114 protein-coding genes (2 of these 114 cut by a window edge) are annotated in these 111,736 nt (G+C 64.8%); 55 read left to right on the forward strand and 59 right to left on the reverse strand.

The window, feature by feature from the left end; genetic code table 11:
- From rpe to E8L99_RS20695, 6 genes are all read left to right on the forward strand, one after another.
- Positions 1-641, forward strand: partial view of a ribulose-phosphate 3-epimerase gene (gene rpe, locus E8L99_RS20675; protein ID WP_137101322.1) — the 3' portion only. 40 nt of this gene lie to the left of the window's left edge; 641 of the gene's 681 nt are visible here — the last part of the coding sequence; the start codon falls outside the window, past its left edge; its stop codon occupies positions 639-641.
- Between the two features lie 192 nt (positions 642-833).
- Positions 834-2,915: a putative bifunctional diguanylate cyclase/phosphodiesterase gene (locus tag E8L99_RS20680; protein WP_168201764.1), complete on the forward strand. Its 2,082-nt coding sequence runs from the start codon at positions 834-836 to the stop codon at positions 2,913-2,915.
- 51 nt (positions 2,916-2,966) lie between these two features.
- A complete protein-coding gene (locus tag E8L99_RS23865; RefSeq protein ID WP_168201765.1) occupies positions 2,967-3,593 on the forward strand; it encodes a hypothetical protein in 627 nt (208 codons plus the stop codon).
- Between the two features lie 59 nt (positions 3,594-3,652).
- Positions 3,653-4,357 carry a DUF2259 domain-containing protein gene (locus tag E8L99_RS23870; protein ID WP_168201766.1) on the forward strand — a complete coding sequence of 235 codons (705 nt, stop codon included), beginning with the start codon at positions 3,653-3,655 and terminating at the stop codon, positions 4,355-4,357.
- 74 nt (positions 4,358-4,431) lie between these two features.
- Positions 4,432-5,739 carry an adenylosuccinate lyase gene (gene purB / locus E8L99_RS20690; RefSeq protein WP_137101325.1) on the forward strand — a complete coding sequence of 436 codons (1,308 nt, stop codon included), beginning with the start codon at positions 4,432-4,434 and terminating at the stop codon, positions 5,737-5,739.
- 59 nt (positions 5,740-5,798) lie between these two features.
- Positions 5,799-6,353, forward strand: coding sequence for an RBBP9/YdeN family alpha/beta hydrolase (locus tag E8L99_RS20695; RefSeq protein ID WP_137101326.1), 555 nt, complete (start codon positions 5,799-5,801; stop codon positions 6,351-6,353).
- Positions 6,354-6,355: 2 nt separating this feature from the next.
- Here the strand turns inward: E8L99_RS20695 and E8L99_RS20700 are convergent, their stop codons facing one another.
- Positions 6,356-6,559, reverse strand: coding sequence for a hypothetical protein (locus tag E8L99_RS20700; protein ID WP_137101327.1), 204 nt, complete (start codon positions 6,557-6,559; stop codon positions 6,356-6,358).
- 101 nt (positions 6,560-6,660) lie between these two features.
- Entirely contained in the window at positions 6,661-7,440 is a 780-nt protein-coding gene (locus E8L99_RS20705; RefSeq protein ID WP_137101328.1) for an HpcH/HpaI aldolase family protein, read from the reverse strand.
- Between the two features lie 176 nt (positions 7,441-7,616).
- Between E8L99_RS20705 and murI the strand changes: the two genes are divergently transcribed.
- Both murI and rpsD read left to right on the forward strand, forming a co-directional pair.
- The gene (gene murI, locus E8L99_RS20710) at positions 7,617-8,504 is read left to right on the forward strand and encodes a glutamate racemase (RefSeq protein WP_210421783.1); all 888 of its coding nucleotides are present in this window, start codon (positions 7,617-7,619) and stop codon (positions 8,502-8,504) included.
- A gap of 176 nt (positions 8,505-8,680) precedes the next feature.
- A complete protein-coding gene (rpsD, locus tag E8L99_RS20715; protein WP_137101329.1) occupies positions 8,681-9,298 on the forward strand; it encodes a 30S ribosomal protein S4 in 618 nt (205 codons plus the stop codon).
- A 104-nt stretch (positions 9,299-9,402) separates the two neighbouring features.
- Here rpsD and E8L99_RS20720 read toward each other — a convergent pair whose 3' ends face one another.
- The 10 genes from E8L99_RS20720 to E8L99_RS20765 form a co-directional block, all read right to left on the reverse strand.
- Positions 9,403-10,017 (reverse strand): glutathione S-transferase family protein, encoded by a 615-nt coding sequence (locus E8L99_RS20720; protein ID WP_137101330.1) that lies wholly within the window; start codon positions 10,015-10,017, stop codon positions 9,403-9,405.
- 103 nt (positions 10,018-10,120) lie between these two features.
- Positions 10,121-11,305 (reverse strand): hypothetical protein, encoded by a 1,185-nt coding sequence (locus E8L99_RS20725; protein WP_137101331.1) that lies wholly within the window; start codon positions 11,303-11,305, stop codon positions 10,121-10,123.
- 232 nt (positions 11,306-11,537) lie between these two features.
- On the reverse strand, positions 11,538-11,879 hold the full coding sequence (grxD, locus tag E8L99_RS20730; RefSeq protein WP_137101332.1) for a Grx4 family monothiol glutaredoxin: 342 nt from the start codon (positions 11,877-11,879) through the stop codon (positions 11,538-11,540).
- Positions 11,880-11,923: 44 nt separating this feature from the next.
- Positions 11,924-12,157, reverse strand: coding sequence for a BolA family protein (locus E8L99_RS20735; RefSeq protein WP_137101333.1), 234 nt, complete (start codon positions 12,155-12,157; stop codon positions 11,924-11,926).
- An 18-nt stretch (positions 12,158-12,175) separates the two neighbouring features.
- The gene (gene purL / locus E8L99_RS20740) at positions 12,176-14,386 is read right to left on the reverse strand and encodes a phosphoribosylformylglycinamidine synthase subunit PurL (RefSeq protein WP_137101334.1); all 2,211 of its coding nucleotides are present in this window, start codon (positions 14,384-14,386) and stop codon (positions 12,176-12,178) included.
- A 32-nt stretch (positions 14,387-14,418) separates the two neighbouring features.
- Positions 14,419-14,808, reverse strand: coding sequence for an MAPEG family protein (locus tag E8L99_RS20745; protein WP_137101335.1), 390 nt, complete (start codon positions 14,806-14,808; stop codon positions 14,419-14,421).
- Positions 14,809-14,821: 13 nt separating this feature from the next.
- On the reverse strand, positions 14,822-15,520 hold the full coding sequence (gene purQ / locus E8L99_RS20750; RefSeq protein WP_137101336.1) for a phosphoribosylformylglycinamidine synthase subunit PurQ: 699 nt from the start codon (positions 15,518-15,520) through the stop codon (positions 14,822-14,824).
- Positions 15,521-15,546: 26 nt separating this feature from the next.
- Entirely contained in the window at positions 15,547-15,786 is a 240-nt protein-coding gene (gene purS, locus E8L99_RS20755) for a phosphoribosylformylglycinamidine synthase subunit PurS (RefSeq protein WP_137101337.1), read from the reverse strand.
- 151 nt (positions 15,787-15,937) lie between these two features.
- On the reverse strand, positions 15,938-16,465 hold the full coding sequence (locus E8L99_RS20760; protein WP_137101338.1) for a hypothetical protein: 528 nt from the start codon (positions 16,463-16,465) through the stop codon (positions 15,938-15,940).
- A gap of 82 nt (positions 16,466-16,547) precedes the next feature.
- On the reverse strand, positions 16,548-17,513 hold the full coding sequence (locus E8L99_RS20765) for a sodium-dependent bicarbonate transport family permease (RefSeq protein WP_137101339.1): 966 nt from the start codon (positions 17,511-17,513) through the stop codon (positions 16,548-16,550).
- 128 nt (positions 17,514-17,641) lie between these two features.
- Here E8L99_RS20765 and E8L99_RS20770 point away from each other — a divergent pair, with 128 nt between their 5' ends.
- On the forward strand, positions 17,642-18,550 hold the full coding sequence (locus tag E8L99_RS20770) for a LysR substrate-binding domain-containing protein (protein WP_137101340.1): 909 nt from the start codon (positions 17,642-17,644) through the stop codon (positions 18,548-18,550).
- Here E8L99_RS20770 and E8L99_RS20775 read toward each other — a convergent pair.
- Both E8L99_RS20775 and purC read right to left on the reverse strand, forming a co-directional pair.
- A complete protein-coding gene (locus E8L99_RS20775) occupies positions 18,547-19,185 on the reverse strand; it encodes a hypothetical protein (protein ID WP_137101341.1) in 639 nt (212 codons plus the stop codon). The genes E8L99_RS20770 and E8L99_RS20775 overlap by 4 nt on opposite strands.
- A gap of 91 nt (positions 19,186-19,276) precedes the next feature.
- On the reverse strand, positions 19,277-20,065 hold the full coding sequence (purC, locus tag E8L99_RS20780) for a phosphoribosylaminoimidazolesuccinocarboxamide synthase (protein WP_137101342.1): 789 nt from the start codon (positions 20,063-20,065) through the stop codon (positions 19,277-19,279).
- A gap of 282 nt (positions 20,066-20,347) precedes the next feature.
- Between purC and E8L99_RS20785 the strand changes: the two genes are divergently transcribed.
- Positions 20,348-20,668 carry a DUF1476 domain-containing protein gene (locus tag E8L99_RS20785; protein WP_137101343.1) on the forward strand — a complete coding sequence of 107 codons (321 nt, stop codon included), beginning with the start codon at positions 20,348-20,350 and terminating at the stop codon, positions 20,666-20,668.
- Positions 20,669-20,816: 148 nt separating this feature from the next.
- Complete coding sequence (locus tag E8L99_RS20790; RefSeq protein ID WP_137101344.1) at positions 20,817-21,716, forward strand: DMT family transporter; 900 nt, start codon at positions 20,817-20,819, stop codon at positions 21,714-21,716.
- 4 nt (positions 21,717-21,720) lie between these two features.
- On the opposite strand, the gene E8L99_RS20795 is transcribed toward E8L99_RS20790, so the two are convergent.
- Both E8L99_RS20795 and E8L99_RS20800 read right to left on the reverse strand, forming a co-directional pair.
- A complete protein-coding gene (locus tag E8L99_RS20795) occupies positions 21,721-23,031 on the reverse strand; it encodes a pilus assembly protein TadG-related protein (protein ID WP_252511176.1) in 1,311 nt (436 codons plus the stop codon).
- A gap of 133 nt (positions 23,032-23,164) precedes the next feature.
- On the reverse strand, positions 23,165-24,361 hold the full coding sequence (locus tag E8L99_RS20800; protein ID WP_137101345.1) for a TrmH family RNA methyltransferase: 1,197 nt from the start codon (positions 24,359-24,361) through the stop codon (positions 23,165-23,167).
- Positions 24,362-24,563: 202 nt separating this feature from the next.
- Here E8L99_RS20800 and E8L99_RS20805 point away from each other — a divergent pair, with 202 nt between their 5' ends.
- The gene (locus E8L99_RS20805) at positions 24,564-25,784 is read left to right on the forward strand and encodes an NADP-dependent isocitrate dehydrogenase (protein WP_137101346.1); all 1,221 of its coding nucleotides are present in this window, start codon (positions 24,564-24,566) and stop codon (positions 25,782-25,784) included.
- Positions 25,785-25,939: 155 nt separating this feature from the next.
- On the opposite strand, the gene E8L99_RS20810 is transcribed toward E8L99_RS20805, so the two are convergent.
- Complete coding sequence (locus E8L99_RS20810; protein ID WP_137101347.1) at positions 25,940-26,338, reverse strand: hypothetical protein; 399 nt, start codon at positions 26,336-26,338, stop codon at positions 25,940-25,942.
- Between the two features lie 90 nt (positions 26,339-26,428).
- On the opposite strand from E8L99_RS20810, the gene E8L99_RS20815 reads away from it, so the two are divergent.
- Both E8L99_RS20815 and E8L99_RS20820 read left to right on the forward strand, forming a co-directional pair.
- Complete coding sequence (locus E8L99_RS20815) at positions 26,429-26,872, forward strand: GNAT family N-acetyltransferase (RefSeq protein ID WP_137101348.1); 444 nt, start codon at positions 26,429-26,431, stop codon at positions 26,870-26,872.
- A 21-nt stretch (positions 26,873-26,893) separates the two neighbouring features.
- Positions 26,894-27,337, forward strand: coding sequence for a GNAT family N-acetyltransferase (locus E8L99_RS20820; protein WP_137101349.1), 444 nt, complete (start codon positions 26,894-26,896; stop codon positions 27,335-27,337).
- A 12-nt stretch (positions 27,338-27,349) separates the two neighbouring features.
- Here E8L99_RS20820 and E8L99_RS20825 read toward each other — a convergent pair whose 3' ends face one another.
- From E8L99_RS20825 to recA, 3 genes are all read right to left on the reverse strand, one after another.
- On the reverse strand, positions 27,350-28,558 hold the full coding sequence (locus tag E8L99_RS20825; RefSeq protein WP_137101350.1) for a cyclic nucleotide-gated ion channel: 1,209 nt from the start codon (positions 28,556-28,558) through the stop codon (positions 27,350-27,352).
- Between the two features lie 47 nt (positions 28,559-28,605).
- On the reverse strand, positions 28,606-31,263 hold the full coding sequence (alaS, locus tag E8L99_RS20830) for an alanine--tRNA ligase (RefSeq protein ID WP_137101351.1): 2,658 nt from the start codon (positions 31,261-31,263) through the stop codon (positions 28,606-28,608).
- A 215-nt stretch (positions 31,264-31,478) separates the two neighbouring features.
- Entirely contained in the window at positions 31,479-32,558 is a 1,080-nt protein-coding gene (recA, locus tag E8L99_RS20835) for a recombinase RecA (RefSeq protein WP_137101352.1), read from the reverse strand.
- 378 nt (positions 32,559-32,936) lie between these two features.
- Here recA and E8L99_RS20840 point away from each other — a divergent pair, with 378 nt between their 5' ends.
- The 3 genes from E8L99_RS20840 to E8L99_RS20850 all read left to right on the forward strand — a co-directional run bounded on the left by E8L99_RS20840 (position 32,937) and on the right by E8L99_RS20850 (position 35,652).
- A complete protein-coding gene (locus tag E8L99_RS20840; protein ID WP_137101353.1) occupies positions 32,937-34,031 on the forward strand; it encodes an HWE histidine kinase domain-containing protein in 1,095 nt (364 codons plus the stop codon).
- Between the two features lie 201 nt (positions 34,032-34,232).
- On the forward strand, positions 34,233-35,288 hold the full coding sequence (locus tag E8L99_RS20845) for an HWE histidine kinase domain-containing protein (protein WP_137101354.1): 1,056 nt from the start codon (positions 34,233-34,235) through the stop codon (positions 35,286-35,288).
- Positions 35,281-35,652 carry a response regulator gene (locus tag E8L99_RS20850; protein WP_137101355.1) on the forward strand — a complete coding sequence of 124 codons (372 nt, stop codon included), beginning with the start codon at positions 35,281-35,283 and terminating at the stop codon, positions 35,650-35,652. The genes E8L99_RS20845 and E8L99_RS20850 overlap by 8 nt, the downstream gene beginning before the upstream one ends.
- 78 nt (positions 35,653-35,730) lie before the next feature.
- Here the strand turns inward: E8L99_RS20850 and E8L99_RS20855 are convergent, their stop codons facing one another.
- The 4 genes from E8L99_RS20855 to E8L99_RS20870 form a co-directional block, all read right to left on the reverse strand.
- On the reverse strand, positions 35,731-36,759 hold the full coding sequence (locus E8L99_RS20855) for an SbmA/BacA-like family transporter (RefSeq protein WP_137101356.1): 1,029 nt from the start codon (positions 36,757-36,759) through the stop codon (positions 35,731-35,733).
- Between the two features lie 39 nt (positions 36,760-36,798).
- Positions 36,799-37,527, reverse strand: a complete 729-nt coding sequence (locus E8L99_RS20860; protein ID WP_168201767.1) for an ABC transporter family protein — start codon at positions 37,525-37,527, stop codon at positions 36,799-36,801.
- A gap of 151 nt (positions 37,528-37,678) precedes the next feature.
- Positions 37,679-38,779 carry a CRISPR-associated endonuclease Cas1 gene (gene cas1 / locus E8L99_RS20865; RefSeq protein ID WP_256371370.1) on the reverse strand — a complete coding sequence of 367 codons (1,101 nt, stop codon included), beginning with the start codon at positions 38,777-38,779 and terminating at the stop codon, positions 37,679-37,681.
- Between the two features lie 75 nt (positions 38,780-38,854).
- Complete coding sequence (locus E8L99_RS20870; protein WP_137101359.1) at positions 38,855-39,751, reverse strand: hypothetical protein; 897 nt, start codon at positions 39,749-39,751, stop codon at positions 38,855-38,857.
- An 82-nt stretch (positions 39,752-39,833) separates the two neighbouring features.
- On the opposite strand from E8L99_RS20870, the gene E8L99_RS20875 reads away from it, so the two are divergent.
- A complete protein-coding gene (locus E8L99_RS20875) occupies positions 39,834-40,409 on the forward strand; it encodes a hypothetical protein (RefSeq protein WP_137101360.1) in 576 nt (191 codons plus the stop codon).
- Here E8L99_RS20875 and E8L99_RS20880 read toward each other — a convergent pair.
- Positions 40,402-40,755 carry a hypothetical protein gene (locus tag E8L99_RS20880; protein WP_137101361.1) on the reverse strand — a complete coding sequence of 118 codons (354 nt, stop codon included), beginning with the start codon at positions 40,753-40,755 and terminating at the stop codon, positions 40,402-40,404. The two genes, E8L99_RS20875 and E8L99_RS20880, sit on opposite strands and share 8 nt — an antisense overlap.
- Before the next feature lie 50 nt (positions 40,756-40,805).
- Here E8L99_RS20880 and E8L99_RS20885 point away from each other — a divergent pair, with 50 nt between their 5' ends.
- On the forward strand, positions 40,806-44,003 hold the full coding sequence (locus E8L99_RS20885) for a helix-turn-helix transcriptional regulator (RefSeq protein WP_137101362.1): 3,198 nt from the start codon (positions 40,806-40,808) through the stop codon (positions 44,001-44,003).
- Between the two features lie 706 nt (positions 44,004-44,709).
- Here E8L99_RS20885 and E8L99_RS20890 read toward each other — a convergent pair.
- From E8L99_RS20890 to E8L99_RS20905, 4 genes are all read right to left on the reverse strand, one after another.
- Positions 44,710-46,146, reverse strand: a complete 1,437-nt coding sequence (locus tag E8L99_RS20890; protein WP_137101363.1) for a hypothetical protein — start codon at positions 46,144-46,146, stop codon at positions 44,710-44,712.
- Between the two features lie 629 nt (positions 46,147-46,775).
- Positions 46,776-47,849 (reverse strand): ligand-gated ion channel, encoded by a 1,074-nt coding sequence (locus tag E8L99_RS20895; protein WP_137101364.1) that lies wholly within the window; start codon positions 47,847-47,849, stop codon positions 46,776-46,778.
- Positions 47,849-48,940, reverse strand: a complete 1,092-nt coding sequence (locus E8L99_RS20900; RefSeq protein WP_137101365.1) for a cache domain-containing protein — start codon at positions 48,938-48,940, stop codon at positions 47,849-47,851. The genes E8L99_RS20895 and E8L99_RS20900 overlap by 1 nt, the downstream gene beginning before the upstream one ends.
- Before the next feature lie 148 nt (positions 48,941-49,088).
- Complete coding sequence (locus E8L99_RS20905) at positions 49,089-50,018, reverse strand: LysR substrate-binding domain-containing protein (protein WP_137101366.1); 930 nt, start codon at positions 50,016-50,018, stop codon at positions 49,089-49,091.
- Between the two features lie 337 nt (positions 50,019-50,355).
- Here E8L99_RS20905 and E8L99_RS20910 point away from each other — a divergent pair, with 337 nt between their 5' ends.
- Both E8L99_RS20910 and E8L99_RS20915 read left to right on the forward strand, forming a co-directional pair.
- On the forward strand, positions 50,356-53,067 hold the full coding sequence (locus tag E8L99_RS20910; protein WP_168201769.1) for an autotransporter outer membrane beta-barrel domain-containing protein: 2,712 nt from the start codon (positions 50,356-50,358) through the stop codon (positions 53,065-53,067).
- 97 nt (positions 53,068-53,164) lie between these two features.
- The gene (locus E8L99_RS20915; protein ID WP_137101368.1) at positions 53,165-53,647 is read left to right on the forward strand and encodes a nuclear transport factor 2 family protein; all 483 of its coding nucleotides are present in this window, start codon (positions 53,165-53,167) and stop codon (positions 53,645-53,647) included.
- A 30-nt stretch (positions 53,648-53,677) separates the two neighbouring features.
- On the opposite strand, the gene E8L99_RS20920 is transcribed toward E8L99_RS20915, so the two are convergent.
- From E8L99_RS20920 to E8L99_RS20945, 6 genes are all read right to left on the reverse strand, one after another.
- Complete coding sequence (locus tag E8L99_RS20920; protein ID WP_168201770.1) at positions 53,678-54,835, reverse strand: radical SAM protein; 1,158 nt, start codon at positions 54,833-54,835, stop codon at positions 53,678-53,680.
- 221 nt (positions 54,836-55,056) lie between these two features.
- The gene (locus E8L99_RS20925; protein WP_137101370.1) at positions 55,057-55,443 is read right to left on the reverse strand and encodes a hypothetical protein; all 387 of its coding nucleotides are present in this window, start codon (positions 55,441-55,443) and stop codon (positions 55,057-55,059) included.
- Positions 55,444-55,772: 329 nt separating this feature from the next.
- Complete coding sequence (locus tag E8L99_RS20930) at positions 55,773-56,120, reverse strand: DUF1236 domain-containing protein (protein WP_168201771.1); 348 nt, start codon at positions 56,118-56,120, stop codon at positions 55,773-55,775.
- A gap of 273 nt (positions 56,121-56,393) precedes the next feature.
- Complete coding sequence (gene add, locus E8L99_RS20935; RefSeq protein ID WP_168201772.1) at positions 56,394-57,491, reverse strand: adenosine deaminase; 1,098 nt, start codon at positions 57,489-57,491, stop codon at positions 56,394-56,396.
- Positions 57,488-59,053 carry an ABC transporter substrate-binding protein gene (locus E8L99_RS20940; protein WP_137101373.1) on the reverse strand — a complete coding sequence of 522 codons (1,566 nt, stop codon included), beginning with the start codon at positions 59,051-59,053 and terminating at the stop codon, positions 57,488-57,490. Before E8L99_RS20940 ends, add begins: the two co-directional genes overlap by 4 nt.
- Positions 59,054-59,191: 138 nt before the next feature.
- The gene (locus E8L99_RS20945; protein ID WP_137101374.1) at positions 59,192-59,653 is read right to left on the reverse strand and encodes a MarR family winged helix-turn-helix transcriptional regulator; all 462 of its coding nucleotides are present in this window, start codon (positions 59,651-59,653) and stop codon (positions 59,192-59,194) included.
- An 83-nt stretch (positions 59,654-59,736) separates the two neighbouring features.
- On the opposite strand from E8L99_RS20945, the gene E8L99_RS20950 reads away from it, so the two are divergent.
- From E8L99_RS20950 to E8L99_RS20970, 5 genes are all read left to right on the forward strand, one after another.
- A complete protein-coding gene (locus tag E8L99_RS20950) occupies positions 59,737-60,087 on the forward strand; it encodes a DUF1428 domain-containing protein (protein WP_137101375.1) in 351 nt (116 codons plus the stop codon).
- An 88-nt stretch (positions 60,088-60,175) separates the two neighbouring features.
- Positions 60,176-60,547 carry an iron chaperone gene (locus E8L99_RS24155; RefSeq protein ID WP_391527501.1) on the forward strand — a complete coding sequence of 124 codons (372 nt, stop codon included), beginning with the start codon at positions 60,176-60,178 and terminating at the stop codon, positions 60,545-60,547.
- A gap of 129 nt (positions 60,548-60,676) precedes the next feature.
- Positions 60,677-61,066 carry a hypothetical protein gene (locus E8L99_RS20960; RefSeq protein ID WP_137101377.1) on the forward strand — a complete coding sequence of 130 codons (390 nt, stop codon included), beginning with the start codon at positions 60,677-60,679 and terminating at the stop codon, positions 61,064-61,066.
- A 114-nt stretch (positions 61,067-61,180) separates the two neighbouring features.
- Complete coding sequence (locus E8L99_RS20965; protein ID WP_137101378.1) at positions 61,181-63,322, forward strand: TonB-dependent siderophore receptor; 2,142 nt, start codon at positions 61,181-61,183, stop codon at positions 63,320-63,322.
- Positions 63,323-63,409: 87 nt separating this feature from the next.
- Positions 63,410-64,282 (forward strand): DJ-1/PfpI family protein, encoded by an 873-nt coding sequence (locus E8L99_RS20970; protein WP_137101379.1) that lies wholly within the window; start codon positions 63,410-63,412, stop codon positions 64,280-64,282.
- A 9-nt stretch (positions 64,283-64,291) separates the two neighbouring features.
- Here E8L99_RS20970 and E8L99_RS20975 read toward each other — a convergent pair whose 3' ends face one another.
- Entirely contained in the window at positions 64,292-65,218 is a 927-nt protein-coding gene (locus tag E8L99_RS20975; protein WP_168201773.1) for a sterol desaturase family protein, read from the reverse strand.
- A gap of 150 nt (positions 65,219-65,368) precedes the next feature.
- Here E8L99_RS20975 and E8L99_RS20980 point away from each other — a divergent pair, with 150 nt between their 5' ends.
- The 5 genes from E8L99_RS20980 to E8L99_RS21000 all read left to right on the forward strand — a co-directional run bounded on the left by E8L99_RS20980 (position 65,369) and on the right by E8L99_RS21000 (position 69,461).
- Complete coding sequence (locus E8L99_RS20980) at positions 65,369-66,196, forward strand: creatininase family protein (protein ID WP_137101381.1); 828 nt, start codon at positions 65,369-65,371, stop codon at positions 66,194-66,196.
- A gap of 274 nt (positions 66,197-66,470) precedes the next feature.
- Positions 66,471-66,713 (forward strand): hypothetical protein, encoded by a 243-nt coding sequence (locus tag E8L99_RS20985; RefSeq protein ID WP_137101382.1) that lies wholly within the window; start codon positions 66,471-66,473, stop codon positions 66,711-66,713.
- Positions 66,714-66,812: 99 nt separating this feature from the next.
- Positions 66,813-68,441 carry a fumarate hydratase gene (locus E8L99_RS20990; protein WP_137101383.1) on the forward strand — a complete coding sequence of 543 codons (1,629 nt, stop codon included), beginning with the start codon at positions 66,813-66,815 and terminating at the stop codon, positions 68,439-68,441.
- 127 nt (positions 68,442-68,568) lie between these two features.
- On the forward strand, positions 68,569-69,132 hold the full coding sequence (locus E8L99_RS20995) for a hypothetical protein (protein ID WP_137101384.1): 564 nt from the start codon (positions 68,569-68,571) through the stop codon (positions 69,130-69,132).
- 8 nt (positions 69,133-69,140) lie between these two features.
- Entirely contained in the window at positions 69,141-69,461 is a 321-nt protein-coding gene (locus E8L99_RS21000) for a hypothetical protein (RefSeq protein ID WP_137101385.1), read from the forward strand.
- Between the two features lie 72 nt (positions 69,462-69,533).
- Here E8L99_RS21000 and E8L99_RS21005 read toward each other — a convergent pair whose 3' ends face one another.
- The 9 genes from E8L99_RS21005 to flgB form a co-directional block, all read right to left on the reverse strand.
- Positions 69,534-69,905 carry a Crp/Fnr family transcriptional regulator gene (locus E8L99_RS21005; protein WP_137101386.1) on the reverse strand — a complete coding sequence of 124 codons (372 nt, stop codon included), beginning with the start codon at positions 69,903-69,905 and terminating at the stop codon, positions 69,534-69,536.
- A gap of 138 nt (positions 69,906-70,043) precedes the next feature.
- Positions 70,044-72,665 (reverse strand): cell cycle histidine kinase CckA, encoded by a 2,622-nt coding sequence (gene cckA / locus E8L99_RS21010; RefSeq protein WP_168201774.1) that lies wholly within the window; start codon positions 72,663-72,665, stop codon positions 70,044-70,046.
- A gap of 212 nt (positions 72,666-72,877) precedes the next feature.
- Positions 72,878-73,411, reverse strand: coding sequence for a hypothetical protein (locus tag E8L99_RS21015; protein WP_137101387.1), 534 nt, complete (start codon positions 73,409-73,411; stop codon positions 72,878-72,880).
- 18 nt (positions 73,412-73,429) lie between these two features.
- Positions 73,430-74,500 carry a flagellar biosynthesis protein FlhB gene (gene flhB / locus E8L99_RS21020; RefSeq protein WP_137101388.1) on the reverse strand — a complete coding sequence of 357 codons (1,071 nt, stop codon included), beginning with the start codon at positions 74,498-74,500 and terminating at the stop codon, positions 73,430-73,432.
- 3 nt (positions 74,501-74,503) lie between these two features.
- Positions 74,504-75,271 carry a flagellar biosynthetic protein FliR gene (fliR, locus tag E8L99_RS21025; RefSeq protein ID WP_137101389.1) on the reverse strand — a complete coding sequence of 256 codons (768 nt, stop codon included), beginning with the start codon at positions 75,269-75,271 and terminating at the stop codon, positions 74,504-74,506.
- Between the two features lie 46 nt (positions 75,272-75,317).
- The gene (gene fliQ / locus E8L99_RS21030; RefSeq protein WP_137101390.1) at positions 75,318-75,584 is read right to left on the reverse strand and encodes a flagellar biosynthesis protein FliQ; all 267 of its coding nucleotides are present in this window, start codon (positions 75,582-75,584) and stop codon (positions 75,318-75,320) included.
- The gene (gene fliE / locus E8L99_RS21035; RefSeq protein ID WP_137101391.1) at positions 75,584-75,892 is read right to left on the reverse strand and encodes a flagellar hook-basal body complex protein FliE; all 309 of its coding nucleotides are present in this window, start codon (positions 75,890-75,892) and stop codon (positions 75,584-75,586) included. Before fliE ends, fliQ begins: the two co-directional genes overlap by 1 nt.
- A gap of 5 nt (positions 75,893-75,897) precedes the next feature.
- Complete coding sequence (gene flgC / locus E8L99_RS21040) at positions 75,898-76,308, reverse strand: flagellar basal body rod protein FlgC (protein ID WP_137102228.1); 411 nt, start codon at positions 76,306-76,308, stop codon at positions 75,898-75,900.
- Positions 76,309-76,326: 18 nt separating this feature from the next.
- The gene (gene flgB / locus E8L99_RS21045; protein WP_137101392.1) at positions 76,327-76,737 is read right to left on the reverse strand and encodes a flagellar basal body rod protein FlgB; all 411 of its coding nucleotides are present in this window, start codon (positions 76,735-76,737) and stop codon (positions 76,327-76,329) included.
- A 237-nt stretch (positions 76,738-76,974) separates the two neighbouring features.
- Here flgB and E8L99_RS21050 point away from each other — a divergent pair, with 237 nt between their 5' ends.
- On the forward strand, positions 76,975-78,162 hold the full coding sequence (locus E8L99_RS21050; RefSeq protein ID WP_137101393.1) for a flagellar biosynthetic protein FliO: 1,188 nt from the start codon (positions 76,975-76,977) through the stop codon (positions 78,160-78,162).
- An 80-nt stretch (positions 78,163-78,242) separates the two neighbouring features.
- Positions 78,243-78,998: a flagellar type III secretion system pore protein FliP gene (gene fliP / locus E8L99_RS21055; RefSeq protein WP_137101394.1), complete on the forward strand. Its 756-nt coding sequence runs from the start codon at positions 78,243-78,245 to the stop codon at positions 78,996-78,998.
- Positions 78,999-79,007: 9 nt separating this feature from the next.
- Here fliP and E8L99_RS21060 read toward each other — a convergent pair whose 3' ends face one another.
- The 5 genes from E8L99_RS21060 to fliL form a co-directional block, all read right to left on the reverse strand.
- Positions 79,008-82,607, reverse strand: a complete 3,600-nt coding sequence (locus E8L99_RS21060; protein ID WP_137101395.1) for a tetratricopeptide repeat protein — start codon at positions 82,605-82,607, stop codon at positions 79,008-79,010.
- 176 nt (positions 82,608-82,783) lie between these two features.
- Positions 82,784-83,560, reverse strand: coding sequence for a MotE family protein (locus E8L99_RS21065; RefSeq protein WP_137101396.1), 777 nt, complete (start codon positions 83,558-83,560; stop codon positions 82,784-82,786).
- A gap of 10 nt (positions 83,561-83,570) precedes the next feature.
- Positions 83,571-84,068, reverse strand: coding sequence for a DUF6468 domain-containing protein (locus E8L99_RS21070; RefSeq protein ID WP_137101397.1), 498 nt, complete (start codon positions 84,066-84,068; stop codon positions 83,571-83,573).
- Positions 84,068-85,228, reverse strand: coding sequence for a flagellar motor switch protein FliM (gene fliM, locus E8L99_RS21075; RefSeq protein WP_137101398.1), 1,161 nt, complete (start codon positions 85,226-85,228; stop codon positions 84,068-84,070). Before fliM ends, E8L99_RS21070 begins: the two co-directional genes overlap by 1 nt.
- An 11-nt stretch (positions 85,229-85,239) precedes the next feature.
- Complete coding sequence (gene fliL / locus E8L99_RS21080; protein ID WP_137101399.1) at positions 85,240-85,743, reverse strand: flagellar basal body-associated protein FliL; 504 nt, start codon at positions 85,741-85,743, stop codon at positions 85,240-85,242.
- Between the two features lie 323 nt (positions 85,744-86,066).
- Between fliL and flgF the strand changes: the two genes are divergently transcribed.
- From flgF to flgH, 4 genes are read left to right on the forward strand one after another with little or no spacing between them, the layout of a single operon-like run.
- Positions 86,067-86,816 (forward strand): flagellar basal-body rod protein FlgF, encoded by a 750-nt coding sequence (gene flgF / locus E8L99_RS21085; protein ID WP_137101400.1) that lies wholly within the window; start codon positions 86,067-86,069, stop codon positions 86,814-86,816.
- A 12-nt stretch (positions 86,817-86,828) separates the two neighbouring features.
- Positions 86,829-87,617 (forward strand): flagellar basal-body rod protein FlgG, encoded by a 789-nt coding sequence (flgG, locus tag E8L99_RS21090; RefSeq protein WP_137101401.1) that lies wholly within the window; start codon positions 86,829-86,831, stop codon positions 87,615-87,617.
- Positions 87,618-87,625: 8 nt separating this feature from the next.
- A complete protein-coding gene (gene flgA, locus E8L99_RS21095; protein WP_168201775.1) occupies positions 87,626-88,654 on the forward strand; it encodes a flagellar basal body P-ring formation chaperone FlgA in 1,029 nt (342 codons plus the stop codon).
- A gap of 23 nt (positions 88,655-88,677) precedes the next feature.
- Positions 88,678-89,415, forward strand: a complete 738-nt coding sequence (flgH, locus tag E8L99_RS21100) for a flagellar basal body L-ring protein FlgH (RefSeq protein WP_391527457.1) — start codon at positions 88,678-88,680, stop codon at positions 89,413-89,415.
- A gap of 182 nt (positions 89,416-89,597) precedes the next feature.
- Here flgH and dksA read toward each other — a convergent pair whose 3' ends face one another.
- Positions 89,598-90,014 (reverse strand): RNA polymerase-binding protein DksA, encoded by a 417-nt coding sequence (gene dksA / locus E8L99_RS21105; RefSeq protein WP_137101403.1) that lies wholly within the window; start codon positions 90,012-90,014, stop codon positions 89,598-89,600.
- A 175-nt stretch (positions 90,015-90,189) separates the two neighbouring features.
- The gene (locus E8L99_RS21110; RefSeq protein ID WP_168201776.1) at positions 90,190-90,639 is read right to left on the reverse strand and encodes a flagellar assembly protein FliX; all 450 of its coding nucleotides are present in this window, start codon (positions 90,637-90,639) and stop codon (positions 90,190-90,192) included.
- 238 nt (positions 90,640-90,877) lie between these two features.
- Between E8L99_RS21110 and E8L99_RS21115 the strand changes: the two genes are divergently transcribed.
- The 10 genes from E8L99_RS21115 to flaF all read left to right on the forward strand — a co-directional run bounded on the left by E8L99_RS21115 (position 90,878) and on the right by flaF (position 99,855).
- Positions 90,878-91,978, forward strand: coding sequence for a flagellar basal body P-ring protein FlgI (locus tag E8L99_RS21115; protein ID WP_137101405.1), 1,101 nt, complete (start codon positions 90,878-90,880; stop codon positions 91,976-91,978).
- A complete protein-coding gene (locus tag E8L99_RS21120) occupies positions 91,978-92,316 on the forward strand; it encodes a rod-binding protein (RefSeq protein WP_137101406.1) in 339 nt (112 codons plus the stop codon). Before E8L99_RS21115 ends, E8L99_RS21120 begins: the two co-directional genes overlap by 1 nt.
- A gap of 2 nt (positions 92,317-92,318) precedes the next feature.
- On the forward strand, positions 92,319-92,792 hold the full coding sequence (locus E8L99_RS21125; RefSeq protein WP_137101407.1) for a hypothetical protein: 474 nt from the start codon (positions 92,319-92,321) through the stop codon (positions 92,790-92,792).
- Positions 92,793-93,012: 220 nt separating this feature from the next.
- Positions 93,013-93,459, forward strand: coding sequence for a hypothetical protein (locus E8L99_RS21130; RefSeq protein WP_137101408.1), 447 nt, complete (start codon positions 93,013-93,015; stop codon positions 93,457-93,459).
- A 258-nt stretch (positions 93,460-93,717) separates the two neighbouring features.
- A complete protein-coding gene (locus E8L99_RS21135) occupies positions 93,718-94,902 on the forward strand; it encodes a flagellin N-terminal helical domain-containing protein (protein WP_137101409.1) in 1,185 nt (394 codons plus the stop codon).
- A gap of 247 nt (positions 94,903-95,149) precedes the next feature.
- Positions 95,150-96,334, forward strand: coding sequence for a flagellin N-terminal helical domain-containing protein (locus E8L99_RS21140; RefSeq protein ID WP_137101410.1), 1,185 nt, complete (start codon positions 95,150-95,152; stop codon positions 96,332-96,334).
- A gap of 195 nt (positions 96,335-96,529) precedes the next feature.
- Positions 96,530-97,561, forward strand: a complete 1,032-nt coding sequence (locus tag E8L99_RS21145) for a DUF2865 domain-containing protein (RefSeq protein WP_137101411.1) — start codon at positions 96,530-96,532, stop codon at positions 97,559-97,561.
- Positions 97,562-97,757: 196 nt separating this feature from the next.
- On the forward strand, positions 97,758-98,978 hold the full coding sequence (locus E8L99_RS21150) for a flagellin N-terminal helical domain-containing protein (RefSeq protein ID WP_137101412.1): 1,221 nt from the start codon (positions 97,758-97,760) through the stop codon (positions 98,976-98,978).
- Between the two features lie 129 nt (positions 98,979-99,107).
- Positions 99,108-99,521 (forward strand): flagellar biosynthesis repressor FlbT, encoded by a 414-nt coding sequence (flbT, locus tag E8L99_RS21155; protein ID WP_137101413.1) that lies wholly within the window; start codon positions 99,108-99,110, stop codon positions 99,519-99,521.
- A complete protein-coding gene (gene flaF / locus E8L99_RS21160; protein ID WP_137101414.1) occupies positions 99,484-99,855 on the forward strand; it encodes a flagellar biosynthesis regulator FlaF in 372 nt (123 codons plus the stop codon). The genes flbT and flaF overlap by 38 nt, the downstream gene beginning before the upstream one ends.
- Positions 99,856-99,947: 92 nt before the next feature.
- Here the strand turns inward: flaF and E8L99_RS21165 are convergent, their stop codons facing one another.
- Genes E8L99_RS21165 through E8L99_RS21175 form a run of 3 tightly spaced genes read right to left on the reverse strand, consistent with a single transcriptional unit; the run spans position 99,948 to position 104,827 of the window.
- Complete coding sequence (locus E8L99_RS21165; protein WP_137101415.1) at positions 99,948-101,522, reverse strand: hypothetical protein; 1,575 nt, start codon at positions 101,520-101,522, stop codon at positions 99,948-99,950.
- A gap of 12 nt (positions 101,523-101,534) precedes the next feature.
- Entirely contained in the window at positions 101,535-103,430 is a 1,896-nt protein-coding gene (flgK, locus tag E8L99_RS21170; RefSeq protein WP_137101416.1) for a flagellar hook-associated protein FlgK, read from the reverse strand.
- Between the two features lie 53 nt (positions 103,431-103,483).
- On the reverse strand, positions 103,484-104,827 hold the full coding sequence (locus E8L99_RS21175; protein WP_137101417.1) for a flagellar hook protein FlgE: 1,344 nt from the start codon (positions 104,825-104,827) through the stop codon (positions 103,484-103,486).
- Between the two features lie 273 nt (positions 104,828-105,100).
- On the opposite strand from E8L99_RS21175, the gene E8L99_RS21180 reads away from it, so the two are divergent.
- Positions 105,101-105,949, forward strand: a complete 849-nt coding sequence (locus tag E8L99_RS21180; protein ID WP_137101418.1) for an AAA family ATPase — start codon at positions 105,101-105,103, stop codon at positions 105,947-105,949.
- Complete coding sequence (locus E8L99_RS21185; RefSeq protein ID WP_137101419.1) at positions 105,949-106,491, forward strand: hypothetical protein; 543 nt, start codon at positions 105,949-105,951, stop codon at positions 106,489-106,491. Before E8L99_RS21180 ends, E8L99_RS21185 begins: the two co-directional genes overlap by 1 nt.
- A 230-nt stretch (positions 106,492-106,721) precedes the next feature.
- Here E8L99_RS21185 and E8L99_RS21190 read toward each other — a convergent pair whose 3' ends face one another.
- Complete coding sequence (locus E8L99_RS21190; RefSeq protein ID WP_137101420.1) at positions 106,722-106,937, reverse strand: hypothetical protein; 216 nt, start codon at positions 106,935-106,937, stop codon at positions 106,722-106,724.
- Positions 106,938-106,958: 21 nt separating this feature from the next.
- Between E8L99_RS21190 and E8L99_RS21195 the strand changes: the two genes are divergently transcribed.
- On the forward strand, positions 106,959-107,141 hold the full coding sequence (locus E8L99_RS21195; protein ID WP_137101421.1) for a hypothetical protein: 183 nt from the start codon (positions 106,959-106,961) through the stop codon (positions 107,139-107,141).
- 5 nt (positions 107,142-107,146) lie between these two features.
- Here the strand turns inward: E8L99_RS21195 and E8L99_RS21200 are convergent, their stop codons facing one another.
- Positions 107,147-107,746 (reverse strand): hypothetical protein, encoded by a 600-nt coding sequence (locus E8L99_RS21200; RefSeq protein ID WP_137101422.1) that lies wholly within the window; start codon positions 107,744-107,746, stop codon positions 107,147-107,149.
- Positions 107,747-107,817: 71 nt separating this feature from the next.
- Here E8L99_RS21200 and E8L99_RS21205 point away from each other — a divergent pair, with 71 nt between their 5' ends.
- Positions 107,818-108,378 (forward strand): DUF2975 domain-containing protein, encoded by a 561-nt coding sequence (locus E8L99_RS21205; RefSeq protein ID WP_137101423.1) that lies wholly within the window; start codon positions 107,818-107,820, stop codon positions 108,376-108,378.
- Positions 108,378-108,620 carry a helix-turn-helix domain-containing protein gene (locus E8L99_RS21210; protein ID WP_137101424.1) on the forward strand — a complete coding sequence of 81 codons (243 nt, stop codon included), beginning with the start codon at positions 108,378-108,380 and terminating at the stop codon, positions 108,618-108,620. The genes E8L99_RS21205 and E8L99_RS21210 overlap by 1 nt, the downstream gene beginning before the upstream one ends.
- On the opposite strand, the gene E8L99_RS21215 is transcribed toward E8L99_RS21210, so the two are convergent.
- Complete coding sequence (locus E8L99_RS21215; RefSeq protein ID WP_137101425.1) at positions 108,617-109,150, reverse strand: hypothetical protein; 534 nt, start codon at positions 109,148-109,150, stop codon at positions 108,617-108,619. The genes E8L99_RS21210 and E8L99_RS21215 overlap by 4 nt on opposite strands.
- Before the next feature lie 113 nt (positions 109,151-109,263).
- Here E8L99_RS21215 and E8L99_RS23875 point away from each other — a divergent pair, with 113 nt between their 5' ends.
- Positions 109,264-109,419 (forward strand): hypothetical protein, encoded by a 156-nt coding sequence (locus E8L99_RS23875; protein WP_168201777.1) that lies wholly within the window; start codon positions 109,264-109,266, stop codon positions 109,417-109,419.
- 52 nt (positions 109,420-109,471) lie between these two features.
- Complete coding sequence (locus tag E8L99_RS21220) at positions 109,472-110,647, forward strand: vWA domain-containing protein (protein ID WP_137101426.1); 1,176 nt, start codon at positions 109,472-109,474, stop codon at positions 110,645-110,647.
- Here the strand turns inward: E8L99_RS21220 and E8L99_RS21225 are convergent.
- A complete protein-coding gene (locus E8L99_RS21225; RefSeq protein ID WP_252511178.1) occupies positions 110,644-111,090 on the reverse strand; it encodes a DUF6789 family protein in 447 nt (148 codons plus the stop codon). The two genes, E8L99_RS21220 and E8L99_RS21225, sit on opposite strands and share 4 nt — an antisense overlap.
- A gap of 171 nt (positions 111,091-111,261) precedes the next feature.
- Between E8L99_RS21225 and E8L99_RS21230 the strand changes: the two genes are divergently transcribed.
- Positions 111,262-111,736: the 5' portion of a hypothetical protein gene (locus E8L99_RS21230; protein WP_137101427.1), read on the forward strand. Its footprint extends 152 nt past the window's final position; 475 of the gene's 627 nt are visible here — the first part of the coding sequence; the start codon lies at positions 111,262-111,264; its stop codon lies beyond the right edge, outside the window.

Raw genomic sequence — 111,736 nt, forward strand, 5'->3', positions numbered from 1 at the left:
ACTTCTCGAAGCTCGGCGAGGAAGTGCGCGCGGTCGACGCGGCCGGCGCCGACTGGATCCACCTCGACGTGATGGATGGTCATTTCGTGCCCAACATCACCTTCGGGCCCGACGTGGTGAAGGCGCTGCGCCCGCACACAAGCAAGGTGTTCGACGTCCACCTGATGATCCAGCCGGCCGACCCCTATCTGGAGGCCTTCGCCAAGGCCGGCTCCGACATCATCACCGTCCATGCCGAGGCAGGCCCCCATCTGCATCGCTCGCTGCAGGCGATCCGGGCGCTTGGCAAGAAGGCCGGGGTCTCGCTCAATCCCTCGACACCGGAATCGGTGCTGGAATATGTCCTCGACCTCACAGACCTGATCCTGGTCATGACGGTCAACCCGGGCTTCGGCGGCCAGGCCTTCATCACCTCGCAGGTGGAGAAGGTCGCGCGCATCAAGCAGATGATCCAGGGCCGCGACATCCTGATCGAAATCGATGGCGGTGTGACGCCCGAGACCGCGCCGAAGGTCGCCGCAGCCGGCGCCGACGTGCTGGTGGCAGGCTCGGCCGTGTTCAAGGGTGGACCCGCCCATTATGCCCGTCAGATCGCGGCGATCCGTGAGGCGGCGGAGGCTACGCGCGGCCTGATGGTCTGACCGCCCGGAAAGGCCCCGCAGGCCCGGATTCGGGCGCCTTTCACACGGCAAGTCGGTGTTAACATAAGTCGGCTATCGTGACCGCTCGCTGAACGGCAGGGCTCTCACGGCAGGATGACGATGGACGTGCCGGACGCGCTCCCGCGGAGGCCCAGTGCCAGGAGCGGCCGGTTTTCCTGGCGGCCCTCGACGGTGTGGCATCTCGTCGGCCCGATGATCGGCGTGATCGTGTGCGGCGTCGCGGCCGTCTGGCTGTACCTGCCGGATGCGATGCAGGCGGCAGCCCTGGACGCCGCCTTTCGCAGCAACATCGAAGTTGCCGAACAGATCAAGATCACGCGCGGCTATTACACGCAGAACGTCGTCGCGAAGGCGACCGCATCCGGCGCCCTCACCCCGAGCGCCCACCATGTCGGCGATCCCGGCGCGATCCCCCTGCCCGCAACCTTTGTTCAGGACATTTCCGCGCTCCTTGCCCGCAAGGACACCACGCTCTCGCTGGTCAGCCCCTATCCGTGGCCACATCGCGCGGACCGCGAGATGGACCCGTTCCAGCGGCAGGCCTGGGATGCCTTCCAGGCCGACCCGCAGGCTGTCATCTCCCGGACCGAACTCCGCGGCGGCCGCCGCGTCCTGAGGGTCGCTGTGCCGGACCGGATGACGACGGAGGCCTGCGTCGCCTGTCACAACAGCGATCTCCACTCCCCCCGCGTCGGATGGCAGCTCGGCGACGTGCGGGCGGTGATGGAAGTCACCCGCGTCATCGAGCCCTATCTTGCAGCCGCCGAAGGACGCTCGCGGACCATCCTGTTCGCCATCGCCGGCATTGCCGTGGTGGTCATCATCGTGATGATGGCGATTGCCACCGTTGTGGCGCGCTCGGTGCGCGGCAAGCAGGAAGTCGACCAGCACGTCCTGTTCCTGGCCCATCACGACGCGATGACCGGGGCGCTCAACCGGAGTCGGTTCGTCTCCCTGTTGCGGGAGCGCACCGTCCAGTCGCCCAAGGCGCCCCGCACGCCCGACATCGCCCTGCTTTATGTCGACGTTGACCGGTTCAAGGAGGTCAATGACCGCTTTGGCCACGCGACCGGCGACATGCTGATCGAGGCCGTCGTCGCCCGCCTGCGCACCTTGCTGCGCCATGACGACCTGATCGGGCGCGTGGGTGGCGACGAATTTGTCATCGCGCGTCTCCGCGAGGTTGATGAACCCCGCGCCCTGCAACTGGGCGGCGCGATCGTCGCTGAACTGGAACGCCCCTTCCTGCTCGCGAACCACACCGTCAACGTATCTGCCAGCGTCGGTGTCAGGGTCGGCACGGGCCCGATCGAGGATCTTCTGCGCGCGGCCGATATCGCACTCTACCGGGCCAAGAGTTCGGGCCGCAATCAGGCCGTGCTGTTCAGCAAGGACATGCAGGACGAATTGGCGATCCGCCGCGACCTTGAGACAACGATCCGCGACAGCAGCCTCTACAACCGGTTCGACCTCTATTTCCAGCCGATCCACGATGGCGCCGACCGCCGCCTTCACGGCTTCGAGGCGCTGCTCCGCCTGCCGCTGCCCGGCGGCGGTTTCGTCCCGCCCAGCGAATGCATCCGCATCGCCGAGGAAATCGGCACGATTGGCGCCATCGGTGCCTGGGTCCTGAACCAGGCCTGCTTGGCTGCCGCGCGCTGGCCGGATCACCTGTCCGTCTCGGTCAATCTGTCGGCTCTGCAATTCGCGCCCAGCCCGGCCGGCGACGGCTTGATCGTCGACATCGTGCGCAGCGCGCTTGCCACCAGCGGCCTCAGCCCCCATCGGCTGGCACTCGAAATCACCGAGACGGTCCTCATGGAGAAGACCGACGACGTCATCGGCCAGCTCCATGGCCTGAAGGCGCTCGGCGTGACGCTCGTGCTGGACGATTTCGGCACCGGCTATTCCAGCCTCAGCTATCTCTGGAAACTGCCCTTCGAGCGGGTGAAGATCGACCGCTCGTTCGTCGCCGCGCTGAATGAACAGAGCCAGTCCGCGGCCCAGATCATCGCGACCATTCTGGCCTTGAGCCACTCGCTGGGCATGCGCGTGACAGGCGAAGGCGTGGAGAACGAGGAGCAGGCGCGCTTCCTGGCCAACCTCCACTGCGACCAGCTGCAGGGTTTCCTGTTCGGCCGCGCCATGCCGCAGACCGAACTGGCGGGCTACATGCTCGAATGGTTCATTGCCGAACATCTGGCCGATCACCTCAGCCTGTCGGCCGAAAGCCCGGTCGCGGCGATCGCCTGACCGGCGCGTCGATTCAGTCCTCGTCAACCGAAGGCGCACTATCATCGCGCCATGGCGCAAGGGGCAGCGATTCTCGGTCGGGACGGCGAGGCGAACGGCGGTGCCGGACGCGCGCCACGCAAGCGTGCGCCCAAGGGGGCCGGCGCCAAGGCGCAGGCGGCCAGGGCACAGCCGAAGCGCACGGGCCACAGGGACCTGCCGCGAGACCAGAAGCCCTGGACGACCGCCATCACCATGAGCTTCTGGATCGCGCTCGTCGGTGCGCTCGCGGCCAGCACAACCACACTGATGGCCGGCCATGCCCCGTCCTGGCGCAGCCTTGCCGTCGTCTTGCTCCAGTCGGTGCCGCTCTGGCCCGGTTTCGCGCTGTTCTGGCGGACCTTGGACGCCTGCCGTCACCACTCTTCGACGCTGCCGCTGACCTTCTGGCTGGGCATCGCCTTCATCGGCTCGTTCGCCGTCATGCTGGCCTTCCCGGGCCTGGTCTTCGCCATCCATGCCCGCTCGGCCGCCTATGCCGAGGATTTCGACGGCGAGATGCAGCTCGTCCACCACATCTACGGCACGGCCTATGCGCTGGCGCTCTATGTCTCGACAGCTTTCCGTCTCTGGTGGCCCTGGGGCGCGGCCTTGCCCGCCCTGATGACCGTCCTCTTCTGGCGCTCCTCCCGGCGCTGAGACGCCACGCTTCCGCCATTCCCTTGGGTAAGTCTGGCTTCTCTCACGGGAAGCTCGCTATGCGCCTGGCCCTTGTCCTGATCGCCCTCATCCTGTCGCCGGCCGCCATGGCGGCTGATACGGCCAGCACAGCGATCCTCGGTTTCAGTGCCGACGGCCGCCGCTTCGCCTTCGAGGAATATGGTCGGCAGGACGGCTCGGGCTATCCCTATGCCTCGATCTACCTGATCGATACCGAGAAGAACGCCTTCGCGGCGCCGCCGGTTCATGTGCGGATCGAGAACGAGGCGGCGACGATCGGCCAGGCACGGCGGCAGGCCGCGACGCGAGCGCGAGCCATGCTCGCCCCCATCGCCGAGCCGGGTGAAACCTTCGCCAGCCAGCCCATTGCCGAAATGACGGAGCAGCCGAACCATCTGCGGTTCAGGCTGGGGACCTATCTGCCGTACAACGGCGAACCGGTCACAGTGGCGCTGGAGGAGATCAAGATCGCCGAGGGGCCCTATTATCCGATCATGGGGTTCCGGCTGACGCTGCAAGGCAAGGGCGAGCCGGAGGTCCTGCACGAGGACCGGACCCTGCCCGAGCGCCGCAACACGGCGCTGGGCTACCGGCTCGGCGAGGCGATAGGCTATCGCCCCGCGCGCGGCCCCGGCCGTCCCGGCGTCGATATCCTGGTGATCATGGTCATGGTCATGCGCCAGGGCTTCGAGGGCACCGATGTCCGCTATATGGCGGTGACCGCGCCGCTGCCGGCGTCGTGAGATCAGCTCCGATTGTTCTTCGGTCCCTTCCCTGCTAGACGGCAGCCTTACCCCTTCGGCCGAGGCTTTCCGCGATGATCCCGCGCTATTCCCGTTCCCAGATGACCGCCATCTGGGACCCGCAGACCAAGTTCCGGATCTGGTTCGAGATCGAGGCCCATGCCTGTGACGCACTGGCCGAGCTTGGCGTGATCCCGAAGGAATCCGCGGCCAATATCTGGGCCAAGGCGAAGGACGTGACCTTCGACGTGGAGCGCATCGACGCCATCGAGCGCGAGGTGAAGCACGACGTCATCGCCTTCCTGACCCATCTCGGCGAATTCATCGGCCCGGACTCGCGCTTCGTGCACCAGGGCATGACCTCGTCGGACGTGCTCGACACCTGTTTCAACGTGCAGCTGGTGCGCGCTGCCGACCTGTTGATCGAGGACACGAAGGCGCTGTTGAAGGCGCTGAAGCGCCGCGCCTTCGAACACAAGATGACGCCGACCATCGGCCGCTCGCACGGCATCCATGCCGAGCCGACGACCTTCGGTCTGAAGCTCGCCCAGGCCTATGCCGAATTCGACCGCTGCCTCGCCCGTCTGGAAGCAGCCCGCGAGGAGGTGCGCACCTGCGCGATTTCCGGTGCCGTCGGCACCTTCGCGCAGATCGACCCGCGGGTTGAGGAACATGTCGCGAAAGCCATGGGCCTGAAGGTCGAGCCAGTCTCGACCCAGGTCATTCCGCGCGACCGTCACGCCATGTATTTCACCACCCTTGGCGTCGTCGCCTCCTCGATCGAGCGTCTGGCGACCGAGATCCGCCATCTCCAGCGCTCGGAAGTGCTGGAAGCGGAAGAATTCTTCTCCGAGGGCCAGAAGGGCTCCTCGGCCATGCCGCACAAGCGCAATCCCGTCCTGACCGAGAACCTGACCGGCCTTGCCCGTCTCGTGCGCGGCATGGCGCTGCCCGCCATGGAGAACGTGGCGCTCTGGCACGAGCGCGACATCTCGCATTCCTCTGTCGAGCGCATGATCGGCCCGGATGCGACCGTGACCCTCGACTTCGCGCTCGCCCGCCTCACCGGCGTGATCGACAAGCTTCTGGTCTATCCTGAGAACATGCAGAAGAATCTCGACCGGCTCGGCGGCCTGGTCCATTCGCAGCGCGTCCTGCTGGCGCTGACCCAGAAGGGTGTCTCCCGCGAGGACGCCTATCGCCTCGTCCAGCGCAATGCCATGCCGGTCTGGCGCGGCCAGGGCGACTTCCTGACCTTGCTCAAGGCCGATCCCGAGGTCTCCAAGGCCATGACGCCGGCCGAGCTGGAAGAGAAGTTCGACCTCGGCTTCCACCTGAAGCATGTCGACACCATCTTCCGGCGGGTGTTCGGGGCGAACTGATCCTCCCGCCGCCGACGCCCGTTCCTGCCGCCAGTCGCGGTCCAGCCAGAAGTGTTGCGATGCGCACCGCCGACGCCGACATCCTCATCGTTCCCGGCTACACCAATTCCGGCGACGACCATTGGCAGTCCCGCTGGGAGGCCAAGCTGCCGACCGCGCACCGCGTAGCGCTCGGCGACTTTCACAAGCCCGAGCGCGACCGCTGGGTCGACAATCTCGCGACCGCCGTCGCCTCCTGCTCGCGCCCGGTGATCCTCGTCGCCCATTCGCTCGGGGTGGTGACAGTGGCTCACGCGGCGCCGCTCTTTCCGAAGGGCGTGGTGCGCGGGGGCTTTCTGGTCGGCCTGCCCGACATCGAGCAGCGCGAGCCGGTGCCGAACCTCGACCCGGCCTTCCTGCCGATCCCGCGCGCGCCGCTGCCCTTCCCCTCCGTCCTGGTGGCAAGCCGCAACGACCCGCACAGCGCCTACGAGCGCGCCGAGGATTTCAGCTATGCCTGGGGCTCGGCGCTGTCGGATGCCGGCGAAGCGGGGCACATGAACTCCGACTCCGGCCATGGGCCATGGCCGGAGGGACTGATGCGGTTCGCCGGCTTCCTCAGGACGATCGGCTGAGGTCAGCGCGCGACCGTCTGCGCGCGGATGGCGCGGGCGACGAACCAGGCGACCGGGATTGCCAGTGCCACCCCGATACCGGCGGCGGCGGGAATGGTCGTCATGCCAAGGTCGTAGAGCGACGGCGTCGCCATGACGACGACCATGAGGGCACCCGCAAGCACCGTCGCGGCGAGCATGAACATCAGAATGAAGAGATTGAGCATGGAATCCATCCACCAGGGGCGGGGGTAGGATTCGTATCATCTTATTTTCGCAGATGCGCATTGAGACCGGTCAATGACCGGCCTCCGCATGCGGGCAGATATCAGCCGCGCGCGACCTGCAGCGCGTTCTGGGCGCCACCGCGCACCATCAGCGTGTCGTTGACCAGCGTGATGAAGCCCCAGCCCTCCGCCGCGAGTTCCTTCGCGCGGGCCGGGCTCGGTGCATAGCAACCGGTGAGCTTGCCGGCCTTGTCAGCCGCCGCCTTGATCTTGGCGAAGGCCTCCTTGACCACCTGGTTGTTCGGGTCGAGTTTCTCGCCCTTGAGCAGGGTGATCGACAGGTCGGAGGGACCGGCGAACACGCCGTCAATGCCCGGAACCGCCAGGATGTCGTCGACCGCGGCCAGCGCCGCCGTGGTCTCGATCATGGCCAGCGTCACCGTCATGGTGTTCGCCTTCTGCAGGTACTCCTGCTGATCCATGCCGGTCAGCTGCACGAAGCGGTTGCCGCCCCAGGAGCGGTCCCCGAGCGGAGGATATTTCACGGCCGAGGCAAACTTCCTGGCATCTGCGACCGAATTGATCATCGGTGCGATGATGATCTCGGCGCCGACATCGAGCAGACGGGCACCATCGCCGAAAGCATCGAGCGCGATGCGCACACCGGCCGGCTTACCGGCATGGTTGACCGCCGAGATGCCGCGCATGGCCGACAACAGGTCGATGGAAGAGTGCTGCATGTCGAAGGTGACGGCATCGAAGCCCTCGCGCGCCACCAGATCGGCGAGCAGCGGCTCGGGCATGCTCATCCAGGCCGTGAACAGGCTTTCGCCAGCGCGCAGACGGGCGGCGAGTTCATAGGGCTTCGGTGTCGTGCGCATGCGGTATCCTCCCGGGGTTTTTTCCAAACTGGCCGGGATCGGGGCGATCCGTCAACGTTCCGGTCCGCGCGTGGCCGGGCTGTGAAATGCATGGCTTGCCACGGCCGCAGCAATTCCCAACGCTCTCTTAACGCTTTGCCGCCAAAATCCCGCCTTCAGTTGCGTCAAGGTTCACCATGCGTATCACCTTCGGTTCGCAGTCCTTCGACCCCCTGGCGGGCATGAGCCACCCTGTTGCCCTCCCGTCCGACCTGCCGAGCCGCGCGCCCGTCGTAATTGTGTTCGATTCCGGCCTCGGCGGCCTGACCGTCCAGCGCGAGCTTGCCAGGGCCCGCCCCGACGCCCGCTTCGTCTATTGCGCCGATGATGCCGCCTTTCCCTATGGCGCGCTCTCGGAGGCGCATCTGGTCGCCCGCGTCGGCGCCGTGATGGAGCGCCTGATCGCCGCCCACCGTCCTGATTGCGTGGTGATCGCCTGCAACACCGCGTCCACGCTGGTCCTGCCGCACCTGCGCGCCCGCTTCGCCCTGCCCTTCGTCGGCACCGTGCCGGCGATCAAGCCGGCCTGCGAGCAATCCGCGAGCCGGATGGTCAGCGTGCTGGCAACGCCTGGAACAGTTGCCCGCGACTATACGAAAGCGCTGATCGCGGAATTCGGTCGCGGCTGCTCTGTGACGCTGGTGGGCGCGACCCGGCTCGCCGGCCTCGCCGAGGCGGTGATGCGCGGCGAAGCCCCGGACGATCAGGCGATCGCGGCCGAGATCGCCCCCTGCTTCGTCGAGGAGGACGGCGCCCGCACCGATACGGTGGTGCTGGCCTGCACCCATTATCCGTTGCTGACCGAGGCCTACCGGCGTCTCGCGCCCTGGCCGGTGACCTTTCTCGATCCGGCTCCGGCCATTGCCCGCCGGCTGACGCAGATCCTCGGACCTGCCCGCGGGTTTGACATTCCAGCCCCGGGCGTGGCCTTGCTGACCGGCGGCGCGGCCCATTCCGCCCTGGCACCGGTCTTTTCCGGCTTCGGCTTCGGCGAAACCCTGATCGAACCGCTGCCGCTTCATTGACATCGTGAGGGCGGGTCTGTAAGGACGCCGCTTCCCAGTTGGTCGCTCACCCGAGTGACCGGCCGGGTTTTTACGCACCCGCGATCGGATCTTGCGTCCGGTCTGTCGTCTCCCCATCCGGGGATGAAGAGGAGGGCGCGTTTCCTGTCGAAAGACAAAAACAAAGGGAACACGCGATGTCGAAGCGTCATGCTGCGAAATACAAGATCGACCGCCGGATGGGCCAGAATATCTGGGGTCGTCCGAAGAGCCCGGTCAACAAGCGCGAATACGGCCCCGGCCAGCACGGCCAGCGCCGCAAGAGCAAGGTCTCGGACTTCGGCACCCAGCTGAAGGCCAAGCAGAAGCTCAAGGGCTATTACGGCAACATTTCCGAGAAGCAGTTCCGCGCCACCTATACCGAGGCCGTCCGCGTCAAGGGCGATACCGGTGAGAACCTGATCGGCCTGCTCGAGCGCCGCCTGGACGCGGTGGTCTACCGCGCCAAGTTCGTGCCGACCGTGTTCGCCGCGCGCCAGTTCGTCAACCACGGCCACATCAAGATCAATGGCCGCCGCGTCAACATCCCCTCCTACAAGGTCAAGATCGGCGACGTGATCGAGATCAAGGAGGCCTCGCGCCAGATGGCTCTCGTGATCGAGGCCTCCCAGTCGGGCGAGCGCGACACGCCGGACTATCTCGAGGTCGACCACGGCAAGATGACCGTCAAGATGTCGCGTATCCCGACGCTGACGGAAGTCCCCTACCCCGTGCAGATGGAACCCTCGCTGGTCGTCGAGTTCTATTCGCGCTGATCTCTCGGGCTTCTGCCCGGACAGACGACAAGGCCGCCCTCGGGCGGCCTTTTTTGTTGGTGCGGTGGGTTAAAGCTTGCTCTGCCGATCGTCTCTCCGACGCCTCACGGCGTCTCGCGATCGATCGGCCAGTGCTTGAACACGTCCGTCGCCTCACAGCGCGCGCTGTGGGCGGCAAGCGCCGGGAAGGCATCCGGCGCCACCACGTCGGGGATGGTGAAGCGGATGAAGCCCCAGGCGACCGCAGCACCGATGGCGCCATGGGTCCACGGCTCCGGTGCCTTGCCGAACGTGTCAGCCGCCATGACATCGAGCGCCGCCAGTGCCTCGTGCAATTGCTCTCCCACCCGCTCGAGCCAGGGCTGATAGCGGATCGCCTCCGGCCGCTTGCGCTCGTACTCGATGGCGATCGCCTTTTCGCAGGTGACGATGGCGAGCGCCGTTGCGCGAAGGTCGGTCACCCGCGCCCTGGCGTCCTTCGGCCTCAGGCTGCGGCCCGCGACATCCTCGATATGTTCGATGATCAGCTGCGATTCCATCAGCACCGTGCCGTCGTCGGCCACCAGGCTCGGCGCCTTGATCAGCGGATTGATGGCCCGGAACCGGTCCATATGCCGGAACACCGAGACCGACTGGTGCTCGAACGGCACACCGAGGATCGTGCCGGCGATTGCCGCGCGGCGGACATAGGGACTGTCGAGCATTCCGACGAGCAGCATGGGGGCCTCCAGGCGGGTTTCGCCAGAGGGTGCTCGAAACGGGCCCGCTCGACAAATGGAAGTGTCTGATGGGCCGTTCAGGAGAATTGATGAATGGGTGCGCTCACCAGGAGCGGCGCGGGCCATCGTCGATGTGCAGGAGGCCGTTGCGGTAGCGCTTCACGCCACCGAGGTCATGACGCTGCCGCAGATAGGCGAGAACGGCTGCGCCATCGCCGGAGACGCGGAAATCGGCAGCGCGGCAATCCTTGTGGTAGGAGCCGCGGAACTCGTCGGTCCGCACGAACCTTCCATTGCCGCGATGCGTGGAGCGCACGAGGATCGGGCCGAACCGCAGCGCGACATCGTTCAGTGCCCGCCGTACGGGCGCCGGCAGGCAGGCGAGCGGCACGCCCGGATCGGGCATGACGCGCTCGCCGGCAATGCCGAGATTGCGTTCGACGGCGGCGGCGCCCGGGACGTAGCGCGGCCAGTCAGCCGTGCCGCCCTGGGGCGGCAGCGAGGCGAGGACGGGACCGGTCGCGCGCGTCGGCGAGGTCACGACCTGGGGCGCCATGCCGGCAGGCGCGCCAGCGGGGCCGGCGGGAATGACCATCGTGGTCGCCGTGCCGGCGGACGACAGCACCACCGGCGTGGATGAGGCGGAGGCAAGCGTCGGACCTGTGCCGGGCACGGGCGACGGCGCGACGGATCCACGAAGCTCGCCAGGGCGGGCCGGCGGCACAGGCGCGGCAAAGGCGATGGTGCGCTCGGGCAAGGCGGGCGGCTGCGGCGCCGGCTGGGAGGTTGCCGCGGCAATCGCCTCGGCGCCGCTCTGGCGGTTGGACCGCACATAGGCGCCGGGAATGATCACCTGATCGCGGCGATCGTCGTCGGGATAATCATCGGCGCGGCTGGTCTCGACCGGGGCGGCAGGCGGCTCGACCACCGGCTGTGCCATGCCCGCAGGCTGAGGGGCGACGACACCGGCTGCAACTGGAGGTGGCGCGGAGGCCTGGGTGATGACGGGCCGGGGCGCATCGATCGGACGCGGCAGCGGAAGCGGCGCGTGAAGCACCGGCATCGCCGCGGCTGCGGAAGGCACTGTCCCGCCGACGGCGGGCTGAGGTGCGGCCAGACGTGGCGCGGGAGCGATGAAGGTGGGCGACAGAAGATCGAGCGGCGCATTGGCGGCGCCACCGCTCGCCTGAAATCCAGGACGCTGCTGAGCCACAAGCGGCCCAACGGTCGCAAGCAGCAGGCCGACGGTCGTCGCAAGCGACCGGGTATGTCGAAAGTGCACGGCCATGCGGCTGGCGGGATCCCTTGCTTGCGATCGCTCATGCGATCATGGGCTTGGTCAAATCTGACCTGTCGGCAACACCACGGGCCTATTCCCGGGGTGCCACCACGGACAGGGGAACCGCTGCATGCGAACCCCGCTAAGCCGCCTCTCTCGCAACCGAGTGTGGCGAAATCCGGGCGAATGTGACGGCCGTTCGTCGGACCGTCACGTCAGCACAGGATCGGTGCCGGCCGATTCAGCTGGCGGTTTCGCGCACCGCCACGCCGTTGGTCTTCATCAGCTCAACGAGTTCGCCGGACTGGAACATCTCGCGGGTGATGTCGCAGCCGCCGATGAACTCGCCCTTGACGTAAAGCTGGGGAATGGTCGGCCAGTTGGAATAGTCCTTGATGCCCTGGCGGATCTCGTCGTTGTCGAGCACGTTCACGCCTTTGAACGGCACGCCGAGATAGTCGAGAATCTGGACGACCTGGCCGGAAAAGCCGCACATCGGGAACTGCGGCGTTCCCTTCATGAACAGCACGACATCGCCGGACTTCACTTCGGCGTCGATCTTGGCATGGGCTGGAGTGGTCATAGCTGTCTCTCGCTTGGGCGGGGTCAAGGCCCGCCTCCTCCTGATCAGGTAGGCGCGCTGGTGGTCAGCGCAAGGGCATGCAGCACACCGCCCATATTGCCCTTGAGGGCAGCATAGACGAGCTGATGTTGTTGCACACGCGACTTGCCGCGGAAAGCCTCGGAGACAACCGTCGCCGCATAGTGGTCGCCGTCGCCCGCGAGATCCTTGATCTCGACGCGGGCGTCCGGAAGCGCTTCCTTGATCATCCGCTCGATTTCGGCGGCCGCCATCGCCATTGTCTGTCTCCTAAGTCGTCAGGCCGCGCGCGCCATATAGGCCGGCAGCCACGACTCGAATGCCGTGCTCAAGTCCTTGATCATCATGGGTTCGTCGCCCGGCAGGGTCAACGCATTCCCGCCGGTCTCGCCGATCCGGGCGAGGAACAGGCCGGCGCCGGCCGCGCGGGTGGCAAGCTCCTCGACATGGGCCGGCGGCACCACCAGCACATAGCGCGCCTGATCCTCGCCGAACCACAGCGCGTGGGCCGGGACCTCATTGGGAACGGCATCGACGGTGATCCCGAGGCCGGCCGCGATCGCCATTTCGGCGAGCGAGACGGCGAGGCCACCGTCGGACACGTCGTGGCAGGCGTTGAGCAGACCATCGCCGATCAGGCCGCGCACAAACTCGCCGTGGCGCTTTTCGAGGGCCAGGTCGACTGGCGGCGGAGCGCCCTCCTCCCGGCCGCAGATATCGCGCAGATAGACCGACTGGCCGAGCCAACCATCCGTCTTGCCCAGCACGAAGACCACATCGCCGGCGATCTTCGCCGCGATGCCGACGCTCTTGGTGAAATCGGCAATGACGCCGACGCCACCAATGGTCGGGGTCGGCAGGATCGCCCGGCCATGGGTCTCGTTGTAAAGAGAGACATTGCCGGACACGACGGGATAGTCGAGGGCGAGGCAGGCCTCGCCAATACCCCGGATGCAGCCGACAAGCTGCCCCATGGTCTCGGGCTTCTCGGGATTGCCGAAGTTCAGATTGTCGGTGATGGCGAGCGGCGTCGCGCCAACCGCGGACAGGTTGCGGTAGGTCTCGGCCACCGCCTGCTTACCGCCCTCGAACGGATCGGCCTCGCAATAACGCGGCGTCACGTCGGAGGTCATGGCGAGGCCCTTCGGCCCGTTCTCGACGCGCACGACGGCGGCATCACCGCCGGGGCGCTGGACCGTGTTGCCGAGAATGATCGAGTCATATTGCTCGTAAACCCAGCGCTTGGAGCAGAGCTCCGGCATCGCCATCAGCTTCATCAGAGCCTTCGACGTCGACATGGGCGCCGTCACGCTGGCCGCCTCGATCACCGGCTTCTTCGGCGTCGGCACATGCGGGCGATCGTAGAGCGGCGCCTCATCGCCGAGCTCCTTGATCGGCAGGTCAGCCTTCACCTCGCCATTGAGCTTCACCACGAAGCGCAGCGTGTCGGTGGTGTGGCCGATGACAGCGAAATCGAGGCCCCACTTGCGGAAGATGGCCTTGGCCTCCTCTTCCTTCTCGGGCTTCAGCACCATGAGCATGCGCTCCTGGCTTTCCGACAGCATCATCTCATAGGCGGTCATGCCGGGCTCGCGGCACGGCACGTTTTCCAGGTGCAGCTCGATGCCGAGATCGCCCTTGGCGCCCATCTCGACCGCCGAGCAGGTCAGGCCGGCAGCCCCCATGTCCTGGATCGCATTGACGCAATCCCCGGCCATGATCTCGAGGCAGGCTTCCAGCAGCAGCTTTTCCGCAAAGGGATCGCCGACCTGCACGGTCGGGCGCTTTTCCTCCGCACCTTCGCCGAATTCGGCAGACGCCATGGTCGCGCCATGGATGCCATCACGACCGGTCTTGGATCCGAGATAGACGATCGGCATGCCGATGCCGGTCGCCTTGGCGTAGAAGATGCCGTCTGTGCGTGCGAGACCGACCGCCATGGCATTGACCAGGCAATTGCCGTCATAGCGCGTGTGGAAGCCGACCTGCCCGCCGACGGTAGGCACGCCGAAGGAATTGCCATAGCCGCCGATGCCGGCCACCACGCCCGCCACCAGATGGCGGGTCTTGGGGTGCTCGGGGTCACCGAAGCGGAGCGCGTTCAAGGCCGCGATCGGCCTGGCCCCCATGGTGAAGACGTCGCGGAGGATGCCGCCGACACCCGTTCCCGCGCCCTGATAGGGCTCGATATAGGAGGGATGGTTGTGGCTCTCCATCTTGAAGACCGCGGCAAGCCCGTCGCCGATATCGATCACGCCGGCATTCTCGCCCGGCCCCTGGATCACCCAGGGCGCCTTGGTCGGCAGGCCCTTCAGGTGGAGGCGGCTCGACTTGTACGAACAATGCTCGTTCCACATGGCCGAGAAGATGCCGAGCTCGGTGAAGGTCGGCTCGCGGCCGATCAGCTCGAGGATGCGCTGATACTCGTCCGGCTTCAGCCCATGGCTCGCCACCAGGTCCGGGGTGATCTTCGGCTCGTTCGCGGTCATTCCGGGATTCCCAATTGGCGCGAGACCGCGCCTCAGATCATTTTCAGGACGATGGCGATCAGGCTGCCGACGGTAAGCACCGCAACCGCGGCAAACTGGACCATGAAGCCGGTTCCGCGCTTGGACGGATCCTTGGCATAGGACAGCATGTAGAGGACGCGGCCGACGATCCAGACGAGGCCGAGGGCCACTGCATAGCGGTCGCCGACATAGAGTGCGAAGAGCCAGAGGGGCGCGAGGAACAGCGGCAGCCATTCCAGCGTGTTCATCTGGACGCGGTAGAGCCGCTCGAACATCTCGTTGCCGGTGACCGCCGGCGCCTTGACGCCGTAGCGCCCACGTGCGGCGCCCACCTGCAACCCCATGACGAAATAGACGAGCAGCGCGGCGATCGTGACGAGGGCCGTCAGGTTATAGGTCATGGACAACGGATCCTCAGGCTGTCTGCAGGGAGTCGGTCAGGCTCTCGAACAGCGCCCGTCCGTCGGTCGAACCGATCGCCGGATCAACGTGGTTTTCCGGGTGTGGCATCATGCCGAGCACACGGCGATTGTCGGAGACGATGCCGGCAATGGCGTTCATCGCGCCGTTGATATTGGTCTTGGGCGCAACCACGCCCGATGCGTCGCAATAGCGGAACACGACCTGCCCTTCGCCCTCGATCCGCTTCAGCGTCTCGTCGTCGGCGATATAATTGCCCTCGCCATGGGCCACCGGCACCTCGATCACCGCGCCGGCATTGTAGCGGCGCGTATAGGGCGTGTCGGACCGCTCGACCTTGAGGTGAACGTTGCGGGCGATGAACTTGAGCTGGGAATTGCGCATCAGCACGCCCGGCAGGAGGCCCGCCTCACACAGGATCTGGAAGCCGTTGCAGACGCCGAGCACCAGGCCGCCCTTCGCCGCATGGGCGCGCACCGCATCCATGATGGCGGCGCGGGCGGCGATCGCGCCACAACGCAGATAGTCGCCATAGGAGAAGCCGCCCGGCAGGACGACGAGGTCGGTGCCGGCGGGCAGCGCCGTATCGGCATGCCAGACCAGGGCCGGCTTCACGCCGGATGTCAGTTCCAGCGCATAGGCAATGTCACGCTCGCGATTGGAACCGGGGAAGACGACGACGGCGGCTTTCATGGGGCGGGCATCCTCTCAAGCAGCGGTCAGGCGATCTCGATGCGATAGTTCTCGACCACCGTATTGGCGAGCAGCTTCTCGCACGCGGTCTTGATGGCAGCCTCAGCGGCCGCCTTGTCGGAACCGGTGAGCTCGAGGTCGAACACCTTGCCCTGGCGGACGCTGGCCACGCCGTCGATGCCGAGGCTCTTCAGCGCGCCTTCGATGGCCTTGCCCTGGGGATCGAGAACGCCGGTCTTCAGCGTGACGGTGACGCGGGCTTTCATCGGCGGCGCTCCTGAGGCGGCAGGGTCTGGATGCGCTCCGTCTAGACTGTGGCGGCGCAGCAATCAATGCGAAGCACGCGCACAAGGGTGCAAAAGCCTCCTCCGGGGCAGCAAATGTGGAACGGCTGTACCTCCGGCCGCCTGCTGCCGCTCACGGCATCTGCGCCACCAGCATCACGACCGGCAGGAACTGGTCCATATTGGCGCGCGCATCCCGCTCGCGATCAGCCGAACTGACGACACTGAAGCTGCGGCGACCATCCGAGAAGAGCGTCGCGATGTAATATTGCTCGCTGCCATTGGTGCGGCGGATCAGCTTCACGGTGGTGAAGATCGTGGTGTCGCGCACCGTCCGCTGGCCGATCTCGACCACTTCGACGGCCCGCAGATTGCCATTGCTCTGTTCCACCATCCGCTGGTTGGTCAAGGCATTGGAGCGCTCGAACGACTCGAACGACATCATCGGCCCGTCGCGCTGCTGGCGGTAACTGACGACGGAATTGGTGGCGCAGGTGGCCGCCTGGCAGCGATAGAACACCGTACCCGTCTCGGCGACATTGCGCTGCCAGCCCTCCGGCGTCACCGCGATGCCCTGTGCCAGAGCCGGCAGGCTGGCGAAGGCGACAACGAGAAGGGCCAGGATCTGCAGGGTGAATTTCGGCGGGGCGATTCGGCGCATGGCGGCCTCGGATGATCCAGTTGGCATGACCCGAAGCTCTAAGACCGCAGCGTTTCCGTCCGATGCCGCCCAACCCAAGCGCTCAGCCATAAAGCGCCCGCGCCAGCGCGCCATAGAGTGGGATGCCGGCGATCAGGTTGAACGGGAACGTGACCGCCAGCGATGCCGTGAGATAGAGGCTCGGATTGGCCTCGGGTAGCGCCATGCGGACGGCCGCCGGCGCAACGATATAGGACGCGCTGGCAGCAAGCGTTGCCAGCACGATCGCGCCACCGACCGACATGCCGGCAAGGCTGGCCGCGATCAATCCGAGGCATCCATTGACCACCGGCGCGACCAAGGCGAAGACGACGAGCACGGCGCCACTGCGCCTGAGGTCGGTCACACGCTCCATCGTCTGGATGCCGAGCTCGATCATGAACAGGCAGAGCAGGCCGCGGAACAGATCGACGAACAGCGGCTTCACGGGTTGCAGCCCGGACGTGCCGACCATCGCGCCGATCGCCATGCCGCCGACCAGCAGCACGATGCTCTTGCCCGAGACGGTCTCGCGGATCACCCGGCTGAGCGGCTGGCCCGACTGTCCGGCCAACCTGGCACAGGCGAGAGCGACCACGATGGCCGGCACTTCCATGATCGCCAGCAGAGCCGTGACATAGCCCTCATAGGTCAGCCCGGCCGCATCGAGATAGGCCAGGACTGCGATGAAGGTGACCGCCGAGACCGAACCGTAATGCGCGGCAAGTGCCGCCGCATCGGCCACCATGAAGCCGGCCAGTCGGCGCAGGACCACGTAGCAGAGGAGCGGGATGAGGCCACCGAGCGCCAGCGCCGCCAGTGCGGGGCGCCACATATCCGCAAAGGGCGTGCGGGCGAGGTCCGCCCCTCCCTTCAGGCCGATGGCCAGCATCAGATAGATCGACAGAAGCCGGAACACCGGATCGGGGATCCGCAGGTCACTGCGCAAGGCGGCGGCAAGAGCGCCCAGGACAAAGCAGAGGGTGATGGGCGAGACGAGGTTCGCGAGAACCAGATCGAGATGAACCATGGGGCCTCCAGCCGATGCGGTGGCCCGGGAATAGCGCCTGCTTTCGATTGAACAAACTACGCAAAACCAATCTATTGAATTGACTATCTCAATGCTATGATGGCTGGTCTTCCTGGGAGAGCATCGCCGTGCCATCTCCACTTCCGCCCTTCGACTTCGACCTCCTGCGCTCCTTCGTGGCCATCGTCGACAATGGCGGCTTCACCCGTGCGGCAGAGCGTATCGGCCGGACCCAATCGACCATCAGCCTGCAGATCCGCAAGCTGGAGCAGGGGCTGGGACGGCCGGTGTTCACGCGCCAGGGCATGGGACGCAGCAGCCAGATCGGTCTCACCCGCGACGGCGAGGTCCTGCTTGGCCATGCCCGCCAGATCCTCAGGCTTGGCGATGAGGCGCGGTCCCGCATCATGGAGCCCGAGGTGGAAGGCATCGTGCGGCTGGGAACGCCGGAGGATTTTGCCACCTGGCACCTGCCGGACATCCTCGCCCGCTTCGCCCGCAGCCATCCCCGCGTGCTGCTGGAGGTGAATTGCGACTTCACGGTCAACCTGCTCGATGGCTTCGGCAAGGGGCTCTACGACCTCGTCCTGTTCAAGCGCGAGCCCCAGCGGACAGACGGACTGGCAGGCACCGGGGTCTGGCGCGAGGAACTAGTCTGGGTGGCCGATCAGCGGCTGGAACTGCCCGCGTCAGGCGAGGCCCTGCCGCTGGTGCTGGCGCCGGCTCCCGACATCTATCGGCGGCGCGCGCTCGCAGCCCTCGAGGCCGCAGGCCGGACATGGCGGGTTGTCTTCGCAAGCCCGAGCATGGCCGGCCTTCAGGCGGCCGTGCGCGCGGGCCTCGGCATCACCGTCATGCCGCGCGAAATGGTACCGGCCAATCTGGTCGTGCTGGGGGCTGCCGACGATGGGTTGCCGGTTCTGCCCGATGCCGAAATCGTGCTCTATGAGGCGCCGGGCAAGGCCGCGCCGGCGGTGGCCCGTCTCGCCGGCCATATTGTCCAGGCGCTGGGCAGTCAGGCCGGACGCCGCGTCTAGAGATTGGCTTCCGCCGCAGCCTTGGCCGCCATTTCGACAGATGCCGGTCGCTCGCCGATCACCATGACGATCTTCAGCTTGCCGCGCACTGTCCGCGCCAGAACCGCCGCATGGGCTGCCCGCGCCTGCCCTTCGGCACGTCGGATCGTCAGGACGAAGCCGGACGCCTGCCGGTGCCGCAGCACCCGGCTCGACGCAGTGACGCGCAGCGGCATGCGCCGTGCGGCGATCGCCGCCGGAACACCGCGGTTGGATGTTGCGACAAGCGCGCGGCGGCGACGATTGCCGGCCTCGATCGACCGGACAAGAATCGAGGGATTGGCGAGGGTGCGCGACAGCGCGCGGGCCTCGGCGCCACGCACCTCGACCACGGCAACCGCGATCTTCGACGGACAGGCTGCGCCCTCGCACATGCCGACGGCTATCGGCGTCACTGCATCGCGGGTGATCCAGGCGCCGACCGGAACGAACAGCCAGGGGCTGTCGCCCTGGTCGGGCCCTGGCGCGCGGATTTGCACGCCCTCGACGGCAACGGGCACATAGGCGCAGGAGCCGAGCAGGACCAGCGCCACGAGCGCCACGGCACAGCGACCAAGTGCCGTCCGCCATCCGCTCGCCGGTACCGCCTCGCTCATACGCCTGAACCGCCTGCCGCCCAAGGAAAACGGGGACCCATGGGCCCCCGTTGGCATATCTGATGCTCGTGCCGAACGGGCAAGGCCGGCTTTACTGGACGAGCACCGGGCCGGTCGCCCGCTCGTTCTCGCCCATCACGCCGAGCCGGCGCGCAACCTCGGTATAGGCCTCGATCAGGCCGCCCATGTCCTTGCGGAACCGGTCGCGATCCATCTTGTCGTTGGACTTGATGTCCCACAGCCTGCACGAATCAGGGGAGATCTCGTCGGCGACGACGATCCGCATGATGTCGTTTTCCCACAGGCGGCCGCATTCCAGCTTGAAGTCGATCAGCCGGATGCCGGCGCCGAGGAACAGGCCCGACAGGAAGTCGTTGACGCGGATCGCCAGCGCGATGATGTCGTCGATTTCCTGGGGCGTCGCCCAGCCAAAGGCCGTGATATGCTCTTCCGACACCAGCGGATCGTTCAGCGCCTCGTTCTTGTAATAGAACTCGATGATCGAGCGCGGCAGCTGCGTGCCTTCCTCGATGCCAAGCCGCGTCGACAAGGCGCCGGCGGCCACATTGCGCACCACCACCTCGAGCGGAATGATCTCCACCTCGCGGATGAGCTGCTCGCGCATGTTCAGCCGGCGGATGAAGTGGGTGGGGACGCCGATATCGTTCAGCTTCAGGAAGATGTACTCGGAAATGCGGTTGTTGAGCACGCCCTTGCCATCGATCACCTCATGCTTCTTCGCATTGAAGGCGGTCGCATCGTCCTTGAAGTGCTGAATCAGCGTACCCGGCTCCGGGCCCTCGTACAGGACCTTGGCCTTGCCTTCGTAGATGCGGCGGCGGCGGCTCATGGGGGTATACCGTGGCTTGAGGAAGTCCATCTTCACCTGGTTCCGGATTGCCGGTCGGAGGCGTGCGGGGGCGCTCGGCACGAAACGGATGAGGGAATCGCGCGCGGGCACCTGAACCCGCTCCTCTCTCCTATCCGATCGTTCGCGAATGCACAACGAACAGGCCCCTGCGGTTTGGGCCTGCGACCGTCTATGCTCTCGCCAAAGTGGGGTGGCACTGCCTATATGCAATCCGACCGGGGCCTTCCCGTCCATCAATCCCCCGTGTATCGCACGGCACTGTTTCGACGTCAGACAAGGGACGACACCGCCATGAGCACCTTCGACAAGCGCGAGGAAGGCTTCGAGAAGAAATTTGCCCACGACGAGGAGCTGCGGTTCAAGGCAACCGCGCGCCGCAACAAGCTGCTCGGCCTGTGGGTTGCCGAGAAGCTCGGCAAGACCGGCGCAGACGCCGACGCCTATGCCAAGGAAGTGGTGATGTCCGACTTCGAGGAAGCCGGCGACGACGACGTGTTCCGGAAGGTGAAGGCCGACCTCGACGCCGGCAATGCCGGCCAGTCCGAGCATCAGATCCGCCGCACCATGGACGAACTGATGGCGCAGGCCATCCAGCAGATCCAGACCAGCTGAACGGTCTCTCGGCCGCCGGGCTCCGGCGGCCGCACCTGCTTCCCGACGGACGGCGCGCCTCTGCCCTGCCGAGGCGCCGCTTGCCCTTGCCGCCGCAACGGGGCAAGGAACCTGCCCGCGCCGCCAGGCGCCGACGCGATCCGTCTCGATGGCCGACCCCCAAGCCACTGCCACTTCGTCCCGCAACACGCTGATCGGCCTGGCCTGCGGCGCCGGCGCGGCGCTGATCTGGGGCGTGCAGGCGGTCGTGTCGCGTCAATCGGTGGCCGACGGCCTCGGCCCCGTCGACATCACCGTCCTGCGCTTCCTCACAGCGGCCGCCTGTCTCCTGCCCTTCGGGCTCGCCCGGCTGAAGCCCTTTCCGGTCGGACGCCTCGGCTGGGGGAAATCGCTCATCCTCACTCTCTTCGCCGGCGCGCCCTTCGCGACCGTGCTCGTCGGTGGCTCCACTTACGCGCCAGCGATCCACACGATGATCGCCTCAAGTCTCATCCCGGTGGTGACGGCTCTCCTCGTCTATGGCGCCTATGGCGAGACAAGCCCGCGGGCGCGCATCGTCGGTCTTGTCCTGATCGTCGCCGGCATCGGCCTCGTGGCGGGACAAGGCCTGTTCACAGGGGTTAGCGACGGAGCCTGGCGTGGCGACCTGCTCTTCGTGCTGGCCGCCACCATGTGGTCGATCTTCGGCATTCTGGCGAAACGCTGGAAAGCCGACGCACTGGACCTGACCATCACGCTGTCGGTCCTGTCGCTGGCGGTGCTGCCGCTTCTTGCTGTCGCCGTCCCGCTGAAGATGGCAACGGTTGGCGTGGGCGCCATTGCCCTGCAGGCGGTCTACCAGGGCCTGCTGGTCGGCGTTGCTTCGGTGTTCCTCTACACCACAGCCAATCAGAGGCTGGGGGCCGCGCGCGCCTCGCTCTTCATGCCGCTGGTCCCGGCGATCACCGCCGCGGCCAGCGCCCTGCTGATCGGCGAATGGCCCTCCACCACCGAACTGATCGGCATGGTGGTGGTCATGACCGGCATGACGGTAGCCATGCGCGCCTGATCGCTCACTGGGTCAGGCGGGCAGTCGCGACGGCCTTCTGAAAGAGGGCGTTCATCGCATCGGCGATGCCCTGGGTCGGGCTCACCTCGAAATAGAGCCCCGGCGACGCACAAGCCTCCATGCGCGTCGCAATCTCGCTCTGGAATGGCTTGATCCAGGTATTGTACCAGGCGTTGGTCGTCAGCGGCAGGTAGGTCGTGTAGAGCACCGCGATGCGGATGCCGCGCGCCTTGATCGCCGTGCAGGTCGCCGTATTGATCGGCTCCTGGCAGCGTCCACCGGTCGTCGGCTTGGTGCAGGTGGTCGGATAATAGGCGTCCGCCACACCGTCCGACACGAAGAACATCACCTTCTGCGGCGTCGCGGCCGTCGAGCCGTCGCCAGGCGTTGCGATCGACAGATTGACCGCCGACAGGGCGCCGTTGAAATCGGTGCACTGGTCGTTGTTGTAGCCCTGATTGGGGATGGTCATGAGGTCGATATTGGCGGCCGCCGACTTCGCCTGCGACAGGTTGGCCGTCAGCGCGTTGATCAGCGTGTAGCCGGGCACCGTGCAGGACGAGCCGAAAGTGTAGAGCTGGGTCCGGAACTGGTCATTGACACGCTCCGTCGCCGCCGCAGTGTCCATCAGCGACTGGGTTGCCTGGCGCACGACATCGATCCGCAGGGTCACGCCGAGCTTCTTCGCCAGCTTGTAATAGTTGCCGGACGGGTCGGAGAGATCGTGGCAGGCAAAGCCGCATTTGTCGGAGGTGTTGGCCACCATGGTCGAAACGTCGGTCGGCGTCGCGCCGATCCCCATCGACGGTGTGTTGTCGAGCAGGATGTGGAAATCGATATAGGTCGGCAGGTTGGAATTGGCCTTCACTGACCCGCTGATGGCAATCGAATTGACACCGACAAGCGCCATCAGCGAGGTCTGAACCTGGGCGGAATAAGTGACCGTCGAGGTGCGCCCGAGGCCGTCGTCGGTCACTGTGATGGCTGAGGACGTCAGGGTCGCGCGGTCGAGCGTGCCGATATTGGTCTGGAAGGACGCGATCGCCGCGGCCTTGGCGGCAGCGGCGGTGGGCATCACATTCGACGTCTTGACGCCGTTGAGCGCAGCGAGGTCGGCCGCGGCATCGAGGCGGGCCTTGACCTTGCTGGCATAGGTATAGTCGACGGCCGCGCCGACACCGATCGCCAAGGGTACGAAGGAAAAGGCAAAGAACACCGCCACTCCGGCCTGCGAATTCGCGGAGAAGCGCTGCACGGAGGCCGCGAAGCGGCGCAGAACAGGTTGCAATCGAGACAGCATCGAAGAACGGAACACGGCACAACACCCTTCGGAACCGACTTCCGAACAATGCCCGCCTGTCGTTTAACATTGTCGTAACCCGACGCCAGAAATCACGTCATATCCGGTGAATTCGAACTAACTTTACCGGATAGCGCCTTGCCTGGATTCAGATTTCGGCCTCGATCGCCTGTTGCAGCAGGTCGAGCGGCCCCGCACAGTCGCGCTCGACCTCATCAGCCTTCATGACGACGACCCGATAGCCGCGTTCGGTCAGCCATGCGCGCTTCACCGCGCGGGCGCCCTCGGCCGCCGCATCCTCGCCGGGCGGATCGAAATCGACCACCAGTCTCAGGTCGAACGACACGATGTCGGCGACATGGGGCCCGATCGGGATCGCCCGCTTGAAGCCGCGCCCGGCAAAGCGCCGGTCCTTCATCATCTGGTCCCAGAGGATTCGCTCCGCCTCGATCGGGTTGCGCCGGAGCAGCCGGGCAAGGCCGCGCACCGGAGCCTGCCCGCCCGACTTGTCGGCGGCGGCCTTGGCGAGCAGTGTGCGCAACGTCCCTGCCCGCTCCACATCCAGCGTGCCACTGCGCGCCGAACCCTTCGCTCCCTCGGCAATGGCGAAGATCGCGCCATGCAGGGTCGCGAGATCCTGCCGGCTTGGGCTCATCCGCATGATGATGTTGCGCAGGTTGGTGACCATGCTGTCGCGCTTCTCGAGCGGCCGGTAGAATTCGACGCGGTCGAGTTCGCGTTCGACCATCTCGAAGAAGGCGCGGGTCTGCGCCATGCTGGCGGGCTCGGAGCGCTCGACCATCTCGAACGGCAGATTGCCCTCATGCGTCTGCGAGAACCATTCATAGCCCAGCACCAGCACGGCTTGGGCCAGGTTCAGCGACGAGAAGTCCGGATTGACCGGATAGGTCAGGATCGAATGGGCGAGCGCAACCTCGCCGGCCAGCAGGCCATTGCGTTCGCGCCCGAAGACCACCCCGACCTGTTCGCCGGCGGCAATCCGCGGCCGCATGGCCGTGACCGCCGCTTTTGGCCCGACAACCGGCTTGACCTGGTCGTGGGCGCGCGCAGTGGCGGCGAAGACGAGGTTCAGATCGTCGATGGCGGCCTCGAACGTCGGAAACAGCTCGGCCTCATCGAGGATGCGGTTAGCACCCGATGCCGAGGGATAGGCCCGTCCATTCGGCCAGCCGTCGCGCGGCGCGACCAGCCGCAACCGCGACAGCGCGAAATTCGCCATGGCGCGCGCTGCCGTGCCGATATTCTCGGCCATCTGCGGCTCGACCAGAATGATGACGGGCGCGCCCTTTTCCTGGGCGAGGCGGGTGATGTCGATGCCGGGCATGGTCGTCCTTCGAAGGCGGGCGGCGTCGCTATAGACCGCCTTGGCGCCGATGTCGCGCGCGCCTCATTCTTTGTGGGCACTTATCGCTGCGCTTCGCGTCTGCTAAGAGGCCCGCGCCAGTCGCGGGCGCACCGGATGTCGAGCGCAGTCCGGATGCACCGAGGCTGAGTCCCCTCTGCCAATGCGCTCTACAGGCCGAACCATGTCGAAGATCAAGGTCGCGGGCACCGTCGTCGAACTCGACGGCGATGAGATGACCCGCATCATCTGGGATCTCATCAAGAAGAAGCTCATCCACCCCTATCTGGATGTGAATCTCGAATATTACGACCTCTCGGTCGAACACCGCGACGCCACCAACGACCAGGTGACGATCGATTCGGCCAATGCCATCAAGAAGCATGGCGTCGGCGTGAAATGCGCCACCATCACCCCGGACGAAGGCCGCGTGAAGGAATTCGGCCTGAAGGAAATGTGGAAGTCGCCGAACGGCACGATCCGCAACATCCTCGGCGGCGTGATCTTCCGCGAGCCGATCATCTGCAAGAACGTGCCGCGCCTCGTCCCCGGCTGGACCCAGCCGATCGTGGTTGGCCGTCATGCCTTCGGTGACCAGTACCGCGCGACCGACTTCAAGTTCCCGACCGCCGGCACGCTGACCATCAAGTTCGTCGGCGACGACGGCAAGGTGATCGAGCGCGAAGTGTTCAAGGCCCCTGGCTCAGGCGTTGCCATGGCCATGTACAACCTCGACGAATCGATCAAGGACTTCGCCCGCGCCTCGTTCAATTACGGCCTGGCCCGCTCCTACCCGGTCTATCTGTCGACCAAGAACACCATCCTGAAGCAGTATGACGGCCGCTTCATGGAAATCTTCCAGCAGATCTTCGACGCCGAGTTCAAGGCCGAGTTCGACAAGAAGAAGATCACCTACGAGCATCGCCTGATCGACGACATGGTGGCTTCCGCCCTGAAGTGGTCCGGCGGCTATGTCTGGGCGTGCAAGAACTATGACGGCGACGTGCAGTCCGACATCGTGGCCCAGGGCTTCGGCTCGCTCGGCCTCATGACCTCGGTCCTGCTGACGCCCGACGGCAAGACCGTCGAGGCCGAGGCCGCCCACGGCACGGTGACCCGTCACTACCGCGAGCACCAGAAGGGCAAGGAGACCTCGACCAACTCGATCGCCTCCATCTTCGCCTGGTCGCGCGGCCTCGCCCATCGCGCCAAGCTGGACGACAACGCGCAGCTGAAGCGCTTTGCCGACGAGCTCGAGAAGGTCTGCGTCGACACGGTCGAGTCCGGTTTCATGACCAAGGACCTCGCCCTGCTGGTCGGCGCCGAGCAGAAGTGGCTCTCCACCACCGGCTTCCTCGACAAGGTCTCCGAGAACCTGTCGGCCGCCATGGGCAAGTGGAACTGACGGAAGGCTGACGCCTTTCGCACGAACAGGGGGCCGGCCAGCGCAAGCTTTCCGGCCCCTGCCATGTCCGGCTGAGGCGGCAGGAGACATGCTGATGCGCCCGATGCCGGAGGCTTGGGCGTTTCAGACATGCAAGTGCGGTGGGGAGCGGCCGGTCAGGCGAGGAAATCGAGCAGCGATCCTGAAGACGAGCTCGATGAATCACTCAGGAGCGAATCCACTGGCGTTGCCCAGGCGACCTTGGCCATCGTCACGGTGGAATTGGCCTGATCGAGTTCGGCGGTGATGCTGAAAAGGCCATCTGCCGAGGTCGCATCGGAACCGAACAGCGCTCCAGCCGCGTCTGTGGAGGGATCCGCTCCGAAAATAGATGAGGACATGGTCGAGGCAGCCGACATAGCGCTCGCGTTGGCGTAGGCGCGCTGCTGCGAATATTGCTGACCCACGCTGTAGGCGCTGGACCCGTAGCTCGAGATCATCGCGGAAATCCTTTCCTGCCGGCATAGTGCGCCTCGGCCGGTTAAGGGAAGGTTGCGAACCGCCGGATCGGCCATCGATTTGTGTCATCGGCTGGATCACCAATCGGCGATGGACGCGAACCTTCCCGTCGGCACACTGACGCGTCCCGCCAGGAGAATGCCGCCATGCCCGTCGAGGTTCGTCCCCTCACACCCGTCGACCGTGGCGGCTGGGAGCCACTCTGGCGCGGCTACCAGACCTTCTACGGCCGCGACCTGCCGCAGGCGATGATCGACCTGTCGTGGCAGCGCTTCATGGACCCTGCCCTCCCCCTCGATGCCTTCGGCGCCTTTGCGGGCGGCCGCATGGTCGGCATGGCCCATACCGTCCGTCACCTCGCAACCTCGTTCGAAGCCCCGTTCTGCTATCTGAACGACCTGTTCGTCGATCCGGAAACACGCGGCACCGGCGCGGGCCGTTCGCTCATCGAGGCGGTCTATGCGTTCGCGCTCGCCCAGGGCTGCGGCCGCGTCTACTGGTCGACGCACGAGACCAATGCCACTGCCATGCGCCTCTACGACCAGATCGCCGAGAAATCCGGCTTCCTGCTCTACCGCCACATCCTTTGAACCCTCCGCAGGGCCCAAGCCATGACCGCAAATGTCCGCCTGCTGACACCCGCCGACCGCGCCGAATGGGAACCGCTCTGGCGCGGCTACCAGGCCTTTTACGAGACCAGCATTCCAGCCGCGACCACCGACGTCACCTGGCAGCGGTTCCACGACCCGGCCGAGCCCATGGTCGCCTTCGGTGCCTTCGACAAGGGCCGGATGGTCGGCATCGTTCACGCCATCCGCCACCGGTCCTGCTGGACCGTCGATGACTACTGCTACCTTCAGGACCTGTTCGTCGATCCGGCGACGCGCGGCACCGGTGCCGGCCGGGCCTTGATCGAGGCGGTTTACGGCTGGGCGAAAGGCAATGGCTGCGGCCGGGTCCACTGGCTCACCCAGGAGAGCAATGCCCAGGCCCGATTGCTCTATGACCGCATTGCCGACCGGCCGGGCTTCATCCAGTACCGGAACATCTTCTGAGCACCGCGCGGGTTAAGACCGCGGCGGCTGCTCGAGTTCCTCGCGAACGAGGTCGCCCTGCGGTTCTACCAGTTCCTGGCTGAGCCGCTGGCTGGCGGTTGCCCGCACCACGGCATCGATCGAGGGAAACAGCAGCATCAGGTGGTGGAGGTCGGTGGCATCCAGCGCCAGGAGCTTCACCCGGCCCCGGGCAATGATGGTCGCCGATCGCTCGACCCGGTGCAGCACCGCGATCTCGCCGAAAAACTGCCCCTTCGTCAGCACCAAGGTGCGTTTGGGCAGGCGCACCTCCACCTCGCCCTCGGCGATCAGATACATCGAATGGGCCGGGTCCGAGCGTCGGCAGATGACGGCACCGGGTTCGAAGGTCGCGCTCTTCAGGACCCGCATCACCTCGGCAATGGAAGCCGCATCCATGCCGGCGAACAGCGGCACCCGCGCCACCATGCTCCAGGTCACCACGAAATCATGCCGCTGGATCTCGCGCGTGAAGGCGGTGGCAATGATGCCACCAGGCAGCGCCAGCATGACCAGACCGAACATGGCCGTGATTGTGGCCACCAGCTTGCCGAGCGGGGTCACCGGATAGACATCGCCATAGCCGACCGTCGTCAAGGTGATGGCCGCCCACCACATGGTCTCCGGGATCGAGCCGAACTTCTCCGGCTGGGCTTCGTGCTCGACGAGGTGCATGGCCGATGCCGCAACGATCAGCGCGCCGAGGAAAATGACGAGACAGGCGACCAGCGCCCGGCGCTCCGACCAGAATGCGTCGGCAAGGCTGGATAGGCCGGGCGAATAGCGCGCGAGCTTGAAGAAGCGCAGCAGCCGGAGCAGCAGGATGACGCGCAGATCGGCCGGCACCACCAGGGCGAGATAGAACGGCATGATCGCCAGGAGGTCGATCAGCAGGCTCGGCGAGACCAAGGCGGCAAGGCGCGCCCGCCAGGGGGCTCGGCCGGCAAGCGGCACATGCTCCACCGAGGACCAGAGCCTCGCCGCATATTCGAGGGTGAACACCGCGACCGAGAAGGCCTCTATGGCGGTGAAAGCCACAGCGTAGTGGAGCCGCAGCGACGGCACCGATTCCAGCACGACGGCCGTGACATTGACCAGGATGAGGAAGACCAGCGTCCTGTGCACCAGCACAGCCACGCGATCCCCGACCATGCCCTGGTCAAGGATCTCATAGGTCCGCCTGCGCCAATGCGCCTTGTCCATCGCCCCCCGCTCCGGCCGGTTAGGGCCGGTGCGCCCTCAACGTCCGGTCAGGCGGCAGCCAGCGCCGCCTCGATCGCTTTCAGCGCATCCTCCGCAGACGCCCCTTCGGGACCGCCGGCCTGCGCCATGTCGGGCCGGCCACCGCCACCCTTGCCGCCGAGAGCCTCCGAACCGACGCGCACCAGCTGGACCGCATCGAACCGGCCGACCAGATCAGCGGTGACACCGACCACCAGGCCGACCTTGCCATCGGCGCCGGTATTGGCGAGCACCACAACGCCGGAGCCGACCTGTGCCTTGCCGGCATCGGCCAGGCCCTTCAGGTCCTTCATCTCGACGCCGGAGACGCTGCGCGCCAGCAGCTTGACCGAGCCGACCGTCTTGACCGGATCGGCGCCCCCTGCCCCGCCGCCCATGGCGAGCTTCTTGCGGGCGTCCGTCAGCTCGCGCTCGAGCTTGCGGCGCTCCTCGACCAGCGCCTCGACGCGCGCCTCGACATCGGCGACCGAGGTCTTCACCAGACCTGCCACCTGTTCAAGCTTGCGCGCCTGAGCGGCCAGATGATGCCGGGCAGCAGAGCCGGTCATCGCCTCGATGCGCCGCACGCCAGCGGCAACCGCGCTCTCGCCGACCACGGTGACGAGGCCGATATCGCCGGTGCGGCCGACATGGGTGCCGCCGCAGAGCTCGACCGACCAGCCGGATGAGTTGGAACCAGCGGGCGGCGCCCCCATCGAGACCACGCGGACCTCGTCGCCATATTTCTCGCCAAACAACGCGCGGGCGCCGGAGGCAACCGCATCATCGACGCCCATCAGGCGGGTGACGACCGGTCCATTGGCCAGCACGATCGCATTGGCGATGTCCTCGACCTTCGCCAGATCCTCGTCCGAGATCGGCTTGGGGTGGGCGAAGTCGAACCGAAGGCGCTCAGGCGCAACGAGCGAGCCCTTCTGCGCGACATGGTCGCCAAGGACGAGACGCAACGCCTCATGCAGGAGATGGGTCGCCGAATGGTTGGCGCGGATGGCGCTACGACGGCCGTGATCGACGTCAAGCTGCAAGGCCTGGCCGACGGCGAGCTTGCCCTCGTCCACGGTCACAACATGCACGAACAGGTCGCCGAGCTTCTTCTGGGTCTCGGTCACGGTGGCGCGGACGCCCTCGCCGGTCATCAATCCGCGGTCGCCCTGCTGGCCGCCGGACTCGCCGTAGAACGGGGTCTGGTTGAGCACGACAAGGCCGGTCTCGCCGACGCCAAGCGAACTCACTTCAGCACCCTCCTTGACCAGCGCCAGAACCTGACCCTCGGCGGTCTCGGTGTCATAGCCGAGGAAATCGGTCGCGCCGGTCTTCTCCTTGACCCCGAACCAGACGGTATCGGTGGCAGCCTCGCCCGAACCGGCCCAGGCGGCGCGTGCCATGGCCTTCTGCTGCTGCATGGCGGCATCGAAGGCGGCCGTGTCGACCGTGATGCCGCGCGGGCGCAGTGCATCCTGCGTCAGGTCGAGCGGGAAGCCATAGGTATCGTAGAGCGTGAAAGCTGTATCGCCGGAGAACACCGCGCCTTCGCCGAGATCGCGGGTGCCATCGTCAAGAATGGCGAGACCGCGCTCCAGCGTGCGGCGGAACCGCTGCTCCTCAAGCTGCAGCGTCTCGGCGATCAGCGCCTCGGCGCGCTGCAATTCGGGATAGGCCTGGCCCATCTCGCGCACCAGCACCGGCACAAGCTTGTGCATCAGCGGGTCCTTGGCGCCGAGCAGCGAAGCATGGCGCATGGCGCGCCGCATGATGCGCCGGAGCACATAGCCGCGGCCTTCGTTGGACGGCAGAACGCCATCGGCCACCAGGAACGAGGAGGCCCTCAGATGATCGGCGATCACCCGGTGCGAGACCTTGTGAGGACCGTCCGGTTCGACGCCGGTGGCCACCGCGCTCGCGCCGATCAGCGCGCGCATCAGGTCGATCTCATAATTGTCGTGGGTGCCCTGGAGCACCGCGGAGACACGCTCCAGTCCCATGCCGGTATCAATCGAGGGACGCGGCAGCGCGGTGCGGATACCGCCCGCCTGCTCCTCGTACTGCATGAAGACGAGGTTCCAGATCTCGATGAACCGGTCACCATCGGCATCCGCCGAGCCCGGCGGACCGCCCCAGACCTTGTCGCCGTGGTCGTAGAAGATTTCCGAGCAGGGGCCGCAAGGGCCGGTATCGCCCATGCGCCAGAAATTGTCGGAGGTCGGAATGCGGATGATCTTGGAATCCGGCAGGCCCGCGATCTTCTTCCACAGGCCGAACGCCTCGTCGTCCTCGGAATAGACCGTGACCAGCAGCCTGGACACCGGCAGCTCATATTCCTTGGTGATCAGGTTCCAGGCGAGCTCGATCGCGCGATCCTTGAAATAGTCGCCAAACGAGAAATTGCCGAGCATCTCGAAGAAGGTGTGATGCCGGGCCGTGTAGCCGACATTGTCGAGATCGTTGTGCTTGCCACCGGCGCGCACGCACTTCTGCGCGGTGGTCGCCCGGCTGTAGGGCCGCTTCTCGACGCCGGTGAAGACGTTCTTGAACTGCACCATGCCGGAATTGGCGAACATCAGGGTCGGATCGTTGCGCGGCACGAGCGGCGAACTCTCGACCACGGCATGGCCGTTGGTCTGGAAGAAGTCGAGGAAGGTCTTGCGGATCTGATTGACGCCGGTCATCGCCTGAACTGCAGGTTGCGGCGGATGGGATCCGCCAGTCACGTTGGCCGGAGTTCTAGAGCATTTCCGCGCCTTGTGTGAACCTCGATTCGTGCGTGGCCTTCCCGGTGTGACGTCATGCGTCCCGCGCGGCCTCGACTGGACCTGTCCGAAACGGCAAAGGCCGGGACAAGCCCGGCCTTCATTTGTCAGCCTGGTGGATGGCCGTCAGGCCCTCACACGGGCTCCTCCCCCTCGGCGTCAGCCTCGGGATCGCCGAGGATCTTGTCGGCGATCAGGCCGGCATTCTGGCGGATCGCGACCTCGATCTTGGCGGCCATGTCGGGGCTCTGCTTCAGGAAAGCCTTGGCATTCTCGCGGCCCTGCCCGAGGCGCTGGCTGTCATAGGAGAACCAGGCACCGGACTTCTCGACCACGCCGGCCTTGACGCCGAGGTCGATCAGTTCGCCCATCTTCGAGACGCCTTCGCCATACATGATGTCGAATTCGACCTGCTTGAAGGGAGGCGCGAGCTTGTTCTTCACAACCTTGACGCGGGTCTGGTTGCCGACAACCTCCTCCCGCTCCTTGATCGCGCCGATCCGGCGGATGTCGAGACGGATGGACGCATAGAACTTCAGCGCATTGCCGCCGGTGGTCACTTCCGGCGAACCATACATCACGCCGATCTTCATACGGATCTGGTTGATGAAGATGACCATCGTGTTGGAGCGCGAGATCGAACCGGTGAGCTTGCGCAAGGCCTGGCTCATCAGGCGGGCCTGCATGCCGGGCTGATTGTCACCCATCTCGCCTTCGAGTTCAGCCCGCGGCGTCAGCGCAGCAACCGAATCGACCACCAGCACGTCAATCGCACCCGAGCGCACCAGCGTGTCGCAAATCTCGAGCGCCTGCTCGCCGGCATCGGGCTGCGAGATCAGGAGATCGTCGAGCTTCACGCCGAGCTTGCGGGCATAGATCGGATCGAGCGCATGTTCCGCGTCGATGAAGGCGCAGACACCGCCCCGCTTCTGCGCTTCCGCGATCGTGTGCAGCGCCAGCGTCGTCTTGCCCGACGATTCCGGTCCATAGATCTCGACGACGCGGCCGCGCGGAAGGCCACCGATGCCCAGGGCAATATCGAGCCCGAGCGACCCAGTGGACACGGTCTCGATCTCCACCGCCTTCTCGTTCTTGCCGAGACGCATGATCGAGCCCTTGCCGAAAGCCCGCTCGATCTGGGAGAGCGCTGCATCCAGCGCCTTTGTCTTATCCATGGAAGAACCTTCGACGAGTCGCAACGCAGACTGACTCATGGCTGAGCCTCCTTCAGGCTGGCAAGGGGTCCGGGGCGAATCCGGTGATAAATCGACCGTACACGTTTTGTTCTTAACAACAAGTTCTTTTTTTGTTCTCATGGGGGTATAGCGACAGCTCGCCCGTTGAGCCGGTTCTGACCATGTCGTCAGGGAGTGAATTCTCTCTGACCCGCCTATTGGTGTTCTGCGGCCCCTTCGAACGGTTCGGCAATGCGCAATTCCCCCTCAGCCAGGCTCGCTGCTGAGGGACCGATCTGAACAGAACAAGACCTGCACATTGACCAGCACTCCAAAGACGCTTAACGATTGTAAACTTACGCTCCTTGACAAAAAAAAGCCCTCCCTCTCGAATAAGCACTTTGAGTCGTCTAATCGATGAACAAGAGTCCATTCGACGAGATCTACGAGGCAACTCCGGACGCCGTCGTAGTCATTGACCGCAGCGGTCACATACTTTTCGCAAACAAGCGAGTAGAGGCACTGCTCGGTTATGCTCCGCGGGATCTCGTCGGAAAGCCTCATGGTGTGCTTATGCCAGCGCGGTATCACGACACCCATACAGCTCACGTGCAACGGTTTATGATCGAACCCAAACCGCGCATTATGGGCCCAGGACTTGATCTCTACGCACTTCGCAAGGACGGGAGCGAGTTCAAGACCGAGATTAGCCTTAGCCCATATCAGGCGCCTGACGGCTTGGTCGTTATTGCGGCCATGCGGGATCGCGAGGCTTTGGTTCCCAGCAAGAGCGCTCTCGAGTTTGAGAACGCTGCCCTGCGGGATACGTTGTCACGAACGCGGCTCGATTCCTCGCGCCTGCTGGAGCAGGCTGGGATAGAAGCTGCCGAGCACGAAGCGAGCCAGCGATTGCAGCGTCTTCTGTTGGAAGAGTTGCATCATCGTATGAAGAATATGCTGGCAACGGTCGTCGGGATCGCCTCGCAAACATTGCGCGCATCCGAAACCCTTGAAGAAGGGCGGCAAGCTGTTTCAAGCCGCCTTGTCGCTATGGGCAGAGCACAAGATCTCTTGCTCCGGGCCAATGAAATCAGCATCGAGCTGGCTGATCTTATTAGTGCTGCCATCGAGCCCTTCGATATCCACGAGGTCCGACGGTTCGTTGTTCAGAATACGCTGATCGTGATCGGACCAGGGGCGATCCTTCCGCTCACCATGTCCCTCAACGAGTTGTGTACCAATGCAGTCAAGTATGGCGCATTGTCGAACGAGACTGGGCGCGTCAACATCACCTCCACGGTCGACGAAGAGACCCAGTTATTCAGTCTGACGTGGACGGAAACAGGTGGCCCAGTGGTGCAGGAGCCGGTTCGCCGCAGCTTTGGCACACGCCTGCTCGGCGCGTTGGCCACTCAACTTCACGGCGATGTTCGGTTGCGATACGAGCCGCAGGGCGTCGTTTACCAAATCGACATTCCTCTTGCCCTCTTGCGAACACTTCGCGCCAGTTGAAAGGGCACTGAGGGCTCGTGTCCAAGCGCGGCGGCGCTCGACTGGAGCAGTTCCATTCAGAATCGGCGGGTTCACTGGGAACAAGACGGGGGAGCAGCAGTTTCGCATATGCTAGGCGCGCCGTGAACACATTCAAGGTGGGGCGCTGGGTGTTCTACCCGACCTGACTTCCTCAGTGGCCATGCATGGAGCCGATTGAACATGCCGCAAATGCCACCCCGTTCTGAGACGCAGGACGAGGCAGCGGCCGACGTCGAAGGCTTCAAAGAAGACCTCGGACCTTTCGTCGTGGCTGCCGAAACCACCCGAATGCCGATGGTGTTCACGGATGCCAAACAGGCCGAAAATTCGATCATCTTTGCCAATGACAGCTTCATTTCCCTCATCGGGTACGAACGCAACGAGGTCTTAGGGCAAGGCTTCAACTTTGTCTTGGCAAGCGCGACCGATGCTGAACCGCTCGCTGCGATCAAGGCCGGGTTTGAAGAAGGCTTCTATCGGGGACCGGATGTTTGTTGCCGCCGAAAGGATGGCAGCGCGTTCTGGGCCGGTATCTACATCAGCCCAGTGCGTGACGAGAGCGGCGACACCGTCCAGCACTTCGCCTCGCTCGTCGATCTGACCCGCTACAAGGATGAGCAGGCGCGATCGGGAGCGCTTATCGACGAATTGAATGATCGCGTCAGAAACATGCTCGCGGCTGTTCAATCAATCGTCACTCAAGCCTTCCGCAAGGGCACTGATCCAACAGCAACCCGAGAATTCATTGCCTTACGCATTGCCGCGCTGTCCCGGTCCCATGCCTTGCTGGCCCATGGAGATTGGGGAAGGGCTGGGCTGCGCGACATCGTTGACAACGCGTTGGAGCCGTTCACCAGCGGTGGTGGTCGATCCGGACGATATGTTGTCACCGGTGACGACATCCGCTTTTCGCCAAAGCGCGCATTGGCCTTGGGCATAGCGCTGCACGAGCTCGTCCTGAACGCGGTGATCCATGGAGCGCTCTCCAACGATTCGGGATCGATCATGGTGTCTTGGAGAAGAGTCTCGAAACCAGCTGGCGATCGGTTGATCCTGGTTTGGCACGAAAAAGACGGCCCCTCCGTCACGCCTGCCTCGAAGAAGGGCTTCGGCTCAAGGGTGATCGAAGACGGCCTTGCCCATGAACTGGAAGCCACGGTGCACTTGGACTACCCAAGCCAAGGCGTAGTCTGCACCATCGACATGGCATTTCCCCGCGATCACCGTGATGAGTAAGCTCTTCGCAGGTCGCCGGATTTTGATCGTCGAGGATGAAATGCTTGTCCTTATGGAGACCCAGGACATGCTTGCCGATCTTGGCTGCGACTCCGTCATAGTGGCCGCCACAAATGAGCAGGCCATTGCCCTCGTGGAGGCCCAACACTTTGATGCCGCCCTGCTCGACCTGAACCTGAATGGCGTCAGAAGTTACCCCGTTGCGGACTTCCTGGCGGCCCGCGGCGTGCCCTTTGCGTTCACAACGAGCTATGGCGGGCACGGCCTACGGGACAGCGATCGGGAGCGGCCGTTGCTCGTGAAGCCCTTTGAAGTTGCTGCCTTGGGACGGCTGCTTACGAGTCTGCTTTCGCCACCAAGATAGACCAGATTGCGGAAGACCAACGGCGCGGCAAAAGTAAGAGAAAGAGGCGCATGAATGGAGCCGCCATTTTGTCGGCGCCTAAATTGCCTTTAGGGGAGACGGCGCGACCGTCGACACGGAGATGCGTCGATTGAACATGCGCCTCGCCATGGCGCGATGGGTGATGGTGACAAGTGCCGATCCAGGCAGGGCTTGCGCGATCAACTCGAACAATTCGTTCTCGGCCTGTGGCGACAGCGCGCTCGAAGCATCGTGAATTAGAATCCAGGCCGGGCGGTGCAACAGCAGGCGAGCAAAGCCCAGCCTTTGCTGGTCCTCGATGCCGAACTCCTGTTCCCAGAGCGCCATCGTGGCAAGGCGAGGCACCACCTGAGCCAGTCCGACGTCCACCAGGGCCTTGGCGACAGACTCCGGGGCGAAGTGGTCCGGCGATTGCGGTTCTGCCAGCACTTCGAGCAGCGTCGCCTCCGGCAAGTAGGGCCTGTCGGCCATGAAGAAGGGTGCGCTTCCGTTGGGCAACTCGATCTGCCCGGCGCCGGAGACCGACAATCCGGCGATCGCCCGGAACAGGGCATCTGCCGCCTGCGGGGTCGCCTCGACGAGGACACGCTCGCCGAGACGGATCTCGGCGCTGAAATGCTCCAGCATCACTTCGCCTGCCTGGGTCACCACGCTGAGATCGCGAAACGCCAGCAACGGTCCTTCTGCCAGCACGCGCGACAGGGTGGCAGGATCCGTCTCAGTGCGTCCTTGCAGATCCTCTACTGCCTCCTGCAGCCCGAGCACGCGGGCCGCCGACGCCTCCCATTGCGCAATGCTGGAATAGTTGCCCGACAGCCACGACAAGGCTGCGGTCACCTGGCCGAAGGCGATGGTCACCTGCATCAGCGTCCCGAGGCTGATCTCACCGTGCAGATAGCGGGGTGCGAGGATTAGCAAAGGCAGGACACTGGTGAGCATGGTGTAGCCGGACGAAAAGACGATAAGGTTTCGAAAGGAAGCGGTTTGCACCGCCCAGGCATGCTTGATCCCGTCGAAGGCGTGCGCCAGCCGACGTCTCTCGCCGGTCTCAGCCCCGGTCAGCGCAATCGCCGGCGCATGCGCGATGACATTTACAAGACGGGCCCGATAATCGGCCTCGGCCGCCTACCGCCGATCGGTCGCCCTCACCAGCGGGTGTCCGACGAGCGTGATGATGGCGGCGCCGATGGCGGCATAGCCGAGCGCCACCCAAACCATATGTCCGGGCAGGGTGAAGGAAGCCTCGCCGACGGCGATGGTCAGCGGTCCGGAATGCAGCCAGAGAACGCCGACAAACAAGGCCAGTTGGATGAACGCATAGAGCAGCGAGACCAGGAACTCGACCACCATTTCGCAGACCACGCGGACGTCTTCGGTGAGCCGGCCGTCCTCGTTGTCGTGTTCGCCTGTGCTCATCCGCAAGCGGTAGTAGCGGCCCTCCGACATCCATGCGTCCCGGACGATGCGCGTTAGGTGGCCCCGCAGCACCATCTGCAACTGCATCTTGGTCTGCAGGCTCAGGCCCTGCAGCGCCATCATGCCCGTGACGATGGCCAGCAAAACCCATATCTGATTGACCAGGCTGGCGAAGGACTTGGCTTCCAGGGCATTGAAAAAGTCGGCGTTCCACGTCGCCAGCCGCAGCACTACTAGCACCTCGGCCACCGTCACGGTGCCGACGAGGCCCCCCAACATCAGCGCCTTCCAGCGCGCCGGCGTCGCCAGGATGGCTCCGAGCAGGCGAAGCATCCGGACTGCCGCCGGGCCGGGATGCAGCCGTCCGAGAAAGCGGGCACGTATGGCGGCATTCTCGGCAAGTTGCTGCCGGAGGTTGGCGAGATCGTGAAACAGCATTCCGGCGGCTCCGATGAGCAATGTTACTTCGCGGGATGGCGCCGCCGAAGAGGGCATCGTCATGAAAGCAAGACTACGGTTTTGTGATAGCTGAGACGGCTCGTCTCAGAATCTCCAATTGACCCGATCGGAACGCTCCCGCTTGGGCGCATCAGGCTAGGTCTAGTCCCGCTAAACTTAGTCCCACACGAGCGTTTTCGATAGCCTTACGCGCATGTGCAACCGCCACTTTCGCGAATTGCGGATTGAGACGACAGACGCCGTCGCTTCGCAGAACGAAATCGCTCGCGTGCAATGTCTCAGAACGCAGCAGCGAAATCACTGCGCGATCCACCTCTGACCGATAAGGCTCAATCGCATCGAAAATGAACGGCGTCGCTCCAGGCGACTGCTCATGCATGATGCCGATGGTCGGATCAAATCCTTCCGTGACAGCCTGAATGTGCACCTCGCTTTGTAGCACCGTGTAGGCGTAGTTCAGGATCGCATTGACCGGATGCCCCGCATTGCGATTTCCCGCTAGTGCAAAGGGTGACGTTCGAGCCCCCATCGTGAGCCATGCTTCAGGTATGGGCCTGCTGCCAGTCCCCTTCCATCGCAGTCGAATGGGGCGCCATGCACGGAAGTAGGCCGCAGCACTATTTGCTTCAATCGTTCGCAGCGTCTGGATGTCGCGCGGAGGATCAAGCTCCAAACGGGACAGGTCCGCATAGGCCCGCTTCATGGCAAGTTCCCAGGCCGGCGACCTAGGAATGACCTTTTCGAGCGTCTTGATGGAACCTTCGATTTTCCGAGAAATCAGCGCATTGCACCACGCCATACGCTTCTGCGGATCGGATCGCATTTCGACCTGCCATTGAGCGCGGTAGCGGTTTGCCGAATATCCGATATTGCCGATCGCGCATACAACGTTGCCGCGCCAATCGATGCGGACAAGCACGATACCTTGAGCCGAAATCCAGTCCAGCACGTCGAACGAGATGGTGCCCGAGCAATCCAGCAGGATGATGCGCTCTGGAAGATCCGGTGCGCCGGGAAACAGGCGAAATTCCTCGCGCTTCTGCGGATAGTGGGTGAAGCCGTTTCGAACGAGGAGTGTGCCAGCATCGATCCGCAACGACGCCCCATGACCGCATAGAACGAGTGGCTGAGATCTGCGCCCTCGACGAACGCCCTTTTCATGTGGACGATTGGCCCGCTCACTCCAATAAACGCTGCGTTGGTACCAATCGCAATCGTTGGAATTGAGCACGAGAACACCTGAATTGGAGCCAACACGACGGATTCTAGGTCGATATCGGTCCGCTGAACAGCCCTTCAGCGCCTATCAGCGATTCGATTTTGATGCCTCTGGCGCCTTCAGATAAGCCGCGAATGCCAGAATCAGAGCCGCTTGGCGGCCCGGTGGCTCGGCGCGCAATCGAGCCAATGTTCTCGCATGGACATCCGGGATTGGAATCGCGCCATTCTCATCCGAAACGACGTGTGTAGCGAATTGCGAGTTGAGGAATTGGGTCTTTGCGCGAATGATCCCATCGGGCCACTGCGCGCTCAGAAATTTCGTGAAATCACGAAAGCGATTTTGCCGCGCGATCACGTTCAAATTCTGGGCACACGCCTTCACCGACAATTTCCCAGCAATCGGCCGCAGCGCTTCATTCAAATAGGGCGCAACGTCTTTGGAATGAATATTCAGCTCTCTGCCGGCTGCAATCTGAAATAGGATATCCGCAAATGCGGGAAAGCGTTTCGCACCTATGTCCTTTCGGATATTTCCAAATGTTTTCGAGGTCGACTTCACTCGAAATAGCAAATTGGTGATGTTGCTGAACTCAGAGTCGTCGTCGCTATCCAGCGCATTTTTTGCCCGTGCCTTCACACTCTTGATGGTCTCTGCTGCGTTCCTAAAGTGAGGAAATATCAATTCATCAGAGACCGAAAAATCCCTCAGCCACAGGTGCCAGCCAATATCCGCAAGCGACTTGATGGTCTTTTGGAGTTCCAAGATTGCCAAAACCTGCTGCACGGAACTGGCAGGATACTGGCCGTCGTCGCGACCAAGACCTCTTCCCAATCCTGGCTGTCTCACTGCCTTCGACAAGATGCCTTCAGTCCGCCAACGCTCAAGCTGAGAGTCGGACACCACTGCCCCCCAAGATTCGAGACTCGCGGCAAGGTCAGATCGCGAAATCGTTGCAATATCAGCATTTTTCGGGGTGGACATCTTACAGCCCCGCGCCAAGCGCCCAGTCTGCCTTGAGCTGCCCGAGTCATTTTTTGTGGAACCCGAATCGGAGGTTTCCACCATGGGCCGCTCACGAGACTATCACGCCGAATACCGCCGCCGCATTGAGCGAGCGGCAGTGCGTGGCTTGTCGCGCTCTCAAGGCCGGGGCCATGCCAGACAGGGCGAAGCCACAGTACGCCCCTCGAAGCCGGCAGGCGAAGCCAGAGAGCGCCTTGAGGCAGCCCTCCGCATCCTTAGGACCAAAGGCAATCAACGGGATGCTGCGCGAGAAGCTCGCGTCTCAGCCGAGCGCTTACGACGCTACCTGGCAGACGAGAAGCTTGCTGAGCGCCGGGGTCGGATATGGGTCATCACTGATCGCCGCCATCGCGAAATCGTCGCGATCACGACGACTGGCCGCGCCAGGCTGACAGTCACCGCTTTCGAGCCTGCATCGCTGATCGGGCGACACCTCGCGGCCGTCACAACCTTCCTGGACACGAACGACGCGTCTCTGTTGGCCCCATTCATCGGTGCCACCGTCAAGGATGTGCGCGGCAAAACCCACATCCTCGAAACAAGCCCCAACGCCCTCTATCGCCTCGCCGCCGCCGGAGGCGAGGGGTTCGAACAGATCTACCGGCTCATCAACTGAACAGGAGAAAGTCATGAACTTTGATGGACTTGGCGCGGAACGCCGACGCCAAAAGGCATTCGAACGATTGGGTTCGAATGAAGCCCGCTGCATGCGCTGCGGCGAGGACGATCCCGAATGCCTGGAGAAACATCACCTCGCCGGGCGAGCTTTCAGTGATGACCTGGTGGACGTTTGCCGGAACTGCCACCGAAAGCTGAGCAGCAAGCAGAGGGATCACCCTCGCACTCCGATCTATCCGCCTGGTGACCCGCCAGATCCAATCGTCGTCATCGCGAAATTCCTGCTCGGGATCGCCGATCTCTTCGAGGTCCTGATCGGCAAATTCCGCGAGTTCGCCCTTCATCTCATCAACCACGCACACAACGCAGCTGCACAGTCAGCAGAGGAACAGTCATGACCATTCTTGCTGAAATCAAAGGTTTCATCGGCTCCGTCGTTCGTCAGGCTATGAGCATCCAAGCTCGCGCATACGCGACGAAAGAGAGCTCTGAGCGGAAAGCAAACCCCAATCTGAAACAGCCACCGGAGGCCGGCCCATCGGGATGGACGGTAATCTTCGACACTGAGACGGGCGTGGACCATGCACAGGCTCTGCGGATTGGGGCCTATGAGGTTCGCCGCAATGCCGACCTGTACGAGCGGGGCGCATTCTATGAACCGGCAGCGCTATCGGAGGAGGAGCTGCAACGTCTGAAATCCTACGCGGCGGACCACGGCTTGGTCTGTCGTACGACCCGCGAGTTCGTCACCCAGATTTTCTATGGGATTGGATACGACCTCCGCGCGGCCATCGTCGGCTTGAACCTGCCGTTCGATATCTCAAGGCTCGCCATCGACCACGGCAATGCTCGAGGGCCGGTGATGCGGGGCGGGTTTTCATTCAGGCTGTCTGAAGACCCCCATCTTCCGCGCCTTCAGATCCGGAACCTTTCCCGCCGCGCTGCGATGATCCAGTTCACGGCCACCCGTAAGCGCCAGGACAATCGCCGCGAGCGCCAGGCCAAGAAGTCACCACCCGTTCGGCGCGGATATTTCATCGATATCGGGACCGTCGGTGCCGCTTTGATGAGCCAAACGTTCTCGTTGGATCGGCTGGCAAAAGCTCTCGGGGTCGAATCTCAAAAGGGTGATCCAGGTCAGCACGGCGCAACGTTGACCGCAGACTATATCGCCTATGCCGTGCAGGACGTGCGTGTGACCTGGGAGTGCTACCGGGCTCTCCGGGTCAAATTCCTGGGGCACAATCTCGATAAGAGTCATATGCACCGCGTTCTCTCTGAGGCGAGCCTGGGCAAGGCCTATTTGAAGCAGATGGGGATCGTGCCTTGGCGCAAGCTCCAGCCCGACTTTCCGAACGAGACGCTCGGCGTCATCATGAGCACCTACTACGGCGGGCGCACTGAGGTGCGGCTCCGGCGGCAAATTGGGCAGGTCCTTTATTGCGACTTCCTATCCATGTATCCGACCGTTTGCACTCTCATGAACCTCTGGCGGTTTGTAATCGCAAAGGGAATTGATTGGAGCGATGCGACGGAGGAGACGCGCGGGTTCCTCGAAACCGTCACCGCCGCGGACCTTCAGAAGCAGACGACTTGGCGGTCGCTCACGACGCTTGTCCAGGTCATGCCGGATGACGATATTTTGCCTGTTCGAGCCAAATATGGTGATGCGCAACAGGCAACCATTGGCCTGAACTATCTGAAGGGCGACAAGCCACTTTGGTACACATTAGCCGACTGCGTCGCGTCAAAGCTTCTCATCGGGAAAGCGCCGCGCGTCGTCCGGGCACTTCGGTTCAAACCGAAGGGCAAACAGACGAACCTAGCTCCTATCGCGATCGCTGGCAGTCCGGACCACCTCGTCGATCCGCGCACAGACGACTTCTATCGCCGTGTCATCGACCTTCGGAGCAAGGTGAAGGCCGCGAGGCGTAATGCAGACCTCCTGACTCGCTATCGGCTCGAATTCGAACAGTTGGCGCTCAAGATTCTCGCAAACGCCACGAGCTACGGGATTTTCGTCGAGTTGAACGTCGAGGAGCTCGACGAACCTGAAGACGTCCGATGCCATACCGGCTCGGGAGAGGCCTTTGATGTGCAAACTGCCAATCTGGAGAAGCCCGGCACCTACTTCCATCCGCTGCTAGCCACGCTGATAACTGGCGCCGCAAGGCTCATGCTTGCACTGGCCGAAAAGCGCACGATCGATGCGGGTCTCGACTGGGCCTTCTGCGATACTGACAGCATGGCGATCACCAAGCCGGACGCCATGGAGCAGGACGAGTTCTTCAGGCGTGCGAAGAGCGTGTGCGATTGGTTCGTGCCGCTCAACCCCTATGAGGCGAAAGGACCGCTGTTCAAGATTGAAGATGTGAATTTCGCAGAAGGGACAGAGAGCCTCGAACCGCTCTTCTGCCTGGCGATTTCGTCAAAGCGCTACGTCCTGTTCAATTTGGACAGCCAGGGGCTACCCGTCATTCGCAAGGCATCTGCCCATGGCCTGGGTCACCTTCTGCCGCCCTACCAGAACTCAGTCGTCCTGAAGGGGAACGCTGACGAAGCGGCCATCCTGCAATCGGCTGAAATCGAGGCTTGGCAATATGACCTGTGGTTCCACATCATCCAGGCAATGCGCGAAGGCCACCCCGAACAGGTACGGCTCGACTATCACCCAGCGCTGAAGCAGCCAGCCATCAGTCGTTATGGCGCGACCACCCCTGCCCTCCTGAAACTGTTCGACCACTTCAACAGAGGCCGCAGCTATCGCCAGAAGGTGAAGCCGTTCAATTTCATGATCGCGCTCTATGCAAATGCGCTTTCCTGGACTTCCAACCTGCCCAAGTTCCCTACGACGACCGGTCGGGGCAAGGGCCTAAAGACCCCAGAATTAGGTTTGCGACCTGTCGCACCGTTCGCCCGCAATCCGAGCGATGCAGCGTCAAAGGCTTTTGACCGCATCACAGGGGGACCAGTCCCGGCAAGCGTCCTCAAGACCTATCGGCAAGTCCTGGCCCAATACCATTTGAGCCCTGAGATGAAATTCGAAAACGGTGATTTCACCGAAAGCGGAGTGACGAGGCGCCGCCACGTCGAGTTCATCGAGGTGGTCTCGATCGGCAAAGAAGCCAATAAACTTGAGGAGCAAATGTTTATGGGCGCGGATGCAGATGCCCATATTGAATATGGCGTTGGCGCAATTGGCCAAAATCAGCGCGTTGCGGAATTACGGAAACTGGCCGCGAAAATTGGCCGACGCGAGGTATCTGAAATCACTGGCGTTTCTCGGGGGACAATTGACCGCCTGCTGAACTCAGCAGAATTACCAATTGGGCCACGTACCGCGACGAAATTGGCAAAAGGCCTTGAGAAATTGCGCAGCGAGGCAGTGTCTCGGGATTTCAAAGACCGCGCTTTGCGGCAAATGGTGGTTTCGAGGCTCGAAGAAATTGGGCTGAGGCCGTTTGCAGCGGAATTGGATTTCAATCCATCCAATTTGCGCAAAGTCGCAATCGGACATCGCGACATTTCCGTGGGACTTAGAACCCGCCTGCAAGCGTACTTTTCGCGAACTGGGCGATCAAAGGCGGCATAGCTTTACCAGAAGCGGCGGGACAAATGCTCTGCCGCTTATCCGCTAATTTGCCTTCGCCTACGCTCCGGTCGCAAAGGCTTGGCAGATTTGTCAGCATTGGCAATAGAGCCAAAGAGGTCCAGCATGGGAATTCCGATAGTGACAGCCAACCGATTCCCGCGGTCCGATGTTCGATTACGCACCTACTCGACAACGCCTAAGCACACAGCTCGGTATGATCGGTTGGTACCAAGCGATTGAACACCTTCGATTCGCGCAAGATTTAGCCAACTAAGCATTTCACCGGGGCACAATTGTCTACGGGCCTCCTCCCTGGGCGCCGAAGCGCTCCCGACCCAATCGCAAGCAACCGCAGGCCAAGTGGTACTCAAGGGCCGCCCCCGAGCACTCCGAGTGACCTGCACTGCGAAACGGTTAGGCGCGTAGCGAATTAATGACCCGTTGACTGATAGTCCAACTTGATTCGCCCGATGCCTAATTCGTTCCATGACTTGTGTCTCGCAGGAAGCATCACCGTCGGCGCACCCGGACACAGCGCAAACTGGCGCCAAAATAGTTTCCGACGCAACGTTAGGTGGGACATCGCGCCCCCCTCGCGAGGCCGCCTGATCCTGCTGGTTGACCACAATAACCACCAATGTTGTCGGAGCCTGGCAAGCGCCAAGACACAACACAGTAACCAATGCAATCCAGCGCTCCGACGTCCTCATGTACTAGGACCAAATGATGCCGGAAGAGCCATCGTATTCTGAGTCATGAATTCCCTAACGGCGTTATTTTCAAACCCCGTGTTCTTTGTCGCAACGTAGCCAAGTATTCTAATATTTTCGTCACCGTCGGAAATAACAAGTTCATGCCCACGCTTTTCAATTTTTTGACTTTTTTCATGGCGGCTATAACCACCTCCACCACCGAAATCTACGCCCCAAACGCGCGCAGATGCAGATCCACTAGCTGAAAAATCCCTCTCATAGTCATGAACCCAATTTTGATCGGACATGAACTTAATATAGAGCCCCCTGGCCACAATCAGGTGCGTTGGGTAGTATCTTAGACTACCTTTTGAGCCTAAATACCTCTCAAAAACACGTCGATTGCGCAGAATAACCGGATTATCAAACAATGCCGGTGTAAACCACCCACCTGGAGCGAGCTTTATCGCCATAAATGACTTCGCTCCGACTTCTATGTTTTGCACATGGCTAAAATCATCTTTGACTACTTGATGATCAGAAACATTTGTCTTTAACGAAAATGCTCCGTAACCAACACTACCGCTATGATTCCAATCTGTTTCAATTCGGCTTGTCTCGGCACTTTTTTTAGCAATCTTCTCTGAAAATCCGCCAATTGTCGACGATTCTATATTTTGTAACGACTGATCTGGTGTGATAAGATAATGGTTGGTGAATTGGCTCGATTCACCGTCAGACAAGCTCGCGAAATATACCACATTAAATTTTTTCGCCTCATCGCCATACATCGTATCCGGATATCGCGGATAACGCATTCGGGACGCCGAGCTCAAAATCGTTCCATAGCCATCGTGAAGTGCAGCATGATTTGGATCAGCATATTGTTGATCCCGAAGAGCTGATTGCATCGCCAATTTTCGAAATTGCTCTTCACTTAGCTGCTTAATTCGAGCAGAGGATACCTGCCCGTCCGACCAATGAGCGTAACGAGACAAGTCACCTGGATCAGTTCTGGTGGCACGGCAGTGAGCATCCCAAAGCGCGGTACGCTCCAACTCCAAACGTGACGCCTCGGTGCTTAAATTTCCAATCTCAGCTTCGAGTAGCGTTATCTCTCTGACGATCTCAGGAGGAAGCTCTTTGGTCTCCACAAGAGACAGTCCAAGCGCAACCATTCCTCGGAAATTTTGAGAAAGGCGATTGTTCGGTGCAACCACTAAACTATCGGAAACGGGAGTAGGGTTTAAAGAAACATCGAAATAATTCTGGAGCACGCCATAAGAAAACCATGGGTAATCTTTGCTATTTATATCCAATGGGAGTGCTGTCAGTTGCAACTGAATATATTGATTCAGCTGCAAGTTTCCAAGCTGACTCTTTATTACACTATAAAAATGATTAGCCGTCAAATTATAATCTGCGAGAGCATCTACCTCAGTGATAGGCATTTCTCTTCTCCCACGTTAACCCACATAATAGTGATTTGATGTGGAATTGGAGTCAATAGGACTCTCGCTGAAATGCATATGCGCAACATTAGGGTTCAATCAGCGTTCCATTGCGCTGGCATCAAGTGAAAATTGTTAAATATTATAGATGCTTAGCGTACATAGACGCCATGCCGTAAATTCATTAGATGGAGAAAATAGAAGGCTGACTTAGCCACAAGCTGCAGAGTTTGCCACAATAGGCACAACGAGGTTGACACCACAAAATCAGTGGTACCGAGGAGCGGCCTTTGCCCGTCGGAGGCATCCCCTGCTCAAAAGCAACCACCAGCCTGATGACCGCAACTGGCACGCGGCCTGCCGATCCGATGTTCACACTTTGACCGTGGTCAGAAGCGGCTCACACAGAGGGGCGTCGCTATACCCCTTTTTGTTCTCATGACAATCTTAGTCTTGGAAGCTGTCTCTGATGCTTCTGACCACGAGCAAAGCATGAACTTCGGACGGGCAGCACCACAGCCGCGGCGCCGCTCTCGCGCGGGGACGCCAGCGTCTCGACACACGGATCATCGAACGGAAATGCCGCGGGGCCGCCCCCGCGGCAGTCCTGATTCAAACCTCTCGCGGCCTCACGCCGTCGCGCGCAGCACCAGCGCCGACCAGTAGACGAACACCGAGCCGGGGAGCCCCCATCGCACGAAGCCGCTGAGTTCCAGATAGATGTTCGGGTGTCGCTTGGCCCAGGCGAGGTCCTTGTTCAGCAGGAGCATGCTGAGGATCAGAACCGACACGACATAGAGATAGCCGATCGACAGGATCTGGGCGATCGGCGTGCCGGTGGACATGGAGCCCGGGAAATTCGACTCGAAGGTGAAGCTCAAGGCCACCAGCGCCAGCAGCGTGGTGAAGGCGAGAGCCCCCTTGGGCGCCAGCGGCATGGTCGTGTCGGGCGTCCACAGGATCACCAGCGTGCTCGACATCAGCATCAGGAACGGGATGAAGATGCGGATCAGGTACTGGCCGTAGAGCCGCTCGGTCACCACCGATACCGACATGCGGCTGTGCGGCTCGCCGTTCCACCCGACATAGCTGGCATTGCGGAAATTGAGCGCACGGATCCTCCACAGCGGCGTCTGCAGCCGCTGGGCAAAGGAGGAATGCATCTCGTCGGCCTCGGTGTGGACCAGCAGCACCTCACGCTGGCCATAGCGGTTGGAGGTCAGGTCCAGGTCCAGCGTCTGCACGTCGAAGGGAAACGACGACATGTCGATGCTGACGCGGAACGTGGCGTCCAACCGGCGCACCAGCGTGATCGCGCCGGTCGACTCGATCACCAGGCCCAGCTGGTCCTGGCGCGGGGCACCCGACAGGTTCTCGATGTCGATCGCAGGCGTCCACATCTGGCGCAGGCGCGCGGTCGCGGCCTCGCCGAAATAGTCCTTATGCGACACCGCGGCCTTCACCGCGTCGAAGGCCTGGCGCGAGTCCGTCCAGCGATAGGTGAGCTCCACCCGGGCATTGAGCTGCCCGGTGGTCTCCATCACCTGGGCAATATCCAGGATGCGCGTTGCCACAGCCACGCGAACCGGCAGCTGATCGCCAACCGGCAGGTCCGTCAGCTCGGCCGCAGCGGCAGCGCCGCCGAGCGAGGCGACCGTCAGGACGATCGCCGCGAGACGTCGAAGCAGGGTTCCCGCGGCCATCACGAGGTCACCTTCTCGCGCAGACGCTTGACGCTCGCGATCAACGCGTTGACTTCGGCGACCGTGCCGGCCTTGGGCAGATCGACGGCAGCCGCCCCTTCGGCAGCGGCCTCGGCGGCCTTGGCGACAATCGCCACCGGACGCAGCACCATGCCGCGGAAGACCAGCAGGATGATCGCGACGATGCCGATCTCGGCGATGATGCCGCCGGCGATCAGCGAGATCGCCAGCTGGCGCAGCGAGCGGCCATTGGCGTTGAACGACTTGGCCGCCACGACAACGCCGATCTCCGAGCCGGAATAGTCCAGCAGCGGCGACGACACCGAGCCATAGGTCATTCCGTTGAGCGTGGCGAAGCTGAATACCGGCTCCTTCACCAGGGCGATCTTGCCGAGCTCGGACAGTTTCGCGACCAGCGGCCAGTTGGTGCCGCTGTCGCCGCGCAGATTGCCGAACACATTGGCCTCGGGCGTGCCCGGGCGAACGTTCAGCAGACGGCGGTCGATCACGACAGCGAAATCGGCATTGGTGCGGGCCTTCAGCGTCTCGAGCAGGGGCCCGAGCTCCTGGCCAAATTCGATGCTGCCGACCAGCGTGCCCTCATGCGAGACGGGGGCCGCACCGCGCACGCGCACGCCGGACGATCCGATCTCGATGCCGCTCTGCGGCTGCAGGCTGGCATGAGCCGCGACGATGATCCGCCGCGATCTGGTGAAGTCGTCACCGCGGACGGCCGGTTCATGGAAGCGGAACAGCACATTGCCGTTCACACCGTTCACCTGGCCAACGGCGACGCCATATTTCTTGGCCAGCACGGCGTAGCTCTCGCCCATAAGCGCGGTCAGTGCCTCGGGCGTCCCGGCGGCCACGGCCCTGCCGAGGGGCGGCATGTGGGCGGCCAGTTCCGCCTGCGCCGCCAGGGTTTTCGCTGACGTGTTGATCTCTTCGCTGACCTGCGCGACCAGGCTGCGCAGCGCCTCCTGCTCGTCGACCTTCAGGGTCGCGGCGACATGGGAAAAAGTGAAGGTGAGAAGGATGGCGATGATCGCCGTCGACAGGGCGACGGTGAAGGCGAATGCGCGGCTATGCATGAACAGACATTTCCAAGATAGGCGGCCGATCCGCCCCTGACGGCTGAACGCTTATCCCAGCGTTACCTGATACGGAAGGCTGGGGAGCATTGCGCTGTTGTGTGACCGCCGTCGCACTGCTCGCGCCGAGAGGCCACCGGTCAACGCATCAGCCGACCAGGCCAAACACCGCATCGGCCGTGCTCTTCAGCTTCTGACGCAGCCAGCGATGGCCGATATCGCGCTCATTGCGCTCGTGCCAGATCATGTAGAGCGACTGGCTGGTGATCGGCATCGGCGTCTCGTACAGAGCGAGATTGAAGCCGTCGGCCAGTTCCTGCGCGAAAGTGCGCGGCAGGATACCGATGAGGTCGGTGCGGCCCGCCATGGCGGCGATCGACCAGAGCGAGTTGGTCATGTAGGGCACCCGCCGGCGCACGCCGCCCTCGACGATGTCGCGCTCGATATTGGTCGCCGATTTCAGCTCGTTGATGAAGGTGACATGGCCGAGGCGCGCGAAGGTCTCCGCGTCGAGGGTGCCGGCAATGCCGGGGTGCTCGCGCCGCGCCACGGCCACCACGTCGATCGGGCAGAGCAGTTCGATGACCAGGCCCGGCGCGCTGGCGAAATAGGTGAAGCAGGCGAGATCCAGCGTGCCGGCATTCAGCTCGGTGACGATCTGGGTCTGCGAGGGCGGCCGGCTCTCCACCACGATGCCCGGCGCATGGGCGTCGATCTCGCGCACCAGTGGCGGCATGATCGAGGGCTCCAGCGGATCGGCGATCACGACCCGGAACAGCCGCTTGTAGATGGCAAGATCGATCTCGGCCCCATCCTCCAGCTGTTCGCCGATCAGCCGCAGCGCGTCGCGGACCGGCCCGATCATCTGCTGCGAGCGGATCGTCGGCTTCACGCCCCTCACATCGCGAACGAACAGCGGGTCGCCGAAATGGTCCCGCAGCCTGGCGATCGAGTTGGAGACGGCCGGTTGGGTCAGGGCCAGCTGGCGCGCGGCATGGCTGATATTGCCAGCCGAATAGACCGCCTCGAAGACGACCAGCAGGTTGAGGTCGAGGTTGCGGATTGGCTTCTGCATCATGGGCCGGGAGGTTGGCTGCGGCCTCTCCGGCCGCCATCACCATTCAGAATGATGGAGATCAGTCCAGCCATCCAGAGAAAAGATCAGCCGGCGGACATGCGGCTCAATGGAGGATCTGATTCTCTTTCGCGCTTTTGTTCTCGCCTGAGATACGAAACGAGTGGAACTCTCTCGGATTTCGAGGATGAAGAGGCCGATATTGCGCTTCTTCAGCATCATTCCATCTGGTGATATCCGATCATATGAAATCAGAATTTCGCGGCAGGGAAGGCGCGGCCTAGGGTCCCGCCCGGCCGGGCCTGCGCAGTGCAGCGCCCGGCGCCATGCCGAGGCCACCGTGATCCAGTCCGCCCTGTCCCGCCCGTCCCATGCCCTGACCACCCATCGGCGGCTGATTCCCCATCTGATGGCGGGCCTGTCGGCCGTGTCGCTCACGCTTGCCGCGCCGGAGGCCAGGGCCACCGACATCCTCTGGACCGGCGGCAATGGCGAATTCTTAACCGGCAGCAATTGGGCGGGCGGCGTTGTTCCACTTGGCACTGATGCTGGGGTGTTTGGCGATGTATTGGCCAGAACCGTGACGGTGACTGTCGCGCCGGCAACATCGGCAGGCACCGGAGACCTCAAGTTCAATGCGGACGCCGGGCAGGTGACCTTCAATCTGGGCTTAGGCGCCGGATCCAGATTTGCGATCGTTGGCCGCGTCATCACCGACGCTGCGGGCCAGGCCCCCATCTTCAATGTGCAGGCGGGCGGCACCCAGTTGGTCTTCCAAGCCGGCACCGCATCGGCTGGCAATGCCACCATCAACAACCAGGGGACAGTGACTTTCGAAGGCACTTCCTCTGCCGGCACGGCCATCATCAACACCACCAATGGCGGCCTGCTCTATATCGGAGGGAACTCGCAAGGCGGTTCAGCGGTGCTGAACGCCACCGACAGCACTATCCGCGTTGAGACAGGGGCACATACTCAGAACGCAACGATCACGCTGAACGGAACAAGCGCGCTGCGGTTTCAGGGCGGGGGCGCAAGTGCCAGTGCGGCTTCGATCACCGCCAATAGCGGCTCGCTGGTCGAGTTCACTGGCTACACCTTCGGCGGCACGGCCAGCCTCGACATCAAGAGCGGCGCGACGCTCGAGATGCAGAACAGTAGCAACCCCACCCTGGCCTTCAGCTCGCTGATTGCCAACGGCACGGTCAATATGGGCTCCACGAACCTCACCGTCGGCTCGCTCTCGGGCGCCGGCACGATCGACACGGCCAGCGCCGGCGGGCCGACGATCACGGTTGGCGGCGGCAATGTGTCCTCGTCATTCTCGGGCACGATCACCGGCACGACCCTCGGTCTGGTGAAGAACGGCACGGGCACCTTCACCTTCGGCGGCACGATGGCGACCTCCGGACTGACCCAGGTGAATGTCGGCACCCTGCAGGTCGACGGATCGATCGGCGGCACGGGCGGTGTGTCGGTCGCCTCTGGCGGTACGCTGGCGGGCGCTGGAACCGTCTCCGGCTTCACGGTTGCGTCCGGCGGCTTCGTCGCGCCGGGCAGCGGCGGCATCGGCACGCTGAACGTCACCGGCAATGCCACGCTGAATGCCGGCAGCACGACCGTCATCGAGGTCTCGGCGGCCAGCGCCGACAGGCTCGCTATCTCCGGCACGGCGAGCCTCGCCGGCGGCCTTCGGCTGGTCACGGTCGGCACCGGCTTCTCGTTCGGCACCAATTACACGATCCTGTCCGCGGCGGGCGGCCTCACCGGCACGTTCAACCCGGTGAACATCGTCGGTTCCTTCGGCCCCGGCATCGGCACCAATCTCAGCTATACCGGCACCGACGCCATCCTCTCGCTGTCGGCCAATGCGCTGCTCCCGCTGCTGCCGACCGGCATCGCCACCAACCCTCGCAATGTCGCAACCGCCATCGACCGCGCGGTCGGCGGCGGGGCCGACGGCTCCGCCTTCTTCGGCCTCTATGCGCTGAACCCCTCGGCCATGCCGGGTGCGCTCTCGGCCCTGTCGGGCGAGGCCGCGACTGGGACCCAGCAGACCGCCTTCAATGCCGCAGGCCTGTTCCTCTCCATGATGCTCGACCCGATGACCGGCGCGCGCGGCGCGACCGCGGCCTCGGCCAGCCCCTCGCTGGTCCAGATGGCCGATCCGCCGGTCGGTGGCCGGGCGGTTGCGGTCGATGCCGGCTGGAACGTCTGGACCAAGGCCTATGCCCAGTCGGGCGCGACCAATGGCGATGCCGGCACAGGTGCTGCCTCATCCACCGGTAGCCTCTATGGCGTGGCGGCCGGCGCCGACAAGCGCCTCACGCCGGATACGCTGGTCGGCTTCGCCCTGTCGGGCGGCGGCACGTCCTTCGGCCTCGGCCAGGCCCGTGGCTCGGGCACCGGCGACACGTTCCAGGCCGGTCTCTATGGCTCGACGCGGCTGGGCGACGGCTATGTCTCGGCGGCGCTTGCCTATGGCTGGAACAGCTTCTCCATCTCGCGCACTGTCGCCGCCGCTGGCCTCAACGAGACCTATGCATCACGCGTCACTGCCCAGACCTATGGCGGCCGCCTCGAGGCCGGCTGGCGCATGGGTGTCCGGGCCTATGGCCTGACCCCCTATGCCGCGCTGGAAGCCATCGGCTATCAGGCGCCCGGCTATGCCGAGACCTTCACGGCCCCCACCACCGGCGCTGCCGCGCTCGCCTATGCCGGCAAGTCCTCGGCCTCGATCCGCAGCGAGCTCGGCCTGCGCGCCGATGCCCGTACCGAACTCGCCCCCGGCCAGACCCTGATCACCTATGGCCGCCTCGCCTGGGCCTATCAGGCGCGTCCCGACCGCTCGGTCGATGCGAGCTTCCAGGGCCTGGCCAATTCCGGCTTCACAGTGTTCGGTGCCCGCGCCTCGACCCACACGGCGCTGGCGTCGCTTGGGGCGGAACTGCAGATCGCCGCCGGCACGCGGCTGTCGTCGTCGCTCGATGCCGAGCTTGGCGACCGCCATCGCTCCATCCGCGCCAATCTCGGCCTGCGCCACAGCTGGTAAGCCAGCGCAGGCGGCGCGTTGATGGAACGGGATACCGCCGGATGAGTTCAACGAGCTGGTTGACTTCACACCGCGATTCCCATTCCGATAGCGGATCATGTCGATTGCTCTCGTCACAGCCGACCTGCCGGTTCACCAGCTGTTGAAGGTTGGCTACGCGGCCTGGGCCCGTGGCGACATGCGCCCCCTGCTCGCCATGGCGGCGCCGGCCTGCGAACTCACGATCGCCGGCAATCCCGCGCTCAATGCCGGTACCGGCACCTGGATCGGTCCGGCCGCGATCGTCCAGGCCTTTGCCCAGATCCGGTCGGCGCTCATCCTGCGCGACATGACCATCGAGAGCATGCTGGTCGATGAGACACGGGCCTTCGTCCATCGCCATGCGGTGCACGAGGTCATCAGCACCGGCCGCACTCACGAGACCCAGTTCGTCGATGTGCTCGACCTCAGGCGCGAGCAGATCACACGCGTCCAGATCTTCTACGACACGGCAACCATGGCACTGATGATGGGCCAGGTGCGGGTTGCGACCGTCACCACCACCGGGGCGAGCGATCCCAAGAGCAGCCTCGGCGGATAATATGAGCCGGCTGATAACTGGCTTGCCGGATCAGGCGGCAGCGCCGGCCTTGGCCTTCTCGGCCTCCTGCAGCGACATCACCAGCGTCGGGGCGATCCGGTCCCAGATATGGGTGAAAATGTGCTTCCAGCTGCCGCAATAGACGCTGGGGTTGTCGAAGCCGCGCTCGGTCGACCAGCGCTGCGCGAGGTGGCCGCCGCCGCAGGCATCCATGAACTCGCACGCCTTGCAGACATCGGCCAGCTGCGTGCTGGAATCATAGGCTGCGCGCCAGCGCGGGTCCTGCTGCACGGCCTGCAGCGCGTTGGTCAGCACGCTGGAATCGGTGCGCGTGGACCCGTCACCGACGATCCGCAGCACGTCCAGCGGCTCCAGTGAGCCATCGGTCATCAGGGTCACGACTTCCGTCGGCCCGAGCCCGATCGTCTCGGAGACCGCGGCCTGCCCCACCAGCCCCTGGATCATCGCATCCAGCGTGCCGATCCGGACGCCGCGCTCGGCGTAGCGGTCGAACCAGACGTCGAAAAGCTTGGTGAAATAGGTGCCAATCTCGGGGGGATTGTCGAGATGGGTGGCATCCGGCGGCAGGATGTCGAACTGGGTGATGCCCAGTTCATCGACCACATAGGAGATGATCCGCTCCGGATCGGTCGCCGGATTGCACACCGAGATCAGCCCGGGCTCGATGCCGGCTTCGCGCAGGAACTCGATGCCGCGAATGGTCTCCGCGTGGGTCCCCTTGCCCTTGAAATCGATGCGGTTGGCATCGTGGATATCGGGCGGACCATCGACGCTGACGCTGATGCCGATCTCGTATTCGACGAAGATCTCGGCCCATTCCTTGTCGATCAGGATGGCATTGGTGCACACGCCGCGCTCGATCAGGCAGCCGGTGCGCTCCTCGATCTTGTTCAGCTTCTCCTGCAGCGCCACGAAGCGCCGCTTGGGGAACAGAAGCGGCTCGCCGCCGTGGAACACCAGCATGAAGGAGGTGAGCCCGTGCTGCGTGATGTGTTCTTCCAGGCGCTGGCAGAAGGCGTCCTCCACCTCGTCGGTGAGTACGGCGGGCTTCTTGTAGACGTCGGCGTCGCGGAACCAATAGCAGTAGGTGCAGGCGATGTTGCAGCGAGACGCGAGCTTCACCAGCACGAAGGAGAAGACATGGCCATCCTGCGCGGGCGTCCGCATGGCGGCGGCCGCCGCCGAGGTCAAGCCTGTCGAAGGGGCTGCAGACGAACCTTGGGCAACCTGCATCGGGGGCCTTTCCAGGTCGAATTAAGATAAGCCGGCAAAGTCACTGCGGCGCCAAATCTTGGCTGAAAACGCGATAGTCCACCATAAAAAAGCTGTGGCAGATGAGCTTGCGCCCACCTGCCACCGGCCTTGACGACAATCCGTCGCGCCCGCAATCACCAGCGGCGATAATAGCGGAAGCGGCGGTAGAAGAAACGGGAATAGCGGCGGTAGAAGAACCGGCGATAGACGAAACGGCGATAGTAAAACTGCGCGTTCTCGATCTGCGGTTCGCCGGTCTCGGCGCCCTCGCCGGCCTGCATTTCGGCGCCAGGGCTGTCCTGGATGATGCCGTTGAGGGCGGCATTGGTCGACGAGATGCTCATCGACGGCGCCGCTTCGGCACCCTTTGTCCCGATCACGCCGACGGCGCTGGCGGCACCGAAGCCGATACCCAGAGCCTTCAGACGGTCCAGAAGTCCGCGGCGGGACATGCCCGTCGTGTTCAGCTCGCTCTGCAGGTCCTTGGCGGCCTGTTCGCGCTTGTCCAGTTCATCGCTCATCTTCGACTCCGCTACCGGTTGCCGCCGTTACGGCAGGACCGTCAAGGGCCCCATGGCCTCTCATGGGATACGGACAGAAACAGTTCCGTTGGGACAGGCTAGCAAAGCCACCCCCCTGCGACAAGATGCCCCGAAGGGCCGAAAATGCGAAAAATCCCACATTCCCCAATACGGTAACCCAATGCCTGACCGCTTCGCTTCAGGTGGAGGAATGTTGCGGGTCCAGAAACGATTCCCCGATGGCAACCTCGGCACGGACGCGCGAACGCCCGGCGCGAAGGCCGGGCGTTGCGGTCAGCTCGGGGGCGACTGGACGCCCGACCGAGAGCTTACTGGATGACGTGGACGACGCGACGATTGGCCGGGTTCACCAGATAGAGGTTCTGGCCGACCACGATGTAGCGATACTCGGTCATGCCCATGTCGTTCGGCAGCGGGCGCAGCTCGACGCTGTCAGGCAGTGTGTCACCGGTGGAGACATTGACGCCGTTCGGCATCTGCACGGCCGCATGCGGCGTCCGGCGCCAGTAATCGCGGATCATCGTCTGCTGCTGGGCCGTCGGCGGAGCAACAACGGCGGAGTTGGCGCCGGGCGCCGTCGGCAAGGTACCGGCCTGCGCGAAAGCAGACGTGGCGGAAGCCAGAGCAATGGCGGAAGCCAGAAGGAGCTTTTTCATGAATTGATCCTCGTTCATCAACAAATCCGAGCGGATAACCGGCGGAAGAGACAAGCCATAAGCTTGACGGCCAGCAGGCTATTGCTGGAGATGAAACGGGGGCGGACGGCAATCGTTCCGGGCCAACGTTCAAAAAGGGCCCGTCAGCTCTGATGAACGGAAACCCGGCCGTGACGGCGCCCCTATGGGAGCGCCGCCCGGAGATTTTGTGGAACAGGACGGAGTTCTCGTTCCGGCCAGCAGGGCGTGCCGGAAAGAACAGGCCGTATCAATTTACCACCTGGGATCGGGCCGTTCTATGGCGAGGTCCAGCGAGAGGTCGTCATGGTCGAGAGCCGCCTCCAGCGCATCGAGCCTGGAGGTGAACGAGGCGGTCATCGCCGCCTTCTCGTCGTCGCTGAGCCAGCTTGCCGCCACGCCCGCGAGACTGAGTTTGCGCGCCTCGGCCACGTGCCAGCCATTGGCGGCAAACAGCGTGCGCCAGCAATGGCCCATGGTCGTCTTGAACATGGTGGGATCGTCGGTGCCCAGCACGATGTTGAAGCCGGCCTCGTACATGCGCTTGATGCGCTGCTGGCGCGGAATGCGGTTCGGCACGATCGACGACCAGCAGGCCATGGTGAAGGGGATCTGCTCGCGGGCCGCGCGGGCCGTGATCTCGGCATCGGCCAGGATGTTGTAGCCATGGTCCAACCGGTCGCATCCCAGCGCATCGCGGCAATGGGTGTAGTGAACCGGCGGTCCCTCGAAGAGCGTCTGGTTGTCCTCGCAGATATGGGCCGTGCGCTTGTAGCCGGCGCGCCCTGCCCGCCTCCAGGCCTCCACCCAGACGAGCGGCGGACCGGCGCGCTCGGCGCCATCCAGCCCGACGCCCACCACCCGCTCGCGCGGATGCTCGGCCATCCAGTCCAGCATCTGCAAGGCTTCCGACGGCAGGCAGACCGAGCGGTCGATGCAGGCGATCATCCGCGACGTCACGCCAAAAGCGCGCTCGGCCTTCTCAAGCCCTTCGATCAACCCATCGACGATCTCCGGATAGGTGGCGCCGTTCGGGGTGTAATAGTGCGGGTTGAAGAAGATCTCGATGTGCCGGACATGACCGTGGCGGTGCATGTCCTCGACGCATTCGAAGGCGACACGAGCGAAATTCGCCTTGGACCGGACCGCCAGCGCGCCGAGCCGCAGCACTTCCAGGAAGCCGTAGAAATCCTGCCACTGGTAGAGCGTCTCGGCCGGACGCGGCAGCGCCACGCCATTGGCCACGGCCAGTTCCACAAGTGTGGTGGCCCTGACGGCACCCGCGATATGGCAATGCAGCTCGACCTTGGGGACAAGGTCGAGATAGTCGGAAAAGCTGATCCTGCCGGTCACGATGCGCGCCTCAGGCCCCAGAGGAACATGGCGGGGCCAACCGGCACGTTGGCCAGTTCGGCGCGCCAGGCCGAGGGCCCGACGAACTGGCCAAGCGGCATGTAGAACCCGGCCTCCGCCGCCCGCTTGTGGATCGCCTCCGCGATGGACTTGGCTTCCGCCTCGCTGGAGGTCGCGGCGAAGGCTGCGCGGAGTTTCTCGACCTCCTCGTCCTTCGGCCAGCCGGCAAAGCCCGCAGGCGCGCCAACGCCGCCCATATAGACGTTCTGCAAGGGCGTCTGCATGTCGGGCACGGTGTTGGTCGTGTGGAAGATGTGCCAGCCCTCGGGGCGCGTGCGCCGGCCGAAGAACGTGTTCAGGTCCATGGTGGCGAGTTCCACCTTGAAGCCGAGCTTGGTCAGCAGGTCCTGCGTCACGAGGCCAAGCGCCGCGATACCCGGCGCATCGGCCGGGTGCAGGATGACCACCGGCTTGGAGAGATCGGCGCCGCTCGCGGCGATCTCGCGCTTGGCGGCCTCGAAGTCGAAGGCCGGCATGCCGGCACTCGTCTCATAGGTGGTGCCGCAGCCATACATGCTGCGGCATTCGCGGCCGAACTCGGACCTGACGGCGACGGCGGCCAGATAATCCGCCTGGTTGACCGCCTGCATGACGGCGCGACGCACCTTCACATTGTCGAAGGGCGCGGCCACATGGTTGAACCGCATGATGCCCTGATAGCCATAGGGGCTGACAACCTGCACCTTCACCAAGCGGTTGCGCTCGAGGATCGGCAGGACATCGGGCGGCAGGCGCTCCAGATAGTCGACCTCGCCGGTGAGCAGGCCCGACACCTGGGTCGAGACATCCGGCATGGAGATCAGTTCGACGCGCTCAAAATGGGCGACCTTGGCCCCGCTTGCCCAGACGGAAGGCTCGCTGCGCGGCTTGTAGGCGGCATGGCGCTTCAGAACGATGCGGTCGCCCGGCCGGTACTCCTCCTTGACGAAGCTGTAGGGGCCGGAGCCCACGGGATCGATGATCGGCCGGGTCGGCGGCGTATCGGCCAGCCGCTTCGGCATGATCATCGGCACCATGGCGCCGGGCTTGGAGAGGGCCTGGAGGACAAGGCCATAGGGCTCCTTCAGCACCAGTTTGAAGGTCTTGGCGTCCACCGGCTCCAGCGTCTGCGCGGCTTTCAGCAGGGCCGCGCCCATCGTGTCGCGGGCGCCCCAGCGCCTGAGGCTCGCCACGCAATCTTCCGAGGTGACGGCAGTGCCATCGTGGAAGGTCAGGCCATCGCGCAGCGTGAAGGTCCAGGTCGCGCCATCGGCGCTCTTGGTCCAGGTATCGACCATCTGCGGCTTGACCTGCCACTTGTCGTCGACGGCAAACAGCGTGTCGAAGACCAGATAGGAGAAGTCGCGGGCGGTGAAGCTCGTGGTGAAATGGGGATCGAGGATGGTGGTCAGCGTTTCCGGCACGACGCGCAGCGTCTGGGCCCGGCTGACGGTCTGGGCGCCGGCAGAGGCCGACAGGAGGAACGGCGCCGACAGTCCGGCGAGAAAAGAACGGCGGTGCACGGCGTGGATCCTCCATCACAACGAACGGTTGCGGCAACCGACCGAGCAAGTGCCGTGCCGGGATGCAACGCGGCGGGAGTGTAGAGCGGCCCCGCGCCACAAGGCGAGGGCCAGACGCGCATGCGTGCCGGTCAGCGGTCAGGCGCCGCCGCCGCCCTGGCTTGCGACGCGCGTGAGCGCTGCCCTGAGGCCGTCGGCCATGTCTGCCGGCAATTCCCGCTCCAGCGCCGCATGTTCGGCCCGCCAGATCGGCACGGCGGCGTGGAGCACATCGTGGCCTGCCTCGGTCAGGGCGAGCAGCCTTGCCCGCTTGTCGGTGGCATCCGGTCCACTGCGGGCGAGACCGCGCCGCTCCAGCGCCTTGAGGGCCGCGGTCAGCGTGGTGCGGTCCATGGCCAGGAACTCCGCGAGATCGCCGAGCCGCATGGTCCCTGCCCCGCCGAGCGCCATCATCAGCGAGAACTGGCCATTGGTCAGCCCGACCGGCTGGAACGCCCGGTCGAAGCGGCGCGCCAGCGTTCGCGCCGCGCGCTGGGTCGCCAGACACAGGCAGGCATCACGGACATGATGAACGACGTCGAGTGCTACGGGCTTTGACATGGTGGCTATAGGTTGATATCAACTCAATGGGGATAAGTCCACAGGAACCACGATGGCCCCCGCCATCACCAGGGAGCAAGCGCATGTATGTCGTCGGATTCGTTGCCGCCGTGCCGACCGCCAATCGGGAGGCTTTCCGCCTCCATGCCGAGGCCGCGGCCGTGATCTTCAAGGAGCACGGCGCCCTGCAGGTGGTGGAATGCTGGGGCACTGATGTGCCCGAGGGCACGGTCACCTCGTTCCCCATGGCCGTGAAGCGCAAGGACGACGAGACCGTGGTGTTCTCCTGGATCACCTGGCCGGACAAGGCGAGCAGCGATGCCGGCATGGGCGCCCTGATGACCGACCCGCGCATGTCGCCCGAGACCAATCCCATGCCCTTCGACGGCCAGCGGATGATCTTCGGCGGCTTCGAGGCGATCGTCGTCCACTGAAGCGTTCAACGTCCGGAGCGCCATCAGTCCGGCGCAAGAATGAAGAGCCCTTCAAACACGATCGGCAGACGTGAGCGCGTCAACGGCAATGGCACAATGTCCGACCATCGACGCTTACATTGTGGCATTGCCTGAGGCCGTGCGAGACGTTGCCTCGTCAGTGCGAGAGACAATCAAGAAGGCAGCTCCGGGTGCGCTCGAGGCGATGAAATACGGCATGCCCGTCTTTCAGAAGGCTGGCGCCTCGTTCATATACTTCGCAGTTTGGAAGAAGCACGTGGGCTTGTACCCCATCTATAGAGGTACTGACGATTTCGAAGAAGCAATCGGACCCTACCGAGTGAAGAAGGATACCGTTCAGTTCCCCCTCGACAAGCCCCTGCCGAACGAACTGATCGCCAGGATTGTCCACTCGCAGCTGGCAAGACTGAGGTCGGACAACGCCAATAACGACGCATAAGGGCTTGTCTGCTTCAGCCTGTCAGCCGGCTTCATCCTTCGCACGGCACGCAAGACAGGGCTGAACTTCCCGGATTCTGCAGCGCGCCGAATTGACGCTGTCTGAAGGTCCTGACTAGGGTGCGCGGTGATGTTGAATCGTCTCCGCAACCCGGACCTGCGTCCCATTCTCGCCGCTCTCTATGCAGTGGCGATGCTGTGGCTGGGCTTTGCACATCATATGGGCCAGCCGGGTTCGGCCGCGGCCGCCGGTCTTGAACGGATCGTCCTGCCCGATGGATCGGTGGCCGAATTCTGCCTTCCCGGTGCCGACCACAAGCCGGGTGGCACGACCGGAAAGTCAGCGCTTCCCTGCGATGCCTGCCTTCTGACCGCCATGGGCGGCGTGGTCGGCGAGGCTCCCGGCCTGCCGCGCCCGGCCGAGATCGGCGCCAGCCTCACCTTCGTCCTCGAACCCGCCATCGTTGCGCAACAGCGCGCCGAACGCGCCCGCTCGCGCGGTCCCCCCAGCCTCGTCTGATCGTCGACCCGGCGACAGTGTTCGCCGGATCTCCTGCCGCATGGCCCCAGGGGCCCTGCGCGCGAACCCGTCCGACAATCCAGACCAAGACGCCGCACAGGCGAGGCAACACCCATGTCCAGAACCCTTCTTCGCGCGCTGCTCGCCAGCACCGCGCTATCCGCCCTTGCACCGCTTTCCGCGGCCATGGCCCAGCAGAGCCAGCCGACCGCCCTGCCCCAGGTCGACGTCCAGTCGACGCAACAAGATGGAGCCGGCACCGAGCGCACCACAGCCGGCCCGGTCCAGGGCATCCGCGCGACCACCAGCCAGAGCGCGACCAAGACCCAGACACCCATCGAGCAGGTGCCGATCTCGATCCAGGTGATTCCGCGCCAGCTCATCGACCAGCAGGGCGCGCTGTCGCAGACCGAGGCTTTCCAGAACCTTGCGGGCTTCCAGGCGCTGCCGGTGATCAATTACGGACAGCAGAATCACAAGGTGCGCGGCTTCGCCGCCGAGCGGCTGACCGACGGCCTGCCCAACTACTTTGACGCCGGCGCGCGTGACCTGCTGGTCAATGTCGAACGCGTCGAGCTGCTGCGCGGGCCTCAGGCCCTGCTCTATTCCGGCGGCGCCAATGCCATCGGCGGCGTGCTCAACGTCATCTCCAAGCTGCCGACCGATCGTCGCTTCGCCGAATTCGGCATCACGGCCGGCGGCCGCAGCTTCTATTCGCCCTGGTTCGACATCAACCAGCCGCTGAATTCCGAGGGGACCGTCCTGTTCCGCATTACCGGCCAGTTCGAGGGCACGCGGTCCAACATTGACGTGCTCGACCGGCAGAGCCTGTCGATCAGCCCGACGCTCACCTTCACCAACAATACCGGCACGTCGCTGACCGTGCAGGGCCATTATTCGCGCCGGGCCCAGCAGGATTACAGCGGCCTTCCGACCGTCGGGACCATCGACCGGTCGACGATCTCGATCCGCGACACGCTGTTCCCCGGCAATCCCAGCGTCCCCAAGGCGACATCGGACCTCGCCTCCCTGACGATGCGCTTCGACCACGCCTTCAACGAGACCTGGTCGACCTTCACCACCGCGCGCATCGCGACATCGGCCTTCAACGAGCCCTCGCAGGGCCTGGTCTCCAACCAGCCCTCGGCGGCGCCATCCACCTTCGACGTCTACAACCTCGTCGTCCGCGAGCGGTTGAACGAGGTGAGCCTCAACTCCAACCTCGTCGGGCGCTTCCAGACCGGCCCAGCCCAGCACCGCCTGCTGTTCGGCGTCGACTACAACCGCGTGACCGAGCGCGGCGGCATGTGGGGCGATTTCGTCGGCACGGGGGTCAACTATCTCAACCCCGTCTTCCCGACCTACACCGAGTCCGGGCCGTTCTGGGGCACCTATATCGCGGCCAACAATGCCTATCGCACGATGGGCGCGACCGTGCAGGTGCAGACCTCGATCTGGAACCGCCTGCACCTCCTGGCCGGCGTGCGCGTCGCCAATTTGCAGATCAACGACAACGATGCCGCGATCGCCAAGACCCACGAATCCAGCAACACGCGCGTCCTGCCCCGGGTCGGGGCAGCCTTGGAGGTTCTGCCCGGTTTCTCGCTGTTCGCCGGCTATGCGGAAGGCATGAAGCCGGTGACCTTCTACACGGGCCTTGCCCCGGCCAAGCCCGAGGAATCCAAGCAGCTGGAAGCGGGCATCAAGCTGCATCCCGGCCACGGCCTGTCGGCAACCATCGCGCTGTTCGAGCTGACACGCCGCAACGTGCCGACCTCAGTGGGCTTCCTCTCGGTCCAGACCGGCGAGCAGCGATCGCGTGGCGTCGAGGTCGATGCCACCTGGCAGCCGAACCGCAACTGGTCGTTCCTGGCGAGCTACGCCTATGTCGACGCCTTTTTGGTGCGCGACGGCAATGCCGCCCTGGTCGGCCAGCCGTTGAACGCAGTGCCGCGCAATTCGGGCCGCCTGTGGGCCAATTACAAGTTCACCGAAGGCACGCTGGACGGCCTGTCGATCGGCGGCGGCCTCTATGCGGCCTCAGACCAGGTGGTCGAGCTCGGCAGCGCCTGGCGCACGCCGGCCTTCGTCACCTTCGATGCCCGCGTGGCCTACCAGTACCAGAACTGGACCATCGCGCTGACCGGCAAGAACCTCGCCGACCGGCGCTACTTCATCCCCTATCCCTACTTCTCGGGACGCGTCGCGCCGGCAGAGGGCCGCACGGCCTATCTGACCGTCTCGACGAAGTTCTGACGGCCCGAGACTGCGCCGCCGCCCAGGCGGCGGCGCCCCCTTGTCCCAATCTTCCAGCTGGCGACCATCGCCCCAACAGGACACGCCATGACCATTGATCGCCGAACCCTGATTGCCGGCCTGACCGGGCCGGCGCTCGCAGCCTCGACGCTGATCGCCGGAGAGCCGGCGGCGGCACAGCAGGCAGGGCACCCCGCCCCCGCCAATCCGAGCCTCGATGAGCAGAAGGACATGCACGACCGGCACATGGACGCGATGAACAAGGTGCTGGGTCAGGGCCTCTGGGGCCAGGAGGAGATCGCGATGCTCCTCTATCCGAAGTTCACCGCGCTCGACCTCGTGGCGCCCCACTATTTCTTCGCCTGCCTGTTCGGCGCCAAGGTGCATCTGGTAACGACCGAGACGGATCTGTCGCCGGTCCCGTCGGATCTCGGCCTGGCGATCCAGCCAACCATCACAATGGCCGATGCGCCCGCCAATCTCGACGTGCTGTTCGTGCCCGGCGGCACCGAAGGCACACTCTCGGTGATGCAGCGGGCGGATACGATGGACTGGATCCGGGATCGTGGGTCGCGCGCGAAGCACGTCACCAGCGTCTGCACTGGCTCGATGATCCTTGGCCGCGCCGGCTTGCTGAAAGGCCGGCGGGCGACCTCGCACTGGGCGGTCCGCCCGGTTCTGTCCGATTTTGGCGCCATTCCCGTCGACGCCCGCGTCGTGCACGACGGCAATGTTCTGACGGGCGCGGGGGTCACGGCGGGGATGGACTTTGCCATCACGCTGGTCGAACTGCTGCGCGGCAAGCCCTATGCCCAGGCCCTGATGCTGCAGGCCGAATATGCCCCGGCACCGCCGATGCTCGGTGGAACAGCTGCCACCACGCCAGCCGACGTCACCGGCATGATGGGCGAGATGTTCGCACCTCTCCAGACGCAGTTCAGGGCGCTGGCGCCTGGGTGAGACCCAGGCCTATTCCGCCGGGCCCGGACTGTCGGCCTTGGGCTTTGGCCGCTGGAAGGTCTGGATGAACTGGCGGAATGGCACCACCATCTGCCCGATGAAATCCTTCGGGAAATCCGGATCGTCGACGCCATATTCCTCGGGCAACTCGCCCTCCGGCATGTAGAACGTGCCGAACATGTAGTCCCAGAAGGAGAAGGTTGGCGCGAAGTTCTTCTCGCCACCCAGATGGACCGGGCCGTGGTGCCAGCGGTGGAACACCGGCGTGGCGAAGACATATTTCAGCGGCCCGAGCGTCCAGTTGAGGTTCGAATGGACCCAGGCGGCGGTGAGGATGTCGAAGGGCACCAGCGCCACCATCACCTCGGGCGAAATGCCAAGCGCCACCATGGTCATCTGCGTCAGGCTGGCGCCGAGCAGGTTGTTGACCGGATGGTTGCGGTAGGAGGTTGTCCAGTCGACATGCTCGGCCGAGTGATGGACCGCGTGGAACGGCCACAGATTGCGGCCGTGGAAGATCCGATGGGCCCAGTAGAGCATGAAATCGGTGCCCAGCATGTAGATCGCGCCCTGCGCGACCGGATGCAGCGTGCTGAGCGGCCCGCGGCCCTTGGTCAGGAAATCCTCGACATCGGCGGCACTGGTTACCCCGCTCGCCAGCGCCACCACCAGCACCACCAGCGCAGTGCGCAGATAGGGCATCAGAACGGGAATGATGAAGAGGTAATGGGTATCGGTCAGCAGGCCGGGATTCTTCCACCAGACCTGGCCGGGATTGCAGGCCTGGCTCGGGAACAGCGACACGACCGTGAAGAGCGCGGCAAGCCCGATCGCCCAGGGCAGTTGCGAGGTCAGGAGATCGGCGAGCTTGTGAACAAGGATGAGGAAAACGTCCATGGGCTTGGCGATCTCGGGCTGGCGGGGGAACCGGGCCAACCCTGCGATATCATCCTTAACAACCGATGAAATTGGCCCGTTTCGGCGGCAAACGCGGCCATTTCCGTGGGCCATGATGGCCGCTTTGTTAATCCGGACCGGGCATAGTCATGGCATCGGCCACGTCCTTCGCATCCAGGGGTTCAAGCGGTGCCCTCCAGCCTGCCCATCCGTCTCGGCATCCTCACCCTGTTCCTGCTCGCCCTCGGCGTGAGCGAGGCCGCCCGCACGCTGCCGCCCGCCCCCCCGCGCACGCTGCAGATGCGCGACATGACCTGGCCGGAGGTCTATGCCGCGGTCCAGTCGGGCTCCACCACCGTCATCGTACCGACCGGCGGGATCGAGCAGAACGGCCCGCACATGATCCTCGCCAAGCACGACCATATCGTCGGCTTCGCGGCGCTCAGGATCGCCGAGAAGCTCGGCCGGACCCTGGTCGCCCCCACGGTCTCCTTCGTGCCGGAAGGCAATTATTCGCCGCCGACCGGCAACATGCAGCTGCCCGGCACGATCGGCCTCCCCGAGGCGGTGTTCGAGCAGGTGCTGGAGGGCATTGCCCGCAGCCTCAAGCTCGCCGGCTTCCGCACCATCGTGTTCATCGGCGACCACGGCGAGAGCCAGCCGCCACAAGCCAAAGTCGCCGCAAACCTCACCCGTGAATGGGCAGCCGACGGCGTGCGCGTCGTCCAGTCCGACCGCTATTATGACGATGCCGCCCAGAATGCCCGCCTAAAGGCCGAGGGCGAGACCGAGGCCACCATCGGTTTCCATGCCGGTCTGATCGACACGTCCGAACTGATGGCGGTCTTGCCGGCCGGCGTCGATCTCGAACGGCTGCAGACCATGCCGCGCAGCCTCGCCCAGATGGGCGCCAGCGGCGATCCGAGCAGGGCAAGCCCAGCCCGCGGACAGGCCCTCCTGGCGATCCGCATCGATCAGGCTGTGGAACAAATTTCGAGCCTGCGCACCGGCCATTGAAGCCAGCGGGACGCTACGTCCGGCCAGCGCCCGCCCGCAGTTTCCCAAAGTTTGACGCAAATTGCCCGCTGGCGGTTTACCGCTCGAAAACGCACGCCCGTTAGACACAATCCCCAAGCGCAATAACACTTCATCAATCAAACCCGGCCTTGCGCTCGATCATGTCGAGCAAGCCAGACCGGGAACGGAGTTCTGTACGATGAACTGAATCTTACTTCGTCAAACCACAGCGGAATACCTTCCGCCTGACACCGACATCGACTTGGATCCCCCGATGCCAATAGTTCCGTTCCCCGGCGTATCCCACGACAACGACAGCAAACAGACAGGCGATCATTTCCAGCAGCTGTGCCAGGATGCGACCGCCAACGCCCGCTCCGCCGCCGACCGGCTGCCGCGCCACCCTGCCCGCCCGCGTCAATGGCTGGAGGTCGACATGCACCTGAAGCTCGCCGGCGACCACCTGACCCGCGCGACCCTGCTCTACCGCCAGCAGTTCGGCGATCCGCCGCTCTAGGGGCGGCTTCGCCGGCATGCCATCTCCCACCTTGGAACGGCTTCAAATCTCGCCCTGAGTGCCTTATGGGTTCCCCGCACCCAGTCGAGGACCATGTCCATGAACGCTCCGCTCGCCGCCGGTTCCTATGAGCTGTTCCCGCTCGCCAAGGACGACACGCCCTATCGCAAGCTGACGTCCGAGGGCGTGCGCGTCGAAAAGGTGCTGGGCAAAGAGGTCGTCGTGGTCGACCGCGAGGCGATCCGCCTCCTGTCGGAAACCGCCTTCATCGACATCAACCACCTGCTGCGCCCGGGCCACCTGGCCCAACTTGCCAAGATCATCGACGACCCCGAGGCGACGGCGAACGACAAGTTCGTCGCTTACGACCTCTTGAAGAACGCCAACATTGCCGCCGGCGGAGTTCTCCCCATGTGCCAGGACACCGGCACCGCGATCATCATGGGCAAGAAGGGCCGCCTGATCTGGACCGAAGGCGAGGACGAGGCAGCCCTCGGCCAGGGCGTGCTCGACGCCTATGCCAAGAAGAACCTGCGCTATTCGCAGCTGGCACCGATCTCCATGTTCGAGGAGAAGAACACCCGCAACAATCTGCCAGCCCAGATCGAGCTCTATGCCGAGGGCGAAGAGGCCTACAAGTTCCTGTTCATGGCCAAGGGCGGCGGTTCGGCGAACAAGAGCTTCCTGTTCCAGGCACCGCCCTCGATCCTCACCCATGACCGGATGATCAAGTTCCTCCACGAGAAGATCCTGACGCTCGGCACCGCGGCCTGCCCGCCCTACCATCTCTCCATCGTCATCGGCGGCCTCTCCGCCGAACACACGATGAAGACCGCCAAGCTGGCCTCGGCCCGCTATCTCGATGGCCTGCCGACCCAAGGCTCGGAATTCGCCCATGCCTTCCGCGATGTCGCGATGGAGCAGGAAGTCCACAAGCTGACCCAGGCGATGGGCGTCGGCGCGCAGTTCGGCGGCAAGTATTTCTGCCATGACGTGCGCATCATCCGCATGCCGCGCCATGGCGCATCGCTGCCCATCGCGATTGCGGTCTCCTGCTCGGCCGACCGCCAGGCCAAGGGCAAGATCACCCGCGACGGTGTGTTCGTGGAGGAGCTGGAGCACAATCCGGCCAAGTATCTGCCCGAGATCGACGAGGCGAAGCTCGGCGGCGATGTCGTGCGCATCGACCTGAACCGACCTATGTCGGAAATCCTGGCGACGCTGTCGAAGCACCCGATCAAGACGCGCGTCTCACTCACCGGCACGATCATCGTCGGCCGCGACCTGGCGCATGCCAAGATCCGTGACCTGCTCGATAGCGGCAAGCCGATGCCGCAATATCTGAAGGACCACCCGATCTACTATGCCGGCCCCGCCAAGACGCCCGAGGGCTTTGCCTCCGGCTCCTTCGGTCCGACCACGGCCGGCCGCATGGACGGCTTCGTTGATCAGTTCCAGGCCGCTGGCGGCTCCATGGTGATGCTCGCCAAGGGCAACCGCTCCCGCGAGGTGCGCGAGGCCTGCGCCAAGCATGGCGGCTTCTATCTGGGGTCCATCGGCGGCCCCGCCGCACGCCTCGCACAGGACTGCATCCGCAAGGTCGAGGTGCTCGAATATCCCGAGCTCGGCATGGAGGCGATCTGGAAGATCGAGGTGGAAGATTTCCCGGCCTTCATCGTGATCGACGACAAGGGCAATGATTTCTTCAAGGAACTGAACCTTGGCTGACGTGCCACGTTAAGTCATTGCGGCAACGGGATGGCTGTTTCCGCACGGAAACACGTCGTCCCGGCGGCCGAAATCGCTGCGCAACAGCGCCGGGGCAATGTGCGACCCACGATCAAGGGGACGCGCCATGACCTCCACCAACCCGACCGTGCTGATCACCGAGCCCTTTGCGGCCCAGTCGTTCTCGGCCGTCCGCCAGACCGCGGCGGACAGTCACACGCTGGCGCTCATCGCCTCGTCGCTGGTGGCGGCAACGATCATTGCCTTCCTCGCCATGGTGCTCACCGCCTGGCCGGCCAAGGCTTCCGAGCCGATCCGCATGGCGGCGCTGCCCTCGGCCCTGATCCAGAGCGAGACCGCAATGGCCGCTCCGGCCCGCCCGGCGCCGCTCGCCGGCAACATCCAGACCGCCTCCCTGTCGTCCACGCCGATGCCGCTCGCGGTGAACTGCGCGGACGAGCTTGCCGCCATCGAAACCGAGCTGAACCGGACGCTCGCCAAGGCCGAAGCCCTCGACGGGCAGGACATGGCGCTCCAGTGCCCGGCGTTCCGCTCGCACATGGCGGCGCTGTCTACGGCGACGGCCCTTGCCAGCCGCTGCATGTCCGGCGATGCACGCCGCCTGAAGGTCGGCTTCCTGCGCCAGTCCGCTGCCGAATGGCGCGGCGTGGTGGCGAACGGCTGCCGCTGATCGGTCCGATGCGCCTGCCCGTCCTCGCCCTGACGATGACGCTTGTCATCCCGATCCCGGTATCCGCCAATCCCGACAGCGACTATTGCGCCGGCGAACTGGTCCTGACCGAGATCCGCCTGCGCCAGACCCTGGAGCGGCTGCGCGCAACCAACACCGCACCGATGCCGCAGCGCTGCGCCGTCTTTCGAGAGCACATCCGGGTGATGAGCGGTGCCGCCAGGATCTACGGCCAGTGCATGCGAGGCCATGCCCGCGGCGAGAATGTCGGCCAGATGCAGGGCTCGGTGGCGGACTTCCGCGAGATCGTGGCGAGGAACTGCCGGTAGGCCGGTTCCCGTGACAGCGCAGATCCTCACCTCTCCCCCACGGGGAAAAGTCGGCGCGTCCGCGGAAAGGGTTCAGAGCGCGTCGTTGGTGGCGCGCAGGCGCTTCACCAGCAAGCCCATGACGTACCAGACAAAATTCGGGACTTCCTCGACCATGAAGCGAAACTTCTTCTGGTCGATAAGTGCGACCTCGGTATCAACCAGCGCAGTCGCTGTCGCCGAGCGCGGATTCTGGTCGATCATCGAGATCGCCCCCATCGCGCGGCCGCTGTCGATCTTCTCAATGAATTTGCCGCGGCTGGACATCTCAACCTCGCCACTCAGCACAAAATACATGTAGGTCGGCGTTTCGCCTTCGCGGAACAGCACGTCACCACTGCGGTAGCGCATCACCACGCCGAGTCCGCGCACCATCTGGCTAAAGTCAGCTGCTTCGTCCGCCATCGCTCAACCTGCATCCCGTCAGCTGTCACAAAAACATAACATTGTCTGCGACGAGACGGGGGTCAAGCACGGGCGATATCTCGTCAGAATCGCGGGCGGGCCTGCCGCGTCAGGAGAGGCTGGCAACACTCTGCCTGCTCACGCCCTCAGTTGTTCGCCGACCGCCTCGATCAGCTGCTTCAGCGAGAACGGCTTCGGCAGGAAGGCGAAATGCTGGCCCTCCGGCAGGTCGTTCTTGAAGGCCTCTTCGGCATAGCCCGAGACGAAGATCACCTTCAGCGTCGGATTGGTCTTGCGCAGCTCACCGAGCAGGGTCGGGCCGTTCATCTCGGGCATGACCACATCGGACACGACGAGATCGACACCGCCGCCGCGTTCGGCCATCACCTCCAGCGCTTCGACGCCGGAGCCAGCCTCCAAGACCGTATAGCCACGCGACGCCAGCGCGCGTGAGGCGAAGGCGCGGACGGCCTCCTCGTCCTCGACCAGAAGGATCGTGCCGGCCCCGGTATCGTCGCGAACCGGCGGCGGCGGTGGCTTGACCTCGGGCGCGGGAGGCGGCGCGGCGGGAGCCTCACCGGATGCGGGGGCATCCGACACGAGCAGGACGGCGGGCGCGGACGGCACCTCCTGGACCAGCGGCGGCGCGATCGGCGCCGGCTCGGCCACTTCGACATGGCGCGGCAGGAAGATGCGGAAGGTCGTGCCGCGGCCGACAGCGGTGTCGACGAACACATAGCCGCCCGACTGCTTGACGATGCCATAGACCGTTGACAGGCCGAGGCCCGTGCCCTTGCCGACCTCCTTGGTCGAGAAGAACGGATCGAAGATCTTCTGCTTCACATCGTCGGGAATGCCGGTGCCGGTATCGGTCACCTCGATCAGCACGCAATCGGCCGCCGGCAGGTCGACAGCATGCTCCTTCGAATCGTAGCGCGCCATGTCGGCGGCCTGGACGTTGAGCGTGCGGATGGTCAGCTTGCCGCCATCCGGCATGGCGTCGCGGGCATTGACCGCCAGATTGAGGATGACCTGTTCCAGCTGGGTGACATCGGCGCGGATCGGCCAGAGATCGCGGCCATGGACCATGTCGAGGCCGACACGCTCGCCAAGCGAGCGGCGCAGCAGCATGGAGAGGTCGGACAACACGTCGCCGAGCTGGATCACCTGCGGGCGCAGCGTCTGCTTGCGCGAGAAGGCCAGAAGCTGACGCACCAGGCTCGCGGCGCGGTTGGCGTTCTGCTTGATCTGCATGATGTCGTTGAACGACGGATCGGCGGGCCGATGGTTCATCAGCAGGAGATCGGCATGGCCGATCACCGCCTGCAGCACGTTGTTGAAATCGTGTGCCACGCCGCCAGCGAGCTGGCCGACCGCGTTCATCTTCTGCGACTGGGCGAACTGCTCCTGCAGCTGGCGGAGTTCCGTCGTCTCCACGCCATAGACGATGACCGCCTCGCCGGGCTGGTCCGGGTCTTCGGTCGGCGCCACAAAGAAGCGCGCGAAACGGTTGGCATCGCCGACAAGCGCCGCATCGACCGGCACGAGATCGCCGCGTCCCTGGGCTGCTTCCGACAGGACCTGGGCGAGCGCCGTGCGCGAACTGTCCTTCACCAGCGCCATCAGCGAGCGCTGGTCGCCGTTCGGCAGCAATTCGGCGGTCAGGCGGGCGAAGATCGGATTGGCATGGGCGACCACGCCGGCCTTGTCGACGGTGGCAATCCCGAGCGGGGAATTGTTGAAGAACCGCGCGAAGCGCACTTCCGCAGCGCGCAGGCTGTCGCCGGCATCCGAGCCACGGCCGCGATGGATCACCAGGGTGCGCGAGGCGCCGGGCGTGCCATCGGCGGAGAAGGCCACCTTATGCAGCAGGCGGACCGGCAGGGCCTCGCCGCCGCGCTTCTTCAGATCGAGATCGAAGGTCGCTGTACGCACCTCGCCAGGCGCCGGCGTGACGGTGCGCAGAAGCGCCGCGCCATCGGCGGCCAGCACATCGGCCAGCGCCAGGCCGCCCGGACCGACCTCGGCGAGGTCATGGTCGAGCCAGCCGGCCAGCGTCGCGTTCATGTAGGCGATCTCGCCATTGGCCTCCATCGAGAAGAAGCCGGCAGGCGCGTGGTCGAGGAAGTCGATCGCCTTCTGCAGGGTCTCGAAGGCGCTCTCGGCATTCTGCCGGTCCCGCGTGATGTCATCGACCGACCAGACGGTCGCCTTGGTGACGCCGCGCGGCGCCTCGACCCCGTCTGCGACCAGCGGGCGGACTCTCAGGCGATACCAGCGCGCCGCCTCGATGCCGGCCTGGTGGCGCACCTCTTCCTGGTGGCGGCGGTTCTCGCGGGCGGCCTGCGACAGACGATAGATCGCCTCGGAGACTTCTGGCGCGCCGGTGAAGGCGCGTTCCACGCCGCGCACGTCATCGTCGCCGGTCGAGCCGATCAGGTCGAGATAGGCGGGATTGGCATAGAGCACCCGGCCCGAGGCTTCCGTGACCACCATGGCGGCGGGTGCGCCGTCGACCATCGCCTTGGTGAAATCGTTGCGGCTCTCCTCGGAAGCAAAGCGCAGGATGCCGGCGGCCTGGGCGAACAGCGAGAAAACGCCGACGACCGACAGAAGCGCCAGCAGCCCGATCACGTAAGGATAGGCGTTCTCGCGGCCGATGGTCAGGAAGAACAGGGCGGCGCCAACCAGCACGAGCGCCACCACCAGCACCATGGTCGTCGAGCCGGACCTGTCCGCCCGGTCGACGGCGCGCTGCATGCGCCCCTGCCCCGGGGTCTGGCCTGCGGGCGGGAAACCGGCACTTTTGTCGGCACTGGCCATCGGTTCGGAGCCGTTCTCGGTCATAGGGGCGAGAGCCGGGAATCGCTGAGGAATCCCGGCAGTCTGAACCCTAGTCGTGCCGGTTCGTGGCCCAAGAGGCAAGCGCGCAGATCAAGGCAAATACGCAACGCTCCGGCCACATGGCGCGCTCAGTAGGAGTTCATGTGCAGGAACCAGGGGCCATCGACCTTGCGGAACGCATAGACACGCCGGCGCCGTGTCGCCCAGAGCGGATCGAGGTCCGCCTCCATGCTGGATTCGGAAAAATCGCCGGTTTCCGACCAGACATAGGACTTGCCCCGGCCATTGACCGTCGTCCCCTCGGCATAGACCAGGAAGAAGATCGCGCCGTCGGGGCGAAAGGCGCTGAAGCCGCGCGCGATGCCGAGCGCCGCCATCTTGGTCCGGTAGAGCGTGATGCGCTCGGGCGTCACGCCGATGGTGGCCGGATTGGTCGGCCGGGTCCAGGTGTCGTCGACCCGTTCGAGCCGCCGGTCGGCGCGCACCATGGCGACCAGTTCGTCGAAGGCCTCGCGGTTCTTCGTCAGATTGTCGATCATCTCCGCATCGCTCGGCGCGCCCGCGGCCAGCGATCGCGTCTGGCCAAGCATCAGCGCCGGCAGGACGAGCGCGCCCGAGACCAGCCCGCGGCGCGACGGCAACATCCGGGACCTGCTGGACATGATCCGCATCGGTCGGCCTCAGCGTCCCGTGCGCTTCAGCTGCAGCACGAAGCCGATGACCTCGGCGACCGCCTTGTAATGATCCTCGGGGATCACCTGGTCGATCTCCATCGTGGCGTGCAGCGCGCGGGCGAGCGGCGGGTTCTCGATGATCGGAACGTCGTTGGCGGTGGCGATCTCGCGGATTTTCAACGCGATGAGATCGGCGCCCTTGGCGACACAGATCGGCGCCTGCATGCCGGGCTCGTAGCGCAGGGCCACGGCATAGTGGGTCGGGTTGGTGATGACGACGGTCGCCTTCGGCACGTTCGACATCATCCGCTTGTTCGAGCGCTCGCGCCTGAGCTGGCGCAGTTTGCCCTTGACCTCCGGATTGCCGTCCGACTGCTTGAACTCCTCCTTGAGCTCCTCGAACGACATCTTCTGGCGCTCGTGCCAGGCACGGTATTGATAGACGTAGTCGGCGATCGCAATGATCGCGAGGATGGCCACCGACGCATAGAGCACGCTCATGATGAGCGACATGGAATGGGGCAGCAGCAGCGCCACATCCATGCGCACCAGCGCATCGATCAGCGGCCGCTCGGGCCAGAGCACCGAGAAGATCACCGCGCCGACCACGGCCAGCTTGGCGAGGCCTTTCAGGAAGTTGACCAGCGCCTCCTTGCCGAACAGCCGCTTCATGCCGGCCATCGGCGAGATCTTGGAGAATTTCGGCTTGAGGCTCTCGCCCGACAGAACCAGGCGGTGCTGCACCATGTTGCCCGCGATACCGGCAAGGAACAGGGCAAGGAACGGCAGGCCAAGCGCTGCCACCATCGCCAGAATGAGGCTGACGCTCAATTGCATCAGGCCGGTGCGATCGACCTGGATCATGTCGGCATTGGCGATCAGATTTCGCAGCGGCAGACCGAGTTCGGTGGCCGACTTGCCGGCGAGCGTGCCGATCACCAGTGTGCCCGTGAACAGCAGGAACCAGGCCGACAGATCCTGGCTCTTGGCGACGTCGCCCTTCTTCAGCGCGTCGTCGAGCTTCTTCTGCGTCGGTTCCTGTGTTTTCGAGTCCTTGTCGTCGTTGTCGCCAGCCACCGTCTATCTCCGGTTGACCGCGAGGTCGTTGAGCATGGACTCCAGATGGCCCGCGTAATGGGTCATCATCACACCGATGCACAGAAGCAGGATCATGAAGCCGACGCCGATGGTCAGCGGCATGCCGACGAAGAACACCTGCATCTGCGGCATCAGCTTGGCGAGCACGCCGAGACCGACGTTGAACACAAGCGCAAAGACGAGGAACGGCGCGGAAAGCTGGATCGCCACGAAGAAGGCGCGGGTCAGCATGCCGGTCAGGAACTGAGCGGCATCGCCGGAGGCTGGCAGCACGCCCGGCCTCAGTGTGGTGAAACTGTCGGAGATCGCCATGATCACCAGGTGATGCAGGTCGGTCGCGAAGATGATCGCCAGGCCGACCATCGACAGGAACGTGCCGATGACGGCTCCCTGCGAGCCCTGTGTCGGATCGACCTGCATGGCAAAGCCGAGGCCCATCGAGGTCGCGATCACCAGGCCCGCCGTCTGCAGGGCCGACACCGCCATGCGTCCGGCCATGCCGAGCGTGAAGCCGATCGCCAGTTCCTGGAACAGGATCATGATGACGCTGGCCGGGCGCGCGAGATCGATGGTGTAGAGCGCCTGATGCAGCGGATAGAGCGTCGCGGTGACCATCAAGGCGACGACCAGCCGGAAACGGGCGGGCATCGAGCGGTCACCCAGCCCCGGCAGCAGCACCAGCATCATGCCGACGCGCGAGAACATCAGGAGGAAGATGACGGCGAAGGCCGGGCTCAACGTCACGCTCATCCGGCCCTCCCCATCCCGCGCCAAAACCGGCGGGATCAGACCCGATTCACCCGCCCATGACCACCCGCGACATGACACGCGTCATGAGGCCGCTCAGCTGGTCGCCCATGAAGGGCAAGGCAAGCAGCATGGTCGCGAAGATCGCGAGGATTTTCGGCACGAAGACCAGGGTCTGTTCCTGGATCTGGGTCAGCGCCTGCAGGAGGGAAACCAGCACGCCGACCACCAGCCCGACCACCATCAGCGGGGCGGACACGAGGATGACGGCCAGAATGCCGTCGCGGGCAACGTCGAGCACATCCGCGGCGGTCATCAGATCTGCATCCTCATGATTTCCTCATAGGCCTGCACGACCTTGTCGCGCACAGAAACCAGCGTCTCGACGGCGACCTCGGTCTCGGCGACCGCGGTCACCACGTCGATCAGGTCAGCCCGGCCGGTTGCCATGGCCTGGCTGCGCTGGTCGGCGGTGCGGGTCGTCTGGCCCAGCTGGTTGACGGCGGAATTGAGCAACTCGCCGAAACCGCCGCCCTGCCCGCCGCCAGCGGCGCGCGGGGTCTGGTTCGGCTGAAACAGCCGGGCGGCTGTGGCATAGGCATTGGCGGCGATCGAAGACGACATGACGATCAGGCCCTCAGCATATCGATGGTGCGCTGGAGCATCCGGCGCGTCGAGGTGATGACGTTGAGGTTGGCCTCGTAGGACCGCTGGGCTTCGCGCAAGTCGAGGCCCTCGATCAGCGAGCTGACATTCGGCAGCTTGACGTAGCCACGCGCATCGGCGGCCGGATTGTTGGGGTCATAGCGGGTCTGGAACTCGCCGGCGACCGGGCGGACGGGCCCGAGCTGCACGGTGGTCGCCTGCAATTCCCGGTCGAAGGAGGTGCGGAAGGTCGGCGCCCTGCGGCGATAGGGGTCGCCGCCCGGCGTCTGCGCCGTCGAATTGGCATTGGCGAGGTTCTCGGCGACGACGCGCATCCGGCCCGCCTGGGCGCGCATGCCGCCGGCAGCGATCCGGATCGATTTGAGGAAGTCCATGGACATCGTTCACTCTCCTCAGGACGTCTTTTTGCCGATGGCGGTGCGAATGAGGCCGAGCGAGCGCTGGTAGAGCCCGACCACGGCCTGGTAGTCCATCTGGTTCTGGGCGACCTTGAGCATCTCGTCCTCGAGATTGACCCGGTTGCCATCAGGGGTTGAAACCGTGCCCCGCGTCTGGTGGGCGCGGAAGGTCGTTGATCCCCCGGCGCCGCCGGTGCCCGCGATATGGCGGGAATCGGTCCTGGTCGGCGCCGATGCCCCGGCCGTCCTCGTCATCTGGCCGAAATCTGGCGCGCGCACATCGCGGGCCCGGTAGCGCGGCGTGTCCGCATTCGCGACATTTTCCGCCAGTACCTTCTGCCGGTCCTGGTGCCACTGCATGCGAGTGCGGAGCATCGAGAACAGCGGAACGTCGCTGGTGGTCACGGCAATCTCCGGACGTTCGGTTGGGCCAGGGTCGCTTGGGGCCCGAGGCTGATGGGCAAAGAATGCCGACCTCATGGTTAACGAACGGTTAATTGGAAAGGCTCTTTTAACCTTCATGAGCGCGCGTTAACCATCCGGCGAGGTTGCGCCCGGCAAGCCTTGCCGGGTCCGTTAACCTCAACATAGACTTAACCAGCGTATTCATGCCCGCCGCCGGCATGCGTGGGATCGTTCTTGATGAATTTTCTGACCAACCTCCTCGGCCCGAACGCGCCGCTCGCAGCGACGTTCATTGTCGCATTCGCAGCCGTGCTCGTGCTGATCGGCCTGACGGCCTGGGTGTTCCGCCTGATCCGGGGCAAGGGCCTCGGCATCGGCGCCTCCGGCCGTGGCCGCCAGCCGCGCCTTGCCGTGCTCGACTATGCCGATGTCGACCAGCGCAGGAAGCTCGTGCTGATCCGGCGCGACAATGTCGAGCATCTGCTGCTGCTGGGTGGTCCGACCGATGTCGTGGTGGAGACCAGCATCGTGCGCGGCGTGCCGGTACAAGCGAGCGCTTTGCGCGAGGCGGCTGCAACGACCGAGGCGCCGCAGGCACCCGCCCCGGCCCCCGTCGCCGAGCAGCCGCGCATGTCGATGCGCGAGGCCGCGCGTCAGGCCGCCGGCGAGACCACGCCGGCCCGCCCGGTCAATCTCGACTTCACGCCGCCGAGCAGGCCCGAGCCGCGCGTCGAGACCCGCCCTGCCCCGCCCGAGTCGCCGAAGGTCGAAGCACCGAAGGTCGAGACTCCCAGGGTGGAGGCCCCAAGGGTGCCCCCGCGTGTCGATCCGCCGCGCACGCCCCCGGTGAGTGCCCCGGTCAGCGCCCCCGTGAGCGCCCCCTTGCCGCCCCGCCCGGTCACGCCGCCCATCGCGACGCCCACGCCGCCGCCGCCGCGCGTCGAGACCCAGGCCGTCGCCCAGCCGGCCATGGCGCCGCTGCCACCGCGCCCTGTGACGCCGCCGGCCCCTCCCGTCGCGACACCGGCCGCTCCCGTTGTGACATCGCCCCCTCCCGTTGTGACACCGGCTCCGACGCCGGCCTCCGACGATATCGCGGCGCGCCTCGAGGCCGCCCTGCGCAAGCCGATCGGCTCCAGCGCGCTTCCGCCGCGTCCCGTGACCCCGCAGGTGTCGAGCCCGCCGCCGGCACCCGCCACGCCGACCGCATCCAGCCCGCCCTCGGCGCCGGTTGCGCCGGCAGCCCCGCTGCGCACGCCCTCCCCGCCTCTGGCCGCATCCGCCACGGCCTCCGCCTCGGCGGCATCCTCCAGCGGGCCGACGCCGCCCAAGGCCCTGTCGGCCGACGAGCGCTCGGTCTTCGACAGCCTGGAAGAGGAAATGGCCGCGCTGCTTGGTCGCGGACCCGCCGCACCCAAATCCTGATCCATCCCCAGAGCCAGGCCGGGCTTGCCCGCTCGGCCTGCTAGACTGCTCCGAACGATTCGGTCGGGGCTTTGGGTGAGATGAGAATTGGCCAGGTGGTGGCGAGGGGACTGACGTCAGCGGCTGTCGCCGCGGCGCTGATCGCCGTTGCCGCCATGCCGGCGCTGGCTCAGGACATCTCGATCAATCTCGGCCAGGGCTCCGGCGTCAACGAGCGCGTCATCCAGCTGATCGCGCTGATGACGGTGCTGTCGGTGGCACCCTCCATCCTGATCATGGTGACCAGCTTCGTGCGGATCACCGTGGTCCTGTCGATGCTGCGCACCGCCATCGGCACCCAGACCGCGCCCCCCAATGCCGTGATTGTCGGCCTCTCGATCTTCCTCACCGGCTTCGTCATGGCCCCGACGCTGCAGCAAAGCTACGAGCTCGGCGTCAAGCCGCTGATCGACGGCCAGATCGAGATGCAGCAGGCTTTCGAGCGCGCCTCGGGGCCGTTCCGCGAGTTCATGCTGAAACATGTCCGCGAGAAGGACCTGGCGCTGTTCCAGGAGCTCTCGGGCGAGCCGGTGCCGGCGACCCCGCAGGAGGTGTCGCTGCGGGTTCTGGTGCCTTCCTTCATGATCTCCGAGCTCCGGCGGGCCTTCGAGATCGCCTTCCTGCTGTTCGTGCCCTTCCTGGTGATCGACCTCGTGGTCGCCTCCGTCCTCATGTCGATGGGCATGATGATGCTGCCACCGGTGACGGTGTCGTTGCCATTCAAGCTGATCTTCTTCGTGCTGGTCGATGGCTGGAACCTGATCGCCGGCAGCCTGGTGCGAAGTTTCGGCACCTAGCCGGCGCCGTCAGCCCTGCGTGGCGCCACCGGCGGCCTGCGTGGTCGGTGCCCTCTGCGGCGCGGGCACTTCGGTCGGATAGCGCTCGCGATAGGTCTTCAGGAAGGCGTCCAGCGTGTCGCGGTCGGCGATCGACTTGGCGATCTCGCGATATTCGACGCCGCGCGCCTCGATCGGCGCAGTCACCACCGCGAAAGAGCGCTCGTCCGGCGACTTGGCCATGAACTCGGTCCAGCGCGTGCGCAGCCGGTCAAGCCCGATCGGCTCGTCGCTCAGCGCGTAGCCGATGGCGGCGCGCAGGATGTGGCGGCGCTCCTCCTCGGTGAGCGGGGCGCCGGCCCGGCGCGTGCCAAGCCATTTCTCGCTCTGCTCGGCCGAGTCGCGGTATCGCTGCGCGCTCCACATGATGTCGGCGCGCAGGATCTCGCCTTCCGGTGTGCGGACATCGTCGAGCAGTTCCAGCCCCTGATCCGGGCGGCCGGAATCGGCCAGCGCGCGTGCTTCCAGCAGGTAGCGCTGCATGCGCAGCTCTTCCGGCAGGTCGGCGATCCGCGTCGTGCGGAGCGACTGGAGGGCTGCGGCGGGCTTCCGGTTCATCAGGTGGAACAGCGCGAGCTTGGTTGCCACCTGCGCGCGCGCCGCACCCGTCAGGCGCCGGTCAACCTGGTGCTGCAGGAGCGACGCCGCCTGGTCGAGCAGGTCCATGCCGGCGAGCCGATCGGCCAGCCGGCGGATGATCTCGTCGCCGCGCCGCCCCTGCGGGGTCATCTCGCGGAAATCGTAATAGAGCGCCAGCGCGTCGATCGGCTTCATCCGGTCGGCATTGCCGTCGAGGAACAGCGCCTCGAAATGATGGGTCACATCGTCCTGGACGCCGCGCACGGCCTCGGAGCGCGGGAACAGCTTCATGGCGTTGCGGGTGGTGGCAAAGGCCTCGCGGAACCGGCCCATCTCGCCATAGACGCGCGCCAGCATGGCCAGCGTCCGCGCTTCCACGTCGTCGCCGCGCCAGGCGAAGGACCGGATTTCCAGTTCCTCGGCAGCCGCCTTGCGGTCGATCTCGCCCATGCGATAGCGGGTTGCGAGACGCCGCTGCTCGGCATCGGCACGCACCGGCTCGTCATGGCCATTGGCGGCGCGGGCATAGGCGATCAGCGCCTCGCGGTCGCTGCCACGCGCTTCCAGCACACGGCCCCTCAGCAGGGCATATTGCTGCTCGCCGTCGGGCGGCACGCCGACTTCCTGCAATTCGTTGAGACGTGCCTCGGCGCGGTCGATCGCACCGACATCCAGCGCCACGCCAATGGCCTGGATCAGCATGAAGCGGGCCAGCAGCGGCGGCAGGGTGGTGATCGGCGCCTCGGCGGATTCGAACGCTTCATGCGCATCGCGCGCCCGGCCGTCGAGCGCCAGCGCCGTGCCGCGCCAGAGCGGCGCATCCGGTGAGGTCGCCATGGCCGAATGGGTGAGATCGCGCAGGGCATCCTGCGGGCGGCGCATCATCACCGAGACGACCGACCTCAATCCGTGGATCGAGCCGTCCTCGGCGACGCGCCGGTCCTGCCGCAGGATCGTGTCGATGACCGACTTGGCCTCTGGCCAGCGGTCCTGCGCCATGTAGAAGCGCACCAGGTCGAGCCGCTTGGCGGTGCGCTGGGTCTCGTGCACGGCGGCGGCATTGGCGATCAGTTCGCTCTCGCGGGCGCGGAACGGGGCCGCGGCATCGGCCGCCCACAATTCCGGGTCAAAGCCGATCGAGCGCGCCCGGCGCACCGGCCGGACCGCCGAGTGCTGGCGGGCGTTGCCGGCGGTCAGCGCGACCAGCCCCTGGGGACGGCCGACATTGACGCGATCACCGGCGATGGTGACCTGCAGGTCGTCGACCATCGGCTGGAACACCAGGCCATGGCTGCCGGCGAGTGCGTGGAATTCCACCATCTCGTAGTTGCGGATGAAGGCGCGCGCCGGGCCCGCGCCGGTCACCACGATCAGGTCGTCGCCGGCCAGCGGATCGCTCAGGCGATGGACGGTGCCGGCATTGGCGAAATCGAGGCTGGCCACCAGCTTGTCGCCGGCATCGTTCGCGCGCTCCAGCAGCACCGGACGCGGCGGCTCCAGCAGGTTGTCGGCGAGGGTGATGATCCAGGCCATGCCGTCCCGGCTGGTCGAGGCAAGGCTCTGGCGATCCAGACCGATGCGGATCGCTGTCCCCTCGCGCGAGCGCGAGGCGTCGATCGAGGTGAACTCGCCGGTCGATCCCGATTGCAGGCCGGACAGATCGATCGCCTGGCGGGCGTCGAAGACCAGCCAGAGCGTGTCGGCGCGCTGGAACACGGCGCCCGGCGTGTCCATGCTGAACGGCACGAGGATGCGGATCGTGTCGCCGGCCCGGCGGGCCTGGACGACCACTGGGCCTTCCTGCGGACGCGCGGCGGCTGGCGCGGGCTCGGCCGGACGGCTCGCCGCCGGCTCCATGCGCGGCGAGCGCTGGGGCTGGGCTGGCTGTCCCGGCTGGGCTGGCGCCTCGCTCTGCTGGCTGCGATTGGCCGCAAGACGCGGCTGGGCGGGCGGCGGCGCAGGGATGCCGGCTGGCGTGGTCACCTGGGTGCCCGGCAGCGATGTCACGGGAGGGGCCGCCGAGGGAACGCGCGAATCCGATCGCGGACCGGGTGCGGTCACCGGGGCCGCGCCGCGCATCGACAGGTCCAGCACATAGGAGTTGTCTTCGCGGAAGGCGCGCACATCGGCCTGCGGCGAGACGATCAGCTTGAAGGTCAGTTCGGCCGGCGAGGTATCCGCTTCGATCTCGGAGACGAAGGACGGCAGTGCCTCGCGAGCCTGACGCAGATCGGACGTGAACGGCTTGGCGATGCGGATCGTCAGCGTATCGGCCACCCGATCGAGGCCAACGCCGACCGGCTCCGGCAGGGCGAAGACGAAACGGGTGAAGGTCGGATGGTTGCCGACGCGCACCACCACCGGCGGCAGCGCGCGGGCCGCGCGGGCCGTCTCCGCCACTTGCGCCCGGCGCTCGGCATCGCGGGCGCGGCGGGTCAGTTCCTCGACCACTTCGGTAGGCAGGCCGGGCGGCGGACCACGCCAGGAATCCGGCAGCATGTCGACGAACAGCCGCTCTCCGGCCTCCATCGAATTGACCGTCACGCGCTGGGCCAGTGCCAGCCGCACCGAGCGGCCATCGGGATCGCGCCTGACGGCGTTGACATAGCCTGCGAGCTGGCTCGGCAGCGCATTGATCTGCAGCGACACCGGCTTGGAGAACGAGACCACCACCACGCCGCCATTGATCTTGACGTCGGTCGGTACCTGGTGGTCGAACGAAAACACCATCCGGGCATAGCCGTTGGCGATATTGGCGCTGACCTCGGCCTTGACCTCGACCGCGGGGGTGGCGGGTTGCGACGTGGTGCCGACGGGAGCAGGAGCCGGAGCTGCACGTTGCGCCTGGGTGGCAGCGGGCCGCTGGGACGGCGCTGCCTGCGGGGCAGGAGCAGCCTGCGGCGTTGGAGCAGCCTGCGGCGCCTGGGCCGGACGCGGTGCGGGCTGGCCGCCTGCGGGCGATATGACGAGGCAGCAGGCCGCGACGGCCAAGCCGACGCCTCCCCATGCCCTACGCCCGACGCCCCCAGTCCTGCCGGTCATCAACCACGCCAATCGACACGTTCCGCCGGTGCATGCTGTCCGGCGTCCGGCGGCATCCTGCCTCCGGTCAGCCTGCATCATCGGGGCTTGTGATTAACAGGCCGTTTCGGCGACCGCAGAGCGGGTTAACGGGTGGGCCGGCCTTCGATTTTCGGCAGTTCGACAGCGGCCGTCGGGCCGGTCTGGCCGGGCCGGCGCGCAAGCTCGGTGGTCAGGCGCTTCGCCGGGTCGGCCTGCATCTGCGCGATGATGTCGGCGAGCTTCGGCGGGCGCATGGCGCGCGCCACTTCCAGAAGCACGGTCAGGTCGAGGCTGTCGAAGATGCGCGCCGCATCCTTCGGGCGCATGGTCTCGTACATGCTGACCACGCCGCGGAACCGGGTGACCTCCGCCTCGTCGCGACGCTGCTCCAGCCCGGTGATGCGGGCTTCGAGCTCGCGCAATTCGGTGACCCGCTGCTCCATGCGCCGCTCGGTGGCGCGCAGGAGATCCTCGCGCATGTCGAGTTCGCGCTGGCGGCCATCGAGTTCCTGGCGGCGTTCCTGCAGGCGCTCGAGAATGGCGCGCTCGGCGGCGGACACGGTGGATTGCGGCGCGATCGGCTGGCCGGTCGCGGCATTGCGGACGGTTGGCGTCGCGGTCGGTGCCGGGGCGGCAGGTGCGGCCGGAGCCGGCGTCGGGGTCGAGCCGGTGGTGAGGCCGGCATCGGAGCGCTCAAGCCCGGGAATGCCACTCGGCGCCAGCGGGTCGGTGAGCGACTGCGCCTGTCCCGCCAGGTCCTGCGCACGCGCCGGGCTTGGCCCCGAACGGGCGAAATCGCCGCTCAACAGGCCCACCGCCTTGAGGAACAGCAGAGCTCCTGCGGCAACGGTGACGATCGGCAACAGGCGAATTTCGCGCATCGGTCTGTCCTCAGGCGGCGCGCGTCTGGAGACGGGCGGCGAAGGCAGTGGCAGCGGCAAGCGTCGAGGCGGCGCTGGCCTGGCCGGCAAGGCCGCTGTCGCGCGGCGCAATCGTCACCGGCTCGATGGGCGCCATGTGGCGGATCGGCTCGGGCATGGCCAGCCTGGTGGGAGCGGGCCGGGCGGCCTCGGTGATGCGGGCGACCTTCTGGACCACGTCCTGGCCGGCCTTCACCTCGCGGTCGATATCGGCGAGGAACCGCTCGGCGGTGCGCAGGCGCTCGCCCAGCGTCCCGTCGCATTCGCGCACGGTGACCTTCAGGCCCTGGATGGCGCGCTCGGCGATCTCGGTGGCGGTGATCAGTTCGGCGATGGTCGCCTTCAGCGACTGCTCGTCGGCCCTGAGCCGCACCAGGCGGCGGTTGAGCAGCATGCAATAGCCGATGGTGACGGCCAGCAGGCCAGCGACCAGGAGCTCGACGACGAGGGAAACGGCAAAGCTCGACATTATGCTTCCTGGCCCCCTGAAGAAACCTGTTCGAATTGCGCGAGCGTCGTGCGGCCGCGGCGCAGCGGACGCTGCACCCTCACCGCCACCCTGTCGCCCACGCGGCCCATCCGGCCCTCGGTGAGGATCTGGTCACCGCAGCGCACCTTGACCAGCGCATCCGGCTTCATGTCGAGGACCAGCGTGTCGCCGACCTTCAGGTCCATCAAGCGGCGCAGCGGCAGTTCGTCTTCGTAGAGCACGGCCTCGACATGGGTGCGGGCCTGGAAAATCTCGGTCGACAGGTGGCGCTCCCAGACCGGATCCCGGCCGAGCTTCTCACCGACGAAGGTCTGCATGAGCCGGTCGCGGATCGGCTCGAGCGTCGCATAGGGCAGGAGGATCTCGACCGAGCCGCCGCGCTCTTCCATGTCGACGCGCAGGCGGACCAGGATCGCGGCATTGTTCGGACGCGAGATCGCGGCGAAGCGCGGATTGGTCTCCAGCCGGTCGATGCGAAAATTGACCGGCGCGATCGGCCGGAAGGCGAGCTCGGCATCGGCGAGGATGACCTCGACCATCCGCTTCACCAGGCCCATCTCGATGGTGGTGTAGGGGCGGCCCTCGACGCGGATGGCGGTGACGCCGCGGCGGCCGCCGAGCAGCACGTCGATGATCGAGTAGATCAGGCTGGAATCGACGGTGGCGATGCCGAAATTGTCCCATTCCTCGGCCTTGAAGATCGACAGGATGGCCGGCAGCGGAATGGAGTTGAGATAGTCGGCGAAGCGGACCGCGTGGATGCGGTCGAGCGAGACTTCGACATTGTCCGAGGTGAAATTGCGCAGCGACGTGGTCAAGAGGCGCACCAGCCTGTCGAACACGATGTCGAGCATCGGCAGGCGCTCATAGGCGACCATGGCCGAGTCGATGATCGCGCGAATGCCGCCACTGTCGGTGAGGGCCAGATCCTCGACCGAGAAGCCAAGGAGATTGTCGATCTCTTCCTGATTGAGGATGCGCTCGGCACCGCCCTTGGCGGCGGCATTGGCATGGGTGACGCCGTCCTCGCCGACCGTGGTATCCCACGCCTCGGCGGCATCGGGGGTCGCACCCTGCTCCTCGAGGGCCATGCCCCACTCAGCAGCAAGGGCGTCCTGGTCGATGTCGGTCTGCGCCATGGTCTAGAGGCTCACTGCACGACGATTTCGCGGAACAGCACCGCGTTGACGCGGGCCGGATGGACGGCGGTATTCACCCGGCGGGTCAGCTCGTCGCGCAGACGGAAGATCCCGGCCGAACCCTCGATGTCGGCAGGCCGCATCTCACGCAGGTAGAGCTGGAAGGCATCGACGACGCGCGGCATGATCGGCTTGATCTGGTCGGCGACCTTGGCGTCGGTCACCTCCAGCGCGACCTTGACCCGCAGATATTGCGGCCGGTCCTGGCCGACCGACAGATTGACCGTCATGTCCGGCAGATCGACGAAGGCGACCGGCTTGGCGACCTCGACGGGGGCCGCCTGGGTCGCTTCCGGCTTCTTCTTCATGAAGAAGAACCAGCCGCCGCCACCACCAGCCAGCACGAGCACCGCGCCGGCGATCATGATCAGCTTCTTCTTGCCGCCACCTGCGGGGGCCTCGGCGTGTTCGCCGTCTTCGCCCTCGCCTTCCGGCGTTTTCGGTTTCTTTGCCATCGACTTAACAGCCCCACGGACTCGACTGAGCGAAGATGGCGCCTCAATAGTTAACGACCCGTTTATTTTCGTAAACAACCGGCAAGAATTGCCGGGGTGGCTCGGCAAAACCCGCCCCAAAGCAGGACTGGCGTTAGGACCTTGCAATCGTAACCCCTTGAAATTGCTCACACCGACACGTTGGCATGGTTGATGCCAAGTGAAGGTTGGTCCTGAGGCCGTTTGGGAGAACGGGTTTGGGGCCGATGCTGGGGAGCACCCGGTGACCTGATCGCCTTGGGAGAGGCAGGAAGGGTTTGCCGGACACAATTGGGGTCGGTCCGATGGAGAATATCGCTCTCGTCGGTCTTTCGCGGCAGGTCGCCCTGCGGCGGGAGCTGGACGTTATCGCGAACAACATGGCGAACTTGAACACCACGGGGTTCAAGGCGGACGATGTTGTGTTCCAGGAATATCTCATGCCCGGCGCCCGGGATGAGACCTTTCCGCGCGGCTCCGACCGCAACCTGTCCTTCGTCTGGGACCGCGCCACCACCACCAACATGAGCCAGGGCTCGGTCGAGCAGACCGGCAACACCCTCGACACCGCCATTGGCGGCCGCGGCTTCTTCGTGGTGCAGACGCCCGAGGGCGAGCGCTACACCCGCAACGGCTCCTTCGAAATCAACGCCCAGGGCCAGATGGTCACCAAGCAGGGCCATCCGGTCCTCAGCGAATCCGGTGTCATCAATTTCGAGCCGACCGATACCCCGCCAGTGATCGCCCGCGATGGCCAGATCTCGGTGGCCGCCGGCCAGCGCGGCAAGCTGCGGATCGTCGACAACCCGGCCAACCGCGCCTTCGAGAAGGTCGGCGACAATCTCTACCGGCTGACCGAGGGCAACCAGGCAACGCCGGTCCCGATCACGGATGTCCGCCAAGGCTATATCGAGAAGTCCAACGTCTCCCCCGTCAACACCCTGTCCCGGATGATCGAGGTGACCCGCGCCTACGCGGAACTCGCCTCCAGCCTGGACCGTCACGATCAAATGCGCCGCGAAGCAATTCGCTCGCTCGGCAATCCGGCGACCTGAGGAATCTGACCCATGCGCGCTCTGCACACAGCCGCCACCGGCATGAAGGCCCAGGAGCTGACCGTCGAAGTCATCTCCAACAACATCGCCAACATGCGGACCACCGGATTCAAGCGCGTGCGCGCCGAATTCCAGGATCTGCTCTACGACAACCAGCGCCGCGCCGGCACCCAGAACTCGCAGCAGGGCAACATCCTGCCGGTCGGCATCGCGATCGGTACCGGCGTCAAGGCTGCCGCCACCTCGCGCATCATGAGCCAGGGCAACGTGACGGCCACCGAGAAGGACTATGACATCGCCATTCGCGGCGAGGGCTTCTTCCGCATCCAGATGCCCGACGGCCGCACCGCCTATACCCGCGACGGCTCGTTCGAGCTGAACGACCAGGGCCAGCTCGTGACGGTCGACGGCTATCTCGTCGATCCCGGCATCACCATCCCCAACAACGCCACCTCGGTCACCATCAGCCAGGCCGGCATCGTCCAGGTCACCCTGCCCGGCCAGACCGCCACCCAGACCGTCGGCACGCTGCAGCTCTCGCGCTTCGTCAACAAGGCCGGCCTGGAATCGATCGGCGACAACCTGTTCGTCGAGACGCCCGCCTCCGGCCAGCCGACCACCGGCGTGCCGGCAGCGCTCGGCATGGGCACGCTGCTCCAGAAGAATCTCGAACAGTCGAACGTCACGGCGGTGAGCGAAATCTCCGACATGATCGCGGCCCAGCGTGCCTACGAGATGAATGCCCGCATCATCTCCGCCGCCGACCAGATGCTGCAGTCCACTTCGCAGATCATGAAGTGATGGCCGCCATGATCCTCACATGCCGCAGATGGATGGGAACGGCCGCGCTGGTGCTGCAATGCGCCCTCGCCTGGCCAGCCCTTGCCCAGCAGGCCACGCTGAAAGCCGAGGTCACGGTGAGCGAGGACATCGTCAGGCTCGGCGATCTCGTCGACAATGCCGGCCGCTTCGCCGCCTCGCCGGTGTTCCGCGCCCCCGATCTCGGCCATACGGGGCAGCTCGCCTCCTGGCGGGTGCTGGAAGCTGCCAAGCGCCTCGGCCTGAACGGCATTGCCACCGGCGATGTCTCCGAGGTGGCCGTCACCCGGGCGGCCCGCGTCATCCCGCTCGCCGAGCTGGAAGAGCGCATCGCCCAGACCTCGGCCCGCGTGCTCGGGGTCGGTGACGCGACCAAGATCCAGGTGACCTTCGACCGTGGCACACGCTCCATCGCGGTCGAGCCCGGCGCCTATGGCGACCTGTCGGTCACCCGGTTCGAGCTCGATGCCCGCAACGGCCGGTTCGAGGCAACGCTGGAGGTTCGCGGTTCCACCCTGTCGCAGCGCTCCGGCGGCTTCCGCCTGTCCGGCCAGGCGGCCGAAACCGTGGAATTCCTGGTGCCGGCCCGCGCCATCAACCGGGGCGAGGTGCTCAAGGCCGCCGATCTCGTGATCGAGCGCCGCCCCCGCTTCGAGGTGTCGAGCATGTCGCCAGATGCGCTGTCCACCTTGCCCCAGGCGGTCGGCCTGGCCGCTCGGCGGCCGCTTGCCCCCGAAAGGCCGTTCCGCAGCGCCGACCTGATGAAGCCGGAGATCGTCGAGCGCAATGCCAACGTCCTGATCATCTACAATGCGAACGGCCTGACATTGACCATCCGCGGCAAGGCCCTTGAGGCCGGCTCCGAAGGCGATGTCATCCAGGTCCAGAACCTCAATTCCCGCAAGACCCTCTCGGCAGTGATCACCGGCACCAACCAGGTGACCATGACGGTCCGTCCGGATGTCGGCCCGCAGGCTGCCATCCGTCCCGCGGCCCCCGCCACGCCCAGCCCGCAATGATGTCGTCCGCGTCAGGAAAAGCCATGCGTTTCGCCCGTCCCGCCCTTGTGATGGCCGCAGCCCTCACCACCGCCGCCTGCGGCGCGCCCGACCGGCTGCGCAATATCGGCCAGACACCGGCCCTCTCGGCGATCAACAATCCCCACACCCAGACGGGCTACCGTCCGGTCTCGATGCCGATGCCGGATCCGGTTCCGGTATCCCACAATCCGAACTCCCTGTGGCGTAACGGCTCGCGGGCCTTCTTCCGCGACCAGCGTGCCCAGCGGGTCGGCGACATCCTGACCATCAAGGTGAAGATCACCGACCAGGCCAATGTCTCCAACGAGACCGACCGCTCCCGCTCCAGCGCCGAGAATATGGGTGCCACCAACCTGTTCGGCCTGGAGAACTTCATCGGCCGCGCCACCGGCGCGCCTCCGGGCAGCCTCGTCAATCTGAACGGCTCCTCCTCCAGCAATGGCAAGGGCACGGTCCAGCGCTCGGAATCGCTGGCCACCAATGTCGCCGCCGTCGTCACCCAGATCCTGCCCAACGGCAATCTCGTGCTGGAGGGCAAGCAGGAAGTGCGCGTCAATGCCGAGGTGCGCGAACTGATCGTCGCCGGCATCGTCCGCCCCGAGGACATCGAGAGCGACAACACCATCGATTCCGCCAAGATCGCCCAGGCCCGCATCGGCTATGGCGGACGCGGCCAGATCACCGATGTCCAGCAGCCGCGCTACGGCCAGCAGGTCCTCGACGTTCTCCTGCCCTGGTAAAGGCTTCCCCGCCCCCAAGCATTTCCCCGCTCCTCAAGCCGTCCCCGCTCCCCAGGCGATACGGCCAAACCGACACCGCCCGTGCTCCCACACGGGCGGTGTTCGTTTGTCGGGCGCCCAAACGAAAACGGCCGCCCCGAAGGACGGCCGTCTGTCTTGGGTTGGAACGGTCGCGGCCGGCTCTACTCGTCGCGATAGACCCGCTCGCGGCGCTCATGGCGCTCCTGGGCTTCCAGCGACAGGGTGGCGATCGGCCGGGCTTCGAGACGCTTGAGCGAGATCGGTTCGCCGGTCTCCTCGCAGAAGCCGTAGGTGCCGTCGTCGATGCGCCCCAGCGCTGCGTCGATTTTGGAGATCAGCTTGCGCTGACGGTCACGGGCCCTCAGTTCGATGGCCCGGTCGGTTTCCGACGACGCGCGGTCCGCGATGTCGGGATGGTTCACGTTCTCATCCTGCAGGTTCTGCAGGGTCTCCTTGGCTTCCTTCAGAATGTCGTCCTTCCAGGACAACAGCTTCTTCCGGAAATATTCGCGCTGCCGTTCGTTCATGAACGGTTCCGAGTCGACCGGACGGTAATCCGCTTCTAACGCCAACGTCATACAACGAACCCCTCATTGAATCGCGCCGTTAAGGCACGTTTCGCGGCGCTCATAGCACCGGGCTTGTAGACAGACAACCGGTAAACCAGTCGCCAAACTGTCACGTTTGGGGACAGTCCGGTCAGGCCTTAGCAGGAACCATGCCGAAATGGCGGAAATCCGCCAGAACGCTGCGTCAGGTCGCGAGCCGGGCAGCTTCGCGTGCCTCGCGTTTGGCGATCTCGACCTGGGCCCTGAGATCAATTTCGGCAAGCACGCCGTCGAGGCCGTCGTCGCCGGAGGCCTCGGGCTTCATCGCGGTCAGCCCGCGCAGCTTGAGGAGCACGGCAGGAACCGGCTCGCCGCTGAGCAGGGCCACCTTCAGGTCCTCGAGCATGTCGAGTGAATCGGTACCGCGCTTGAGGGCCCGGCGGCGACGCTCGCGCCGGTCCTCCGGAACCATGCCCTGCACCGCCAGCAGCGTCTCGAGGCCGGCGGGCGCCACCATCGGCCGGGCGCCATCCGCCTTGCGCGGTTCTTCCGCCGGGCGGCCGGGCAATTGGAAGGCCTGGCGAGACCCATCGGTCTTCGCCACCGGTTGCGAAGTCTGGACTGCGCCGACAGGCGGCGTGGTCGTGATCCGCATGGTCCCCCTCCGACACGCCCCGTTGAGAAAGGGGCAAGACATCTTGCTGCAACCTTAAGAAAGACCCAACCCGGTTAAGAGCCCGTTAATGCCCGGCAAAAGCTGCCGGGCGGCAGAACGGGCCCATCGCGACGGCGGCGTGACGACCAGCGAAACTGTTTTGTTTCAATATGTTAGGCAATGGGTGGGGATGGCACGATCCGTGCGACACACTGCCTGTCATGTCTGGGGCCAATCCATGCTGCGCCGAATCCTTGCTCTTCTGATGGTTGTCGCGACGGTTGTTCCGGCGCAGGCGAACACGTCCAGGATCAAGGACCTGATCGACGTCGAGGGCATCCGTGACAACCAGCTGATCGGCTACGGCCTGGTGGTCGGCCTCAACGGCACCGGCGACACGCTGAACAACTCGCCCTTCACCCGCCAGTCCATCCAGTCGATGATGGAGCGGTTGGGCGTCAACACCCGCGGCATGAACCTGCGCACCGCCAATGTCGCAGCCGTCATGGTCACCGCCAATCTGCCGCCCTTCTCCACACAGGGCACCCGCATCGACGTCAAGGTCTCGGCCATGGGCGACGCCCGGTCGCTGCAGGGCGGCGAATTGCTGGTGACGCCGCTGGTCGGCGCCGACGGCGAGGTCTACGCGGTCGGCCAAGGCGCGGTGGCGATCGCCGGCTTCCAGGCGGAAGGCGCCGCGGCCCGCATCACCCGCGGCGTTCCAACCGTCGGCCGCGTGTCCAACGGTGGCATCGTCGAGCGCGAAGTGAACTTCGCCATCAACCGCATGGCGTCGATCCGGCTGGCGCTGCGCAATCCCGATCTCACCACCGCCCGGCGGATCGCCTCCGCGATCAATGATTTCATCGGTGCGCCGACCGCCGAGCCGACCGATCCCGGCACCGTCAACCTGAAAGTGCCGGCGCGCTACGAGGGCAATATCGTGGCGCTGCTGACCGAGATCGAGCAGCTGCGCGTCCAGCCCGATTCCGCCGCCAAGGTGATCATCGACGAGGCCTCCGGCATCATCGTCATGGGCAAGGACGTCCGCGTGTCGACGGTCGCCGTCGCCCAGGGCAATCTGACCGTCACCATTTCCGAGCGGCCCCAGGTCAGCCAGCCGAATGCGCTGGCCGGCGGCCGCACCGTCGTAACGCCGAACACCAGCATATCCACCACCGAGGACGGCAAGCGCTTTGCCCTGGTGCGCGAGGGCGTGTCGCTGCAGGAACTGGTCGACGGACTGAACGCGCTGGGTATCGGCCCCCGCGACCTCATCGCCATCCTGCAGGCGATCAAGGCCGCCGGTGCCCTCCAGGCCGAAATCGAGGTGCTCTGATGGCCAGCCGCGTCCCCGACATCCTGACCTATTCGCCCACCGCACCCGCCGCCGCCCGCGTGCGCGGTTCGCGTGAGGCCAAGGCCTGGTCCAACGCCCAGAATTTCGAGCAGGTCTATCTCAACACCATGCTCGGCCAGATGTTCAACGGCATCGGCGAGAAATCGCCGATGGGCGGCAAGCAGAGCGAAGCATGGCGCGGCATGCTGGTCGATGAATATGCCAAGACGATCTCGTCGCAGGGCGGCGTCGGCCTTGCCAACCACATCTACCGCGAACTGATCGGCGCGCAGGAAGCTGCGCCCCGCCGTCTCCCAGCCAACACGAGTCCGAGGTAACCATGGCTGTCGCCCCGAAACAGATCCCCGCCCTGGTGAATGCGGCGGAAGCCCAGGCCGCTCTTCGCGCGATCCGCGACACCATTGTCGAGCTGACCGCAGTTGTGGTCGAGGAGAGCCGGCTTGTCGGCGCGGCCAAGTTGCGTGAAGCAAGCCCGCTTGCCGCCCGCAAGAGCGAATTGTCCAAGCTCTATGTGGCCGGCCTCGATGTGATCAAGGCCAATGCCGCCGTCCTGCGGCGCATTCTTCCAGCCGAGATGGCCGCGCTGAAGACGGAGAACGAGGCACTCCAGCACGAGCTTGAGCTGAACCTGGCGGTGCTGGCCACCGCGCATGCAGTCGCCGAGGGCATCATCCGTGGCGTCTCGCAAGCTGTCGAACGCCGTCGCGCGCCAGCTGTCTATGGCGCCAATGGCCGCTCCGCAGCCCCGGCAGCGTTTGGTTCGCGCCCGATTGCTGTGTCGCGGACGCTCTAGACTCCCGCGATCCTTGAGCGGTCCATGATCGGCTGCTGGCGAAGACTCCCCTGCCCGGCAGTTCCGGAGAGGTCACCCGGCTCATTCAAATTGGATACTTACCGCCGCCCGGCCGTTTACTATATTCCCTAACGAGACCTTTAGACGTCGTCCCTATTCTCCCCCATGTGAGCGAAGAGGGATCGGTCGAGATTCCTCCCTCACACAGGGAGTTCCGGTCATGGACATCACGTCCGCTCGACCGGCCGTCGGATCGAATACGCACGGACGGCCGGAAACGGTCCTCTACCGCGAGGCGGTGAGTACCGAATTACCACCCACGCAACGGGTGTCTCAGCCTGTGGCGCAAGGCCAGACGGGATCGCCAGACGACCGTCGGGCGGGCGACGGCGCCGCGCGCACGGCTCAGCTCTATGCTGATCGACAGGCCCGGGCCGGGCGCATCGCGGACACGCTGCGCGAGGCCATGTTCAATCGGATCGACACGATTGATCAGGACAAGAATGCCGCAACCCTGGTCTATCGCACCATCGACGCCGTCACCGGCGATGTCGTCAAGCAATACCCTGACGACATGGTGCTCAAGCTGCGCACCTATGCCCGCGAGATGGCCCGCAAGGAAGAGCAGAAGGCGGACGACACTGCACGGGTCGAGAAAATCGCCTAGCTGAACTTAAATATATTTATGTAAAAACGGCGCCAATTTGGCGTCGTTTTGTTTTGTTAGAATTCATTAACCGTATCGATTAAGTTCTCATTCAGCACTCTCCGGACTAACGCCAGAGAATCTGTGAAATTCAACTTTCATTAAGGCGCAGACTTCTAGCGTGAACCCGTCTTCAAGAAACGAAGGCCCTCCCACGAACGGGAGGAACGTCAATCACCTTACCCAAAACGGGAAGGTACCCTAGGAAAGGGACTACCAATGTCTGACATCACCATTTCGCGTGGCGTGCGCTCGAACCTTCTCACCCTGCAGAACATCTCGTCGCAGCGTGAGACGATCCAGGGCCGCCTGGCTTCCGGCAAGAAGGTCAACTCGGCCCTCGACAATCCGAGCAACTTCTTCACCGCCTCGTCACTGAACAACCGCGCGAACGACTTGACCGGCCTTCTGGACGGCATGTCGAACGGCATCCAGACGCTCCAGGCTGCCGACAAGGGCATCCAGGCGCTGACCTCGCTGGTCAACTCCGCTCAGGCGAAGATCCGTGAAGGTCTGCAGAGCGCCTCGACCCAGGCGACCAACTCGGCTGCCACTGCCAGCGCCGGCACCCTGTCGGACAAGGTTGAAGCCGATCGTGGCTTCGGCTCGGGCACCAAGGTCACTCTGGGCATCAACGGCACCAACTTCGACATCACGCTTGGCGCCTCGGACACGGTCCAGACCACCATCAACAAGATGAACCAGGTTCTGGGCTCCAACGGCGCGGTCACCGTCGACTCCGGCGGCAAGGTCAACGTCCGTAACAACACCTCGTCTGCCCTCACCATCGGCGTGACCGACGGCGGCGGCGGCACCAAGACCCTCGACGACCTGCTCGGCGGCACCACTGTCGGCTCGACCACCGCGATCGCTTCGACCGCTGCGGCCGGCACGACGGCCAACTACGACAGCTATGCCAAGCAGTACAACGACCTGCTCGACCAGGTCGACGGCATCGTCAAGGACACCAGCTTCAACGGCAAGAACCTGCTCAACGGCGACAGCCTCGACGTCATCTTCAACGAGAAGTCGACGGGTGCCAACAAGCTGGCGATCTCGGGCGTGACCCTCAGCGCAACGGGCCTCGGCCTGTCGACGCTGGCGACCACTGGCTCGACCGCCTCTGACCTGACCGGCAAGCTGACCAACCTGCAGGATGCACTGACTTCGCTGCGCCAGCAGTCGTCGAAGTTCGGTTCCAACCTGTCGGTCGTTCAGACCCGCCAGGACTTCACCAAGCAGATGTCGAACGTCCTGAAGACCGGCGCCGACAACCTGACGCTCGCCGACTCCAACGAGGAAGGCGCCAACCTGCTCGCGCTCAACACCCGCGCTCAGCTGGCCACCTCCGCCCTGTCCTTCGCCTCGCAGGGCGACCAGCAGGTTCTGCAGTTCCTCCGCTGATCCCAGATCACCGGACAGACGACCAGCGGGCGGCCTTCGGGCCGCCCGTTTTCGTTTTGGGCACCCCCTCGCCCCCCGCGAAAACCGGGTCTTGAGATTTTCTGACGCCCGTTCGCACCGGTAACCAACCGTTAGGCTTAATAGTCTCTACTAGGCTCAGCTTCCAAGAAACGGAGGCCCTCCCACGGATGGGAGGCGTCTACTTCACTCTCCCGAAGCGGAGGGTACCCTAGGAAAGGGATTACCTATGTCTGACATCACGATCTCGCGTGGCGTTCGCTCGAACCTTCTCACGCTGCAGAACATTTCGTCGAGCCGCGAAACGATCCAGAGCCGCCTGGCTTCCGGCAAGAAGGTCAACTCGGCCCTCGACAATCCCACCAACTTCTTCACCGCCTCGTCGCTCAACAACCGTGCGAACGACCTGACCTCGCTGCTCGACGGCATGTCGAACGGCATCCAGACGCTGCAGGCGGCTGACAAGGGCCTTTCCGCACTCACCTCGCTGGTCAACTCCGCTCAGGCAAAGATCCGTGAAGGTCTGCAGAGCGCCTCCACCCAGCCCACCAGCTCGGTTGGCACTGCCAGCGCCGGCACCCTGTCGGACAAGGTTGAGGCCGATCGTGGCTTCGGCTCGGGCACCAAGGTCACCCTTGGGATCAACGGCACCAACTTCGACATCAATCTCGGCGCAACCGACACCGTCCAGACCACCATCAACAAGATGAACCAGGTCCTGGGCTCCAACGGTGCCATCACCGTCGACTCCAGCGGCAAGATCAACGTCCGCAACAACACCTCGGCGGCTCTCACCATCGGCGTGACCGATGGCGGCGGCGGCACCAAGACCCTCGACGACCTGCTCGGTGGCACCACGGTCGGCTCGACCACCGCAATCGCTTCGACCGCTGCGGCTGGTTCAGCGGCGAACTATGACAACTACGCCCGCCAGTACAACGATCTGCTCGATCAGATCGACGGCATCGTCAAGGACACCGGCTTCAACGGCAAGAACCTGCTCAACGGCGACGGCCTCGACGTCGTCTTCAACGAGCAGTCGGTCAACCCGAACAAGCTGTCGATCTCGGGCGTGACCTTCAACGCAGCCGGCCTCGGCCTGTCGGATCTTGCCACCACCGGCACGACCTCTTCGGACCTCACCGGCAAGCTGACCAACCTGCAGGATGCGCTGACCACACTGCGCGATCAGTCCTCCAAGTTCGGTTCCAACCTGTCGGTCGTCCAGACCCGCCAGGACTTCACCAAGCAGATGTCGAACGTCCTGAAGACCGGCGCCGACAACCTGACCCTGGCTGACTCGAATGAGGAAGGCGCCAACCTGCTCGCCCTCAACACGCGCGCCTCGCTCGCCACCTCCGCCCTGTCGTTCGCCTCGCAGGCCGACCAGCAGGTCCTCCAGTTCCTCCGCTAATCCGGTATCGCGTTCGGAGAAGAGAGCGGGCGGCCTTCAGGGCCGCCCGTTTTCGTTTGACCGGGGCCACGCTGTCGCAAGTTAACCCTCGCCGTTCCAAGTTAACCGAGGCCGCAAAACCTCGTTGACTCATTCTTAAACATGCCGCTACGGAAGGCGTGTGAGGTGCAAGATGCTGCACCGTGAGTTGAGTTCATGCGTTTGCGTCACTGCCTTGCTCTCTTGTTGCCGCTCTGCCTGATGGCGGGTCCAGCCTCCGCGCAGGACAGCGATCAGATCTACGCGATCATCCACCAGGATGCGGCCGCCCGGGCCGCCCGGCAGGCGGCGCGCCAGACAGTCCAGCCCGCCCAGCGCCTGCCACAACAGCACCGGCTGGCCGCGGCTCCGCAGCAGATGCGCGGCGCAACGCCCCATTTTTCTTCCCTGTTCTCACGCCCGGTCGCACTGCCGGTGGGATTGCCGATGATCACCATCCGCCCCCCGGTGGATGGCATGCCCGGCCTCGACGGCCAGCCGGGCCAGGTGGCGCCGCAACCCGCCCTGCCCCAGCAGACCGCGCCGCGATCGGTCCGCCCGACCGCACCGTCGGCGCCGCAACATGGCGGCGCGACCGCCTATTGCGTCAGGTCCTGTGACGGATACTATTTTCCGGTTGGCCCGGCTCAATCCGGCGGCAGCCGGCAGGCGCAGGACATGACCTGCAACGCGCTCTGCCCGGGCGCCGACGTCGCCCTCTACCGCACGCACAATGGCGGAACGATCGAGACCGCAGCCGGCCCGCGCGGCCAGGTCTATCAGTCCCTGCGCAATGCCTTCCGGTTTCGCGAGAAATTCGACGCCACCTGCACCTGTTCGGGCCTCGGTGCGACCGGGCTCGGCCGGGTGGCCATCACCAATGACTTCACCCTGCGCTCCGGCGACATCGTGGTGACCGAGCGCGGCGTGCGGATCTTCGCCGGCGCAAGCCGCTTCCCCTATCGGCCGTCCGATTTCGTCGCCGCCCGCGCCTACAGCCGCCTGCCGGCCGACGTCCATCACCGCATCGCCATGATCGAGGCCGGCATCCAGGCCCAGGAAAACACGTCAAGCGCTCCGGCGGCCAGGCTTGCCACCGGACGGCGGCGCGCCGGCATGCCGGTTGTCGATGCCCAGGCGCAAAACGTGGCCCAACCGAGCTTCGTCGCCAACAATGCCGGGCCCCGCGTCATCCAGATCACGCGCTAGAATCGGCACCCGGCAATTCCTGCCGGTTAACTTCTGCCGCGTCGACGAGCCCACAGGGACCTCCCCTAAGCTCTTCAAAAAAAAGCCATTATCGACATCGGGAATGAAATTAACGATCTGTTAGGGTTAACACGCCAGATTGACGTTATAGACGAGGCGGGCCAAGAATCGGCGCGACTCGTATGGGGGTCAACTGATGAGCGATATTGTTCTCTCGAAAGGCATCCGCGGTAACCTGCTGTCGCTGCAGGGCACGGCGGACCTGCGTGACCGCACGCAGAACCGCTTGTCGACCGGCAAGAAGGTCAATACCGCGCTCGACAATCCCGGGAACTATTTCTCGGCGCAGCAGCTTTCCTCACGCGCCTCCGATATCACCAACCTGCTCGATGGTATCGGCAACGCGGTCCAGACCCTCAAGGCCGCCGACACCGGCATCACCTCGATCATCAAGGTGGTGCAGAACATGCAGGCCCTCGCCCGCCAGGCACAGGGCGACGCAGCGACCACGGCCCGTCTCGCCGGCACGCTGCCGACCATCGGCGGCGCCGCGAGCGCGCTGACCACCCAGACCGATCTGACGACGCTCGGCTATACCGCCGGCGAGACCATCACGGTGGCCACCGGCGCGGGCCGCGACACGACCCTGACGATTGCCTCCGGCATGACGGTCGGCGATTTGATGAACGCCATCAACGACAACACCGGTTCCGCCGCCGCAGCTGGTTCGGGCGTGACAATCGGCGGCACAGCGGGCGCCGACGCCAAGGCATCGCTCACCCCTGACGGGCGCCTGATCATCGAGTCCGTCGGCACCCAGCCGATCGACATCACCTCGTCGAATGCGGGGACTGCGCTTGCCGATACCGGCTTCTCCGGCACCAATCTGTCGAAGCCGGCCGGAACGATCAACTCGGTCCGCCTCAGCATTTCCAAGCAGTTCTCGGAACTGCGTCGCCAGATCGACCAGCTTTCGAGGGATGCCGGTTACAACGGCGTCAATCTGCTGAACGGCGACACGCTGCAGGCCATGTTCAACGAGAAGCAGACCGCGTCGCTGACGATCTCCGGCGCCAAGTTCCAGTGCGACGAGGACCTGGGCGTCCCCGACCAGACCAACTCCTTCCAGACCGACCAGGATCTGGGCGTCGCCCTGAACAACCTGACATCGGCCATGACCAAGCTGAGGGCCCAGTCCGGTGCGTTTGGCTCCAATCTCGCGCTGGTGCAGATCCGCCAGAACTTCACCAAGGAAATGGCCAACACGCTGGAAACCGGCTCGAACAACCTGACGATCGCCGACATGAACGAGGAAGGTGCCAACATGCTGGCCCTGCAGACCCGTCAGTCGCTTTCAACCCAGGCTCTGTCCTTGGCCAACGAGGCCGACCAGGGCGTGCTGAGCCTCTTCCGCTAGTCGTCGCGCCTGCCCCAGCTCTCATAGCGGCCTCACACGAGGCCGTTTTGCCGGGATTGCGGTAGGCATTTGCAAACCAGTGCGTGTGGTAAGCTCTGCCAAGAGGCGGGTCACACGCGGAGAGGCGAGATGGCGCTCAAGGTCGAACTCAAGCCAGGCGAGAGGTTCATTCTCGGCGAGAGCGTCATCGTCAATGACGACCAGCGTACCCGGCTGACCATCGAAGGCGAGGCGCCTATTCTTCGCGAAAAAGATGTCATGACCATCGACGCGGCTAATACGCCGTGCAAGAAGATATATTTGGTCGTTCAACTTATGTACTTGTCGCGTGATCCCGAACGTCACCACAAGATGTATTTTGACATGGTCAACGAGGTCATCGAAGCTGCACCGTCGACGCTTCGATTTGTCGACGAGATCAACAATCACATATTAACCGGTACGCTGTACAAGGCTCTAAAGGCGACAAGAAGCCTCATCGAGTACGAAGGGACTCTGCTTGGTCATGCATCACGGGGCGGCGGCGTACGCATCGACGGCTAGGACGGTCTCGGTCACCAATCCGCGCGAACTTGAAGCATCGCTCCTGCTGAAAGCCGCTGCCCGGATCCAGACCTGCAAGGACCAGTGGACCGGTGGCGGGCCCGAGCTCCTGCATGCCCTCACCTACAATCGCAAGCTGTGGGCCGTTCTCGCGACTGCCGCGACGCGCGCGGAAAACCCGTTGCCCGACGACATCAAGAACAACATCGCCAATCTCGGCATGTTCATCTTCCAGCGGACCATCGACATCGAAGTCGATCCCAAGCCCGAGAAGCTCGGCGTGCTGGTGTCGATCAATCGCAATATTGCCGCGGGCCTGTCCGGCCGCGGCTGAGCGCCGCGCCGCGCTGAAAACCACAAGCACCATTCCGGAACGATGCGGGCGCCCGTTGCGGGCGCCCGATCAATCTGCGCGAGTGTCTTGGCTCATAGGTAGCTGACGAGCGACAGCTTCGAGAGCATCGAGGTCGTCTGGTAGCTTGCCTGCAGCTGGGTCTGCAGCGCCAGGATATAGGCGCCGACTTCCTCGTCGTTCACACCCACCACATCCGACAGCATGTCGGCATACATCGCGTCCGAGGCCTTGTGGCGCGTGCCGGCGCTGGTGGCGCTCACGTTCGCAGCCGCCAGCTCGACCTGGATCGATGTCACGGTCTGGGTTGCGCCCTCGCCGGCAAGTGCTCCCGATACCCGGTTCGCCAGCGCCTGATAGCGCTGCTGCGACACCGTATCGGCGGATGTGAACTTCATGGCGCTGACCACTGCCAGGTTCTGCACCACCGAGCGCAGAGCCTCCTCGTCGGCCCGCGCGCCATACGACACGCTGACCGAGGAATCGACCTGCGAGGCAGCCGTCGAACGCGCCGCGCCCGCCCCCGTATCGCCCCGGTACCAGCGCAGCGTCTTGGCATCGCCATTGGCCGGCGTGTCATAGGCGACCGCATCCATCATCGTGCCGGAAACACCAGCAACGAGGCGCTTCGGCGCACCGGTCGGGATGCTCCCAAGCGTCGCCGGATTGGTCTCGCCTTCGAAGAAGTCCTGGCCCGCCTTCACCGCCGATGCGGCTGCGAGCTTGGTGGAGACCAGGGTCTGGAGCGACGAGCCAAGTGCCGTGCGCATGTTGTCGAGCGTTTCGGCAGCCGTGGCGCCGATCTTGAACTGTCCGGGGCTGGCCACGGTCGCATCAGCGGCCACTGCCGACAGGATGATCCGCTCGGTCGAGCCGTCCGGCAGAGTGAAGCCGATCGTCTGGCTCTCGCCGACATTGGCGGTTCCAGCGCCGGCGGTCAGGTCCAGCGAGGCTGGCGGCCCGGCGGTGAGCGCGGCGGTCACGCCACCGACCGATCCGGAGACGGATGCGATCTTCAGGCCGAAGGAATGGGTGCCGTCCTCGCTCAGGGTCACCGGCTGCGTGCCGGCGGCCGTCAGCGTCACGCGGCCGGTCGCTGTTCCGTCCAGTTCCGGCGACGACGCGGACGAGCCGAGATCGGCCTGCATCCGCTCGCGCATGACCGTCTGGAAGCCATCCTTGCCGCCCTCGCCGGCCATGATCGTCGCGCTGTCCAGCACCGGCTCGGTGGAGGTCGCGCGGCCGGAGAACATGTAGCGGCTGCCGTCGCTGCTGTTCAGCATGCTGATGACCGAGTCGAGCCCGCCATTGGCGGTCAGCTGCCCGGTGGTCCGCCCGCTCGCCAGCGTGAAATCGGCCGAGGCCAGAGCCGTCTTGACCGAAGCCACCGTCTTCTGGGTGCTGGTGAGCGCCGTATCCATGATCTTGATACGCGTGGTGACCAGCGAAATGCTGCCTTGCCAGGCGGCGATATCGCTGCGCGACGCCTGGAAGCCAAGCGCCAGCGCGCGCTCGCTGCCGAGACCGCCATAGGTCTCCGACTTCATGCCGGTGCCGAGCTGGCGCTGGTAATCGGTGAGCTGGCCCTTCAGCCGGGTGAACTCAGCCGCGCCGAAACCGGAAACGATGCCTGTGGTGCGAAGGGACATGATCCAGCGGCCTCACATCTGCCTGAGCATATCGAACATCTCCTTGACCACCGACATGACGCGCGCATTGGCGCCATAGGCGTTCTGGAGAGCGATGAGGGTAGCCATCTCATCATCGACATTGACGGCCGACGCCGCATCCGCGCGCGCCTGCAACTGGGTCACCACGGCAGCCTGGCCGGCAGCGAGCGTCTTTGCGGTCGCGGCATCGTTGCTGAGGGTCGAGACTGTGGTGCGGGTATAGGAGAGGATCGAGCCCTGGTAAGGCGAACTCGTCGTGCCGATCTTGCCGGCCGGCAGGAAGTAGCGGCTGGTATCGTTCAGAGCCGAGGCGAGGAAGTTCGGCCGGGTGGCATCCCCATCGAGCGTGGTGGAGTCCATCTTCACGAGCTTGGTCGGATCGGCCGACAGGCTCGCATTCACCGCGATGCGCGAGGCAAGTCCGGTCACCTGCGAGCTGGATGCCGTCACCTTGCCGGTGAACAGGCCCGCCACCGCGGTGGAATCGACGAAGAACGGCAGGGCCGCCGTACCATCGGCCAGGCTCTGCGCCGTGGTGTTGGCGCTGGCAGCATTGACCTTCGCGCCGCCGGTCGCTGCCGGATCGGCCAGGACTTCGAGGCCCGAACCGGACGCCGTGATCGAGAAGGCGCCGGCCGGCGCGCCGACGCTTGACGCCCAGGCATCGACCGCCGCCTGGATATCGCTCGCATAGCCGGCGGCCGACGTGCCGGTAAGCCGGAACACCTTGTCGTTCGGATCCGCCGTCATGGCGTCCGACATGGTGACGCCGGCGTCATCCACGCGCTTGAACGTGAACTTCTGTGTCACGCCATTGGCGGTCAGCGACATGGTGATCGCATTGCCGTCGGCAAGGCCGGTGCCAAGCGACGTGTCGAAACCGGTATTCGGCCCGGCGCCGCCGAGGGACACGGCCGTCGACTGGCTGGACGTGCCGAAGGCTTCAGCAAGCCCGGCGGCGACCTGGTCGAGTTCGGCCTGGGCTGCCGGCAGCGATGCGTCGCGCAGCTCGATGAGGGCTGCGATCTTGCCGGTCTTGAACACGCCCGCGGCAATCAGGTCGACATTGCCGCCGGCCGTATGGGCCATCACGGTGCCGACGGTGCGCTCGTTGGGATCGGTCGAGAACACGCTGCCGGCATTGATCTGCTGGCGCCCGTCGAAGGTGAGCGTCGGCGCGTTCTGCGACAGCAGGGTGAAGCCGCCGCCGGCATAGAGTTGCACGGCATCGTTCTTGTCGTAGGTCGCCGTGACGCCGACATATTCGCTGATCGTGTTGACCAGCGCATCGCGCTGGTCGAGCAGCGCAACGCGCGTGCCGTCATCCTCGCCGGCGGCCTGAAGCTTCTGGTTCACCTGAGCCAGCTGACCGAGCGCGTCGTTCAGCGTCTGCGTCGCCTGGCCGAGCTGGTCCTCGGCCGACTGCCGCAGGCTCTGGACCGATGTGGACAGGGTGTTCAGCGACTGCGCCAGCACAGTACCGGCACTGATCACGCCGGCGCGCGCCGATTCATTGTCCGGCGAGGTCCGGAGCGTCTGCAGCGAGGACGAGAACTTGTTGACCACCGTATCGAGCGCGTTGGCCGAGCCCGGCGCGCCCATCAGCTGGTCGATCATGGTCAGGAAGTCGGCGCGGGTGGAGGCGTAGGCGCTGTTGCTCTTCTCGGTGATCAGCTGGCGCGAGACGAACATGTCGTATTCGCGCGTGACGGACGCGACCTGAACGCCCGCGCTCTGCCCTCCGACGACGACGGCGCCGGCGGTGATCGTCTTCTTGGCATAGTCCGGGTTGCTGGCATTGGCGACGTTCGAGCTGGTGAGGCTCGTCGCCACCGAAGTGAATCGCAGGCCCGAAAGGGCATTGCCGAGCGCGCTCGATAGGCTCATCGTCGATCACTCCTTGACGCGGTACAAACCGGGGGCAGCGTTCACGCCGCCGCTCAGCGGATCATGTTGATGGTTTCCTGCAGCATCGAATTGGCCGTGGTGACGATGCGGGTGTTGGCCGCATAGGCCTGCTGGGTCACGATCATCTTGGTGAACTCGTCGGAAATGTCGACGTTGGACGCCTCCACCGAGCCGCCGACGATCTTGCCCGAGCCGCCGATCAGCGGCGTGCCGGACTCGCCGGTCTCTGCGAAAGCGCCGCCGTCGAGCCGCTTCAGGCCGTCGTCATTGGCAAAATTGGCCAGCGCCACCTGATAGAGATCGACCGACTGACCGTTCGAATAGGTCGCGCGCAGGCGGCCCGTATCGGTCACGGAAATGCCCTTGAGCGTGCCGGCCGAATAGCCGTTCGGCGTGTTTTCGGTGACGGTTGCCGTACCGTCGGCGCGGGCGGTCTGGCTGAGGCCGCCCGAGCCGAGATCAAGCTCGACATCGCCGACCGTCACGCCGTTGACGTTGAGGCCGGTGATCGTCGGGTTCGCCGTCGGAGACGTCAGCTTTCCTGCGCCGTCGAAGGTGAAATTGCCGCCGATGCGGGTCCAGGTCTCGGCACCCGTGGTCGAATTGGACTGGTAGTAGAGGCTCCAGGTATCAGTGCCGCCCGAGGTCGTGCTGTCGGTCTTGGCCCAGCGCATCTGGACGTTTACCTCACGGCCCTGAGCGTCGTAATTGGTCACGGAGCCGCCGGAAATCGACGTCTTGACGAAGGTCGCCGCATCAGCTGTCGGGATCGTCGCCTGGCCGATCAGGGCCGAATCCATCAGTTCCGACCCGGCCGTCGTGGTTGCGCTGGCGGTTGCCGGTGTGGTCGGAAGGCTGGCGTGATAGCTGATGCGGGTCGTCGCGCTCGCCGGCACGACATCGCTCGACAGGCGGACCGGGCTCGGGGTCGAACCGACCGGATTGCCGGTGCTGCGGTCGAGCGGCAGGCCCTCCAGATAATAGCCGGAGCCGTTGACCAGATAGCCCTGCGCATTGGGCGCGAAGTCGCCGCGGCGGGTGTAATAATTGATGCCGGACAGGACCGGCTCGCCATCGGTCGAACCGGTCTGCTGCTTGACGATGAAATAGCCCTCACCCGAGATCGCCATATTGGTCGAGAGCCCGGTCGACTGCAGCTGCCCCTGGATCGTGTTGGTGGTGCGCGAGTAGGAATTGACCGAGCCGGCGACCTGCCGGTTGAGGCTGTTGTCCGGAATGAGGTCGACGAAACTCGTCTCGACCCGCTTGAACCCGGTGGTCTGCGAGTTGGCAATGTTGCCGGAGATGTTCTCCAGCGCATAGGACTGCGCCGACAGGCCGCTGACCGCCGTGGTCAATGCACCGAAAATACCCATGACGAACCTCAACAAACCAGGGTTAGGACAGCTTGCGACACCATCAGCGACGCCTTGCTCGGTCTGGGTATTGCAGTCCATATGCCAAAATTGGTGCGCCTGATTTCAAGCACTTAGCCGTTCAATGGGGTTGGGCCGTCATCCTGTCCGGCAGTTTCGACCGGTCTCCCGGCAATTTGTGCCGGGCGCTTGCAGCCGTCCCCGCCGCCCCCTACCCTGCCGGCAAATCACCGCCGGGCCAGGGTCCGGCGCATAAACGCGAAGGGACTATCCATGGCATCCGGCCGTTTCGAGGGAACTGAAGCCTATGTCGCGACCGACGACCTGAAGGTCGCCGTCAACGCAGCCATCAACCTGGAACGGCCGCTTCTGGTGAAGGGCGAGCCCGGCACCGGCAAGACTGTTCTCGCCATCGAGATCGCCAAGGCGATCAACGCGCCGCTGATCGAATGGCACGTGAAATCGACCACCAAGGCCCAGCAGGGCCTTTACGAATATGACGCCGTCTCGCGCCTGCGCGACAGCCAGCTCGGCGACGAGCGCGTCAAGTCGATCGCCAACTACATCAAGCGCGGCAAGCTCTGGGAGGCGTTCCAGGCGGGACAGCGCCCGGTCCTGCTGATCGACGAGATCGACAAGGCCGACATCGAATTCCCGAACGACCTCCTGCAGGAGCTCGATCGGATGGAATTCTTCGTCTACGAGACCGGCGAGACCGTGAAGGCCAAGGTGCGCCCGGTTGTTGTGATCACCTCGAACAACGAGAAGGAGCTGCCGGACGCCTTCCTGCGCCGCTGCTTCTTCCACTACATCAAGTTCCCCGACGCCGAGACCATGCAGCGCATCGTCGACGTCCACTTCCCCGGCATCAAGCAGAAGCTGGTCGCAGAAGCCCTGCGCATCTTCTACGACGTGCGCGACGTGCCGGGCCTGAAGAAGAAGCCGTCGACCTCCGAACTGCTGGACTGGCTGAAGCTGCTGATGGTCGAGGACATCTCGGCCGAGACGCTGCGCGAGAAGGACCCGCGCAAGGCGATCCCGCCACTGCACGGCGCGCTCCTGAAGAACGAGCAGGACGTTCATCTGTTCGAGCGGCTGGCCTTCCTCGCCCGGAGGGGCTGATGCGCCGCGCCGGGCCCATCGCCGCGATCGCGTTCGGCCTGGCCGGTTGCGCGATCGCCAGCGATGCGAGCCCGCCTGCGCAGGTGAGCGGTTCGCCCTGGGCCATTGAGCGCCAGGTCGAGCGCTGCCGTCAGAACCAGTCCGGCGGCACCCGCACAAGCTCCGCCTCCGCCGGCGGCCTGATGATCGCAGGCTCCGTGACCGCCTTCTCGCGTACCGAGACCGAGGCGACGGAGGCTTGCCCCGCGGTCCTTGCCCTGACCGACGAGGATATCGGCGAGATCCGCACCCTCGTCCAGGCAACCGGTGCAAGCGCGCGCGGCCTCGACACCAATTGGCAGAGCCGCACCGGCGCCCGCCGCGAGATCACCCTGTCGGTCTATCCCGAGACCGGCCGGTCAGGCACGGCCTGCCGCGTGGTTGCCGCGACCCTCACGGTCTTCCACGGTCTGCGGGGGGCTACCCTCGGCGCTCCGCCACCTGCACCGCTCGACGAACAGCGCCTCTGCCTCGGGCAGAGCGGCGCATGGGATCCGTCCTGACCGTCATAGTCTGGCGTCGGGCGTGCCACCGGATTGAAACAGGCGGGGTCGACAACTCGTGGCATGGCGAGCTTCACCATCGAACTCATCGGCGGCGGCCTCCTCCTGACCGCACTGTCCATCGCGGCGTTACGACGGCGCATGCTCGGTCAAGCCACACCATCAGGCGCGCGGCGCGCCTCAGCGAGCAGCACGTCCGGCGACCACGAACCAACCGGCGCGAGCGATCTTCACTGGCTGTCGAGCCTCACCGGGGGACAATCAGGGTCTCCGTCCGACACCGCACCCTCCACCTCGTCCTGCGACACGTCCTCGCCGAGCAGCGACAGTTCGTCCTCGTCGTCCTGCGACAGCGGTTCATCCTCCTCCAGCAGCGATTGATCCGCCGTTGAACCGGGGCCGCCGCCGACGCGACCCAATGCAGTGCATGGGCCGCGAACGGCCACCAGACAGGGGGAATCACCACCATGAGCAGCACGCTCGCATTCATTCTGGCCGGCCTGGGCGGCCTCGCGGCGCTGGCCGCCGTCGTCTTCGGCCGCGCATCCAGCAGCGATAGCGACAGCGATTCCAGTTCGAGTTCGCCGGATTCCGATTCCGGCTCGTCCGACAGCGGCGGTGGTGGAGATGGCGGTGGCGGCGGCGACTGAGCCGATCAGCCGCCGCATTCCGGGATCTTTGCCTGCCAGTCGCCGAGCGGAATCACCCGCCGGAGGTCGAGGTCGCTCACCAGCGTGATGTAGGTCTCGCCGCGCGCGGGCTTCAGGAAGCTCGACATGGGCACGGCCCCCTCGGGGATCGGCGCCGTCCGGCAACCGCCTGACACCTGGATCTCCAGGCTGCCGCGCACCCGCGGGCCCTGAACCAGCGACGCGCGCACGCGCTGCTGGATCGCAGCGACCCGCGGAACATCGCCCGGTGCGATCCGCCAGATCGAGATGCCCGCTCCGGCACGCGCTTCAGCCGCCATCTCGACGCGCTCACGCTCAACGGTCGATTCCACCAGCACGAAGCGATCTTCGGTCGGATTTCCGCCGTCCACCCGGGTCTTGATCGTCATCACCGCATCGCCGGGCCTCACCCGCAGCATGGCGGGCAGACGAAGCGCCGCTCGCACATCGTCCATATCCATGGTTGCGAGATCGAGCCGCATCAGCCGTGGCAGGCTCGAGATCGGCGTCGACAGGCAGCCGCCGATTCCAACGGAACAGGCGGCGACGAAGGCAAGGCGGGAAACCAGACGGGACAAGCTCATGGTACATTCCATTTGACGACAATGAATTATTGTCTTACAGAAATTATTTATCGAAACAAGAGGCTTTCGTCATGACACATGCCGTCGTTCCCTCTGACATCAGCGAGGCCCACCAGTCCCGGCTTGCCCGCTTCATGACCCAGGTCACGCTGGCTGGAATCGTCTTCGCGGTTGCCGGCACGCTCTGGGTCTGGACCGACCGGGCCCTGGTCGAAACCCTGCTCGCCCCGCAATTCGGCCTCGCCGGGCGGGCCGTCAGCGTGACGCCCATGGTGCAGCTGGCAGGCCTTGCGCTCTCCGCCCCGCCGCTCGCTCTCCTGATCTACATGCTGCTTCAGGCCCGTGCGGTGTTCCGAGGCTTTGCTGTCGGCATGCGGTTCACGGACCTGGTGGCAACCCGCGTCTCGCGCATCGGCCTCATTCTGGTGGCGAAAGGCCTGCTGGCGCCCCTGTGGCGGGCGGCGGCCGGTGTGGTCCTGACCCTAGGCAACCCGCCGGGACAGAAGATCCTCGTCATCGCGATCAGCTCGGACGACGTGCTCTGGGCCATTGTCGGTGCGCTGCTCGTGGCGATCGGCTGGACGCTGCGCGAAGCGGCCCGAATCGCCGAGGAACATGCGAGTTTCGTGTGATGCCGATCCTGGTGAACCTCGACGTGATGCTGGCGCGCCGCAAGATGCGGTCGAAGGAGCTTGCGGCCATTGTCGGCATCACCGAGGCCAATCTCTCGCTGCTGAAATCCGGCAAGGTGAAGGGCATCCGCTTCGACACGCTGGACGCGATCTGCCGCGCGCTCGGCTGCCAGCCCGGCGATCTCCTCGAATATGTCCGGGATGACGATCCGCGCATCGCGCAGGGCGCCGATGTGCCCTAGGCGCTGGTCAGCCGGCGGATCCCCCAGCGGATCAGCCGGTAGCCGCCGTAAAACACGCCGACCATCGCGCCAAGGCCGAGGAGACCGCTGGCCACTTCGCCAGGCTGCGGTGAACTGCTCGCAATAGTCGCCACCATGCTCCCGACAACGACCAGACCGAGCACCATCAGGAAGCCGAACAGGGGTCCGCGTCCCCCGTCGCCCCCGCTGCCGTGCCGGCCAATCCAGAGCGCCAGCCGGGTCGCGGCGAAGGTCAGCGTGTAGAGCGGCGGCACGGCACCGATCCCGACAAACGACAGGATCGCGGTCAGCGCCACGGTCAGGCGCATGCTGTCGGCAAGCGCCGCCCAGGGACCGGGTGGACAGGGCGGGAAGCTCAGGCCCGAGGGGGCAGCACAGCCGCCAAGGCCCGACACGGGCGCCAGCAGGATGAGACTCGTGATGACCCAGAGACCGGGAAGGGTCAAAAGCCAGCCGATCGCCAGCAGCCAGGGCCGGGCTTTGCGCGGAGGGGGTGCGGCTGGGGGCACGGTGATCATCCCCGCAATCTGCCCCGCCGATGTTTCGCCTCTGTGCCACGAGGCCTTGGCCGCACAGCACGACGATTCACGATTTGCCAATCCGATTATGGCCAAGATGGCCCATGGAACTATGGCATCTCGCCTTCGCCGCCCTGCTGTCCTGCATCGTCGCCGGCAGCGTCTGGTACAATCGCTGGTGCGACCAGAACGGGGTGCCCCGCCCTGCCCGGTCATCCGGCGGCGACGGCCCCGACTTTTCCGGCGATGGCGGCGACTAGGCCATCCGGACCCCGGTGACGAAACGCGCGAGAGACGCTAGGCTCGCGCCCCATGTTCATCACCTTCTTCCACGATCTGAAAAAGGCCGGCGTGCCCGTCACCGTCAGGGAATACCTGACCTTGATGGAGGCCCTCGACGCCGACTTCATCGAGCGCAACCCGACCGACTTCTACTATCTGTCGCGCGCCACCCTGGTGAAGGACGAGCGCAATATCGACAAGTTCGACAAGGTGTTCGGCGCGACCTTCAAGGGCTTCGAGACGCTGGCCCAGGGGATCGAGGCCGAGATTCCGGCCGAATGGCTGAAGAAGCTCACCGAGAAATTCCTCTCCGAGGAGGAGAAGGCCCAGATCGAGGCGCTCGGCGGCTGGGACAAGCTGATGGAGACGCTGAAAGAGCGTCTCGCCGAGCAGAAAGGCCGCCACCAGGGCGGCAACAAATGGATCGGTACCGGCGGCACCTCGCCCTTCGGCGCCTATGGCTACAATCCCGAAGGCGTGCGCATTGGCCAGGACGGCAACCGCAATTTCCGCGCGGTGAAGGTCTGGGACAAGCGCGAGTTCAAGGACTACGACGACACCGTCGAGCTCGGCACGCGCAACATCAAGGTAGCGCTGCGCCGCTTGCGCAAATTCGCCCGCACCGGCTCACCCGACGAACTCGACCTCGACGGCACGATCCGCGAAACGGCCCGCAACGGCTATCTCGACGTCCAGATGCGGCCCGAGCGGCGCAATGCCATCAAGGTGCTGATCTTCTTCGATGTCGGCGGTTCGATGGACTGGCACATCCAGCTCTGCGAGGAGCTGTTCTCGGCGGCCAAGGCCGAGTTCAAGCACATGGAATATTTCTACTTCCACAACTGCCTCTACGAGAAGGTGTGGAAGAAGAACCAGCGCCGCTTTGACGAGTCGACCCCGACCTGGGACGTGCTGCACAAATATGGCAACGATTACAAGGTGATCTTCGTCGGCGACGCCTCGATGTCGCCTTACGAGATCGCCCAGCCCGGCGGCTCGGTCGAGCATTTCAACGAGGAGGCCGGCGCCGTCTGGCTGAAGCGGGTGGCGGCCACCTACCCCTCGACGATCTGGCTGAACCCGGTGAAGGAAAAGCACTGGGACTACACCCATTCGGTCGGCATGGTCCGCGAGCTGATGGAACACCGCATGTTCCCGCTGACGCTGAGTGGGCTCGACAAGGCGATGAAGGAACTGGTGCGCTAGGGTTTTCCGGCGCGCTCGAGCGCCGCATAGACCATACCCATGGTGACGCTGTAAGTGACGATCATCGCCAGGGACAGCAGCGACGCCGCAGCCCCCGCAGGCGATTGCGCAGCAAAGAACCCCATCCCGATCATGGGGAAGAAGAGCAGGCCCATCGCGATCCAGCCGGTAAGCCCGAACACCAGGCCCTTCGTGGCGCCGCACGTGCCAGGAAGCCATCGATAGGCCTGGCCAAACAGGAAGCCGAGCACGACGGCCCCGTTCAGGAAGGACAGAATCCAGAGCACCGATGGCGGCAGGCCGGTTCCGAATGCGGCCACCAGGGTGGTCTGGACACTGTCATAGGGCTGGAAAGCGGGGAGAATTCCCAACCGCGCCTTGAGGAACATGAGCGCCGAGGGAATGAGACTGCCGCACAGGCTGGCGACCAGCGACGTCCACACTGTTCTCCATGACATCAGGCAGGCCTTGCTGAACAGCCGGAGTCAGGGCGACGCCGGAGCGAGCAAGCTTAGCGGCGCGCGCGTTCGCAGCGTTTGATTTCGATCGGCCGCGACAAGAATGTGCGCCGGCATGGCTTCAATCCAGCTCCGGGAGCGGCTAGACCCCCGGGTATGACCGATCACACCCCAACCGGCGCCTGGCTCGACCACGAGGACCGGCCGTACTTCCGCCATCGCCCCAAGCTGATTGGCCCCGTCATCACCATGACGCTCGACGGCGACCACCTTCTGTGGTCGGACGGCAAGTCGACGCTCACCCTGCCGCTCGCCGACATCCGGCAGGTGCGCCTCACCTTCCGCCCAGCCAACCTGCATACAAGGCGCTATTGCGCGGAAATCACCCCGCGCGCGGGGCGCAAGCTCTGGATGTCGAATGTCTCCTGGCGCGGCATGGTGGAACTCGAGGCCCATGATGGCGCCTATACGGGCTTCCTGCGGCGGCTGATGCCCGCGGTCGCCAAAGCCGCGCCGAAGACGCTGTTCATCGCCGGCGAGCCGCTCTGGCGCTATGGCCTGATCGGCCTCACCACGCTCGGACTGGTCTTCTCGGTGATCTGGCTCGCCATTCCGGCGCTTGCCAACCGCA

This window comes from Phreatobacter aquaticus (assembly GCF_005160265.1).
Lineage (GTDB): Bacteria > Pseudomonadota > Alphaproteobacteria > Rhizobiales > Phreatobacteraceae > Phreatobacter > Phreatobacter aquaticus.

Coding starts and splice junctions, on each gene's coding strand:
- E8L99_RS23865 (WP_168201765.1), top strand. CDS start 2,967: ATGGCGCAAGGGGCAGCGATTCTCGGTCGGGACGGCGAGGCGAACGGC.
- E8L99_RS23870 (WP_168201766.1), top strand. CDS start 3,653: ATGCGCCTGGCCCTTGTCCTGATCGCCCTCATCCTGTCGCCGGCCGCC.
- purB (WP_137101325.1), top strand. CDS start 4,432: ATGATCCCGCGCTATTCCCGTTCCCAGATGACCGCCATCTGGGACCCG.
- E8L99_RS20695 (WP_137101326.1), top strand. CDS start 5,799: ATGCGCACCGCCGACGCCGACATCCTCATCGTTCCCGGCTACACCAAT.
- E8L99_RS20700 (WP_137101327.1), bottom strand. CDS start 6,559: ATGCTCAATCTCTTCATTCTGATGTTCATGCTCGCCGCGACGGTGCTT.
- E8L99_RS20705 (WP_137101328.1), bottom strand. CDS start 7,440: ATGCGCACGACACCGAAGCCCTATGAACTCGCCGCCCGTCTGCGCGCT.
- murI (WP_210421783.1), top strand. CDS start 7,617: ATGCGTATCACCTTCGGTTCGCAGTCCTTCGACCCCCTGGCGGGCATG.
- rpsD (WP_137101329.1), top strand. CDS start 8,681: ATGTCGAAGCGTCATGCTGCGAAATACAAGATCGACCGCCGGATGGGC.
- E8L99_RS20720 (WP_137101330.1), bottom strand. CDS start 10,017: ATGCTGCTCGTCGGAATGCTCGACAGTCCCTATGTCCGCCGCGCGGCA.
- E8L99_RS20725 (WP_137101331.1), bottom strand. CDS start 11,305: ATGGCCGTGCACTTTCGACATACCCGGTCGCTTGCGACGACCGTCGGC.
- grxD (WP_137101332.1), bottom strand. CDS start 11,879: ATGACCACTCCAGCCCATGCCAAGATCGACGCCGAAGTGAAGTCCGGC.
- E8L99_RS20735 (WP_137101333.1), bottom strand. CDS start 12,157: ATGGCGATGGCGGCCGCCGAAATCGAGCGGATGATCAAGGAAGCGCTT.
- purL (WP_137101334.1), bottom strand. CDS start 14,386: ATGACCGCGAACGAGCCGAAGATCACCCCGGACCTGGTGGCGAGCCAT.
- E8L99_RS20745 (WP_137101335.1), bottom strand. CDS start 14,808: ATGACCTATAACCTGACGGCCCTCGTCACGATCGCCGCGCTGCTCGTC.
- purQ (WP_137101336.1), bottom strand. CDS start 15,520: ATGAAAGCCGCCGTCGTCGTCTTCCCCGGTTCCAATCGCGAGCGTGAC.
- purS (WP_137101337.1), bottom strand. CDS start 15,786: ATGAAAGCCCGCGTCACCGTCACGCTGAAGACCGGCGTTCTCGATCCC.
- E8L99_RS20760 (WP_137101338.1), bottom strand. CDS start 16,465: ATGCGCCGAATCGCCCCGCCGAAATTCACCCTGCAGATCCTGGCCCTT.
- E8L99_RS20765 (WP_137101339.1), bottom strand. CDS start 17,513: ATGGTTCATCTCGATCTGGTTCTCGCGAACCTCGTCTCGCCCATCACC.
- E8L99_RS20775 (WP_137101341.1), bottom strand. CDS start 19,185: ATGAGCGAGGCGGTACCGGCGAGCGGATGGCGGACGGCACTTGGTCGC.
- purC (WP_137101342.1), bottom strand. CDS start 20,065: ATGGACTTCCTCAAGCCACGGTATACCCCCATGAGCCGCCGCCGCCGC.
- E8L99_RS20785 (WP_137101343.1), top strand. CDS start 20,348: ATGAGCACCTTCGACAAGCGCGAGGAAGGCTTCGAGAAGAAATTTGCC.
- E8L99_RS20790 (WP_137101344.1), top strand. CDS start 20,817: ATGGCCGACCCCCAAGCCACTGCCACTTCGTCCCGCAACACGCTGATC.
- E8L99_RS20800 (WP_137101345.1), bottom strand. CDS start 24,361: ATGCCCGGCATCGACATCACCCGCCTCGCCCAGGAAAAGGGCGCGCCC.
- E8L99_RS20805 (WP_137101346.1), top strand. CDS start 24,564: ATGTCGAAGATCAAGGTCGCGGGCACCGTCGTCGAACTCGACGGCGAT.
- E8L99_RS20810 (WP_137101347.1), bottom strand. CDS start 26,338: ATGGCCGATCCGGCGGTTCGCAACCTTCCCTTAACCGGCCGAGGCGCA.
- E8L99_RS20815 (WP_137101348.1), top strand. CDS start 26,429: ATGCCCGTCGAGGTTCGTCCCCTCACACCCGTCGACCGTGGCGGCTGG.
- E8L99_RS20820 (WP_137101349.1), top strand. CDS start 26,894: ATGACCGCAAATGTCCGCCTGCTGACACCCGCCGACCGCGCCGAATGG.
- E8L99_RS20825 (WP_137101350.1), bottom strand. CDS start 28,558: ATGGACAAGGCGCATTGGCGCAGGCGGACCTATGAGATCCTTGACCAG.
- alaS (WP_137101351.1), bottom strand. CDS start 31,263: ATGACCGGCGTCAATCAGATCCGCAAGACCTTCCTCGACTTCTTCCAG.
- recA (WP_137101352.1), bottom strand. CDS start 32,558: ATGAGTCAGTCTGCGTTGCGACTCGTCGAAGGTTCTTCCATGGATAAG.
- E8L99_RS20840 (WP_137101353.1), top strand. CDS start 32,937: ATGAACAAGAGTCCATTCGACGAGATCTACGAGGCAACTCCGGACGCC.
- E8L99_RS20845 (WP_137101354.1), top strand. CDS start 34,233: ATGCCGCAAATGCCACCCCGTTCTGAGACGCAGGACGAGGCAGCGGCC.
- E8L99_RS20850 (WP_137101355.1), top strand. CDS start 35,281: ATGAGTAAGCTCTTCGCAGGTCGCCGGATTTTGATCGTCGAGGATGAA.
- E8L99_RS20860 (WP_168201767.1), bottom strand. CDS start 37,527: ATGCTGTTTCACGATCTCGCCAACCTCCGGCAGCAACTTGCCGAGAAT.
- E8L99_RS20870 (WP_137101359.1), bottom strand. CDS start 39,751: ATGTCCACCCCGAAAAATGCTGATATTGCAACGATTTCGCGATCTGAC.
- E8L99_RS20875 (WP_137101360.1), top strand. CDS start 39,834: ATGGGCCGCTCACGAGACTATCACGCCGAATACCGCCGCCGCATTGAG.
- E8L99_RS20880 (WP_137101361.1), bottom strand. CDS start 40,755: ATGAAGGGCGAACTCGCGGAATTTGCCGATCAGGACCTCGAAGAGATC.
- E8L99_RS20885 (WP_137101362.1), top strand. CDS start 40,806: ATGACCATTCTTGCTGAAATCAAAGGTTTCATCGGCTCCGTCGTTCGT.
- E8L99_RS20890 (WP_137101363.1), bottom strand. CDS start 46,146: ATGCCTATCACTGAGGTAGATGCTCTCGCAGATTATAATTTGACGGCT.
- E8L99_RS20895 (WP_137101364.1), bottom strand. CDS start 47,849: ATGGCCGCGGGAACCCTGCTTCGACGTCTCGCGGCGATCGTCCTGACG.
- E8L99_RS20900 (WP_137101365.1), bottom strand. CDS start 48,940: ATGCATAGCCGCGCATTCGCCTTCACCGTCGCCCTGTCGACGGCGATC.
- E8L99_RS20905 (WP_137101366.1), bottom strand. CDS start 50,018: ATGATGCAGAAGCCAATCCGCAACCTCGACCTCAACCTGCTGGTCGTC.
- E8L99_RS20915 (WP_137101368.1), top strand. CDS start 53,165: ATGTCGATTGCTCTCGTCACAGCCGACCTGCCGGTTCACCAGCTGTTG.
- E8L99_RS20920 (WP_168201770.1), bottom strand. CDS start 54,835: ATGCGGACGCCCGCGCAGGATGGCCATGTCTTCTCCTTCGTGCTGGTG.
- E8L99_RS20925 (WP_137101370.1), bottom strand. CDS start 55,443: ATGAGCGATGAACTGGACAAGCGCGAACAGGCCGCCAAGGACCTGCAG.
- E8L99_RS20930 (WP_168201771.1), bottom strand. CDS start 56,120: ATGAAAAAGCTCCTTCTGGCTTCCGCCATTGCTCTGGCTTCCGCCACG.
- E8L99_RS20945 (WP_137101374.1), bottom strand. CDS start 59,653: ATGTCAAAGCCCGTAGCACTCGACGTCGTTCATCATGTCCGTGATGCC.
- E8L99_RS20950 (WP_137101375.1), top strand. CDS start 59,737: ATGTATGTCGTCGGATTCGTTGCCGCCGTGCCGACCGCCAATCGGGAG.
- E8L99_RS24155 (WP_391527501.1), top strand. CDS start 60,176: ATGGCACAATGTCCGACCATCGACGCTTACATTGTGGCATTGCCTGAG.
- E8L99_RS20960 (WP_137101377.1), top strand. CDS start 60,677: ATGTTGAATCGTCTCCGCAACCCGGACCTGCGTCCCATTCTCGCCGCT.
- E8L99_RS20965 (WP_137101378.1), top strand. CDS start 61,181: ATGTCCAGAACCCTTCTTCGCGCGCTGCTCGCCAGCACCGCGCTATCC.
- E8L99_RS20970 (WP_137101379.1), top strand. CDS start 63,410: ATGACCATTGATCGCCGAACCCTGATTGCCGGCCTGACCGGGCCGGCG.
- E8L99_RS20985 (WP_137101382.1), top strand. CDS start 66,471: ATGCCAATAGTTCCGTTCCCCGGCGTATCCCACGACAACGACAGCAAA.
- E8L99_RS20990 (WP_137101383.1), top strand. CDS start 66,813: ATGAACGCTCCGCTCGCCGCCGGTTCCTATGAGCTGTTCCCGCTCGCC.
- E8L99_RS20995 (WP_137101384.1), top strand. CDS start 68,569: ATGACCTCCACCAACCCGACCGTGCTGATCACCGAGCCCTTTGCGGCC.
- E8L99_RS21000 (WP_137101385.1), top strand. CDS start 69,141: ATGCGCCTGCCCGTCCTCGCCCTGACGATGACGCTTGTCATCCCGATC.
- E8L99_RS21005 (WP_137101386.1), bottom strand. CDS start 69,905: ATGGCGGACGAAGCAGCTGACTTTAGCCAGATGGTGCGCGGACTCGGC.
- cckA (WP_168201774.1), bottom strand. CDS start 72,665: ATGCAGCGCGCCGTCGACCGGGCGGACAGGTCCGGCTCGACGACCATG.
- E8L99_RS21015 (WP_137101387.1), bottom strand. CDS start 73,411: ATGTCCAGCAGGTCCCGGATGTTGCCGTCGCGCCGCGGGCTGGTCTCG.
- fliR (WP_137101389.1), bottom strand. CDS start 75,271: ATGAGCGTGACGTTGAGCCCGGCCTTCGCCGTCATCTTCCTCCTGATG.
- fliQ (WP_137101390.1), bottom strand. CDS start 75,584: ATGACCGCCGCGGATGTGCTCGACGTTGCCCGCGACGGCATTCTGGCC.
- fliE (WP_137101391.1), bottom strand. CDS start 75,892: ATGTCGTCTTCGATCGCCGCCAATGCCTATGCCACAGCCGCCCGGCTG.
- flgC (WP_137102228.1), bottom strand. CDS start 76,308: ATGGACTTCCTCAAATCGATCCGGATCGCTGCCGGCGGCATGCGCGCC.
- E8L99_RS21050 (WP_137101393.1), top strand. CDS start 76,975: ATGAATTTTCTGACCAACCTCCTCGGCCCGAACGCGCCGCTCGCAGCG.
- fliP (WP_137101394.1), top strand. CDS start 78,243: ATGAGAATTGGCCAGGTGGTGGCGAGGGGACTGACGTCAGCGGCTGTC.
- E8L99_RS21065 (WP_137101396.1), bottom strand. CDS start 83,560: ATGCGCGAAATTCGCCTGTTGCCGATCGTCACCGTTGCCGCAGGAGCT.
- E8L99_RS21070 (WP_137101397.1), bottom strand. CDS start 84,068: ATGTCGAGCTTTGCCGTTTCCCTCGTCGTCGAGCTCCTGGTCGCTGGC.
- fliM (WP_137101398.1), bottom strand. CDS start 85,228: ATGGCGCAGACCGACATCGACCAGGACGCCCTTGCTGCTGAGTGGGGC.
- fliL (WP_137101399.1), bottom strand. CDS start 85,743: ATGGCAAAGAAACCGAAAACGCCGGAAGGCGAGGGCGAAGACGGCGAA.
- flgF (WP_137101400.1), top strand. CDS start 86,067: ATGGAGAATATCGCTCTCGTCGGTCTTTCGCGGCAGGTCGCCCTGCGG.
- flgG (WP_137101401.1), top strand. CDS start 86,829: ATGCGCGCTCTGCACACAGCCGCCACCGGCATGAAGGCCCAGGAGCTG.
- flgA (WP_168201775.1), top strand. CDS start 87,626: ATGATCCTCACATGCCGCAGATGGATGGGAACGGCCGCGCTGGTGCTG.
- flgH (WP_391527457.1), top strand. CDS start 88,678: ATGCGTTTCGCCCGTCCCGCCCTTGTGATGGCCGCAGCCCTCACCACC.
- dksA (WP_137101403.1), bottom strand. CDS start 90,014: ATGACGTTGGCGTTAGAAGCGGATTACCGTCCGGTCGACTCGGAACCG.
- E8L99_RS21110 (WP_168201776.1), bottom strand. CDS start 90,639: ATGCGGATCACGACCACGCCGCCTGTCGGCGCAGTCCAGACTTCGCAA.
- E8L99_RS21115 (WP_137101405.1), top strand. CDS start 90,878: ATGCTGCGCCGAATCCTTGCTCTTCTGATGGTTGTCGCGACGGTTGTT.
- E8L99_RS21120 (WP_137101406.1), top strand. CDS start 91,978: ATGGCCAGCCGCGTCCCCGACATCCTGACCTATTCGCCCACCGCACCC.
- E8L99_RS21125 (WP_137101407.1), top strand. CDS start 92,319: ATGGCTGTCGCCCCGAAACAGATCCCCGCCCTGGTGAATGCGGCGGAA.
- E8L99_RS21130 (WP_137101408.1), top strand. CDS start 93,013: ATGGACATCACGTCCGCTCGACCGGCCGTCGGATCGAATACGCACGGA.
- E8L99_RS21135 (WP_137101409.1), top strand. CDS start 93,718: ATGTCTGACATCACCATTTCGCGTGGCGTGCGCTCGAACCTTCTCACC.
- E8L99_RS21140 (WP_137101410.1), top strand. CDS start 95,150: ATGTCTGACATCACGATCTCGCGTGGCGTTCGCTCGAACCTTCTCACG.
- E8L99_RS21145 (WP_137101411.1), top strand. CDS start 96,530: ATGCGTTTGCGTCACTGCCTTGCTCTCTTGTTGCCGCTCTGCCTGATG.
- E8L99_RS21150 (WP_137101412.1), top strand. CDS start 97,758: ATGAGCGATATTGTTCTCTCGAAAGGCATCCGCGGTAACCTGCTGTCG.
- flbT (WP_137101413.1), top strand. CDS start 99,108: ATGGCGCTCAAGGTCGAACTCAAGCCAGGCGAGAGGTTCATTCTCGGC.
- flaF (WP_137101414.1), top strand. CDS start 99,484: ATGCATCACGGGGCGGCGGCGTACGCATCGACGGCTAGGACGGTCTCG.
- E8L99_RS21165 (WP_137101415.1), bottom strand. CDS start 101,522: ATGTCCCTTCGCACCACAGGCATCGTTTCCGGTTTCGGCGCGGCTGAG.
- flgK (WP_137101416.1), bottom strand. CDS start 103,430: ATGAGCCTATCGAGCGCGCTCGGCAATGCCCTTTCGGGCCTGCGATTC.
- E8L99_RS21175 (WP_137101417.1), bottom strand. CDS start 104,827: ATGGGTATTTTCGGTGCATTGACCACGGCGGTCAGCGGCCTGTCGGCG.
- E8L99_RS21180 (WP_137101418.1), top strand. CDS start 105,101: ATGGCATCCGGCCGTTTCGAGGGAACTGAAGCCTATGTCGCGACCGAC.
- E8L99_RS21185 (WP_137101419.1), top strand. CDS start 105,949: ATGCGCCGCGCCGGGCCCATCGCCGCGATCGCGTTCGGCCTGGCCGGT.
- E8L99_RS21195 (WP_137101421.1), top strand. CDS start 106,959: ATGAGCAGCACGCTCGCATTCATTCTGGCCGGCCTGGGCGGCCTCGCG.
- E8L99_RS21200 (WP_137101422.1), bottom strand. CDS start 107,746: ATGAGCTTGTCCCGTCTGGTTTCCCGCCTTGCCTTCGTCGCCGCCTGT.
- E8L99_RS21205 (WP_137101423.1), top strand. CDS start 107,818: ATGACACATGCCGTCGTTCCCTCTGACATCAGCGAGGCCCACCAGTCC.
- E8L99_RS21210 (WP_137101424.1), top strand. CDS start 108,378: ATGCCGATCCTGGTGAACCTCGACGTGATGCTGGCGCGCCGCAAGATG.
- E8L99_RS23875 (WP_168201777.1), top strand. CDS start 109,264: ATGGAACTATGGCATCTCGCCTTCGCCGCCCTGCTGTCCTGCATCGTC.
- E8L99_RS21220 (WP_137101426.1), top strand. CDS start 109,472: ATGTTCATCACCTTCTTCCACGATCTGAAAAAGGCCGGCGTGCCCGTC.